The sequence below is a fragment of the Maribacter huludaoensis genome (genome assembly GCF_029350945.1).
In the GTDB taxonomy this organism is placed as follows: domain Bacteria; phylum Bacteroidota; class Bacteroidia; order Flavobacteriales; family Flavobacteriaceae; genus Maribacter; species Maribacter huludaoensis.
This window is the reverse complement of the sequence record NZ_JARKMS010000003.1, coordinates 115,343-230,685: the sequence shown is the minus strand read 5'-3', so window position 1 is coordinate 230,685 and position 115,343 is coordinate 115,343. Positions and strand designations below refer to the sequence as shown.

The 115,343-nt window shown below is 35.1% G+C and carries 121 protein-coding genes, 1 other RNA gene and 1 riboswitch (2 of these 123 running past the window's edge); of the genes, 60 read left to right on the top strand and 62 right to left on the bottom strand.

Annotated elements, in window-relative coordinates:
- Positions 1-5: the end of a transaldolase gene (locus tag PXC01_RS10975; protein ID WP_276472343.1), read on the top strand. It extends 1,378 nt beyond the left edge of the window; only the last 5 of its 1,383 coding nucleotides appear in the window; the start codon falls outside the window, past its left edge; its stop codon occupies positions 3-5.
- Here the strand turns inward: PXC01_RS10975 and PXC01_RS10970 are convergent.
- Both PXC01_RS10970 and ffs read right to left on the bottom strand, forming a co-directional pair.
- On the bottom strand, positions 2-811 hold the full coding sequence (locus tag PXC01_RS10970; RefSeq protein WP_276472342.1) for an SDR family oxidoreductase: 810 nt from the start codon (positions 809-811) through the stop codon (positions 2-4). The two genes, PXC01_RS10975 and PXC01_RS10970, sit on opposite strands and share 4 nt — an antisense overlap.
- Before the next feature lie 89 nt (positions 812-900).
- An RNA gene (ffs, locus tag PXC01_RS10965) (signal recognition particle sRNA small type) lies at positions 901-999 on the bottom strand.
- 110 nt (positions 1,000-1,109) lie between these two features.
- On the opposite strand from ffs, the gene PXC01_RS10960 reads away from it, so the two are divergent.
- The 8 genes from PXC01_RS10960 (at position 1,110) to PXC01_RS10925 (ending at position 8,997) form a co-directional block, all read left to right on the top strand.
- Positions 1,110-2,165, top strand: a complete 1,056-nt coding sequence (locus PXC01_RS10960) for a glutaminyl-peptide cyclotransferase (protein WP_276472341.1) — start codon at positions 1,110-1,112, stop codon at positions 2,163-2,165.
- 3 nt (positions 2,166-2,168) lie between these two features.
- The gene (locus PXC01_RS10955; protein WP_276472340.1) at positions 2,169-2,555 is read left to right on the top strand and encodes an acyl-CoA thioesterase; all 387 of its coding nucleotides are present in this window, start codon (positions 2,169-2,171) and stop codon (positions 2,553-2,555) included.
- 25 nt (positions 2,556-2,580) lie between these two features.
- Positions 2,581-4,116 carry a hypothetical protein gene (locus PXC01_RS10950; protein WP_276472339.1) on the top strand — a complete coding sequence of 512 codons (1,536 nt, stop codon included), beginning with the start codon at positions 2,581-2,583 and terminating at the stop codon, positions 4,114-4,116.
- A 144-nt stretch (positions 4,117-4,260) separates the two neighbouring features.
- Positions 4,261-4,992 carry a LytR/AlgR family response regulator transcription factor gene (locus PXC01_RS10945; RefSeq protein WP_276472338.1) on the top strand — a complete coding sequence of 244 codons (732 nt, stop codon included), beginning with the start codon at positions 4,261-4,263 and terminating at the stop codon, positions 4,990-4,992.
- Positions 4,993-5,131: 139 nt separating this feature from the next.
- A complete protein-coding gene (locus tag PXC01_RS10940; protein ID WP_276472337.1) occupies positions 5,132-5,308 on the top strand; it encodes a hypothetical protein in 177 nt (58 codons plus the stop codon).
- Positions 5,309-5,400: 92 nt separating this feature from the next.
- Positions 5,401-7,494, top strand: a complete 2,094-nt coding sequence (locus PXC01_RS10935; RefSeq protein ID WP_276472336.1) for a tetratricopeptide repeat-containing sensor histidine kinase — start codon at positions 5,401-5,403, stop codon at positions 7,492-7,494.
- 39 nt (positions 7,495-7,533) lie between these two features.
- A complete protein-coding gene (locus PXC01_RS10930; protein WP_276472335.1) occupies positions 7,534-8,202 on the top strand; it encodes a response regulator in 669 nt (222 codons plus the stop codon).
- A gap of 156 nt (positions 8,203-8,358) precedes the next feature.
- Positions 8,359-8,997, top strand: coding sequence for a hypothetical protein (locus PXC01_RS10925; protein WP_276472334.1), 639 nt, complete (start codon positions 8,359-8,361; stop codon positions 8,995-8,997).
- A 27-nt stretch (positions 8,998-9,024) separates the two neighbouring features.
- Here PXC01_RS10925 and glyA read toward each other — a convergent pair whose 3' ends face one another.
- Entirely contained in the window at positions 9,025-10,299 is a 1,275-nt protein-coding gene (gene glyA / locus PXC01_RS10920) for a serine hydroxymethyltransferase (RefSeq protein ID WP_276472333.1), read from the bottom strand.
- A gap of 247 nt (positions 10,300-10,546) precedes the next feature.
- Here glyA and PXC01_RS10915 point away from each other — a divergent pair, with 247 nt between their 5' ends.
- A complete protein-coding gene (locus tag PXC01_RS10915) occupies positions 10,547-11,731 on the top strand; it encodes a hypothetical protein (RefSeq protein WP_276472332.1) in 1,185 nt (394 codons plus the stop codon).
- Positions 11,732-11,755: 24 nt separating this feature from the next.
- On the opposite strand, the gene ytxJ is transcribed toward PXC01_RS10915, so the two are convergent.
- The gene (ytxJ, locus tag PXC01_RS10910) at positions 11,756-12,148 is read right to left on the bottom strand and encodes a bacillithiol system redox-active protein YtxJ (RefSeq protein WP_276472331.1); all 393 of its coding nucleotides are present in this window, start codon (positions 12,146-12,148) and stop codon (positions 11,756-11,758) included.
- A 158-nt stretch (positions 12,149-12,306) separates the two neighbouring features.
- Here ytxJ and clpB point away from each other — a divergent pair, with 158 nt between their 5' ends.
- Both clpB and PXC01_RS10900 read left to right on the top strand, forming a co-directional pair.
- Positions 12,307-14,907: an ATP-dependent chaperone ClpB gene (gene clpB / locus PXC01_RS10905; protein WP_276472330.1), complete on the top strand. Its 2,601-nt coding sequence runs from the start codon at positions 12,307-12,309 to the stop codon at positions 14,905-14,907.
- 113 nt (positions 14,908-15,020) lie between these two features.
- Positions 15,021-15,614 (top strand): TetR/AcrR family transcriptional regulator, encoded by a 594-nt coding sequence (locus tag PXC01_RS10900; protein WP_276472329.1) that lies wholly within the window; start codon positions 15,021-15,023, stop codon positions 15,612-15,614.
- 58 nt (positions 15,615-15,672) lie between these two features.
- Here PXC01_RS10900 and PXC01_RS10895 read toward each other — a convergent pair whose 3' ends face one another.
- Complete coding sequence (locus PXC01_RS10895) at positions 15,673-17,310, bottom strand: PorP/SprF family type IX secretion system membrane protein (protein ID WP_276472328.1); 1,638 nt, start codon at positions 17,308-17,310, stop codon at positions 15,673-15,675.
- Between the two features lie 84 nt (positions 17,311-17,394).
- On the opposite strand from PXC01_RS10895, the gene PXC01_RS10890 reads away from it, so the two are divergent.
- Positions 17,395-17,937 carry a SixA phosphatase family protein gene (locus PXC01_RS10890; protein ID WP_276472327.1) on the top strand — a complete coding sequence of 181 codons (543 nt, stop codon included), beginning with the start codon at positions 17,395-17,397 and terminating at the stop codon, positions 17,935-17,937.
- An 80-nt stretch (positions 17,938-18,017) separates the two neighbouring features.
- The gene (smpB, locus tag PXC01_RS10885) at positions 18,018-18,479 is read left to right on the top strand and encodes an SsrA-binding protein SmpB (RefSeq protein WP_276472326.1); all 462 of its coding nucleotides are present in this window, start codon (positions 18,018-18,020) and stop codon (positions 18,477-18,479) included.
- On the opposite strand, the gene PXC01_RS10880 is transcribed toward smpB, so the two are convergent.
- Positions 18,476-19,117: a protein-L-isoaspartate(D-aspartate) O-methyltransferase gene (locus PXC01_RS10880; protein WP_276472325.1), complete on the bottom strand. Its 642-nt coding sequence runs from the start codon at positions 19,115-19,117 to the stop codon at positions 18,476-18,478. The genes smpB and PXC01_RS10880 overlap by 4 nt on opposite strands.
- Positions 19,118-19,264: 147 nt before the next feature.
- Here PXC01_RS10880 and PXC01_RS10875 point away from each other — a divergent pair, with 147 nt between their 5' ends.
- The 7 genes from PXC01_RS10875 to PXC01_RS10845 are packed head-to-tail and all read left to right on the top strand — an operon-like array spanning position 19,265 to position 25,462.
- A complete protein-coding gene (locus PXC01_RS10875) occupies positions 19,265-20,239 on the top strand; it encodes a Gfo/Idh/MocA family protein (RefSeq protein ID WP_276472324.1) in 975 nt (324 codons plus the stop codon).
- The gene (locus PXC01_RS10870; RefSeq protein WP_276472323.1) at positions 20,236-21,126 is read left to right on the top strand and encodes a 3-hydroxyacyl-CoA dehydrogenase family protein; all 891 of its coding nucleotides are present in this window, start codon (positions 20,236-20,238) and stop codon (positions 21,124-21,126) included. The genes PXC01_RS10875 and PXC01_RS10870 overlap by 4 nt, the downstream gene beginning before the upstream one ends.
- Positions 21,127-21,150: 24 nt before the next feature.
- Positions 21,151-21,804, top strand: a complete 654-nt coding sequence (locus tag PXC01_RS10865; protein WP_276472322.1) for a YggS family pyridoxal phosphate-dependent enzyme — start codon at positions 21,151-21,153, stop codon at positions 21,802-21,804.
- Positions 21,805-21,841: 37 nt separating this feature from the next.
- Positions 21,842-23,209, top strand: coding sequence for an exonuclease domain-containing protein (locus PXC01_RS10860; RefSeq protein WP_276472321.1), 1,368 nt, complete (start codon positions 21,842-21,844; stop codon positions 23,207-23,209).
- A 1-nt stretch (position 23,210) separates the two neighbouring features.
- Positions 23,211-24,068 carry an ion transporter gene (locus PXC01_RS10855; RefSeq protein ID WP_276472320.1) on the top strand — a complete coding sequence of 286 codons (858 nt, stop codon included), beginning with the start codon at positions 23,211-23,213 and terminating at the stop codon, positions 24,066-24,068.
- Positions 24,061-24,981 (top strand): tRNA (adenosine(37)-N6)-dimethylallyltransferase MiaA, encoded by a 921-nt coding sequence (miaA, locus tag PXC01_RS10850; RefSeq protein WP_276472319.1) that lies wholly within the window; start codon positions 24,061-24,063, stop codon positions 24,979-24,981. Before PXC01_RS10855 ends, miaA begins: the two co-directional genes overlap by 8 nt.
- The gene (locus PXC01_RS10845; RefSeq protein ID WP_276472318.1) at positions 24,974-25,462 is read left to right on the top strand and encodes a gluconokinase; all 489 of its coding nucleotides are present in this window, start codon (positions 24,974-24,976) and stop codon (positions 25,460-25,462) included. The genes miaA and PXC01_RS10845 overlap by 8 nt, the downstream gene beginning before the upstream one ends.
- Positions 25,463-25,514: 52 nt before the next feature.
- Here the strand turns inward: PXC01_RS10845 and PXC01_RS10840 are convergent, their stop codons facing one another.
- The 13 genes from PXC01_RS10840 to PXC01_RS10780 form a co-directional block, all read right to left on the bottom strand.
- The gene (locus PXC01_RS10840) at positions 25,515-26,228 is read right to left on the bottom strand and encodes a response regulator transcription factor (RefSeq protein ID WP_276472317.1); all 714 of its coding nucleotides are present in this window, start codon (positions 26,226-26,228) and stop codon (positions 25,515-25,517) included.
- A 6-nt stretch (positions 26,229-26,234) separates the two neighbouring features.
- Positions 26,235-27,818 (bottom strand): sensor histidine kinase, encoded by a 1,584-nt coding sequence (locus PXC01_RS10835; protein ID WP_276472316.1) that lies wholly within the window; start codon positions 27,816-27,818, stop codon positions 26,235-26,237.
- A gap of 83 nt (positions 27,819-27,901) precedes the next feature.
- Positions 27,902-28,486: a dephospho-CoA kinase gene (coaE, locus tag PXC01_RS10830; protein ID WP_276472315.1), complete on the bottom strand. Its 585-nt coding sequence runs from the start codon at positions 28,484-28,486 to the stop codon at positions 27,902-27,904.
- Complete coding sequence (locus PXC01_RS10825; protein WP_276472314.1) at positions 28,483-29,448, bottom strand: CdaR family protein; 966 nt, start codon at positions 29,446-29,448, stop codon at positions 28,483-28,485. Before PXC01_RS10825 ends, coaE begins: the two co-directional genes overlap by 4 nt.
- A 5-nt stretch (positions 29,449-29,453) precedes the next feature.
- Complete coding sequence (locus PXC01_RS10820) at positions 29,454-30,455, bottom strand: glycosyltransferase family 2 protein (protein WP_276472313.1); 1,002 nt, start codon at positions 30,453-30,455, stop codon at positions 29,454-29,456.
- A gap of 55 nt (positions 30,456-30,510) precedes the next feature.
- Positions 30,511-31,317: an enoyl-ACP reductase FabI gene (locus PXC01_RS10815; RefSeq protein ID WP_276472312.1), complete on the bottom strand. Its 807-nt coding sequence runs from the start codon at positions 31,315-31,317 to the stop codon at positions 30,511-30,513.
- A gap of 160 nt (positions 31,318-31,477) precedes the next feature.
- Positions 31,478-33,145: a DNA repair protein RecN gene (gene recN / locus PXC01_RS10810; protein WP_276472311.1), complete on the bottom strand. Its 1,668-nt coding sequence runs from the start codon at positions 33,143-33,145 to the stop codon at positions 31,478-31,480.
- Positions 33,146-33,200: 55 nt separating this feature from the next.
- On the bottom strand, positions 33,201-34,094 hold the full coding sequence (gene porD / locus PXC01_RS10805) for a type IX secretion system protein PorD (RefSeq protein WP_276472593.1): 894 nt from the start codon (positions 34,092-34,094) through the stop codon (positions 33,201-33,203).
- Positions 34,087-35,292 carry a bifunctional phosphopantothenoylcysteine decarboxylase/phosphopantothenate--cysteine ligase CoaBC gene (gene coaBC, locus PXC01_RS10800; protein WP_276472310.1) on the bottom strand — a complete coding sequence of 402 codons (1,206 nt, stop codon included), beginning with the start codon at positions 35,290-35,292 and terminating at the stop codon, positions 34,087-34,089. Before coaBC ends, porD begins: the two co-directional genes overlap by 8 nt.
- A 5-nt stretch (positions 35,293-35,297) precedes the next feature.
- Complete coding sequence (locus tag PXC01_RS10795; RefSeq protein WP_276472309.1) at positions 35,298-35,624, bottom strand: DNA-directed RNA polymerase subunit omega; 327 nt, start codon at positions 35,622-35,624, stop codon at positions 35,298-35,300.
- A gap of 17 nt (positions 35,625-35,641) precedes the next feature.
- Positions 35,642-36,481, bottom strand: coding sequence for an outer membrane protein assembly factor BamD (locus tag PXC01_RS10790; RefSeq protein WP_420828588.1), 840 nt, complete (start codon positions 36,479-36,481; stop codon positions 35,642-35,644).
- A 107-nt stretch (positions 36,482-36,588) separates the two neighbouring features.
- Positions 36,589-37,479, bottom strand: a complete 891-nt coding sequence (gene dapA, locus PXC01_RS10785; protein WP_276472307.1) for a 4-hydroxy-tetrahydrodipicolinate synthase — start codon at positions 37,477-37,479, stop codon at positions 36,589-36,591.
- 2 nt (positions 37,480-37,481) lie between these two features.
- Complete coding sequence (locus PXC01_RS10780) at positions 37,482-38,015, bottom strand: DUF6913 domain-containing protein (protein ID WP_276472306.1); 534 nt, start codon at positions 38,013-38,015, stop codon at positions 37,482-37,484.
- 45 nt (positions 38,016-38,060) lie between these two features.
- On the opposite strand from PXC01_RS10780, the gene PXC01_RS10775 reads away from it, so the two are divergent.
- The 5 genes from PXC01_RS10775 to PXC01_RS10755 all read left to right on the top strand — a co-directional run bounded on the left by PXC01_RS10775 (position 38,061) and on the right by PXC01_RS10755 (position 41,847).
- Entirely contained in the window at positions 38,061-38,846 is a 786-nt protein-coding gene (locus PXC01_RS10775) for a 5'-nucleotidase C-terminal domain-containing protein (protein WP_276472305.1), read from the top strand.
- A 1-nt stretch (position 38,847) separates the two neighbouring features.
- On the top strand, positions 38,848-39,753 hold the full coding sequence (locus PXC01_RS10770; protein ID WP_276472304.1) for a bifunctional metallophosphatase/5'-nucleotidase: 906 nt from the start codon (positions 38,848-38,850) through the stop codon (positions 39,751-39,753).
- Positions 39,754-39,768: 15 nt separating this feature from the next.
- Complete coding sequence (locus PXC01_RS10765; RefSeq protein ID WP_276472303.1) at positions 39,769-40,218, top strand: GNAT family N-acetyltransferase; 450 nt, start codon at positions 39,769-39,771, stop codon at positions 40,216-40,218.
- A gap of 229 nt (positions 40,219-40,447) precedes the next feature.
- The gene (locus PXC01_RS10760) at positions 40,448-40,588 is read left to right on the top strand and encodes a hypothetical protein (RefSeq protein WP_276472302.1); all 141 of its coding nucleotides are present in this window, start codon (positions 40,448-40,450) and stop codon (positions 40,586-40,588) included.
- 644 nt (positions 40,589-41,232) lie between these two features.
- Entirely contained in the window at positions 41,233-41,847 is a 615-nt protein-coding gene (locus PXC01_RS10755; RefSeq protein ID WP_276472301.1) for a fumarylacetoacetate hydrolase family protein, read from the top strand.
- Positions 41,848-41,917: 70 nt separating this feature from the next.
- Here PXC01_RS10755 and PXC01_RS10750 read toward each other — a convergent pair whose 3' ends face one another.
- The 7 genes from PXC01_RS10750 to PXC01_RS10720 are packed head-to-tail and all read right to left on the bottom strand — an operon-like array spanning position 41,918 to position 47,754.
- Complete coding sequence (locus tag PXC01_RS10750; RefSeq protein ID WP_276472300.1) at positions 41,918-42,217, bottom strand: helix-turn-helix domain-containing protein; 300 nt, start codon at positions 42,215-42,217, stop codon at positions 41,918-41,920.
- 60 nt (positions 42,218-42,277) lie between these two features.
- Complete coding sequence (locus tag PXC01_RS10745) at positions 42,278-42,580, bottom strand: hypothetical protein (protein ID WP_276472299.1); 303 nt, start codon at positions 42,578-42,580, stop codon at positions 42,278-42,280.
- Positions 42,577-43,815, bottom strand: coding sequence for a cation:proton antiporter (locus PXC01_RS10740; protein ID WP_276472298.1), 1,239 nt, complete (start codon positions 43,813-43,815; stop codon positions 42,577-42,579). The genes PXC01_RS10745 and PXC01_RS10740 overlap by 4 nt, the downstream gene beginning before the upstream one ends.
- 6 nt (positions 43,816-43,821) lie before the next feature.
- Entirely contained in the window at positions 43,822-45,813 is a 1,992-nt protein-coding gene (gene ligA / locus PXC01_RS10735) for an NAD-dependent DNA ligase LigA (RefSeq protein WP_420828587.1), read from the bottom strand.
- A 5-nt stretch (positions 45,814-45,818) separates the two neighbouring features.
- The gene (locus tag PXC01_RS10730; RefSeq protein WP_276472297.1) at positions 45,819-46,400 is read right to left on the bottom strand and encodes an LOG family protein; all 582 of its coding nucleotides are present in this window, start codon (positions 46,398-46,400) and stop codon (positions 45,819-45,821) included.
- Positions 46,397-47,266 carry a peptide chain release factor N(5)-glutamine methyltransferase gene (gene prmC / locus PXC01_RS10725; protein WP_276472296.1) on the bottom strand — a complete coding sequence of 290 codons (870 nt, stop codon included), beginning with the start codon at positions 47,264-47,266 and terminating at the stop codon, positions 46,397-46,399. Before prmC ends, PXC01_RS10730 begins: the two co-directional genes overlap by 4 nt.
- 2 nt (positions 47,267-47,268) lie before the next feature.
- Positions 47,269-47,754, bottom strand: coding sequence for a GNAT family N-acetyltransferase (locus PXC01_RS10720; protein ID WP_276472295.1), 486 nt, complete (start codon positions 47,752-47,754; stop codon positions 47,269-47,271).
- A gap of 77 nt (positions 47,755-47,831) precedes the next feature.
- On the opposite strand from PXC01_RS10720, the gene ribD reads away from it, so the two are divergent.
- Genes ribD through PXC01_RS10700 form a run of 4 tightly spaced genes read left to right on the top strand, consistent with a single transcriptional unit; the run spans position 47,832 to position 51,042 of the window.
- A complete protein-coding gene (ribD, locus tag PXC01_RS10715) occupies positions 47,832-48,938 on the top strand; it encodes a bifunctional diaminohydroxyphosphoribosylaminopyrimidine deaminase/5-amino-6-(5-phosphoribosylamino)uracil reductase RibD (RefSeq protein WP_276472294.1) in 1,107 nt (368 codons plus the stop codon).
- Entirely contained in the window at positions 48,931-49,536 is a 606-nt protein-coding gene (locus PXC01_RS10710; protein WP_276472293.1) for an HAD-IA family hydrolase, read from the top strand. The genes ribD and PXC01_RS10710 overlap by 8 nt, the downstream gene beginning before the upstream one ends.
- Positions 49,537-50,418: an EamA family transporter gene (locus PXC01_RS10705; protein ID WP_276472292.1), complete on the top strand. Its 882-nt coding sequence runs from the start codon at positions 49,537-49,539 to the stop codon at positions 50,416-50,418.
- Between the two features lie 21 nt (positions 50,419-50,439).
- Positions 50,440-51,042: an IMPACT family protein gene (locus PXC01_RS10700; RefSeq protein WP_276472291.1), complete on the top strand. Its 603-nt coding sequence runs from the start codon at positions 50,440-50,442 to the stop codon at positions 51,040-51,042.
- A 3-nt stretch (positions 51,043-51,045) separates the two neighbouring features.
- Here PXC01_RS10700 and PXC01_RS10695 read toward each other — a convergent pair whose 3' ends face one another.
- Positions 51,046-51,444, bottom strand: a complete 399-nt coding sequence (locus tag PXC01_RS10695) for an acyl-CoA thioesterase (RefSeq protein ID WP_276472290.1) — start codon at positions 51,442-51,444, stop codon at positions 51,046-51,048.
- Between the two features lie 202 nt (positions 51,445-51,646).
- Here PXC01_RS10695 and dnaA point away from each other — a divergent pair, with 202 nt between their 5' ends.
- From dnaA to PXC01_RS10680, 3 genes are read left to right on the top strand one after another with little or no spacing between them, the layout of a single operon-like run.
- Positions 51,647-53,071 (top strand): chromosomal replication initiator protein DnaA, encoded by a 1,425-nt coding sequence (dnaA, locus tag PXC01_RS10690; protein ID WP_276472289.1) that lies wholly within the window; start codon positions 51,647-51,649, stop codon positions 53,069-53,071.
- A 12-nt stretch (positions 53,072-53,083) separates the two neighbouring features.
- On the top strand, positions 53,084-53,533 hold the full coding sequence (locus PXC01_RS10685; protein WP_276472288.1) for a low molecular weight protein-tyrosine-phosphatase: 450 nt from the start codon (positions 53,084-53,086) through the stop codon (positions 53,531-53,533).
- A gap of 3 nt (positions 53,534-53,536) precedes the next feature.
- Complete coding sequence (locus tag PXC01_RS10680) at positions 53,537-54,259, top strand: SAM-dependent methyltransferase (RefSeq protein WP_276472287.1); 723 nt, start codon at positions 53,537-53,539, stop codon at positions 54,257-54,259.
- Between the two features lie 55 nt (positions 54,260-54,314).
- Here the strand turns inward: PXC01_RS10680 and PXC01_RS10675 are convergent, their stop codons facing one another.
- The 4 genes from PXC01_RS10675 to dapF all read right to left on the bottom strand — a co-directional run bounded on the left by PXC01_RS10675 (position 54,315) and on the right by dapF (position 57,429).
- Positions 54,315-54,944, bottom strand: coding sequence for a hypothetical protein (locus PXC01_RS10675; RefSeq protein WP_276472286.1), 630 nt, complete (start codon positions 54,942-54,944; stop codon positions 54,315-54,317).
- Between the two features lie 147 nt (positions 54,945-55,091).
- Positions 55,092-56,135, bottom strand: coding sequence for an endolytic transglycosylase MltG (gene mltG / locus PXC01_RS10670; RefSeq protein WP_276472285.1), 1,044 nt, complete (start codon positions 56,133-56,135; stop codon positions 55,092-55,094).
- Positions 56,135-56,659: a GNAT family N-acetyltransferase gene (locus PXC01_RS10665; RefSeq protein WP_276472284.1), complete on the bottom strand. Its 525-nt coding sequence runs from the start codon at positions 56,657-56,659 to the stop codon at positions 56,135-56,137. The genes mltG and PXC01_RS10665 overlap by 1 nt, the downstream gene beginning before the upstream one ends.
- Entirely contained in the window at positions 56,653-57,429 is a 777-nt protein-coding gene (gene dapF, locus PXC01_RS10660) for a diaminopimelate epimerase (RefSeq protein ID WP_276472283.1), read from the bottom strand. The genes PXC01_RS10665 and dapF overlap by 7 nt, the downstream gene beginning before the upstream one ends.
- A gap of 127 nt (positions 57,430-57,556) precedes the next feature.
- On the opposite strand from dapF, the gene PXC01_RS10655 reads away from it, so the two are divergent.
- The 10 genes from PXC01_RS10655 (at position 57,557) to PXC01_RS10610 (ending at position 69,462) form a co-directional block, all read left to right on the top strand.
- Positions 57,557-58,948, top strand: coding sequence for a S1C family serine protease (locus tag PXC01_RS10655; RefSeq protein WP_276472282.1), 1,392 nt, complete (start codon positions 57,557-57,559; stop codon positions 58,946-58,948).
- 116 nt (positions 58,949-59,064) lie between these two features.
- Entirely contained in the window at positions 59,065-60,513 is a 1,449-nt protein-coding gene (locus PXC01_RS10650; protein WP_276472281.1) for a glyceraldehyde-3-phosphate dehydrogenase, read from the top strand.
- Positions 60,514-60,659: 146 nt separating this feature from the next.
- Positions 60,660-61,283, top strand: coding sequence for a tRNA (guanine-N1)-methyltransferase (locus PXC01_RS10645; protein WP_276472280.1), 624 nt, complete (start codon positions 60,660-60,662; stop codon positions 61,281-61,283).
- Between the two features lie 34 nt (positions 61,284-61,317).
- Positions 61,318-61,761: a GNAT family N-acetyltransferase gene (locus PXC01_RS10640; protein ID WP_276472279.1), complete on the top strand. Its 444-nt coding sequence runs from the start codon at positions 61,318-61,320 to the stop codon at positions 61,759-61,761.
- Positions 61,762-61,778: 17 nt separating this feature from the next.
- Positions 61,779-62,453, top strand: a complete 675-nt coding sequence (gene trmD, locus PXC01_RS10635; RefSeq protein WP_276472278.1) for a tRNA (guanosine(37)-N1)-methyltransferase TrmD — start codon at positions 61,779-61,781, stop codon at positions 62,451-62,453.
- 139 nt (positions 62,454-62,592) lie between these two features.
- Positions 62,593-62,943, top strand: a complete 351-nt coding sequence (rplS, locus tag PXC01_RS10630; protein ID WP_076548108.1) for a 50S ribosomal protein L19 — start codon at positions 62,593-62,595, stop codon at positions 62,941-62,943.
- 638 nt (positions 62,944-63,581) lie between these two features.
- Positions 63,582-65,798, top strand: coding sequence for an NADP-dependent isocitrate dehydrogenase (locus PXC01_RS10625; protein ID WP_276472277.1), 2,217 nt, complete (start codon positions 63,582-63,584; stop codon positions 65,796-65,798).
- A gap of 114 nt (positions 65,799-65,912) precedes the next feature.
- Positions 65,913-68,312 (top strand): TonB-dependent receptor, encoded by a 2,400-nt coding sequence (locus PXC01_RS10620; protein WP_276472276.1) that lies wholly within the window; start codon positions 65,913-65,915, stop codon positions 68,310-68,312.
- Between the two features lie 3 nt (positions 68,313-68,315).
- Entirely contained in the window at positions 68,316-69,239 is a 924-nt protein-coding gene (locus PXC01_RS10615; RefSeq protein ID WP_276472275.1) for a DUF4249 domain-containing protein, read from the top strand.
- Positions 69,223-69,462, top strand: a complete 240-nt coding sequence (locus PXC01_RS10610) for a DUF6095 family protein (RefSeq protein WP_276472274.1) — start codon at positions 69,223-69,225, stop codon at positions 69,460-69,462. Before PXC01_RS10615 ends, PXC01_RS10610 begins: the two co-directional genes overlap by 17 nt.
- Here the strand turns inward: PXC01_RS10610 and PXC01_RS10605 are convergent.
- Positions 69,459-70,151, bottom strand: coding sequence for a DUF4294 domain-containing protein (locus tag PXC01_RS10605; protein ID WP_276472273.1), 693 nt, complete (start codon positions 70,149-70,151; stop codon positions 69,459-69,461). The genes PXC01_RS10610 and PXC01_RS10605 overlap by 4 nt on opposite strands.
- Before the next feature lie 104 nt (positions 70,152-70,255).
- Here PXC01_RS10605 and PXC01_RS10600 point away from each other — a divergent pair, with 104 nt between their 5' ends.
- On the top strand, positions 70,256-71,344 hold the full coding sequence (locus tag PXC01_RS10600; RefSeq protein ID WP_276472272.1) for a M42 family metallopeptidase: 1,089 nt from the start codon (positions 70,256-70,258) through the stop codon (positions 71,342-71,344).
- A gap of 43 nt (positions 71,345-71,387) precedes the next feature.
- On the top strand, positions 71,388-71,942 hold the full coding sequence (locus PXC01_RS10595) for an NUDIX hydrolase (RefSeq protein WP_276472271.1): 555 nt from the start codon (positions 71,388-71,390) through the stop codon (positions 71,940-71,942).
- 15 nt (positions 71,943-71,957) lie between these two features.
- On the opposite strand, the gene PXC01_RS10590 is transcribed toward PXC01_RS10595, so the two are convergent.
- The 8 genes from PXC01_RS10590 to rpsF form a co-directional block, all read right to left on the bottom strand.
- Entirely contained in the window at positions 71,958-72,392 is a 435-nt protein-coding gene (locus PXC01_RS10590; RefSeq protein ID WP_276472270.1) for an RbsD/FucU family protein, read from the bottom strand.
- 84 nt (positions 72,393-72,476) lie between these two features.
- Entirely contained in the window at positions 72,477-73,247 is a 771-nt protein-coding gene (locus tag PXC01_RS10585; RefSeq protein ID WP_276472269.1) for an SDR family NAD(P)-dependent oxidoreductase, read from the bottom strand.
- 134 nt (positions 73,248-73,381) lie between these two features.
- Entirely contained in the window at positions 73,382-74,761 is a 1,380-nt protein-coding gene (hisS, locus tag PXC01_RS10580; protein ID WP_276472268.1) for a histidine--tRNA ligase, read from the bottom strand.
- Positions 74,762-74,843: 82 nt separating this feature from the next.
- Complete coding sequence (locus PXC01_RS10575; protein ID WP_276472267.1) at positions 74,844-75,320, bottom strand: DUF6495 family protein; 477 nt, start codon at positions 75,318-75,320, stop codon at positions 74,844-74,846.
- A 61-nt stretch (positions 75,321-75,381) separates the two neighbouring features.
- Positions 75,382-78,483 carry a TonB-dependent receptor gene (locus tag PXC01_RS10570; protein WP_276472266.1) on the bottom strand — a complete coding sequence of 1,034 codons (3,102 nt, stop codon included), beginning with the start codon at positions 78,481-78,483 and terminating at the stop codon, positions 75,382-75,384.
- A 101-nt stretch (positions 78,484-78,584) separates the two neighbouring features.
- Complete coding sequence (gene rplI / locus PXC01_RS10565) at positions 78,585-79,037, bottom strand: 50S ribosomal protein L9 (RefSeq protein WP_276472265.1); 453 nt, start codon at positions 79,035-79,037, stop codon at positions 78,585-78,587.
- A 13-nt stretch (positions 79,038-79,050) separates the two neighbouring features.
- The gene (gene rpsR, locus PXC01_RS10560; protein ID WP_027067300.1) at positions 79,051-79,347 is read right to left on the bottom strand and encodes a 30S ribosomal protein S18; all 297 of its coding nucleotides are present in this window, start codon (positions 79,345-79,347) and stop codon (positions 79,051-79,053) included.
- A 5-nt stretch (positions 79,348-79,352) separates the two neighbouring features.
- Positions 79,353-79,694, bottom strand: a complete 342-nt coding sequence (rpsF, locus tag PXC01_RS10555; protein WP_036154980.1) for a 30S ribosomal protein S6 — start codon at positions 79,692-79,694, stop codon at positions 79,353-79,355.
- A 230-nt stretch (positions 79,695-79,924) separates the two neighbouring features.
- Here rpsF and PXC01_RS10550 point away from each other — a divergent pair, with 230 nt between their 5' ends.
- Positions 79,925-80,617, top strand: coding sequence for a LytR/AlgR family response regulator transcription factor (locus tag PXC01_RS10550; protein WP_027067302.1), 693 nt, complete (start codon positions 79,925-79,927; stop codon positions 80,615-80,617).
- A 52-nt stretch (positions 80,618-80,669) separates the two neighbouring features.
- Here PXC01_RS10550 and priA read toward each other — a convergent pair whose 3' ends face one another.
- From priA to nadC, 4 genes are read right to left on the bottom strand one after another with little or no spacing between them, the layout of a single operon-like run.
- Positions 80,670-83,126, bottom strand: coding sequence for a replication restart helicase PriA (priA, locus tag PXC01_RS10545; RefSeq protein WP_276472264.1), 2,457 nt, complete (start codon positions 83,124-83,126; stop codon positions 80,670-80,672).
- 2 nt (positions 83,127-83,128) lie between these two features.
- Positions 83,129-83,569, bottom strand: a complete 441-nt coding sequence (locus PXC01_RS10540; protein ID WP_276472263.1) for a DUF2147 domain-containing protein — start codon at positions 83,567-83,569, stop codon at positions 83,129-83,131.
- A complete protein-coding gene (locus tag PXC01_RS10535; RefSeq protein ID WP_276472262.1) occupies positions 83,566-84,534 on the bottom strand; it encodes a YihY/virulence factor BrkB family protein in 969 nt (322 codons plus the stop codon). The genes PXC01_RS10540 and PXC01_RS10535 overlap by 4 nt, the downstream gene beginning before the upstream one ends.
- A complete protein-coding gene (gene nadC / locus PXC01_RS10530) occupies positions 84,534-85,391 on the bottom strand; it encodes a carboxylating nicotinate-nucleotide diphosphorylase (RefSeq protein WP_276472261.1) in 858 nt (285 codons plus the stop codon). The genes PXC01_RS10535 and nadC overlap by 1 nt, the downstream gene beginning before the upstream one ends.
- 65 nt (positions 85,392-85,456) lie before the next feature.
- Here nadC and rlmH point away from each other — a divergent pair, with 65 nt between their 5' ends.
- Positions 85,457-85,930 (top strand): 23S rRNA (pseudouridine(1915)-N(3))-methyltransferase RlmH, encoded by a 474-nt coding sequence (rlmH, locus tag PXC01_RS10525; RefSeq protein WP_276472260.1) that lies wholly within the window; start codon positions 85,457-85,459, stop codon positions 85,928-85,930.
- A 22-nt stretch (positions 85,931-85,952) separates the two neighbouring features.
- Here the strand turns inward: rlmH and PXC01_RS10520 are convergent, their stop codons facing one another.
- The 6 genes from PXC01_RS10520 to PXC01_RS10495 all read right to left on the bottom strand — a co-directional run bounded on the left by PXC01_RS10520 (position 85,953) and on the right by PXC01_RS10495 (position 91,608).
- The gene (locus tag PXC01_RS10520) at positions 85,953-86,771 is read right to left on the bottom strand and encodes a type IV pili methyl-accepting chemotaxis transducer N-terminal domain-containing protein (protein WP_276472259.1); all 819 of its coding nucleotides are present in this window, start codon (positions 86,769-86,771) and stop codon (positions 85,953-85,955) included.
- 155 nt (positions 86,772-86,926) lie between these two features.
- Complete coding sequence (gene serA, locus PXC01_RS10515; protein ID WP_276472258.1) at positions 86,927-88,819, bottom strand: phosphoglycerate dehydrogenase; 1,893 nt, start codon at positions 88,817-88,819, stop codon at positions 86,927-86,929.
- A 140-nt stretch (positions 88,820-88,959) separates the two neighbouring features.
- Positions 88,960-89,712, bottom strand: coding sequence for an alpha/beta fold hydrolase (locus tag PXC01_RS10510; protein ID WP_276472257.1), 753 nt, complete (start codon positions 89,710-89,712; stop codon positions 88,960-88,962).
- A gap of 43 nt (positions 89,713-89,755) precedes the next feature.
- Entirely contained in the window at positions 89,756-90,454 is a 699-nt protein-coding gene (locus tag PXC01_RS10505) for a DUF3307 domain-containing protein (RefSeq protein WP_276472256.1), read from the bottom strand.
- A 2-nt stretch (positions 90,455-90,456) separates the two neighbouring features.
- Complete coding sequence (locus PXC01_RS10500) at positions 90,457-91,062, bottom strand: SatD family protein (RefSeq protein ID WP_276472255.1); 606 nt, start codon at positions 91,060-91,062, stop codon at positions 90,457-90,459.
- Positions 91,063-91,155: 93 nt separating this feature from the next.
- Positions 91,156-91,608 carry a methyltransferase family protein gene (locus PXC01_RS10495; protein ID WP_276472254.1) on the bottom strand — a complete coding sequence of 151 codons (453 nt, stop codon included), beginning with the start codon at positions 91,606-91,608 and terminating at the stop codon, positions 91,156-91,158.
- Between the two features lie 59 nt (positions 91,609-91,667).
- Between PXC01_RS10495 and PXC01_RS10490 the strand changes: the two genes are divergently transcribed.
- The 5 genes from PXC01_RS10490 (at position 91,668) to PXC01_RS10470 (ending at position 97,452) form a co-directional block, all read left to right on the top strand.
- Positions 91,668-92,255 carry a non-canonical purine NTP diphosphatase gene (locus PXC01_RS10490; protein ID WP_276472253.1) on the top strand — a complete coding sequence of 196 codons (588 nt, stop codon included), beginning with the start codon at positions 91,668-91,670 and terminating at the stop codon, positions 92,253-92,255.
- Positions 92,242-92,886 (top strand): DUF4337 domain-containing protein, encoded by a 645-nt coding sequence (locus PXC01_RS10485; RefSeq protein ID WP_276472252.1) that lies wholly within the window; start codon positions 92,242-92,244, stop codon positions 92,884-92,886. The genes PXC01_RS10490 and PXC01_RS10485 overlap by 14 nt, the downstream gene beginning before the upstream one ends.
- Before the next feature lie 160 nt (positions 92,887-93,046).
- Positions 93,047-94,864, top strand: a complete 1,818-nt coding sequence (locus PXC01_RS10480; RefSeq protein WP_276472251.1) for a DEAD/DEAH box helicase — start codon at positions 93,047-93,049, stop codon at positions 94,862-94,864.
- A gap of 74 nt (positions 94,865-94,938) precedes the next feature.
- A complete protein-coding gene (locus tag PXC01_RS10475; protein WP_276472250.1) occupies positions 94,939-95,709 on the top strand; it encodes a carboxypeptidase-like regulatory domain-containing protein in 771 nt (256 codons plus the stop codon).
- A 51-nt stretch (positions 95,710-95,760) separates the two neighbouring features.
- Positions 95,761-97,452: an alpha-amylase family glycosyl hydrolase gene (locus tag PXC01_RS10470; RefSeq protein WP_276472249.1), complete on the top strand. Its 1,692-nt coding sequence runs from the start codon at positions 95,761-95,763 to the stop codon at positions 97,450-97,452.
- A gap of 10 nt (positions 97,453-97,462) precedes the next feature.
- Here PXC01_RS10470 and PXC01_RS10465 read toward each other — a convergent pair whose 3' ends face one another.
- Genes PXC01_RS10465 through PXC01_RS10455 form a run of 3 tightly spaced genes read right to left on the bottom strand, consistent with a single transcriptional unit; the run spans position 97,463 to position 99,056 of the window.
- Positions 97,463-97,828, bottom strand: coding sequence for a VOC family protein (locus PXC01_RS10465; protein ID WP_276472248.1), 366 nt, complete (start codon positions 97,826-97,828; stop codon positions 97,463-97,465).
- Positions 97,825-98,358, bottom strand: coding sequence for an SRPBCC family protein (locus PXC01_RS10460; RefSeq protein WP_276472247.1), 534 nt, complete (start codon positions 98,356-98,358; stop codon positions 97,825-97,827). The genes PXC01_RS10465 and PXC01_RS10460 overlap by 4 nt, the downstream gene beginning before the upstream one ends.
- Positions 98,359-98,399: 41 nt before the next feature.
- A complete protein-coding gene (locus PXC01_RS10455) occupies positions 98,400-99,056 on the bottom strand; it encodes a TrmH family RNA methyltransferase (RefSeq protein WP_276472246.1) in 657 nt (218 codons plus the stop codon).
- A 49-nt stretch (positions 99,057-99,105) separates the two neighbouring features.
- On the opposite strand from PXC01_RS10455, the gene PXC01_RS10450 reads away from it, so the two are divergent.
- Positions 99,106-99,792, top strand: coding sequence for an SIR2 family NAD-dependent protein deacylase (locus PXC01_RS10450; RefSeq protein ID WP_276472245.1), 687 nt, complete (start codon positions 99,106-99,108; stop codon positions 99,790-99,792).
- On the opposite strand, the gene PXC01_RS10445 is transcribed toward PXC01_RS10450, so the two are convergent.
- On the bottom strand, positions 99,761-100,234 hold the full coding sequence (locus tag PXC01_RS10445; protein ID WP_276472244.1) for a heme-binding domain-containing protein: 474 nt from the start codon (positions 100,232-100,234) through the stop codon (positions 99,761-99,763). The genes PXC01_RS10450 and PXC01_RS10445 overlap by 32 nt on opposite strands.
- Positions 100,235-100,268: 34 nt before the next feature.
- On the opposite strand from PXC01_RS10445, the gene PXC01_RS10440 reads away from it, so the two are divergent.
- From PXC01_RS10440 to PXC01_RS10430, 3 genes are all read left to right on the top strand, one after another.
- Positions 100,269-100,832 carry an adenylosuccinate lyase gene (locus PXC01_RS10440; protein WP_276472243.1) on the top strand — a complete coding sequence of 188 codons (564 nt, stop codon included), beginning with the start codon at positions 100,269-100,271 and terminating at the stop codon, positions 100,830-100,832.
- 129 nt (positions 100,833-100,961) lie between these two features.
- Positions 100,962-102,305, top strand: coding sequence for an adenylosuccinate lyase (purB, locus tag PXC01_RS10435; protein WP_276472242.1), 1,344 nt, complete (start codon positions 100,962-100,964; stop codon positions 102,303-102,305).
- 126 nt (positions 102,306-102,431) lie between these two features.
- Entirely contained in the window at positions 102,432-103,313 is an 882-nt protein-coding gene (locus PXC01_RS10430; protein WP_276472241.1) for a mechanosensitive ion channel family protein, read from the top strand.
- A 73-nt stretch (positions 103,314-103,386) separates the two neighbouring features.
- On the opposite strand, the gene PXC01_RS10425 is transcribed toward PXC01_RS10430, so the two are convergent.
- The 6 genes from PXC01_RS10425 to PXC01_RS10400 all read right to left on the bottom strand — a co-directional run bounded on the left by PXC01_RS10425 (position 103,387) and on the right by PXC01_RS10400 (position 107,091).
- A complete protein-coding gene (locus PXC01_RS10425) occupies positions 103,387-104,196 on the bottom strand; it encodes a mechanosensitive ion channel family protein (protein WP_276472240.1) in 810 nt (269 codons plus the stop codon).
- A gap of 160 nt (positions 104,197-104,356) precedes the next feature.
- The gene (locus tag PXC01_RS10420) at positions 104,357-104,896 is read right to left on the bottom strand and encodes a DUF4252 domain-containing protein (RefSeq protein ID WP_276472239.1); all 540 of its coding nucleotides are present in this window, start codon (positions 104,894-104,896) and stop codon (positions 104,357-104,359) included.
- A 60-nt stretch (positions 104,897-104,956) separates the two neighbouring features.
- On the bottom strand, positions 104,957-105,499 hold the full coding sequence (locus PXC01_RS10415) for a DUF4252 domain-containing protein (RefSeq protein ID WP_276472238.1): 543 nt from the start codon (positions 105,497-105,499) through the stop codon (positions 104,957-104,959).
- Positions 105,500-105,601: 102 nt separating this feature from the next.
- On the bottom strand, positions 105,602-106,156 hold the full coding sequence (locus PXC01_RS10410) for a DUF4252 domain-containing protein (RefSeq protein ID WP_276472237.1): 555 nt from the start codon (positions 106,154-106,156) through the stop codon (positions 105,602-105,604).
- Between the two features lies 1 nt (position 106,157).
- The gene (locus tag PXC01_RS10405) at positions 106,158-106,595 is read right to left on the bottom strand and encodes a hypothetical protein (RefSeq protein WP_276472236.1); all 438 of its coding nucleotides are present in this window, start codon (positions 106,593-106,595) and stop codon (positions 106,158-106,160) included.
- Entirely contained in the window at positions 106,582-107,091 is a 510-nt protein-coding gene (locus tag PXC01_RS10400) for an RNA polymerase sigma factor (protein ID WP_276472235.1), read from the bottom strand. The genes PXC01_RS10405 and PXC01_RS10400 overlap by 14 nt, the downstream gene beginning before the upstream one ends.
- Positions 107,092-107,310: 219 nt before the next feature.
- Here PXC01_RS10400 and PXC01_RS10395 point away from each other — a divergent pair, with 219 nt between their 5' ends.
- Together PXC01_RS10395 and PXC01_RS10390 are read left to right on the top strand one after the other, a co-directional pair.
- Positions 107,311-108,846 (top strand): S41 family peptidase, encoded by a 1,536-nt coding sequence (locus tag PXC01_RS10395; protein ID WP_276472234.1) that lies wholly within the window; start codon positions 107,311-107,313, stop codon positions 108,844-108,846.
- 27 nt (positions 108,847-108,873) lie between these two features.
- The gene (locus PXC01_RS10390) at positions 108,874-110,343 is read left to right on the top strand and encodes a S41 family peptidase (protein ID WP_276472233.1); all 1,470 of its coding nucleotides are present in this window, start codon (positions 108,874-108,876) and stop codon (positions 110,341-110,343) included.
- Between the two features lie 184 nt (positions 110,344-110,527).
- Here PXC01_RS10390 and PXC01_RS10385 read toward each other — a convergent pair whose 3' ends face one another.
- Both PXC01_RS10385 and PXC01_RS10380 read right to left on the bottom strand, forming a co-directional pair.
- Positions 110,528-111,946, bottom strand: coding sequence for a DUF5074 domain-containing protein (locus PXC01_RS10385; RefSeq protein ID WP_276472232.1), 1,419 nt, complete (start codon positions 111,944-111,946; stop codon positions 110,528-110,530).
- Between the two features lie 2 nt (positions 111,947-111,948).
- Positions 111,949-113,775 carry a TonB-dependent receptor plug domain-containing protein gene (locus PXC01_RS10380; protein WP_276472231.1) on the bottom strand — a complete coding sequence of 609 codons (1,827 nt, stop codon included), beginning with the start codon at positions 113,773-113,775 and terminating at the stop codon, positions 111,949-111,951.
- Between the two features lie 34 nt (positions 113,776-113,809).
- Positions 113,810-114,016, bottom strand: a riboswitch (cobalamin riboswitch).
- Between the two features lie 46 nt (positions 114,017-114,062).
- On the opposite strand from PXC01_RS10380, the gene PXC01_RS10375 reads away from it, so the two are divergent.
- Both PXC01_RS10375 and PXC01_RS10370 read left to right on the top strand, forming a co-directional pair.
- On the top strand, positions 114,063-115,235 hold the full coding sequence (locus PXC01_RS10375; RefSeq protein ID WP_276472230.1) for an ABC transporter substrate-binding protein: 1,173 nt from the start codon (positions 114,063-114,065) through the stop codon (positions 115,233-115,235).
- Positions 115,236-115,343, top strand: the 5' end (the start) of a protein-coding gene (locus PXC01_RS10370; protein WP_276472229.1) for a FecCD family ABC transporter permease. 921 nt of this gene lie beyond the right edge of the window; the window shows 108 of its 1,029 coding nt (coding positions 1-108); it begins with the start codon at positions 115,236-115,238; the stop codon falls past the right edge of the window.

Genomic DNA, 115,343 nt, shown 5'->3' with positions numbered 1-115,343 from the left:
ACTAGTGAGAACTATGACTTTCAAGTAACTTCTCAAACCAACGCCCGGGCAGTATATTTTTAAGTGTCAACGAAAACTTTTGAATGAAAGAGCCTACTTTGTAATGGGGTTTTGGATTTTTTGTCTCAATTATCTTTGCAACTTTTTTAGCAACATCAGAAGGATCACCACCACTATCAACATCCGCATCTATAGCTTTCAAAGTATTACCGTAAGCTTCTTTATATGCAGAACCTTGGTACACAGGAGTGTGGTACCTACCAGAAGCAATATTGGTGGCAAAATCACCTGGAGCCAATGTTGTTAGATGAATTCCAAAAGATTTGGTTTCCATTCTATAACTCTCTGTAACAATTTCAAGAGCTCCTTTAGAAGCTGAATATACTCCTCTATACGGTAAGCCCATGTAACCTGCAATAGAAGTAATATTAATGATCAGGCCTTCTTTTTGCCTACGCATTGTTGGCAATACAGTGTTCATAACATTCAATGGTCCGTTGAAGTTTGTGGCAAACGCTTTTAAGACTTCTTCATGAGGAGTCTCTTCCATTGGTCCTGTTATACCTACTCCTGCATTATTGATTAAAACGTCAATTCTACCCTCAATTTCAAGCAATTCTGTAATACAACTTTTAATAGTACTTACATCTCTTACATCCATCTCTAAAAGTGGAAATTCTGAAAATGAAGGATATTTGCTTTTGCTACGTGTTGTACCATAAACATTATACCCCTTCTCCTTTAAATATGTACCTATTGCTTTACCAATACCTGAAGACCCCCCTGTAATTAGAACTACTTTTGTTTTCATTTTATAGAAAATAAGCGATGCTAAACTTTATATAGAATTGGTTATGAATGTGTTAGCCTAAAATATAAAATTTCACTTTAGGGCACAAAAAAAGGCAAGCTACCTACATCGCACCGCTACGACCGTATACCCTTGCTGCGTTCCCACCCTGGGGGATTCTACAGGAGCTGGTCGTGTAGGACTTGCCGGGTGCAAATATACAATCTTTTAAAACTTTGACAATCCTTTAGTTTCTTATTTTTATGAATTAAATTGCCTTGAATTAATTACTTCATCAACTTAAACACCCATTTTCTTAATGAAAATTTTCAATTATTTCTGTATCGTTCTAATTACCAGCTTATTTACTGCTTGCGGAAGTGGCAATCAAAAACCATCTTCCCTATTTGAAATTAGTTTAGAAAAAAATGTAAACCAAGTTCAACAAAATCAAGAAATTGGTATAAGCATTAAAAATAAAAAAGAAAAAGAGATAGAAAATGTAGAATATAGTATTGACGGCGCTCCTTTAAATTTTAATAACGACAAAATTAAGATCGATGTTCCAACCTTGGGCAACAAAATTTTGACCGCTAAAATTACCTTTGATGGTGAAACGGTAAACATCAACAAAAACTTGAAGGTACTTTCTGAAAAAGCTCCGGAAATTTATACGTATACTGTCATTAATGAATATCCACATGACACAAAATCTTATACCCAAGGTCTTGAATTCTATAAGGACACTTTATATGAGTCTACAGGTAGAAAAGGTCAGTCTTATTTAAGAAAACTGGATTTTAAAACAGGAAAGGTCTTTGAACAAATAGATTTGGATGAATCCTATTTTGGGGAAGGCATTACTATTTTAAACGATAAAATTTACCAGCTAACATGGCAAAGTGGTCTAGGGTTTATTTATGACCTTAACTCTTTTAAAAAATTAGATAATTTTCAATATGGAAAGAGTCGTGAAGGATGGGGATTGACCAATGATGGTTCAAAAATTTTTAAGAGTGACGGAACAGCAAAAATTTGGTTTATAAATCCGGATACGATGACCGAAAACGGTTATATTGAAACAGTAACCAATTCTTCCATTTTTGACTCTGCAAATGAATTGGAATATGTTGATGGAAAAATTTATGCCAATGTATACCAAAAACCTAGCGTAATGATCATAGATAGCAATACTGGCGCCATTGAAGGAGTAATCAATTTTAGTGGTTTAAGCGATATGATCACCAAAACCGAAAATTGGGACAAAACAAATTACGTTCTTAACGGAATAGCATATCACCCGGATCGCAAAACTTTTTTTGTCACCGGTAAATTTTGGAACAAAATGTTCGAAGTCCAAATTGAGAAAAAATAACATATGGCATTCCAAAAAGAACTTGTTGTTGCACATGATGACCTAGACGATTTAAATCATGTCAACAATGTTCGCTACGTGCAGTGGATACAAGATATCTCTAAACAACACTGGCAAACTATAGCAACCAAAAAAATGCAAGAGGAAGTTATCTGGGTGGTATTAACCCATCATATAGAATATAAACGCGCAGCAGTTCTTGGCGACCCTATCCAAATATCAACTTATATAGCCTCTAGCTCTGGTGCCAAATGTGTTAGAATTGTAGAGATGATACATGGCACCACCAAAAAATTATTAGTAAGATCAAGTACTGAATGGTGTCTTCTTGATAGTATATCATATAGACCTTTAAGAATTCCGGAAGCAATTAAAAAAATTTTCCTGTAACTTAGATTTGTCAAACCCCATTTGCGTGCATCTAAAGACCCTATTTATACTTTCTGCCCTATTTGCTCTTCTCTGTAGCACCTCTTGCAGAAAAGATTTTGAATACACTGAAAGTAGTGGCCGTCTTTCATTTTCAAGAGACACTGTTTATCTGGATACGGTATTTACCAATATTGGCAGTAGTACTTACAATCTAAAGGTGTTTAACGACACCAAGAAAGATATTTTAATACCCAACATATCTCTTAAAAATGGAAACGAGAGTTATTACAGGTTAAATGTTGATGGTGTTGCCGGTAAAGAATTTACCAATATTCCCATTTACGCCGAAGATAGCCTTTTTGTTTTTGTAGAAACCACTATAGATATTACGGACAATTCACTTAATGAATTACTTTACACAGACGCTATTTTGTTTGATAAGGAACCATTTCAACAAACCGTAGAATTGGTTACATTGGCAAAAGATGCCATATTTCTATATCCACAGGAAAATAAAAAGGAATCAATAGTACTATATACCGATGAAAATGGAAACCCAATTGAAATAGAAGGCTTTGAATTGGCAGATATTCACTTAAATTTTAAAAACGATAAATCTTATGTTATATATGGATATGCCGTCATCCCCAAGGGAAAAAAGCTTATTATAGACCCGGGCACTCGTGTTCATTTTCATCTAAATTCTGGTATTTTAGTACAAGATGAATCATCCATAATCATTAATGGCAAGCTTAGTTCAAATGACAACGAATTTGAAAAGGAAGTCATATTTGAAGGAGATCGCTTAGAACCTGAATTTGAAAATATCCCCGGACAATGGGGCGCTATTTGGATCGGTGCGGGCAGCAAAGACAACGCTATTAATCACTTGACTATTAAAAACGCCGAAATAGGTTTATATGTAGAAGGCCAGATTAACGCTCCAGAAGAAACATTGAACATCGCAAACAGTCGCATATTCAATAGTGCTAAGTATAATATTTGGGCAAGCAACGCATACATAGTAGCCAACAACTTAGTTTTGGGAGCAGCTGGTAATTCTTCCTTAAAAGTTGAAAATGGCGGTACTTATTCTTTTAGTCATGCTACCATTGCAAACTATTGGAACAAAGGCTTTAGATTTAATGCCAGTGTTGAAATCAGTAATACTTCCGGCACTGATGAAAGTGGAAGTTTTGATTTATTTTTAGCTGATTTCAAGAATTGCATTATAGATGGTAATAGCTCAAATGAGATTTTGCTACAAAAGAACGATCAGAATATTTTTAACTACACTTTTCAAAATTGCTTTATAAAATTTAATGAAAACCAATCATCTACCAACGAAGATGTTCTTTACGATTTTGAAAATAAAGAACATTATTTAAATATTACACTTAACGGCAAATTAGACTATTTTCAGCCTTTTATGAACGATTATAGAATTGGTTTAGATTCTGAATTAATAAACAAAGGTGATATAAATACCGCAAATAATTATCCGGTTGATATTTTAGGAACACAAAGAATTCCTAATCCTGATTTAGGTGCTTTTCAAGCGAAAGAGAAAAATCAGTAGACAAAACCTAGTATTTTTCGACAGATTTTTCTGTCACAGCCCCTACAAACATTGATTTTATCAACATGTCCTTGGTTTTTATAAGGACATTCTAGGTTTTCTTTTTCTTACCTATGTTTAAATTAGCGCACACACTATTTTTCATTGAACTATACCTATACCATAATAGATTCTGATGCTGTTTCAAATTTGCAGTTGCATGCATTTTTAGACGAATACGGTGATTTTGAATGCGTAAATACAACCAATAATCCTTCGGATGGATTAAACGATATTTTAAAGTACTCTCCAGATATAGTTTTTATAAATCTAAATACCAATTATTCTTCTGTTTTTTTAATGGTTACAGAAATTCATCAATATATGAATCAACTACCCATTTTAATTGGTATCGCATCAACTAAAAATTATGCATATGATGCTATCAAAAATGGATTTTTCGATTACTGGTTGCAACCGTTCAATGAATTTGACATTAGAAAATCGTTATTGAAACTTCAGAAAAGAATGCCAAAAGAGAAGGCGCCAGAGACAATTTGCTTAAAATCATATAACGATTTTCATTATCTAAATACTAATGATATTCTTTATTTAAAGGCAGATAACAATACCACTGAGTTTTTTATGAAAGATGGTGCAATTATAAATGCCTACAAAACGTTAAAGACATTTGAAAAAACTTTGCCGAACAATTTTATGCGTGTTCATCAAAGCTATATTGTAAATACAAGTTACGTTTCTCGTATCAACTTTGGCAAATCTATCTGTTCTATAAAAGCAGTAAATCAAAATATCCCTTTTTCAAAAACTTATAGAGAGAATATGAACAACCTTAAAAACATTCTTTCAAAAAACACCTTTTCTTCACTTAATTAAAGAATTCTCTCACAATTGGTTCATTTACTAATAGAATCAGGCCGTTTACTTAAGACTTATAATAATGTCCTCACAAGCCACTAATCGATATTACTTTGGCTGTATAATTATTTAAGAAACCCCTAAAAACAAGAACAATATGAAAAAAGTAGTTAGTATTTTAGCAGTTGCAATAATGACAATAGGTATGGCAACATCAATTTTTCAAGACACAAACAATGAAGTTGAATACACTAACGATATTACAAAAGCTTCAAATTGCGATGACTGTTCTTTACCACTTGATGACAGAAAACCACCTAAGAAAATTATATAAGTAAATTTTTAAATATAAAAAAAGGCCTTTAACGATTTCGTTAAAGGCTTTTTTTATAACTTGGATTTTAACAATTATAACATCAGTTTTTCTTGATAAAGTCCATAATTTATTATTCAGCAATCTACATACTTTGTATAAGTTGTTCAAAGAACGCTCCTGCCCCATTGTCAACCGATCAGGCCATTCAAATTGATAACAATATCAAAAGCGATAGTATTGACGCCTGGATATCTGAAAGTTATGATGATAATGTTGACCAAAAAATTAAAATAGAGTTACAGCTTAAAGCTTTTCAGTTTATTGAAAACATTGGTAATGATACTCTTAAGTCCAAATACCTATCCAACCTATCTTACAATCAATCACAAATTGTAGACAGCGCATTGTTCCGTAAAATCAACAAGAATGCGATTTCTGTAAATCTTAAAATAAAGGATTCTGCAGCTGCCGCCAATGCATATTGGGATTTAGCTTATTTTTTTCGTAAAAGATCTATAAAAGATAGTGCATTTTACTACTATACGGAAGCACAGAACATTTTTGAAGCCTTAAACGATCGATCCAATTCAGGAGAAATGTATTTGCAAAAGGCTGTTATTCAAATGAAAATTAAAGACTACGTAGGCAGCGAAGCAAATATTATAAAAGCAATTGAAATTTATAATTCAATTGAAGACACCAAAGGGTTGTACAAATCTTATAATATACTAGGCATAGTTTTAAACGATTTAAAAGATTATGACAAAGCACTTTCTTACTACAATGAAGCGCTTTATTATTTGGACAAAATTCCTAATTCAGAAATTCACAAGGCTAGTTTAATTAATAATATAGGGGTCATTTACAGAGATAAAAAAGAGTATAAAAAGGCCATAGAAAATTTTAATGAAGTTTTAGGCAAACTAAATATCTACGAAAAACATCCGGTATTATATTCCAAAGCACTTAGCAATCTTGCTACCGCAAAATTATATTTTAAAGACACTGTTGACGTAGAAAAATTATTAAAGAAGGCAATCGATATTAAAGCGCAACAAGACGATACCGGCAGTTTGGCATCAAGCTATCACAGTTATTCTGAATACAAGGCCTACGCTGCAGATACTTTAGGAGCTATTGAAAAAGCCAAAATTGCCGAAAGATTATCAGTGGAAGGAAGCGCTAATGAACAATTATTAAAAACTTGGCTGTACCTGGCAGAATTAGATAAATCTAATGCCCCTGAATATTTTAAAAATTATACCGAGCTTAATGACAGTTTACAAATAGAAGAACGAAAACAACAGAATAAGTTTGCACGTATACGTTTTGAAACCGATGAATTTATAGCTGAGAATATAGAGCTAGAAAGTGAAAAGGAAACACTCTCCAAACAAAAACAAATATGGATCGGTATAGCAACAGGCTTCTTCTTACTTGGTCTTTCCATCTACATAATAATAAACCAAAGGGCCAAGAATCAAAAACTACGTTTTGATCAACAACAACAGGCTAATAATCAAGAAATTTTCAATTTAATGCTTATGCAAAAGCAAAAAGTTGATGAAGTTAAGCGCCTAGAGCAAAAAAGAATTTCAGAAGAACTACACGATGGCGTGCTTGGAAAAATGCTTGGAGCACGAATGATACTTACCGGCTTAAACAAAAGGACTACAGATGAGGCAATTCAAGAAAAATCCAAAGCCCTGGGATCCTTACAAGAAATTGAGAACGAAATAAGGTCAATATCTCACGAGCTTAGCCATAGTGCATATCAAAAAATAAACAATTTTACAGATTCTGTCGAAACACTTCTTGCCAATAACAAGAACAATAAAATTAAGACCTACTTCCATTTTAATGAAGATGAAAATTGGGATAGTTTGGCCGGAGAAATTAAAATTAATGTTTATCGTATTATTCAAGAAACATTTCAAAATGCGATCAAACACTCTAAATGCTCCTATTTTGAAGTTACCTTTTATAGAAATGACAATGACTTCAATGTAATTATGAGCGATAACGGCGTGGGCTACAACGTAAGCAAAGGTAAAAAAGGCATAGGTATAAGAAATATTACTTCTAGAATGAACAAATTAAACGGAACGTTTCATATAGACTCAAGACAAGGAGAAGGCACTACTATTTCTTTAAATATTCCTATTATAGAGGATATTAAAAATAACACCGATAATAATATTTAATTTAAAAACGTTTAGTAAATTATAATAGACCCCGAAACTATGAACACGGTAAGAATTTTAACGGTAGATGACCACGAAATGACAGCTCTAGGATATAAATATATCCTGGAAGATTCTGATTTTACAGATTTTAATGTTAAAGTTGAAATTGCTACCAGTTTTGAAAAAGGCAAGTTAAAAATAGAGAATTCTAAACGAGCAGTACCGTATGATGTTATTCTTTTAGATATCCAATTATTCTCACCAGAATCAAAAGACCCAAGGACAGGAGTAGATTTAGGTATTGTGGCAAGAGCAGAGGTACCTAAATCAAAAGTCGTTTTCATGTCATCTTACAGCGACAACTATAGAATTAATAACATTTTTAAAACGGTAAATCCTGACGGATATATGGTAAAATCAGAGATAGATGAAATGTCTCTTAAGACTATGGTAGAAACTATAATTAACGGCTCTCCGTATTATACCGCCAGTGCATTGTCAGCTATACGTCGCAGAATGTCCACAGATATCATTATAGATGAGCAAGACCAAAAGATCCTTTACCATCTTTCTCAAGGAATACACACTAGAGATATAGCGCCTTTAATTGGATCTGCAAACACAACCGTTGAAGCCAGAAAAAGACAACTTAAGGCATTATTCGATGTTAAGAACGGTAATGATCTGGCCCTGATTAATGAAGCCAAAACACGTGGTTTCCTCTAGAATACTACTTTTAATAAGTGTTTAATTATCAGCCTATTACAAAATACAAAGTTATTTTATAATAATATCCTCTGAAATTCTAAGGTTTTCCTAGGTCAGATTACGAAGTTAGAAAAGTATCTTTATAACAAAGAAATGCTATAAATTTCCACCTATATGCCTTTTAATTTCGAAAATTTCATCAACAATTCAAAATTAGAATATACCAAAGAAATCGTTGGTATAGATACATTTCTAAGTTCCCTAGGATTTCATTATTTTTCAAATGTACAGCTCAACAACAAGCACATTACTTTCAATTCTATTAGTTTAGTATTGGAAGTATCCTGTAATTTAGATCTATTGGAATTACTATCTCATTTTAATACAGGTAGATGGGGAAATAGTGGAACAGAGGAATCTCCGTTACAACATGCTTTAGAAATATTGAACACAAAAAACAAATACAATATTGATATTGAAGAACTTACATTCTTTTTAAATGACACTAGTATTGTAATAAAACGTATTTACGACAAGAGTATACCCACTCAATTAAATGACATTTTAAAGCAGATTGCATTTAACTATGTTTTTTTAACCAGAGGACTTACTCAAAAACCATATGAAATTTTTGTTCCCATATTTGAAGACAGTATTGAGAATATGGAAGCTAACGAAGATCAAATTAATACTGCACCAAAAACATATTCGGAATTTTGGGGGATTTACCTTGACAAAGATGACGAAGCATCTATTTATGATGTACTCAAAAACACCTATGTAAGTGGAGATTTAGAGTTTTTATCTGAATAAAAACTCTAAATCTTTTTCAATTTTTAATTAAGCATTAAAAATTGGTCTAGTACTCATCATTGCATTTACTTTTGCTCTTACATCTTTTATGATAGCTTCATTTTCAGGGTTTGTAATTACCTGATCAATAAAATCTACCACTTTTTCCATATCGCTCTCAACCAATCCTCTAGTTGTAATTGCAGCGGTACCAAAACGTATTCCTGAAGTAACGAAAGGTGATTTATCATCAAATGGCACCATGTTCTTATTTGCAGTAATATCTGCCAGCACCAAAGCTTTTTCCGCGTCTTTTCCTGAAATATCTTTATTTCTAAGGTCAATCAGCATCATATGATTATCGGTACCATCAGAGATTATATTGTATCCACGTTTAACAAAAGACGTTGCCATGGCATCTGCATTTTTCTTTACTTGTGCTATATATGTCGCATAAGAATCGGTCAGGGCCTCACCAAATGCAATTGCCTTACCGGCAATGACATGTTCCAAAGGACCACCTTGATTTCCTGGGAAAACAGCCAAATCCAACAAAGCAGACATTTTTCTTAAGTTTCCGTTTTTCAACTTGATTCCGAATGGATTCTCAAAATCAGAACCCATTAATATTAACCCACCTCTTGGTCCTCGTAATGTTTTATGAGTAGTTGTCGTTACAATATGACAATGAGGAATTGGATCACTTAAAAGTCCTTTGGCAATTAAACCTGCCGGGTGAGAAATATCTGCAAGTAAAATAGCATTTACACTGTCTGCAATTTTACGAAAACGCTCAAAATCCATATCTCTTGAATATGCCGATGCACCTGCAATAATCAACTTTGGTTGCTCTTTAGTAGCTATTTCTTGAATTTTATCATAATCCAACCTTCCTGTTTCTTTATCAACACCGTAAAATACCGGTGTATATAATCTACCGGAAAAATTAACGGGCGATCCATGTGTCAAGTGACCACCATGAGACAAATCAAACCCTAAAATCTTATCACCGGGTTTTAAGCATGCATGATAAACCGCTGCATTGGCCTGAGAACCAGAGTGTGGCTGTACATTAGCATAAGCTGCACCAAAAAGCTCTTTTGCCCTATCAATTGCCAATTGCTCAACTTTGTCCACTACTTCGCACCCGCCATAATACCTTTTACCCGGGTATCCTTCGGCATATTTATTTGTAAGCACAGAGCCTTGAGCCTCCATTACTTGAGGACTAGTAAAATTTTCAGAAGCAATTAGCTCAATTCCATTGATTTGACGTTGTTTCTCTTCTTCAATAAGATTAAAAATTGTGGTATCGCGTTGCATGGTACTATATCTTTTAAATAAGTGGCAAAAATACAAATAGCACTTTTAAAGAAATATAAAAAAGTACACAAACACTTAACTTATTTATTAAAATTAGTTAATAACTACACTCTTTATAGATACTTAATCCCCAAATGGATGGAGCACATTATCGAATATATACTATTACTTATCCCATAACGTTTAATTAAAACCTTTTTGTGGCACGGCTGTTGAATAGCTATTATAAATCCTAAAAATAATAGACATGAGAAAATTTCTACTATTTAGTTTTATCGGAATACTACTTTCATGTAGTGGAGTTAAAAAAACTCAAGAGGCCCTTAATACAGGTAATTATGAAACTGCCATCAACAAAGCGGTTGCTAACATTGCTACAAACAAGACCAAGAAGAGCAACCAACAATACATAATTCTGTTAGAAGAAGGATATAAAAAGAATACAGATAGAGAGCTACAGCATATTAAATTTCTAAAAAAAGATGGCAATGCAAAAAATTATGAGGAAATCTATAATAGCTATGCTAGATTGAAATCTATTCAAGAAAGAATTCGGCCTTTGTTACCATTATACGTTACGGATGAAGGTAGAAAAGCAAATTTTGTTTTTAAAAATTACGATGATGAGTTAATTGCCGCTAAATCAAAATTGTCTAATTTTCTCTATACCAATGCCACTAAAGTATTACAGGAAGCCAATTACAAATCTGATTTTAGAAAAGCGTATAACAATCTTATTTATCTAAATGAGATTAACCCAAACTATAAGGATGTGATGTCTAAAATAGACGAAGCCTATCAAAAAGGGTTAGATTATATAATTGTGGACATGGTCAATAATACCGATCAGATAATTCCCAAAAGGCTGGAAGACGAACTATTAAATTTAAATATATTCGGATTAAATTCTAATTGGACAGAATACCATACAAAAAGAATACAAAATCAACTATATGATTACCAAATGGAAGTTTCATTTCAGAATATTGATATTTCTCCGGAACAGATAAGGGAGAAGCAAATTAGCAAAGAGCGTCAAATTAAGGATGGCTATACCTTTTTAGAGGATGGTAACGGTAACGTTGTTAACGATAGCCTAGGCAATAGTATTAAGATAGATAAATTTAAAACTGTTAGATGCAATTTTTATCAGTTTACACAATACAAAAGTGCCGAAGTTAAAGGCGTAGTTAGTTTTGTTGATTTAAAGAAAAAACAAAAAGTAAATCAATACCCGTTATCTAGTCAATTTATATTTGAACATATATATGCCAATTATGACGGTGACAAAAGAGCTTTAGATAATGATTTGATGTCTTTCTTACAGCTGGCAAGGATTCCATTTCCCAGTAACGAACAAATGGTATATGATGCCGGTGAGGATTTAAAGAATAATCTTATCGACATACTGAACAAACAACGTTTCAATTAAAAAAGCCCCTTGAAGGGGCTTTTTTTAAATGTATTTCTCTAAGTTAATATCTGATATTGCACCATGAGAATCATGTATAACCACTACTCCATTTTTTATGATCAATAGTTGAGGAGATTGATGCATTACCCCAAACTTTGATGCTACGGCATTGGACACGTCTCTATTAGCCAACAAATCTAAAAAGTAAAGATCCATTTGCCCATCTTGCAAACTGTAACTACTCTTGAACATATTAAGCACCATTCTGCTTATACCGCAGGTTGTAGAATGTTTAAATATTACCTGAGGCCTACTGCTAGATTTTTCTTTAATTGTACCAAGTTGGTCTACGGTATTTAAAGGTATCCAAGGTATATTGGAAGAACCACTTTCACCTTCACTTTTAGAACCAAATAAACCACCAAATATTCCCATAAAATTTTTAATTTAATGTTGTGTATTCATCAAGGTGCAACTGACTAATTGTCACCTAATTTCTTTTATTTACAGTCATTTTGTCCTGTAAGTTCAATTGGTAAGATTGTTGACAAATACATATCAAAAGTATTACAATAAACTAAAACCCAAAGAAAATGAACATAAATAATTTTACTATAAAATCACAAGAGGCCATACAACAGGCCCAGCTGATTGCCCAAAATAACGGACATCAGCAAATTGAGAACGAACATATTTTTAAAGCGCTTACAGAAGTTGAAGAGAATGTAATGCCCTTTTTAATAAAAAAATTGGGAATTAACTTTTCATTGGTTCAGCAAATCATAGAAAAAGAACTTTTAAGTTTTCCTAAAGTAGAAGGCGGCGATATTCAATTTTCAAGAGAGGCCGGAAAAACGCTGAACGAAGCAAGTATCAGTGCTAAAAATATGGGAGATGAATATGTTTCTATAGAACATCTCTTTTTGGCCATATTAAAATCTAAAAGTAAAATAGCCCAGATTTTAAAAGATCAAGGGGCTACAGAAAAGCATTTAATAGCAGCCATAAATGAATTGCGCAATGGAGAAAAAGTTACTTCACAAAGTGCGGAAGACAGCTATAATTCTCTAAAAAAGTATGCAAAGAACTTAAATGAACTTGCAGATAGCGGCAAGCTGGATCCTGTTATTGGGCGTGATGAAGAAATTCGTAGAATTCTACAAATTCTATCAAGGCGTACAAAGAACAACCCCATTCTTGTAGGTGAACCCGGCGTAGGTAAAACGGCTATCGTTGAAGGTTTGGCACATAGAATTATACAAGGAGATATTCCTGAAAATCTAAAGGATAAAATAATTTATTCTTTAGATATGGGCGCTTTGATCGCCGGGGCAAAGTACAAGGGCGAGTTCGAAGAACGGCTGAAAGCGGTTATTAAAGAGGTAGTTAGTGCAGATGGCAATATTATTTTGTTCATAGATGAAATACATACCTTAGTTGGTGCCGGCGGAGGTCAAGGTGCTATGGATGCGGCCAATATTCTTAAACCAGCTTTGGCAAGAGGCGAGTTACGATCAATTGGCGCAACTACATTAGACGAGTACCAAAAGTATTTTGAAAAGGACAAAGCTCTGGAAAGAAGATTTCAAAAAGTAGTTGTAGATCAGCCAGATACCGAGAGTGCCATTTCTATTCTTAGAGGTATTAAAGAAAAATATGAAGCACACCATAAAGTGCGCATTAAAGATGAAGCGGTAATTGCTGCGGTAGAATTATCACAAAGGTATATCACCAATAGATTTTTACCAGATAAGGCCATTGACCTTATGGATGAAGCCGCTTCTAAGCTTAGAATGGAAATAAACTCCAAACCTGAAGAATTAGATGTTCTTGACCGCAAGATTATGCAGATCGAAATTGAAATAGAAGCTATTAAGCGGGAGAACGACACTCAAAAACTACAGATTCTAAACTTAGATTTGGCAAATTTGAAGGAAGAGCGAAATGAAATTTTTGCCCAATGGGAAAGCGAAAAATCTGTAGTTGACAATATTCAACAGACAAAACTTGACATTGAAAACTTTAAAGCCGAAGCCGAGCGTGCCGAAAGAAATGGTGATTATGGAAAGGTTGCGGAAATTAGATACGGCAAAATAAAAGAAGCTCAAGAAAACCTTACTAAGCTACAAGACAATTTAGCTAAACAGCAACATTCCGGTACGTTGATCAAAGAAGAGGTAACCAGTGATGATATTGCCGAAGTAGTTGCTAAATGGACCGGCATTCCTGTCACAAAAATGTTGCAGAGCGAACGTGAAAAGTTGTTGAAGCTTGAAGAAGTACTCCATAAGCGTGTTGTTGGTCAAGAAGAGGCCATTGAGGCGGTTTCAGATGCCATACGTAGAAGTAGGGCCGGCCTGCAGGATTCAAGAAAACCTATAGGTTCTTTTCTTTTTCTAGGTACAACCGGCGTAGGTAAGACTGAATTGGCAAAAACCTTGGCATCATATTTATTTGATGATGAAAATGCCATGACCAGAATAGACATGAGCGAATATCAAGAAAGACATTCGGTCAGTAGACTTGTAGGTGCGCCTCCAGGATATGTAGGTTATGATGAAGGCGGACAATTAACTGAAGCCGTACGCAGAAGACCATATTCAGTTGTATTATTGGATGAGATCGAAAAAGCACATCCAGATACGTTCAATATCTTATTACAGGTCCTTGATGAAGGCAGATTGACCGATAACAAAGGAAGGGTCGCAGATTTTAAAAATACGATTATCATCATGACCAGCAATATGGGTAGCGACATTATCCAAGACACTTTTGAAAATGCCGTAGACGTTTATAGTGCAACCGAAGCCGCAAGGATTGAAGTGCTGGGTCTATTGAAGAAGACCGTTAGACCGGAGTTTATCAATAGAATTGATGACATAGTCATGTTTACACCTTTAACGAAAGATAATATCAAAGAAATTGTTAAGCTTCAACTAGAGAGTTTAAAGAAAATGCTGGATAATCAGCAAATTACTTTAGATGCCACGGAAGAAGCCATAGATTATTTGGCGGATAAAGGTTATGACCCACAATTTGGTGCAAGACCTGTAAAAAGAACTATCCAAAAAGAAGTACTTAATAATATGTCAAAAGCATTGTTGAGTGGTGAAATCAAAGCTGAAAGCGTTGTGTTGTTAGATGCTTTTGATAATAGCCTGGTCTTTAGAAATCAGGAAGAAATAACGGTTTAATTTTAATAATTTGTTAGAAAAGCGTTCATATAAAATATATGGACGCTTTTTTTTTATAAACAGTATATACCATACAGTATAGATTATTTATATTCGCATTAAAACAGTCTATTATGTCAACCAAAGCCGAAAGAACAACTGCATTTATTATTGAGACTGTCGCACCTGTTTTTAACAAACATGGATATGTGGGCACTAGTATGAGTGATTTAACCGGCGCCACCAACTTAACCAAAGGTGCGCTTTATGGTAATTTTGAAAACAAAGAAGCACTTGCCCTAGCTGCTTTTGAATATAATAGAAGTTTATTACTTACTGCCATTGACGAGCAATTGTCAATTGACGGCAAGGCCATGGACAAAATTAATAATTTGATCAACTTCTATAAAAAATATGACATTTTTACTTTGAATATGGGTGGTTGCCCTATTTTAAACGTTGGTATTGATGCCCAACACAATAATAAACTACTTGCAGCTGCAGCAAAAGAAACTGTCAAGGAAATTGAAGGAAAAATTGCTTTGGTTTTTGAAAACGGCATTAATAACGGAGAATTTAAACTACCGGTATCTCCTTTGCAATTCTCAAAACAACTATTTACAATTATACAAGGCGCAATTTCAATGGCTACCTTAACAAAAGATCGCAAATACTTATTGAATACAGTTACCTATTTAGATGTTCTTATTAAAAGGGAATTAAAGTAAATCTATAATTACGTAAAGCTATAACAAAAAGTTACCCCTGTGAAAACTATTAGATTTTCTACTCTCCGGTAACCCTGAATATCCATAATTTATCAGTGTATTTTCCATTTAGTTTAGAGTCCCTAGCTTCTCTAGCTTCCTTTATAAAATTATATTTAGCCAAATACACATAGTTATATTTATTCTTTTGTCTAAAGAATGATTTAGCATTTATTCCACGCTTTTGCATATCTAAGATAAAAGCATCTAAATACTTTTTAGTCCCAAACACATTGGCAATTAGGTAGTAACCTGGCTCTAAGGAACCTTCTTTTGTCACTTCCTCGTATTTTTCGCCAGCCCTAACTTTTACTACTTCATTTTTCATGGCCAAAGCCTGGCTTTGGGCAATAGAATCTTGCCTTCGTTGTTGGGCTAGTGCCAAAGCAGCTGCTTCATTTTTCTTTACCGTTGCTATAGAATCTTGCAATTTTTGCTGTTTCAATGCCTTGGCCGCTACCAAAGCCTGTTCTGCCCTGGCATTCTCTATAGAATCTTTTCTTCTTCTAATATCCCTTCTTGATTCTTTTACGGCCAATTTTGGTTTACTTGAAGCATTTTGAATACTATCCTTTATTCTTTTATTTTCAATAAGTGCCAAACGTTCTTGCTTCTTAGATTCTCGTTTAAGAGCCAATTTCTCTGCCTTTGTCAATTCATTGGATACAATTACATTATCTTCTTGTTTTACCAAAATTTCCTGTTTACGTTTTTGCTCCTCCGCAATTAACTGTTCTTCAAGTTTCTCCTCTGGTGTACGTAAGGTTCCCAGTTTATAAGATGTTACCAATTCAAATGACGGATCTTGTCCTTTTAATTCTGAACTTGTTCCCACTTCAATCAATGCACCAAAAGACAATCGTTTAAAGAAACGCCCCCCTAAACCACCGGAAAACCCGTAAAAACTATTATAACCGGCCTGTGCCCAATATTTATCTGTAGTCAATAATGTAGTCAGCCCTATTTGATTATCCAATCCAGGGATAGTCTTATAATATAGCATAGGTCTTAAAACTGAATTATCATCCGTACTTAATACACTAACAGGAAAATCATAGCTCACCAAAGTCTGAAACATTCTATCTTCAGGACTTGTGTTACGCTCGTTGGAGGTAAAATTATAATCGAAAAGGTTTTCAGAGACCAATCCAATATTGAACCTGTCTATACTTAAATTAACGCCTGGCGCCATTTGTAATATGAAATCGTTTTCTGCAGTGGTCTGTATGGGGTTCGGTACAAAAAAACGATCGTCCGCTAATTTTTGTTGAAAAGCGAAAACGTTTAAACCAGCACCTAAAATTACTCCATCACTTAATTCTATGGTGTGAGCATAATTTAGAGCAGCTCCCGTATTAAGAAAAATTCCTGTATTATGCTGAAAAAAACCAACACCTGCGGCAGAAACATCATTCAGCCTTGCCGTATAATTTAAGAATAACGTTGTTGGGTCTCCATCATAAGACTGCCATTGCCATCTAGTCCACAATGCTACAGATGAGGGATTGTTACGACCTAAACTATAAGCCGGATTTATTAAACTACTGTTGTATTCAGTGAGATTTTGCTGCCTGAAATCAGTAGGAAGTACGACCTCTTGGGCCTTAAGACCTAGAACTACAAAACCGATAAGAAGTGCCCCACAAATTTTTTTCATATGCAAAAAAACAAAAAATAGACTATTTATAGTACTATTTTGAAGTAATTTTAGTTATTAAATTAATACACCAAACAAAATTTCATGAAAGCATTAAAAATTGTTCTTTTAATATTTCTAGCAATCAATCTTTCTTGCAAAGATGAGCCAGTAAATGATACAGCGCAAGAACAAACATCAATTTCGACATTTTATCTTATTAGACATGCCGAAAAAAATAGAAACAATCCAGACGACCCTGACCCAGAACTTAACCAAAAAGGATTAGGAAGAGCTATGCATTGGGCAGAAATTCTTGCAGACACGGAACTTAACGCCATTTACTCAACTGACTACAATAGAACGGCAATGACGGCAGCACCTACATCGGTTAAACAAAATATAGATGTACAGTACTACGACCCAAGCACCATTGATATTGCACAATTTAAGGCCGATAATTTAAACAACAATGTCCTAATAGTAGGTCACAGTAACACTACTCCTGAATTTGTCAATAAGTTAATTGACGAACAAAAGTATTATGATATTGACGATAGCGAAAATGGTACGTTATTTATAGTTAAAATTATTAACGGTACACCTTCGGTTGAAAAATTGATTTTTAATTGTAACTGCCCTGATTAATACTAACAACAATATATATAGTTAGCAATAAATTTTAAAAGTATAAGACATTCATTGAAATGTTATTACTTTTGCTTGTGATGCAGAATACTATAAACATTAAGAACAAAAGAGCTCGTTTTGAATATGAGCTTTTGGATAAATATACAGCAGGTATCGTACTGGCAGGTACTGAAATAAAGGCTATTAGGGAAGGACGAGCGTCTATTTCAGAAAGTTTTTGTGAATTTAATGACAAAGAGGAGCTTTTTGTAATAAACATGCAAATTGATGAATATTCCCATGCATCTCACTTTAACCATAAACCAAAGGCAGAACGAAAATTACTCTTGCAGAGAAGAGAATTAAAAAAACTTAGTAAGGAAGTAAATACTTCTGGTTTAACGATTGTTCCACTACGCGTTTTTGTCAATGAAAGAGGATTTGCCAAAATGCAAATTGCATTGGCAAAAGGTAAAAAACTTTACGACAAAAGAGAATCTATTAAAGATCGCGATAACAAGAGAGATCTTGATCGTATAAAGAAAAATTTTAACGGCTAATTCTTATTCTCCAATAACGGTACAAATCTAAACGAACCGTACTCCGTCTTTGAAAATTCTTTTTCCGTAGTTCTAACGAACAAAGTCATTATTTGTTCTTCAAAACCAATTGGTATTACCAATCTACCGCCAACTTTCAACTGAGATAATAAAGCTTTGGGCACTTCTGGTGCACCAGCGGTTACAATAATTCTATCAAATGGAGCTTCCTTTGGCAATCCTTTATATCCATCGCCAAAAATTACCTGCTTTGGCCTGTAACCCATTTTTTTAAAAAAGATGCTGGTTTTTTTAAACAACTCTAACTGTCTTTCAACAGTATAGACCTTAACTTTTAATTTTAGAAGTACCGCTGTTTGGTAACCGCTACCGGTGCCAATTTCCAAAACTTTTTGCCCTGGTTCCAATTCTAACAATTCAGTTTGAAATGCAACCGTGTACGGATGAGAAATTGTTTGATTGGCAGCTATAGGAAATGCTTTGTTTTGATAAGCATGCCCCTCAAAACTACTATCCATAAATAAATGTCTAGGTATTTCCCTTACGGCATCCAAAACCTTTTTATCGGCTATTCCTTTGTTTATCAATACTTGCGCTAAATGATTGCGCATTCCCCTGTGTTTTAAGGTATCTTTCAATGGTAGTCGGTTTGTACCTCAAAGTTAACAAAGTTCTTTATATGATGGTAGTACAAGCAAAAACTTATCCTTATTTTTTTCCAAATTTGAAATACAGCATAGGATAAAAGTACCTAACTATGCGTATTTTTGAGGAAAACGAAATAAATGTTAAAAGTTGGTGTTTTAGGAGCTGGGCATTTAGGCAAGATACATCTTAGACTTCTAAAAGAATCTCAAAAATATGAACTTGTCGGTTTTTACGATGCGGACAGTTCTAATGGCGAAAAGGTTAGTTCTGAATTTGGATATACTTATTTCCAAAATCTTGATGATCTCATTAATGCCGTTGATGTTGTAGATATTGTAACCCCTACCCTTTCTCATTATGATTGTGCAAAGAAAGCAATTGGGAAAAGTAAGCACATATTTATTGAAAAACCTATTACCCATACCTTAGAGGAAGCTAATTCATTACTGGCCTTAGAAAAAGAATATGGCATTAAAGGACAAGTGGGTCATGTAGAACGTTTTAACCCTGCGTTTACTTCCGTAAAACATGCCATAAAAGAACCAATGTTCATTGAGGCACATAGATTGGCAGAATTTAATCCTAGAGGCACAGATGTACCTGTAGTTCTTGATTTAATGATTCATGATATCGACGCTATATTAAGTGTTGTTAATTCTGAAGTGGTACAGGTAAATGCCAGCGGTGTTTCGGTCATTAGTCAATCACCGGATATTGCAAACGCACGCTTAGAGTTCGCAAATGGTTGCGTAGCAAATTTAACGGCCAGTAGAATTTCTTTAAAGAATATGAGAAAATCCAGATTTTTTCAAAAAGACGCGTATATATCCGTTGATTTTCTTGAAAAGAAAGTTGAGGTCGTAAAAATGAAAGATGCCCCAAAAGAACCGGGTGATTTTGATATGATCTTACAAAATGCGGAAGGCGTTAAAAAACAGATTTATTTTGAAAATCCGTCCATTGAGAGCAATAACGCCATTTTAGATGAACTAGAGTCTTTTGCGGATGCTATTACAAAAAATTCAACTCCTATAGTAAGTTTAAAACAAGGAACACAAGCACTAAAAGTTGCATTACAGATTATTGCAGCATTTAATCCAAATAAAATATGAAAACAGTTGCAGTTATAGGTGCTGGTACTATGGGTAATGGTATTGCCCACGTATTTGCCCAAAACAATTTTAAAGTACACCTAATTGATGTTTCTAAAGATGCATTGGACAAAGGTATTGCTACCATTACAAAAAACCTTGACCGTATGGTGGCGAAAGATAAAATCAGTGAAAATGACAAAAAAAATACGCTTGTCAACATTACACCTTTTAAAGAGTTAAAGCTTGGTGTATCTAATGTTGATCTAGCTATTGAAGCTGCCACAGAAAATGTAACTATAAAACTTAAAATCTTTAAAGAACTTGATGACGTTTGCGACGCTAATACCATTTTAGCTTCAAATACTTCTTCAATTTCAATAACACAGATAGCTGCCGCTACCAGTAGACCTGATAAGGTGATAGGAATGCATTTTATGAATCCGGTTCCTATTATGAAATTAGTAGAGATTATTCGTGGATATAGTACTTCTAACGAGACCACTACAGCTATCATGGAACTTTCCGAAAAATTAAGTAAGACTCCAACGGAAGTAAATGACTATCCTGGTTTCGTGGCAAATAGAATTTTAATGCCCATGATCAATGAAGCTATTGAAACCTTACATCATGGCGTTGCAGGTGTTGAAGAAATAGATACGGTAATGAAGTTGGGAATGGCGCACCCTATGGGACCATTACAATTAGCTGATTTCATTGGTTTAGATGTTTGTCTTTCCATTTTAAACGTTATGCACGACGGATTTAAAAATCCTAAATATGCACCATCGCCATTACTTGTTAATATGGTCATGGCAGGCAAAAAAGGTGTAAAATCCGGTGAAGGCTTTTATGATTATTCAGAAAATAGAAAGGCAGAGGTAGTATCAAGTCAATTTAAAAAATAAGAGTCCTTAAGAACTGTAAAATATATGTCTATAAAAGAAAACTTATTAGCCATAAAAGATACCATTCCCGAGTCCGTTACCTTGGTTGCCGTTTCAAAAACAAAACCAATATCATACCTTCAAGAGGCATATGATCAAGGACAACGCGTTTTTGGAGAGAATAGGGTTCAAGAAATGACGGAAAAGTGGGAGAACTTACCAAAAGATATTAAATGGCACATGATAGGGCACCTTCAACGCAACAAGGTTAAATATGTGGCCGAGTATGTTTCTTTGGTCCACGGGGTCGACAGCCCTAGATTATTGGCAGAAATTAATAAACAAGCAAAAAAGCATAACCGCATTATCCCATGTTTACTTCAGGTACATATTGCCGAGGAAGACACCAAGTTTGGCTTTAACGAAGAAGAGCTACTTGATCTAGTTGATAATGAAGAATTTAAGGCCTTTAAAAATGTAAAAATTGAAGGATTAATGGGTATGGCTACCTTTACCGATAATATGGAACAAGTACGTAGAGAGTTCAGTAGTCTTAAATCCCTTTTCGTAAAACTTCAAAGTACTTATTCGGATTTTACCACTCTTTCTATGGGTATGAGCGGTGATTACAAAATAGCTATAGAAGAAGGCAGTACCATGGTACGTATAGGAAGTAGTATCTTTGGATCAAGAAATTAATATCTAGAGATCTACCCCATAATTTATAAACTATTACATGTACGCAATTTTAGATATTGAAACTACTGGAGGAAAATTTAATGAGGAGGGTATCACCGAAATTGCTATTCACAAATTTGATGGACAAAAGGTAGTCGACAAATTCATTAGCTTGGTAAATCCGGAAAGGGAAATACAACCTTTTGTTGTGAAACTTACCGGAATTAATAGCAAAATGCTAAGAACTGCACCTAAATTCTACGAGGTAGCCAAACGCATTATAGAAATTACAGAAGATACGGTCATTGTAGCCCATAATGCCCAGTTCGATTATAGAATTTTAAGAACGGAATTTAGACGTTTAGGTTATAATTTTGAACGCAAAACCCTTTGCACCGTAGATCTTTCAAAGTTATTACTACCAGATGCCGAATCCTATAGTCTTGGTAAATTGGTACGATCTTTGGGCATACCGGTAAGTGACAGACACCGTGCAAACGGTGATGCCTTGGCTACTATAAAATTGTTTAAACTGTTACTTGCCAAAGATTCTGAAAAAATAATCATTAAAGACACTATCAGAAAAGAAACACAGGGCGAACTATCTGAAAAACAATTGGATATAGTAAGAGACTTACCGAATAAAACCGGAGTTTTTTACATGCATGATAAGGATGGGGAGATCATCCACCTTAGCAAATCGAACGACATTAAAAAGAGGGTCAACCAAATTTTTACCAAGACCAATACCAAGTCCAGAAAATTAACCAAAGACACTAAAAAGGTAACTTTTGAACTTACCGGCAACGAACTTATTGCCATTTTAAAAGAACATGAAGAGCTATTAAAACTTAGGCCAAAATATAGCACCATCCCCAAAAAAAGAATGTACAGTCATGCTATCTGTAAAAGCGTCAATGAAAATGGCTATTTTGCCCTAGATATTAAGCCTTATAGAGAATGTAAAGAGAGCATTTGGCTTTTTAACGGTGTATTCAGTGCTAAGAATTACTTGTACAAGATTACCAAAGAGTTTCAACTTTGCGAAAAAGTAAACGGTATTAGCGAAGCTCGAAATAATTGTTCAGGTTATGATAATAACACTTGTAATGGAGCATGTATCAATAAAGAAAGTATTGAGGAATATAATAAACGCGTAATTGCGGCAACTACACAAAATAGCATTAAAGGCAAAAAAGTTATTGTGGTGGACAAAGGTCGAGAAATTGGCGAACAAAGTGCTATTTTAATTAAAAATGGCTCTTTAGTGGGCTTTGGGTTCTATGATTTGAACTATCAAATAAATAATATTCATATATTAGAAAGTATAATTACACCAATGAACGGTACTCTTGACGCCAATTATCTTATTGAATCGTATTTAAGAAAGAAGAGGGTACTTAAAATAATAGAAATAAACGAATAGTTTGAAAGAAGAAGAAAAACTTTCACCTTGGAAACATAAAATTCATGAAATAATTTATGAAGCGGACACCCCTATGGGTAAATTGTTCGATATAATTCTCTTCATAATCATAATTTTCAGTGTCATTCTTATCATGCTAGAAAGTGTAAAAGCTATTGATGCCGAATATCATGATATTTTATTTGTGCTTGAATGGGTCGTTACCATTTTCTTCACCATTGAATATATTGCAAGAATTATATCTATAAGAAAACCAAGCGCCTATATTTTTAGTTTTTATGGCATTATAGACTTTTTATCTACCATACCATTATACATCTCCTATATTTTTGCCGGATCGCAGGTATTACTAGCGGTTAGGGCATTTAGATTATTACGGGTTTTCCGTATTTTAAAACTTGCTCGTTTTCTGGGCGAAGCTTCCCAACTTAAAAGAGCCTTAAAGGCCAGTAGGGCAAAAATTACGGTGTTTCTGTTTGCAGTACTTATTGCTTCGGTAATGATGGGAACACTTATGTATTTAGTTGAAGGTGATGAAGCAGGATTTACAAGCATACCCACAAGTATTTATTGGACCATAGTGACACTTACTACAGTAGGCTATGGTGATATTGCACCGATTACACCACAAGGTCAAGCAATTGCAACCATTATTATGTTATTAGGTTATGGCATCATTGCGGTACCTACGGGTATGGTTACCGCCGAATTTTCTAAGCAAAGTAAAGATACATCAGACCTTAAGACATCAGGAAGTTATGTCCATATCAATACGCAATGTTGCCCAACCTGTAGTAAAGAAGGCCATAGAGATGACGCTACACATTGTTATAACTGTGGATCTATTTTAAATGAATAAAATTCTTATATCGGTAGTAGGCCCAACTGCCATTGGCAAGACCAAATTGGCAATTCTCTTGGCGCAGCATTATAATACCGAAATTATATCGGCAGATTCCAGACAGTTTTTTAAAGAAATGAATATTGGTACCGCGGTTCCAAGTTTAGAAGAGCTATCACAAGCAAAACATCATTTTATACAACATAAAAGCATTAGTGAACAGTATACAGTAGGCGATTTTGAAAGGGAAGCTATTGATAAATTATCTCATCTTTTTAAAACCCATGATGTGGTTATTATGGTTGGCGGCAGCGGACTATATGTAAATGCCGTTACAGATGGTCTAAACGACTTCCCAAACATTGATCCATCTATTCGAGAAGATTTGAACAAAGAGCTAGCTGAAAAAGGTATAGAAGCTTTACAAGTAAAATTAAAGCAACTTGATCCTGTATATTTTGAAAAGGTTGACATTCAAAATCCACAAAGAGTTATCAGAGCATTAGAAGTTACCATTGGCAGCGGCTCTACCTATTCTTCGTTTCTTAATAAACCAAAGCCAGAAAGAGAATTCAAAGTAGTATCCATTGGCTTAAAAGCCGATAGACCCATTATTTATGAACGCATCAACCAACGTGTTGATTTAATGATGGACGCAGGACTTTTACAGGAAGTTGAGGGCTTGGCAGATTTTAAAGATTTGAACGCTTTGCAAACGGTTGGCTACAAGGAGCTTTTTAAGTATTTTTCTGGCGAATGGACTTTAGAATTCGCAATTTCTGAAATTAAGAAGAATACACGAAGATTTGCAAAAAGACAACTTACTTGGTTTTTGAGAAATAAAAATACCAAATGGATTGATTTTGATTATGAGCCTACAACACTTTTGTCTAAAATTGATAATGAAATTGTAAATTTAAAACATGGTTAAAAAACAAATTTTATATCTAATGGGTGTTTCAGGCAGCGGAAAATCTACCATTGGGCAACTATTGGCAGAGAAATTACAATTTCCTTTTTTTGATGGCGACAGTTTTCATCCAGAAGCAAATGTGAAGAAAATGAGTGAAGGTCACCCGTTAAACGATGATGATCGACAAGGTTGGTTAGAAAAACTTAACGAGGTAGGTTTAGAAAATTTAGCTACAGGAGCGGTAATTGTTTGCTCTTCCCTAAAAGAAAAATACAGAGCTATACTTGGTAAAAATTTAGAGAATAAACATCAATTCGTTTTTTTGGACGGTAGTTTTGAACTTATAGAAGCTAGACTTAACAATCGCAAAAACCACTACATGCCTAAAGGCTTATTACAATCTCAATTTGATGACCTTGAAACTCCTAAAGATGCGCTAACGGTATCCATTGATCAGACTCCCAATGAGATTGTAAAGGAAATAATTGAAAAGCTATAAAATAAAAAAGCATCCGGAAAGGATGCTTTTTTTATACTAGTTCTTAAGAAAATTATTCTCCCTCTGCCTTTACAACTAAACGGAAACCTTCTCCATGTATATTTAGTATTTCAACAGTATCATCAACTTTTAGATACTTACGTAATTTTGCAATATAAACATCCATGCTACGAGAGGTAAAATAATTATCATCTCTCCAAATCTTTGTCAATGCCAATTCCCTTGGCATTAAATCATTCTCATGTAAAGCTAACAAACGTAGCAATTCGTTCTCTTTTGGAGAAAGTTTAATTGACTCTTCGTCTTTATATTTTAAGAATCTTAATTTTGAATTTAAGTGAAAGCCACCGATCGTAAACTCAAACTTCTTACTATCTGCCAAGCCATTAGAAGCTTTTCTCTGCAAGATAGCCTTCAATTTCATTAACAATACCTCAGAATCAAAAGGCTTGTTCAAATAATCATCTGCACCAGCTTTATATCCTTTAAGAACATCTTCCTTCATTGTTTTTGCCGTCAAAAATACAATAGGTACATTTTCATTCTTTTCACGAATTTCTTTCGCTAATGTGAAACCGTCCTTATAAGGCATCATCACATCTAAAATACAGATATCATAATTATCTTTTTTGAACTTCTCAAAACCTTCCATTCCATTCTTTGCCAACGTGACGTCAAAGTCATTCATTGACAAATAATCTTTCAATACAATCCCAAAATTTGGGTCATCCTCTACTAAAAGTATTTTCTTGTTTATTGTTTCCATATATTTTTATATTAACGGCAATTTTATGTAAAATGTACTTCCTTTTCCTTTTTCACTTTCGGCATATACTTCGCCTTGGTGGTCTTCAACTATTTTTTTAACGTAAGACAATCCTAATCCATGTCCTTTAACGTTATGTAAATCTCCTGTGTGCTCTCTATAGAATTTTTCAAATACCTTCTTTACCACTGCTTTACTCATACCGGCACCTTGATCCTGAACCTTTATTATGATGTAGTTTTTAGCTCTCTCTGTAAATACATCTATTTTTGGTGCTTCTTCAGAATACTTGATCGCATTGTCCAACATATTGACTATTACATTGGTAAAATGCATTTCATTGGCCAAAACTTCGCAACGTTCAGCGTCTAAATGGGTATGTATATAGCCACCTCTATCATCAACTATCAACTCTACGTGAGTAATGGCATCTTCTATAATGTCGTGAACATTGACCCTATCCTTACTTATATCAAGCTGATTTTTTTCAAGTTTAGAGATTCTAAGTACATTTTCAACCTGTGCATGCATTCTTTTATTTTCATCACGAATCATCTGTAAATAACGCAAAACCTTTTCTTGGTCCGTTATTATTTTAGGGTTCCTAATTGCCTCTACCGCCAAATTTATAGTAGCGATTGGAGTCTTGAACTCATGTGTCATATTATTTATGAAATCTGTTTTTATCTCAGATATCTGTTTTTGACGTATAAGTTGATAAATTGCCCCGGCATACGCGACTACAATAATTATCGTAAATAATAATGAAAGCAGCGCTAGACCCAAAATATTCTGTACCAAAAATCGCTTTTTCTTGGGAAAAGAAATCAACAAATCGAAATTTGACACACCTTCAAAATCCACAAACATAGGAGACTTATAGATATTTGATTCTGCGTATTTAAATTTGGAAGATTTTACCTTAGTCGGTAGACCATTGCTATATACTCCATATTCAAAAGCAATATCAACACCCCTATTCTCTAACTCTCGCTGTAACAACAATTCAATTTCTTGTTTGGAAACACGTTTATGAATAGGCACACGTTTTGCATGAACCATAAACATTTCTTCCATGGCGGCCTTTTCCATCTTATTAAGACCACCAATTTTTTCAATCCTCTGAATAGGATTAAAACGTGGAGTGTTACCTTCTAAATCAAAATCTTCCCTAAATATAGAGGTAGTTCGCTTACTTGTAAAATTTTTAATGATAGTGGTATCAGCACCATCACTACTATCAAAGAACGTAGAAGAAATACCATAATCCTCTTCTAAAATACCGTGTTCGTACAACAATATTTCATTAGAATTGATATCCCTATCAATAAAGAAAAAATTAGTGAGCTGAGCACCTTTAAGCTCTCCTCCAATACTATCCTTTGCATGTAAATACCTATCAAAGTAATTTTTGGTTTCTCTTTCGGTAATCTTGTTGGTAACACTGTTCAATGCTTCAGAAACACTACTAGAGAATTGCTCCTCTCCGCTATCTATGGATTTACTGATCCAGAAACTTTGAACAAAAATCAGACCAACAAGTGAAAGGCTCATCAAAACCACTAAGAGCACAAATAACTTTTTGTTCATTGGGTGTTAAAATTAAAGATTTAACAGTTAGAGGTAAGTACGTTTAACCTAACCTTAACAAAAATGTTAAAATTGCTAAATAACTAGTGTTCAGTAAGGATAGATGCGTGGACTTGAAGCACTTTTTCCTTAGTAATTTCCAAATCAATATTTTCTATAACAAAATTGGCCAACTCTAATTTAATTTTGTCTTCAAGTTGATTGTCCATACGTGCTTCAACTTGCGCTCTTGTTGTATTATCCCTAGCCAATACACGACCAATTCTTACTTCTTTTGGTGCAGTAACCAAAATAACTTCATCATACAATGCTTGAGATTTATTTTCGAACAGTAATGCCGTTTCTTGAATTACATATCTTGCATTTTGATTTTTGGCCCATGCTACAAAATCTTCCCTAACTACCGGATGAACTATGTCATTAAGTTTTGCCAACAAGTTCTTGTCATTAAAAACTTTACTAGCTATAAACGGTCTATTTAATTTACCATCAAGAAACGCCTCCTCTCCTAATAATTCAACCAACTGGTCATGAATTGCTTTAGAAGAATTCATTAAATGCTTTGCCCTTTGATCAGAATCATAGACCGGCACACCTAGATCTTTGAACATTGATGCAACAGTAGATTTTCCGCTACCTATACCTCCTGTTAAACCAATTGTTATCATTCTCTTCGAAGTATAAATTCAACCTCATTCGTATTCATTATGGCATTATGTAATACTCTTGGATACTTTTTTAGTGTTACAGACAATCTATTTCCTGTTTCTTTTGAAACTTTTAAATAATCTGCCTCTACCGAAAAATCTTCTACCTCTAATTCTTTCAAATGCTCTAATGTACCCTGACAACGTACTTCAACAATTTCAGGAAATGTACGAACCTTAATATTTTCCGGCAGGTTAATAACATGAACCGGAACCTGAATAACTTGTTCCGAAAACTTGACCACCTTACCAGATATAGTAACACTATTACTTGAAAAAGTTGTTCCTTTTAATTGTGTTGGCAGCTGTAGATTTATTTCATTTGAGAATGAGCTATTTATATAATCAGATTTAAACAATGTGGTCTTGATTTGATTAATGGTATCTATTTGGCTTTTAGGTCCTGAAATTTGTATTGAATCTGGCTCAACTTTAATCTCGCCTTCAAGAATATGATTAGATGCAAAGGTTAAATCTACCAAAGCTTTTACCGGCACTTTTTTTGTTTCTAAAGATGTAAAATCAAAATATATAGCATCGCTATCAAAATCAGTTAAGGTACTATAATTATTAAGCTGGGATTCTAATTGTATTCTTATTTGATCTGCAGATAAATAATATGCCTCGTCTTTGTGCATTACTTTGCTAACATCTAATTGTACATGCTTAGGTTTAAGTTCATAGCCTAAAAACTGAAAGCCCGCTGCTTGTAGCCGTACCTCAATCTCTTCTTTAGGAGTGTTGGCCAATAAAAATTCTTTGGGAACATTAATATACTCAACTTTAAAAGTAGTATTGTTAGTGTAGGTCAGTGATAATTTGTTGATTAACCATGCTAGAGAGGCACACAACAAGAATACCAGAAAAACTTTTACCTTTCTCTTTTTAAGTCCTGTCTTTATCCACTCTACTAATCGTTCCATCACTTTTAACTAAAAAATAATTTCGGAAAAATTTCCTCCGGCTTTTTACTTGAGAAATTAATATACAAGGTTGATTTTAAAAACCCGTATCCATATCCAAAAAATTGTATCGCTGTTGCCACTAAAGACAGGAAGGCTACTTTTAAATTACTGGTTTTTCTAAGGGCATCTATGAATAATAACAGATAGTATAAAGAATAAAAATACAATGGCACCATAAACCCTGCTATCGCCAATATAATTGAGCCCAATAACCCTAAGCAAAACACGGTAGGAAACCAATACGTGATTTTCTTAGTTTCTGGATGCCACTTATTTAATATAGGGCGTACCATCCCAAATTTATTGACCTGAATATAAAATTTGTTCCAGTCTATTCGTCTTTTATGATACACAAATGCCTCTGAAATCAATTTGGTTTTATAGCCTTTGTTCCAAATGCGTATGGTAAGATCTGGATCTTCACCCGGATGAATGTTGCCGTAACCGCCAACATTCTCAAAAGCTTCTTTAGAAATGCCCATATTAAAACTTCTGGGCTGAAATTTATCTACCGCTTTTTTACCACCACGAATTCCGCCTGTGGTCAAAAAAGAAGTCATTGCATAATTTATGGCTTTTTGCACGGTAGAAAATGATTCATGCGCCGCATCCGGCCCACCATAACAATGCACAAAATCATCCCTTAAACTTTTCTCAGCTTCAACAAGATACTGTGGGGGCAAAATACAGTCAGAGTCCAACACAATAAAATAATTACCCTTTGCCCTAGCCATACCATAATTACGGGAATCACCGGGACCAGAATTAGGCTTTTTATAATATGAAATTGCCAAATAGTCTACATAATCACCTATTACTTCTTCAGATGAAATAGTAGAACCGTCTTCAACGATGACCACCTCAAAAGTATTGTCATAGGTCTGTAAACGTAGACTATCCAACAACTCCTTAATTTCATTGGGTCTATTGTATACAGGAATGATAAAAGAAAACGATAAGTTCATTATAACTCTCCTTTTATGAATAGGCTCCAATGAAATTGGAAAATTTAAATCTTGATTAAAACTTCTCTATAACTTCTTGGCTAACCCCTGTATTAGAGAAACCGCCGTCATGAAACAAGTTCTGCATTGTTACCTTTCTCGTAAGATCTGAAAATAAGGTTATGGTATAATCTGCACAATCTTGAGCCGATGCATTACCTAACGGAGACATTTTTTCCGCATAACTAATGAACCCGTCAAAACCTTTTACTCCTTGCCCAGCAGTAGTAGCCGTAGGTGATTGTGAAATAGTATTTACACGTACTTTTTTCTCTTTACCGAAGAAATATCCAAAACTACGGGCTACAGATTCTAAATATGCTTTATTATCTGCCATGTCATTGTAATCAGGGAAAGTTCTTTGAGCTGCCATGTAAGTAAGCGCTACAATACTACCCCACTCGTTCATTGCATCTGCTTTGTACAATGATTGCATTACCTTATGAAATGATAATGCCGAAACATCCCATCCTTTTTGAGTAAAATCATACTTCTCATCTGTATACGCCCTACCTTTACGTACGTTTACAGACATACCGATGGAATGTAATACAAAATCGATTTTCCCTCCTAATATTTCAACTGCTTTTGCCACCAAATTATCAAGGTCTTCAACACTTGTTGCGTCTGCAGGTATAATTTCTGAACCGGTTTCTTTTGCCAATTGGTCTATTTGACCCATTCTCATTGCAATTGGGGCGTTTGTTAAAACAAACGTACCACCTTCTGCGTGTACCGTTTGTGCCGTTTTCCATGCAATAGAATTTTCATCTAGTGCTCCAAATATAATTCCCCTTTTACCTTTTAATAAGTTATATCCCATGATGGTCGATTGTATAGTTAAATTTAAAATTCAAAGATATCTAAAATATGTTAATAGCGAATTGATGTACCACTTAAATACCCTAAAACAATAGCGCTAATATATGCGTAGAAATTCAGCATCATTTGAGTAAATATAGAATACCCTATAGTCTATAGTATCAATTACCGGTGGATGAACTTAAAAGCTCCTTTGCATGTGCCAGGGCAGAATCTGACAAATCTTTACCGCTTAGCATATGCGCCAACTCTACCACTCTTTCATCATCTGTCAATTTCTTTAAGTTAGTCATTGTACGCTCCTTAGCTTCAGTTTTAAAAACTTTAAAATGATTATTACCTTTTGATGCTACCTGGGGTAGATGCGTGATAGAGAATACCTGCAGATCTGCACTCATATCTTTCATGATATCTGCCATACGGTCAGAGATTTCACCAGATACACCGGTATCAATTTCATCGAACATGATCGTTGGCAATTTTTCATACTTGGCAAGTATCGCTTTTATCACTAACATTATTCTTGATAGTTCACCACCAGATGCTACTTTCTTTAATTCTCCATAGCTACCACCTCTATTTGCAGTAAATAAAAATGAAAGCTCATCTTTACCGGTTGTAGTGAATGTTTCGGCATCATGTAATTTAATTTCAAACGATGCACTTGGCATACCCAACAGCCCCAAATCCGTTTCCAATTTTTTCTTTAATTGAGGAATTACGGAGTTTCTCTTTTCCCTTAACGCAATTGCTTTAGATTCTAATGCAGATGCCATGTCCTCTATATCAGTTTTTTTAGCCGCAATTTTATCATCTAAATTGGCAGTTTCAAAGACTTTATCGGCAAGATCGTTCTTTATAACAATCAATTCTGCAATATCACTGACATTGTGCTTTTTTAATAGGTTATATAGTAACTGTAATTTATTGCTTACTTGTTCCAATTGATCTGGATTGGCCTCTACACCTTCTTGCAGCTGCTGTAATTCCGTACTAATATCATCTAATTCTATCATTACAGATTTTACACGCTCGAACAAATCCTTATAGCTGCCGCCAAAATCTACCAATTTAGAGAGAGATTGGCGCATTTCGGCCACCAAGGGCAATACACCTATCTGCTCATCATTGAATAATTGATCCCCTTTAGACAATTGCTCCATAATCAGCTCAACATTGTTCAACTGCTCATATTCTTCTTCCAGCTCTTCAATAATACCAACTTTTAAAGGTGCCTTTTCCAACTCTTCTAACAAAAACGTATTGTAATCTTGCTCTTTATTTGCTGAACTTTGCACTTCGATCAGCTTCTCAAGTTCTTTTTGCGTCTTACGGTAAGCTTTTAAATCTTTTCTGTATACCGATAATCTTTTTTGATTGTTTGCCAATGCATCTACCAGTTTTAACTGAAAGTCGTTTTCGGTAAGTTGCATGGTCTGGTGCTGTGAATGTATATCTATTAAATTTTCACCCAAAGTTGATAAGACACCTAAAGTAACGGGCGTATCGTTCACAAAGGCCCTTGACTTTCCGCTTGGCAAAATTTCACGTCTAATAACCGTACTATCTTCATAGTCCAAATCATTTTCTTCGAAAAAATTCTGTAATCCGTACGTATCAATTTTAAACGTACCTTCTATAATACATTTCTGATCTTTTACCCGTAATGAAGATAAATCTGCCCGCTTACCGAGCACCAATGACAAACCACCTAGTAAAATAGATTTACCGGCTCCTGTTTCACCGGTAATAACAGTGAAACCTTTATTGAAGTCAACTTCTAGACGATCAATTAATGCGTAATTAGAAATAGAAAGGGTTGAAAGCACGCGTTAGAATTTTAGATTCACAAAGGTAACCTATAATTCTGTTTTGTAAAATGGTTCAATATTTAATATCGTTCCAAGTTGAAGCGTATAAAGGCGCTATTTTATTCAATGTTTCTTTTAGCTTTACAATATCAACCTTGGGTCCATCAGAAAAAATATTCTTAATCTCCTCTGATTTTGCATCAAAGAACGTGGAAATTAAAAAGGCATTTGGCCGTCTATTGATCATCGTTTGAAAAAGATTCATAGTACCCGCAATTACTTGTTTACCTGTGCTATTATTATCTGGTAGTATATCAAGTCCTTTTCTATGATAGTTATACATGGCAATACGATACTCCCTGTAGGTATTCGATAAAAGATTATCTATTAATTCAAATCTACTCCGGTTAGAATCGGCAGACTGGCTCCAACCGGCAGAATTGCTACCTTGCGCCTGCGTTACAATATTCTGCGCTTTTCTGTAAAATTCCGTACCACCTTCCAAAGAAAACGTATCTGCATCCAAGCCTAATATGACATAGACATAATAAGCCATTACGCTCACCAAATTAGATTCAAACTGGTTCTCGTTGAAAATCATTGGTTGAAATTCTATGTACCTAAAATTAAAAGCATTGTCCTTGTAGTTAAATATAGGCGTAGAATAAGAGGTATTATATACCGGTCTTGAAGATTGTATTTGAATATTACCACTAAAACTATTAGACTCATAAGAGGTTATGGTAATGAACATTTGGGCATTTACCCTTTCATTTTCCTTGTAGACCCTATTGGTCCATTTGGTTTTATTTACATAATCATTTAACGAACGCTCCAACGTTTTGAAAACCTGAAGATCACCTTGAGTTAATTGATCTGAATTGACGGTAACGGCACAGTTTAATTCTTGTGCTATCGATACAAAACAAAAAAGGTTGAAAAGAAATAAAAATACAGCCTTACGCATATCGTCTTTTAATAATTTCATTGAAGATATCCACGGCAACTTCTGCCTTGGTCTTTAGTTCAAACGTAGTAATGTTAGAATTGGTATCTATAAATGAAATTTTATTGGTAACACCGCCAAAACCGGCGCCTTTGTCCCGCATTGAATTCAACACGATGGCATCTAGGTTTTTACGCTTTAGTTTACCTTTTGCGTTTTCAATTTCGTTTTCGGTCTCTAGGGCAAAACCAACTAAAAATTGGTGTTTTTTATGATCACCGAAGGTTTTCAATATATCTTTATTCTTTACCAACTCAATGGTAAAATTTTCTTCGGATTTTTTAATTTTTTGTTCAGCAATGGTCTTTGGCCTATAATCTGCCACCGCAGCGGCACAAATTACAATATCCGATGCATCATAATACATTTGGGCAATATGATACATATCATCTGCAGAAACTACGTTGACCACATGAATAAGATCATGGGTAACGGAAAGGTTTGTAGGTCCGCTTACCAAATACACTTCAGCACCAAGACCTGCAGCTGTTTTAGCAAGTTCAAACCCCATTAAACCTGATGAGTGATTACCTATAAAACGCACTGGATCAATAGCCTCATACGTTGGCCCCGCAGTAATCAACACTTTTTTACCGGACAATGGCAAACCTTTTGACAGCTGATTTTTAATAAAGTTTACAATATCTTCTGGCTCTGCCATCCTGCCTTCACCATGTAAGCCACTTGCCAGTTCTCCACTTGTTGCCGGTATAATGACATTACCAAATGAAGTTAATTCATCTAAGGATTTTTTTGTACTTGGATGTTTATACATATCCAAGTCCATTGCCGGAGCAACGAAAACAGGACATTTAGCCGATAAATAAGTAGCCATCAATATATTATCACAATTACCTGTTGCCATTTTTGACATGGTATTTGCCGTGGCCGGTGCAATTAACATTAGGTCTGCCCAAAGCCCCATTTCTACATGATGATTCCAATCTACCGTATTTTCCTCTTTTTTTACAAAATCAAGAACAACAGGATTTTTGGCCAAAGTAGCCAGCGTAAGTGGCGAAACAAAAGAGCTGGCGCTATCGGTAAGTATAACCTTAACGTTAGCGCCAGCTTTTATAAATAAACGAACTAAGAATGTTGTTTTATAAGCAGCAATGCCTCCGGTGATTCCTAAAAGAACATTTTTGCCGTTCAACATATTTCTTAAGCGTCTTTTTCCGTGTTTCTATGGTAGATTTTATCCATCAACCACTCTTCTACCGCCATTGCGTGTGGCTTAGGTAATTTTTCATAAAACTTAGAAACTTCAATTTGCTCTTTGTTTTCAAAAACTTCCTCTAAACTATCACTATAGGTAGCAAACTCTTCTAATTTCTCTAAAAGCTCTTTTTTAATTTCAGAGTTGATCTGAACAGCACGCTTTGCAGCAATTGAAATAGCCTCATAGATATTTTCTGTTGGCTGATCAAACTCGTTACGGTTAATGGTTATCGTTGATACCGATGCTTTAGAGTTTTTTAAATCGTTCATATTCATAATTAAATTATTTATTTTGATTCAACGGTCTGCGCTTGCATACGTTGTAATTCTTTATCAATCTTTTCAATTAAATCCGTAGCCTCTTTATCAAACTTAGATTCAGGAAACTGCTTCATTAAGGCAGCATGAGCCGCTTTGGCATTCTTTAAACGTTCTTTCTTTAATTGCTCAAAACTATTAACCGCCATATGGGTCAACGCTTCAACCTTTACAAACATTGCCTCTTCCCTAAAAGGTGAGCCAGGATTATCTGACACAAAATTATCACTAGCCGCTACCGCAGACTTCAGCATGTCATAATTGAATTCACCCAATTTATTATACTGCTTTAAAATCTCAAATGCCTTCTGTTCTTTTTTTGTAGTCAGCTCCTGAGCCATGGCATTTGCTTCGGCATAAAATTCAGATTCAGAATATGTATTAATAAAATTCTGCAATTTTAATAGAGCCTTGTCGGTATCGGTTTGGTCCAAGGAATATTCCGGCGATAGTTTATAAAAGCTTTTAGCTCCTAAGAATGTTGCCTCAACCGCTTTATCACTTTTAGGGTATGATTTTACAAAACGCTCAAACTGGTAGCCTGCCATATTGTAATCTCCACGCTGAAAATAGCTGTTGGACAAAAAGAACATTACACGTTCGCCTTGGGGTTTACCTACATACTTGGGCGCTATTTGCTCAAGCAATCTATTCGCCCTTCTATAATCCCCTTCTTCATAGAAAGTTTCGGCCATGTCATATTTGGCTTTTACATCATCGTTCTTTAGTACTTTTTGGTACTCGCTACATGATTGTAAAGCAATGGCAATCAATAGTATTGAAAAAACTCTCCTCATTTTAAAAAACATTTTGCAAAATTAGTAATTATCAATGGATTTAAAAAACATTTTAAACCAATAAAAATACAGGCTTTACACCACAAGAATGCCCTACTCAATGAAGATTTAACGAATATTTATGCCGGTATGCGTATCATAGATTCCATAAAGGATACAATTCTATGCTTTAAGGCATCACTAGCTGTTATTAACGGTAGTCTAACATTTGCATTGGCCAAACCTAGATATTCAAATATAACTTTGATACCTGCCGGGTTGCCTTCTTCAAAAATCAACTTCATGCCATCTTGCATTTTATAATGGTAACTATAAGCTTTTTTGCTATTACCACTTAAGCCCTCATGAACCATTTTAGAGAATTCTTTTGGCAAACCCTGACCAATTACAGAGATAACACCGTCTCCGCCAGCAACAATTGTTGGCAATGCAGTAATGTCATCACCAGAAAGCACTAGAAAACCTTGAGGTCTTGTAGATATTAGTTCTTGCACTTGTACCATATTGCCACAAGCTTCTTTAACCGCAACTATGTTATCAAATTTCTTTGCCAAAAGAACCACGGTTTCGGGCAACATGTTACTACCGGTTCTACCTGGTACATTATATAAAATTATAGGTAAGGGAGATGCTTGTGAAAGTGCTGCAAAGTGCTGATAGATTCCCTCCTGGGTTGGGCGGTTATAATATGGTGACACAGAAAGTATGGCATCATAAGCGGATAAATCTGCGGATCGCAATTCTTCAACCAATGCTGCGGTATTATTACCACCAATACCTATAACCAAAGGTAACGTACCTGCATTAACTTCTTCAACCGTACGCATTACCAATTCTTTTTCAGCTTTTGATAATGTTACAGATTCGGCCGTTGTACCCAGTACTACCAAATAATCTATATTACCTTCAATATTGAAGGCCACCACTTTTTTAAGAGCTTCAACATCTACAGATCCATCTTCCTTAAATGGCGTTATTAACGCTACCCCTGCTCCTCTTAATTGTTTCATAACTAAATCTCCTTAAAAATGCCCAAGTACTTTTTCAATTCTTTTTTAAATATTTGAAAGTCCTTTAAAGGCGTATCTAACATTAAATCATTATAAGTTGGCCCTACTTCTGTAAAACCTACTTTTAAACGGGCCTTGGTCTTTACCGACATTAAATTCAATAATAAGCTATCCTCGTTATAGTAATTCACCAATAAATCATATTCACGTCCTAAAAATTCAAGGGCATAACTGTTTTCTATATCACCGTTCCATCCAAGATCTTTATCTGAAAAAACTGGAGTGGCATATGGCGAGTTTTTATCATAAAAACGTTTATATCCAATAATTTTAACGGCATTTGGATGTAAAGAAAACTCTTCTTGAAACTGAAAAAACACTTCAGATTTCTCAAATTTATCCAGATCCACAATACAACCTACAGAACGTATTCCTTTACCCTCACGCATTACAGCAGCTGGTGTTGCCACCAACTGTTTTAATATTTTGCGGCCTGATTTCCGCTTAAACTTGTCCTTAATTCCTTTTAAAAACATGTATTTTTACATTTAGACAAATGTAAATAATATCCCCGCAACTATATGGCGAAGTTAAAACACTTTGAGATTTTAAATATAAAACATTATGTTATATTTATAACATTTGTAATTATAGCGTCTTGCAAAAATGCTCCGGAACATCTCATTGAGCTGACTGGCAAGCAAATAGCTGTTGATACAAATTATACTTCTATTGACAGTATTCAGAAATTTATTCAGCCGTATCACGATAGAGTAGAAAGTATTTTAGATAGTACGTTGACCTATGCTCCTTTTGTTATTACTAAAACCGATGGAAAATTCAATACCACAGCGGGTAATTTAATGGCGGATATCGTTCTAAGTGAAACCAATCCTATATTCAAGAAACGAACTGGCCATAATATAGATATGGTTTTATTGAACCATGGCGGTATACGCGCTGTTATCTCCAAAGGCAACGTAACTTCCAGAACGGCTTATGAGGTAATGCCTTTTGAAAATTCTGTTGTCGTCGTAGAATTAAACGGCGAATCTCTAATGAAAATGGTTGATTACCTAATAAAGTCCAAAAGAGCGCACCCCATTGCAGGCGCACAGCTTATATTGAATAAAAATAACACGGTCAATACTTTCACCGTGGGCGGTAAACCTATTGCTAAAAATAAATCTTATTATGTGGCAACATCAGATTATTTGGTAACCGGTGGCGATAATATGGGTTTTTTCAAAGATGCCATTTCCAAAACGGAAACTGATTATAAAATAAGAAACGCCATGATAGATTTCTTTAGCAAAGTGGACACCCTAGCCCCAAAAATAGATTTAAGATATTATCAATTACAGTAAAATGGAAAGAAGAAAATTTATAAAAAATACGGCTGCAACCTCTGGTTTATTGACTTTGGGCGGACTTAGCTTAAATTCTTGCAACGTTGCCACAAAAAAACATATTACCATTTTACACACCAATGATGTACACAGTCACGTAGACGCTTTCCCTAACGATCATGCAGATTTTCCAGGCTTAGGCGGTTTGGCGCGTAGAGCTGGTTTGGTAGATAGTATCAGAAAAGAGAATCCGAATACTTTTCTGTTTGATGCCGGTGATATTTTTCAAGGTACACCGTATTTTAACTTTTATGGCGGTGAGTTAGAATTTAAACTAATGAGCATGCTTAATTATGACGCTACCACTATTGGAAACCATGATTTTGATAATGGTATTGACGGTCTATTGGCTCAAATGCCATATGCCAAGTTTAATTTTATCAGTGCTAATTATGATTTTTCAAATACGGTTTTAGACGGATTGACACAGCCTTATAAAGTATATGAAAAAGACGGAATTAAGGTAGGCGTTTACGGATTAGGAATTAAATTGAACGGATTAGTAACTAAACAACTTTACAAGGAAACGGTTTTTCTAGATCCCTATGAATTGGCTACCGATATGGAAACTAAACTTAAAGAAGAAGAAAAGTGTAATTTGGTCATTTGCCTGTCTCACTTAGGATACGAATACAGTACTGAAAAACCAGATGATTTAAAGTTGGCCAAAAGAACTAAACACACGGATTTAATCATTGGTGGGCACACTCACACCTTTCTAGACCGACCTACAGTAGTTAGTAATGCCGTAGAGCGTGATATTCTTGTAAATCAAGTTGGGTGTTTTGGAGTAAATCTAGGTAGAATTGACTTTTATTTTGACAATAGTACTGTTAACGCAAATGGCTATACTATTAAAGTCTAAAAAAAGAGACCTATTATGCTTTACTATAAACGTTGTTCTAGTGATAATAAAAACTTTAAAGAATTAGTTGCTTTGCTCGATGCTGATTTGGCATTACGTGATGGCGATGAAAATGCTTTTTACGCACAATTCAACGGTATTGATGCATTGAAAAACTGTGTTGTTTTTTATTCCGACAAAACACCTGTTGCCTGTGGCGCTTTTAAAAAGTTCAATACAAATTCCGTTGAGATCAAGCGTATGTTCGTAAAACCAGAATTTCGTGGTAAAAGTATTGCTTCAAAAGTGCTATTGGTATTAGAAGAATGGGCAAAAGAATTAAATTACTCCTTTGCAGTTCTTGAAACCGGATTACGCCAGCCGGAAGCCATTGCACTGTATAAAAAAAATAAATACACTATTACCGATAACTATCCTCCATATGAAAAAATGGAAAATAGCGTTTGTTTTAAAAAGTCATTATAACCTATTATAATTCCTAAAAAGGAGAATTGTCGGTTTACAATTTTCTAAATCAATATTTGTTGAGTGCAAATTCTCAAAAAAAGCACCTTTAAAAAACTAGTTTGGCATTTTATCCCTCTCAAAATAATCATATTCGCATTTCTTAGTTCACATTACTTGATTTTATCATAATTAAATGATTTTCAATGCATTAATGTTTAAATTAGTTACTCATTCTAAACTCAATATTATGCAAGTAGATTTTTTACAAAAGAAATATTCTATAAAAAACAACCTTAAGTTGAATGCTTTAGAAAAGCCTAATGAATTGAAAAATGGCAGCGAGATGATTTTTGAAAGAAAAACTCAGGTTTTAGGCACACTTTATTAAAATTAGAAGATTGAATGTCGTAAAAACCAAAAGTTTACCAATTCATGAATTAATTGCTGTAATAATCTTAAATTTTGGTTGTCAGTTCTAAAAGCTGGACCAGAAAAAAAAGTTATTACAGCAATTTTTATGTTAATACATAACCTTAATTAACACGTAATCAAAATCCAAAATTCTTACCAAGTATCCGTGTAGTAATTTTTTTTAATGTGAATTCAACTATCCTCAAAAAGATTTTGACATAGTTAAATTTAAATTCTAACGGTTTAATTTAAACACCAAAGGAGTATACTCCCCTTACTCCATTTAAAAAAAACTTTCTTGTGGTCAAACCGTAATTCTTTAACGGCTTATTAAAACGCTTCATCCTTTAATTGAAATAGTGTTTTTAAAACATGTATAAATCTGATTATCTATAGTGAACAGAAATTATAACCAATGTTTAAATGGCTTATCATAAACAGATAATACAATAATATTTGACTATTGTTTTTACAAAAAAATATCAATTCTTAATCACAACATATACACCTTATCTTTAAACAAAAAGTAATGTTAATGTGATTTCAAGTAAAACAATAAATAATACTCGCCAGATTGTTTAATTTCACTTCAAAAATTAATAATATACTAACACCACAGTAATGAAAATTATAGGCATTGGCAAAAACTATGTTTTAGATAAATCTGAAATTGATGATTTAAAAAATGATGTACAACTAATATTCACAAAACCAGATTCATCATTGGTAACGGATAGCAAGGATGTTGAATTCCCTGCGATTACCAATCAATTGATTTATGAGGTAGAATTAGTTGTAAAAATCGGTAAAACCGCTAAAAATGTTTCTGTAGAGGAAGCAAACTCATACATTTCTGAAATAGGTATTGGAATAGACTATACAGCAAAAGATGTACTTACTGCCAGCAGAGAAAAGAAAGGTCCTTGGGCTTTGGCCAAAGGTTTTGACGGTGCCTCACCTATTTCTGGTTTTAAACCTATTTCCGATTTTCCCGAATTGGATAATATTAACTTTGATTTAGTCATCAATGGTGAAAAGATGCAAATTGGCAACACCGGTTACATCATTTATAACTTTGCCGAAATTATCAGTTTTGTTTCTACTTTTATGACCTTAAATCCGGGAGACATGATTTTTACCGGTACGCCAGCAGTTGGTGCAGGTGAAACTTTTAAAGGAGACCATTTACAGGCTTCCATAGAAGGAGAAATTCTTCTGGATTTTAAAATGATCTAGTTGCATTTATAGCATTATAAGAATCGGAATTACTTAGTAATCCCGATTTTTTTTGCTCCAGATTTATATTTTAAGATTTTTGCTGAGCCTTGAAAGCGGTTGGACTAACACCCACATTCTTTTTAAAAAAGCGGGAAAAACTGCTTATAGACTCAAACCCTAGGTCAAAAGCCAATTCCTTTGTAGTAATCTCGCTTCTAATAAGTTTGCGTTTTGCCTCTATTATTTGTCTTGGCTGTATCACTTGTTTTGCGGTAAGGTTCAACTTTTCTTGAAGCACCTGATTTAATCGCTTTGTACTTATCCCTAATTGATTTGCATAATATTCTGCATTGGTTTCATACTTCAAAGTTCTTGTATCTTCGTTCAAGGAACTTTGCCGATTTTCTAAAATGATAGACCAAAATGGAAATTGATCAAAGGAAATTTTCTAGCCGCTCATCAAGATAAACTTCACAATTACCTTTAACTCTTCGTCTAAAGTAATTGTGGGATATTCTTTATTCGCTAATCTATACCAATATCCTGCATTAAACCGATCACCTTCTTTTCTGTGCAAATAGGCATGCAACCAACTACCAAGTTCATTGTGCATGTCTTGGGCAATATTATGAGAAGCTTCCCAATCACCTTTGGCATCGTACCATGCAGCTTTTAGTCCGTTTGACCAGTCTTTTGGCACATTGGTGAATTCCAAACTCTTTTCAAATTCAAGATAGGTCTTAGGTATCATTTTACGACACTTTTAATCAATTTTTCAACGGTTAAGCCTTGTCCTATTATCGAGAATACCACAACTATGTAGGTTATCACTAAAAAAGCATCTCTATGCATGTCATCTGAAAGACCTAATGCCAATGCTATAGATATACCACCGCGCAATCCTCCCCAGGTCATTACCAAATTGGTCCTTGGCACAAAATCCAATTTCTCTTCAAAGAATTTAATAGGAAGCATTAATGAAAGATAGCGACAAAGCAATACTAGCGGAATTGCCAATAAACCTGCAAAAATATATTCTGTTTTAAATGTCAGTACCAGCATTTCCATCCCTATCAATACAAATAACAAGGTATTCAACAGAATATCTAAAAGCTCCCAAAATTTATCTACATAGGTCTCCGTGGTCTCTGACATGGCAGAATCGCGAACGGTGTCGTTACCAACTACCAAACCAGCAGCCACCATTGCCAAAGGTGCCGATAAATGGAATTTCTGCGCTATCAATGTACCTACCATTACCGTTGCCAATGTTATGATTACCTCTATATCATAATCGTCAATGGATCGCATTAATTTATACGTTCCCCAACCTAGGGCCAGACCCAATGCCAACCCGCCAATTACCTCAACCCCAAATAGTTCTATAATATCTAATGGAGATACAGCTACCTCTGTTGCAGATGCGAGTTGAAATATCGTTAAGAATACAACAACCCCTACGCCATCATTGAACAATGATTCTCCCACAATTTTGGTTTCCAACTTTTTTGGAGCACCGGCCTTTTTTAAAATTCCCAAAACGGCAATAGGATCTGTTGGTGATATAAGAGATCCAAATAACAAACAGTAAATAAAATTGATCTGCATACCCAACAACTGCAACAAATAATACATACTGGTCCCCACTAAAAAGGTAGACACCAAAACACCTAATGTTGAGAATACCAGTATGGGCCAACGCTGTACTTTCAGCTGTTCAAAATTGGTATGAAGCGCCCCTGCAAATAACAGGAAACTCAACATAATATCTAGCAGCACCGTTTTAAAATCTATCTGTGTAATAATGTAACGCTCTGCGTTTATCAACGTATCGTCTACATAGCCAATAGCAAATACAGCCAAAGTAAACACAATAGTAATCAACATTAAGCCAATACTATTGGGCAGTTTTAAAAAGCGGGCATTTATATATCCAAAAATTGCCGAAAGAAAAACAAGTACTGAAATTATTGTAAAAATATCCATAATGATCTATGCTAACATGTTTATAAAATCTTGCTCACTGATAATGGGTATACCCAGTTTTTCTGCCTTTGCAAGCTTACTAGGTCCCATTTTATCTCCCGCAACCAAATAACTAGTTTTAGAAGATATAGATGATCCAACTTTACCCCCGTTATCCTCTATTTTCTTTTTAAGCTCATCTCTACTTAAAATCTCAAATACTCCGGAAACCACAAAAGTATTACCCGCCAAGGTATCGGTCTGGTTTTGTAACTTTTCTTCAGATATTGATAATTGCACGCCAAAACTTCGCAATCTCTCTATAGCATCTATATTCTTCTCGTTCGCAAAAAAGTCGATGACACTTTGCGCTATGCGCTCCCCTATCTCATCTACAGAAGTTAAATGCTCTAATGTAGCTTCTTTTAAAGCATCTATGTTTTTATATGCTTTTGCCAATTTCTTAGCAACAGTCTCGCCTACAAACCGAATACCTAAAGCAAACAACACACGTTCAAAAGGTACTTTTACAGATTCCGCTACTCCGTTTACTAAATTCTCAGCAGACTTCTCCGCCATTCGTTCTAAGGGTAAAACATCTTCTTTGGTGAGTTTATATAAATCGGCATAATCGTCTATCAACCCTTGTTTAAACAGTAATTCTACCGTTTCCCCTCCCAAGCCTTCAATATCCATTGCCTTTCTAGAAATGAAATGCTGAATTCTACCGGTTATTTGTGGTGGACAACCGTACTCATTTGGGCAGTAATGTTTTGCATCACCCGCTGTACGAGTAAGCTCGGTTCCACATTCTGGACATTCATGAATATATTCCGTTGGTTTGGAATCTGCCGGTCTTTTCGTGAGATCAACCGCTATAATCTTGGGGATAATTTCTCCTCCTTTTTCTACAAATACGGTATCACCTACCCTAATATCCAATTTTTCTATTTGGTCCGCATTATGTAACGATGCTCTTTTTACCGTAGTACCTGCCAATAAAACTGGTTCTAAATTGGCTACCGGGGTTATCGCCCCTGTACGCCCTACCTGATAGGTTATTTCATTTAAAGTGGTAAAAACCTGTTCTGCCTTAAATTTATACGCCATTGCCCATCGTGGGGCTTTTGAGGTAAAACCAAGCTCTTCTTGGTTCTGAAGGCTATTTACTTTTATCACAACACCATCGGTTTCATAAGGCAACTCATGGCGTTTTACATCCCACTCCTCAACAAATGCCATAACTTCATCTGTAGTTTTACAAAGTTTGGCAACAGTTGGCACTTTAAAGCCCCATTCTCGTGCTTTCTCCAACATATGAAATTGAGAATCAATATTCAGGTTTCTACCTACAATACTGTACAGCAAACAATCTAATGGTCTCTGTGCAACCACACTGCTATCTTGAAGTTTTAAACTGCCCGATGCCGTATTTCGCGGATTCATATATGGCTCTTCTCCATTGGCAATACGTTCTTCGTTCATTTTCTGAAATCCGTCAAACGGTAATACTATTTCTCCCCGTATATCAAACTTATCAGGATAATCTCCTTTTAACTGGAGCGGAACCGATTTTATCGTTTTTATATTATTGGTAACATCATCTCCTTGAATACCATCACCACGGGTAACCGCTCTTACCAGTTTACCTTGTTCATAAGTTATACTGATAGATGCGCCATCATATTTTAACTCACAAGTAAATTCAACAGGCACGTCTCCCAAATTACGCTGAATACGTTTCTCCCAATCCTCTAAATCTTCTTTAGAGTATGAATTGTCTAAAGAGTACATTCTATGTTCATGAACTACGGTTGCAAAATTCTTGGTGATCATACCGCCTACACGTAATGATGGCGAACTGGCATCATAAAATTCAGGATGTTTAGCTTCCAAATCCTGTAATTCTTTCAATTTCATATCGAATTCATAATCTGAAATGGTCGGGTTATCCAACACATAGTAATTGTGATTATGCTCTCGCAACTCTTTTCTTAGTTCTTCAATCTTTGCCTTCATAATTATTAAAGCTGTTCTTTATTGATCCATTTTGGTGTAGGCAATGCTATATAGTTTTCCATTTTATCCAATAGGGTTTCTATAGTATCATCTACCAATATAGTATTTAAATGTTCTTTTTTAACAAATCCGTTTTGTACCATGTCATGCATCATTTGCAATAGGGAATCGTAAAAACCATTGGTATTCAAAATTCCTATGGGGTATTGATGCAACCCAAGCTGCGACCAAGTCAACATTTCAAAAAACTCTTCTAAAGTACCAAATCCTCCAGGGAGCATTATTATTCCGTCAGATAGTTCATGCATTTTCAATTTGCGCTCATGCATATTTTGGGTGACTATCAATTCTGTCAACCCCTCATGAACTACTTCTTTTTTCTTTAAAAATACAGGAATTACCCCTTTTACCTTTCCTTTATTATTTAAAACGCCTTCGGCAACTTTACCCATAATGCCAATTTTGGCTCCACCATATACAAGTTGTATACCTTTCTTTGCAAAAGTCTCTCCCAGTTCATATGCTTTTACGCCATAATCAGAAACAATACCTTCACTACTACCACAAAACACTACAATACTTTTCATTTTCTTATCCCTTTTATCATACGGTCATTACCAAACATATCTGGTCTTAATTCGATAGTCTTAAAATTAGATTGTTGCAATATTCGCTTGGTTTCTTTTCCTAAATACTGATTAATCTCCAAATACAGACAACCATTTTTATTCAAGTTTTCAGTCGCAAAATTTACTACTGCCTCGTAAAACTTTAACGGGTCTTCATCTGGAACAAAAAGTGCCAAACTTGGCTCATGGTCTATTACATTATTTTGCATTTCTGCTTTTTCCAATTCTCGTACATATGGCGGATTAGAAATAATAATATCAAATTTCTGATCTAATTCTTTTGGTGAGGTTTTAGAATTTAAGGACAACATATCCGCCTTAACAAAGGTAACATTTGCACCAAGCATTCTATTGTTTTCTTCAGCAACCACTAAGGCTTGTGGCGAAACGTCCAACGCATACACTTTAGCATCCGCCAGATTTTTATCTAAAGAAATAGGAATACAACCGCTACCCGTACCCATGTCTAAAATAGTTAAAGATTGATTTAGTTCTTTAACATCATCCAAAATCCACCGAACCAATTCTTCGGTTTCGGGTCTTGGTATCAACACATGCTTATTAACCTTAAAATCTAAGTCCATAAAATGGGCAGTACGTGTAATATGTTGAATAGGTTTATGTAACTTCAATTCGGACAACGCCTTAAACAAGATAGTCTCTTGTTCTTTTTCTATATTAAGATTAGGTTGTAACGCCAATACAAAACGCTCTAATTCAAAATAGTGCTCAATAAGTAGATAGAAAAAGCTGTTTACTTCATCTTTACCATAGATAGCGTCTAATTCTGCATGAAAAATATTCTTTACCTCTTTTAACAGCACAATTACAATGTTTTAAGCATAAATACAGGACAGGAATAATGACCGGTATCCCCCATACGGGCATCTATATATTCAAAGCCCATTTTCTTATACAATTTTTGGGCAGCTTCCATATAGGGCATTGTCTCCAAATAACAGGCATCAAAACCGTATTCCTTGGCTTTATCCAAACATACATTGATCATTTTATGACCCGCCCCTTTGCCTCTGGCTTCTTGCAAAAAGTACATTTTCTGAAGCTCACAAATATTACCGTTGTAATTATCTAGTTGTGCAATACCGGCACAGCCTAAAATTGAACCATTTTCTTCAATCACAAAATAAGTGGCCTTGGGTTTATTATAATGCTCATACATGTTATTCAATGACGGGTCTTCATAGGCCGTGCCCACTTTTGGCACTCCCAAATCTTCCAACACCTGCCGTATTACCCTAGCAACTTGCGGGTTATCTTCCTTTTTAATTTCACGTATCACCACATTTTCCATATGAACTATGCAATAGGTTTTAAAGTACTATTTTTGAGGTGTGAAGATACGTGATATGCGTATAAAGGTAAAGTTTGATGTCCATTAATAATCTTGATTCTACAAATTCAATACCATCTCAATCAAACGCACTTTCTGCAGATGAGAGATATATGCAACGGTGTATTGAAATTGCAAAAAACGGATTGGGTACTACAGCGCCCAACCCCATGGTAGGTGCAGTAATTGTGTATAATGACACAATTATTGGTGAAGGGTTTACCAGTGCTTATGGTGGTTCACATGCCGAGGTGAATGCTATAAACTCGGTAAAAGACAGTACGCTACTCAAAAATGCTACTATTTATGTAACCTTAGAACCTTGCTCTCATTATGGCAAAACTCCACCTTGTGCGGATTTAATCGTAAGATTGGGAATACCTAAGGTTGTCATTGGGCTAAAGGACCCTTATGAAAAAGTAGCTGGTAATGGTATAAAAAAATTGAAAGCGGCGGGTTGCGAAGTAATTGTTGGTGTTTTAGAACAAGAATGCACGGAACACCATAAACGATTCTTAACTTTTTTTACCAAAAAGAGGCCCTACATCATTTTAAAATGGGCGGAAACATCTGACGGATTTATTGCTCCAGAGCCTTTAATACGAGAAGAAGAAAAGAAACCCTATTGGATTACAAACACCAAATCTCGGCAATTGGTACACAAATGGCGTAGTGAAGAACCAAGTATACTAGTAGGCACCAACACTGTGTTAGCTGACAACCCACAATTGAATATTAGACAGTGGACGGGAAAAGCACCTACACGAATTGTTCTTGATAGAAATCTAAGGATTTCTAAAGATTTTCATGTTTTAGATGGACAGCAAAAAACGATAGTATGTACACAAATAGTAGATACCACAAAGTACGTTAAAGGAGTTACCTATAAAATTTTGAATTTTGAATCTCAATTATCGCAGCAATTATGTAATCTGATGTTTGAAGAGCAGCTACAAAGTGTCATTATTGAAGGCGGATCACAAACATTACAAAGTTTTATTGATGCTGACTTATGGGACGAAGCTCGAATCTTCAGAGGAGCAGCCGAATTTCAAAAAGGAATAAAAGCTCCAAAACCCACAGGACGAATAATAAAACAAATGGAAATTTTGACCGACCAACTAACCATACTTAGAAATGATTAAAAATATAATTTTCGATTTTGGTGATATATTTATCAATCTTGACAAACAAGCGCCGTTAATAGAAATGGCAAAATTTGGATTTACCGAATTGACTCCGGATTTAGATGCCATTTTCAAGTCATATGAAATGGGCTTAATAACGTCTGACGTGTTTGTTGAAAAACTGCAAGACATTTTCACCAACGCTTCTAAATCTCAGATTATAGATGCCTGGAATTCCATTATACTGGACTTTCCCGAAGAACGCCTAAAGTTTATTGAAAAGTTGAAAGCCGACAATCAATACCGACTGTTCTTGTTGAGCAATACTAACGATCTTCACATTGACAAGGTTAAGGAGTCTATGGGAATGGAGCGATTTTTAAGGTTTAAAAATTGTTTTGAGGTCTTCTACCTATCACAAGAAATGAAAATGCGAAAACCTAATGCCAATATATATGAAAAGGTGCTTAGCGATAATAATTTGAACGCATCAGAAACCTTTTTCATTGATGATACCAAAGAAAATACAGATAGCGCATCTAAACTAGGAATACAGTGTTGGAACCTTCAAGTAGGAAAAGAAGATGTTTTAGAAACTTTAAGCCGCATAGTATAAATGTATTTAGCGCTCAGTATTCTTTTCTCCAGCTTAATTTTTGTGGTTTTTAAATTATTTGCCAAGTATCGGGTACAAACAATTTATGCCATTATCACTAACTACTTCATTGCTTGCATTGTAGGCTTACTATATTATAAAGAACCGATCAATGTATATGACATACCACAAAAGAGCTGGTTTTGGGGAAGCCTACTTCTTGGTCTATTATTCATACTAATATTTAATTTAATGGCAGCCACTTCACAAAAGCTAGGTGTATCCGTAGCCTCTGTTGCCACTAAAATGTCACTCACCATTCCGGTATTGTTTGGAGTATTCTTCTACAGGGAAGTTTTAAGCATATTAGAAATTTTAGGAATAATTCTCGCATTGTTGGCCGTTTACTTCACTTCTTTAAAGGAAAACAAAATAAAAGCTGAAAAATGGGCATTTGCCCTACCGGTCTTAGTTTTTCTAGGATCAGGCATAATAGACACAAGCATAAAATACTTTCAAGATGCGCATATGCCCGAAGAAGAATACGCACTGTTCTCCGCAACGGTTTTTGCATCAGCAGGAATATTCGGCTTATTTTTTATCGGATATAAATCCACCCAACAACGATTAAAAATAAATTTCAAAAATATTATTGGTGGAATTTGTTTGGGCGTCCCCAATTACTTCTCCATATATTTCTTATTAAAAGCCTTACAGCACCCAACTTGGAACAGCGCATCTGTGTTTACTATTAACAATGTGGCCATTGTAATGTTCTCCACGCTTTTAGGCATACTATTGTTTAAAGAAAGATTAAGCATTAAAAACTGGTTTGGTATAGGTTTGGCAATTTTCAGTATTATTCTAGTGGCTTTTGGCCCTAAAATAATGACGTACCTTTAAATTCTGCTTGGCACAACATATATGGACACCTATAAAACCATTTCAAAACCTTCTGATCCCCTATTGTTCAAAGAGCGAAAAAGTAAGTTTTACGGGTACTGCTTTCCGGTTTCCGACGAAGATAGTATTAAAGAACACATAGAGACATTAAAAAAAGAATACCCCACCGCCAACCATGTGTGCTACGCATGGCAAATGGGTGTTGAATCTAAGTCTTATCGTGCCAATGACGACGGAGAACCCAACAATTCTGCCGGTATGCCAATTTATGGGCAAATACAATCTTTTGATGTAACCAACATTCTAGTTGCAGTGGTACGAATATTTGGCGGCACCAAACTAGGTGTTGGTGGATTGATCAGTGCTTACAAGGAAACTGCAAAGCTAGCATTGGAAAATGCGGCAATAATCACCAAAGTATTACAAGAAGAACTAACCGTTACTTTTGAATATTCAGAAATGGACATTGTAATGCGATTGGTCAAAAAACACCAATTAACCATTGTATCACAAGATTTGCATTTAAAATGCAAAATGATTTTAGCTGTAAATAAAAGTGATTTAAAAAAAACAATGAAACTTTTTAAAGCACATCACAAATTAGAAATCAAGGCAAACGACTAATCTTTAATATTCCAATTTGTCCAATAATAGCTGCGGACATTTAGTGGGTCTATTTCTTTTCTTATCCATAAATACCAAAACCGTATTTGCGGTCGCCAATAATTCTCCCGCTTCATTTGTCATTTCATAATCAAATTCAATTCTTACCGCAGGTTTTTTCGTCAAAATTACCTTTACGGTTACCAAATCATCATACTTCGCAGATTTTAAATATTTAATGGACAAACTAATCACCGGAAGCATAATTCCGCCCTCCTCCATACTTTTGTAAGAAATTCCTAACGACCTTAACCATTCAACTCTTGCCAATTCCAAATATTGAGCATAATTACCATGATAGACAACCCCCATCTGGTCAGTTTCTGAGTATCTAATTCGAAAAGAAATTTCATTTGATCGCATTTATTTCAAGTAAAAAGTATATATTTAAAACATCCCCTATTGAGTGAGCGAACATGAGAAAAAAAAAGGTCAAATTCAATGACAATCGATTTTTTTTTTCAATAATTTGTTCACATATTTGCCCAAGTTGAACGAGAACCTATATTGATTTTTCATAATCATCTATAGCTCAACACTAACCATTAAAAGAGTATAATTTATTATGAGTGTTACTGCAAATTCCGTATGGAAAAACTGTTTGGTGTTTATTAAGGATAATATCCAACCGCAGGCATTCAAAACATGGTTTGAGCCTATTAAACCGATAAAGCTTTCAGAAAAAGCATTAAGCATTCAAGTACCTAGTAAATTCTTTTACGAATGGCTAGAGGAACACTATGTTAAACTTTTAAAAGTTGCCTTGACCAAAGAACTTGGAGAATCTGCAAAGTTGGTTTACATTATTAGAATGGAGAATACCTATGGCAACAAAGAACCTTTTACAGAAAAGATTCCTAGCTCCAACAGAGGTACAATGGCCGCTCAAGAAATGGATGTGCCCATTAAATCTAAAAACCCTGAATTACGTAATCCGTTTGTAATACCAGGTATTAGAAATATTAAAATAGAATCTCAATTAAATCCTAATTATAATTTTGATAATTTCCTTGAAGGAGATTCTAACCGTTTGGCACGATCTGCCGGTATGGCGGTAGCCAACAAACCCGGTGGTACATCTTTTAATCCATTATTGGTTTTTGGTGGTGTAGGATTAGGAAAAACACACTTGGCGCACGCCATAGGTGTTGAAATAAAAGACAAGTACCCTGAACGTACTGTGCTTTACATTTCCGCAGAGAAATTTACCCAGCAGTATATTGAATCCGTAAAGAAAAACACTAGAAATGATTTTATACATTTCTACCAGTTAATAGATGTACTTATTATTGATGATGTACAATTCTTATCGGGTAAATCCGGTACGCAAGATGTTTTCTTCCATATTTTCAACCATTTGCACCAAAACGGTAAACAAGTAATTCTTACGTCTGACAAAGCTCCTGTAGATATGCAGGATATTGAGCAACGATTGTTATCGCGTTTTAAATGGGGATTATCCGCAGAATTGCAAAGCCCGGACTATGAAACAAGAATCTCCATCTTAAAGAATAAGTTATATAGAGACGGTGTAGAGATACCAGAAGATATTATTGAATATGTTGCCAAACATATTAAAACCAATATTAGAGAACTTGAAGGCGCCATAATTTCCCTTATTGCACAGTCTACGCTAAACAAAAGAGAGGTTACTATTGAACTTGCACAACAGGTTGTTGAAAAATTTGTAAAGAACACCAAACGCGAGGTGTCTATTGATTACATACAAAAAGTTGTTTCCGATTACTTTGAAATGGATGTTGCAACATTACAGTCCAAAACAAGAAAGAGACACATTGTACAAGCTAGACAATTAGCCATGTTCTTTGCCAAGAAGTTCACTAAAGCATCATTGGCAAGTATTGGCTCACAAATAGGAAAGCGTGATCACGCAACTGTTTTACATGCATGCAAAACCGTAGACAATTTAGCAGAGACCGACAAGCAGTTCCGCAAATACATTGATGACCTAACAAAGAAATTTTCTTAAATTTTCAATTACATGAACGTGTTAATGGTTTGCCTAGGCAATATATGTAGGTCTCCGTTGGCAGAAGGTATTCTAAAAAGCAAAATTTCTACATCAAATGTACATGTTGATTCTGCAGGAACGGGGGGTTACCATATTGGTAACGCACCAGACCCAAGATCCATAAAGGTTGCCAAAGAGCATGGTATTGATATCAGCTCACAAGTATGCAGAAAATTCGTTGTGTCAGATTTTGATGCTTTCGATATCATCTATGCGATGGATAAAAGCAACTATGGCAATATTATTAAATTGGCCAGAAACAAGATAGATGCTGACAAAGTAAAGCTATTATTAAATGAGATCAGTCCAATTGACAATGAAGTTCCAGACCCATACTATGATGCTGAAGACGGATTTGAAAATGTTTTTCAAATGATAGATCAAGCTTGCGACATAATAGCTGCAAGACTAGAAAAATAATAAATGAGCACACCAAACGGAAAAACAGGGAAAATATATTTAATACCCACCACTTTAGGCGATATGCCTCCTTTAGAGGTATTACCCATTTCAATTAAACAGACTATTGAAAAATTAGATCACTATGTTGTTGAAAACGAAAAAACCGCTCGTCGTTTTATAAAAAAAATTAGTCCAAGAAAATCCCAGCCAAGCTTAAAACTATTTGTTTTAAATAAGTTTACCGAGGCTGCCGAAATACCTAATTTTTTAAACCCTTGCCTTGAAGGTCTTGACGTAGGAATACTCTCCGAAGCCGGATGCCCTGGTATTGCCGATCCCGGCGCAGCTGTAGTTAAGATTGCGCACGACAAAAACATTCAAGTTGTTCCATTAGTAGGTCCTTCTTCCATTTTATTAGCTTTAATGGCAAGTGGCATGAACGGACAAAATTTTGCCTTTAACGGCTATTTACCCATTGACAGCGCTGACCGAAAGAAATATATTAAAAATCTAGAGCGAAGGTCAAAAGATGAAAACCAATCCCAAGTTTTTATTGAAACACCCTACCGTAATAATAAAATGCTTGAAGAACTTATTAAAACATTAGCTCCAAGTACAAGAGTTTGCGTAGCAGCCGACATTACACTACCCACGGAATATATTAAAACAAAGACAGCTATTAACTGGAAAAGAGAGAATGTAGATTTACATAAAAGACCTGCTATTTTTATTATACAGGCATAAAAAAACCTTGACAAATAAATGCCAAGGTTTCCCACTTTCATATCTACTTAAACTTTTATATCCTAGGATTACGTTTTGCCTCTACCATAGAAACATCATAACCTGCAAATTTTTTCATATAATTAGAAATACTGGTACCGTAACCATCCGAAAGCTCCAAACGACCGTGAGATCTTAGATACAATTTTACGTTACCAGGCCCTGCTAAATGCGCAGCTGCCAATATACCGGATTCCGTAATTTGTATGCCGTTCATGCGTACACCTACATAACGCTTAATATCCTTTCTAAGAATCCACTTGTTTCTAGATGTGTTTACTTGAAATACTTTTTCTTGCAACACAGGATTATATAGAAAATGATTACCATCATTAACACCAACCAGCTCTAATGTACCTAGACCAAATTGATATTTACCTAAATAACCAAAAGTGTTGGTCACAAAATAATTGCCTTGAGACTCTTTAAAAGCCAATGCTTCCTTAAAACCTATGAACCGACTACCAAGAAAAGGGGGAGTGATTTGATAATTTGCCAATATAGCCTCTTCCTGAGGATAAGAAACAAACATTGATTCCTTTACTTTAAGTTGATCAGGTACGCCAACACTAAAAGGCTTAAAGCCATAACCTGACAAAATAAAAAGCACAATAAGAGGACAACTTGCTAATATCCATCTTCTCATATCATATATTTCTTAAGACTTACGGCGACTACTATTTGCTTGCTTAAATTTCTGCCGCAAAGGTAGACCTGAATTTCTAAGACTTTAAGAAGGTTCTGTTAAAAGTATACAGATTTAGTTAAGAAGTTCTAAAATTCGGATGAATGCTTATCTATTGATCTTCTGAGCATTAATCCATCGGATGTACTGTGCTTTATTTCGGTTGTGCTGCGTTAAATTCTCTGCAAACATATGATAACCGAACTTTTCAACATTGGCCACAAAATAGTAATAATTGTGTTTTTTAGGATTTAAAACCGCATCAATTGCGGTAATGTCCGGCATTGCAATAGGACCTGGCGGCAATCCGGCATATTTATAGGTATTATAGGGAGAATCCATTTCTAGATCTCTATACAAGACTCTTTTAATAATAGTATCGAAATTACCGGTTTCTTTCTTTATGGCATAAATAACAGTTGGATCTGCCTGTAACAACATTCGCTTTCTTAATCTATTCAAGTATACACCGGCAACGGTAGGTCTCTCATCTACCTTTGCGGTCTCTTTATGCACAATAGACGCCAATGCAATTACTTCATTGGGTTTTAAACCAAGCGCAGTGGCTTTCTCTTTACGTTCATCAGTCCAAAAGCGATTGTATTCCTTTAACATTCTTCCTCTAAAGGAAGCTGCAGAGGTGTTCCAAAAAAATTCATAACTATTAGGGATATATAAAGATATCTTATTGGCATCATCAAATCCATTTTCCTCTAAAAACTCTTTATCATTAAAAGCAGCGACCAAGGAAGCACTATCAGCCTCGATCTGACTTGCAATTCTTCCAGCCAAATCATTGATATTTTCTTGATTGTTAAAAGATACTTTAACAGGTAAGTTTCTACTTCGTAAAGAATTTACAATCTCGTTATTGTTCATTCCTTTGCTAATGCTGTATTTACCTGCCTTTATATTATTTAGGTAACCTTTTCTTTCTGCAGTGGATTCAAATGAATCGAAGTTTTTTAAAACCGGTGAAAGTCGTTCCTTTAAATCGTTAACATCAGCATCGGTCGGAATAAAAACTATAGCTTCTTCATTATTAAAATTGGTATTCGGAGTAAAAAAAGTTCCATAAACGGTATACGCAAAAACTCCACCCCCAATTAAACCTAAAAGCACTACGCCCAATAAAATACGCTTGATATACATTAATTATTTATTTTTTGTAATAATACTTCATTCTTATAGGTATCGTTAAATCGTACCCAGTCTTTTTTGACTCCAATTTCTTGAAATCCAAGTTTTTTAAATAAATGCAGACTTGGCGCATTTCCTTCTAGAATATTAGCATAAACCTGTTTTAAGCCCAAAACTTGAAACAAGTAATTGCATAAAAGCGTAATTGCCTCTGCCCCTATTCCTTTATTTCTAAGCCCTTCATCTAAAACAACAATACCCATACCTGCCCTTTTATGATTTGGTTCAAAATCAAAAACATCTATTAAACCTATTGTATTATGCTCTTTTGTGCATATTACCAACCTTAACTGCTTTACGTCATAAATATCCCTATGGGCACTATCTAAATATAACTGCAATACATCCTTAGAGTACGGTGTAACCGTACCACTAACTTCCCAGATACCGGTATCATTCTCTAGTTCATACAAAAAATCCAGGTCCTTTTGCTCTAAGGCCCTTAAATAAATTTGCTTTCCCGTTAATGTTACCACGTTAATTCTCCTTTAAAAACCTGTTTTGCCTCACCTTGAAGATAAATATCACTATAAACACCGTTATTTTCTTTAAAAGTGACTTCTAAATTACCGCCCAGTGCATTTACAGGAATAGTCTTCTCTTTTGTGTTACCCAAATGATACATACCTATAGCAACTGCCGTTACACCAGTACCACAAGAAAGTGTTTCATCTTCCACCCCACGCTCATAAGTTCTTATATCAAAGCCACCTTTGCCATTTGGTTCCACAAAATTGATATTGCTACCCTTTTCGCCATAAATACCATATCGCATACGCGCACCTTCCTTTACAACATCAAAGGACGGCAAACCTTTTACCATTTGTACATGGTGGGGAGAACCGGTATTCATGAACAGTGCATTTGATTTCTCCTTTATCTCGCCAACGTCAGTCATCTTAAGACTTACAATATCATCAACAATTGTAGCCTCATGAAGACCATCAACCGCAATAAAAACGGTCTTCTCTTTTATAATATTTAGAAAATGAGCGAAAGCTACAATACATCTTCCACCATTGCCACACATGCTACCTTCATTACCATCGGCATTATAATAAACCATTCTAAAATCGGTATTATCATCATTTTCCAATAAAATAAGTCCGTCCGCACCTACGCCAAATCTTCTATGACAAATTTTAGCGATTAACTCGGCATTGCCCTTATGAAATTGTTTCTTGCGATTGTCTATCATCACAAAATCATTACCTGTACCTTGATATTTATAAAAAGTATTTTCCATGCTATAATAAAGTATCAAAGATAGCATATAATTACATTTTGCTTAGTAGTTAAAAAGTAGTTAAACGATTATGAAATGGTATAAAAACAAGTAATTTTGTGCAGAATAAGTTAAATCTTTAATGAATATGAAAAAAATAGCAAGTCTCTTGTTTGTATCTGTATTTGCCGGTGCAATTACATTGGGCGCTTACAAACTATTTTTCGAGAAAGAAAATTTTACTGTTATTAGCCAAGAAAACAACGGTGCGGTCGTTAATACCAACTACACACCTACATCTGCCAGAGGTGCCGGCATTAATGAAGTGGACTTTACCATAGCTGCCGAAAATACCGTAAATGCCGTAGTACACGTTAAGAATATTACGATAAGCCAAGCACCTACTACTATTTTCGATTTTTTTTATGGCACCAGCAGAAGTTCGGTACCACAGGTAGGAACAGGATCAGGAGTAATTATATCTTCTGACGGATATATTGTAACCAATAACCATGTTATCAATAAAGCTACACAATTACAGGTAACTTTAAACAACAATAGAACTTATAATGCCGAGCTAATAGGCACGGACCCAAATTCTGATATTGCGCTGATAAAAATAGACCCAAAAGAAAAATTACCATATTTGGCTTTTGGTGATTCTGACCATACTAAGATTGGAGAGTGGGTCTTGGCAGTTGGTAATCCTTTCAACTTAACCTCTACGGTTACCGCAGGTATCGTAAGCGCAAAAGCAAGAAATCTTGGTAAGAACCAATCGTTCATACAAACAGATGCAGCGGTAAATCCAGGTAATTCAGGTGGTGCACTGGTAAACACTAACGGAGATTTAGTAGGAATAAACACGGCAATTACGTCACAAACAGGATCATATGTGGGCTATTCTTTTGCCGTACCCAGTAATATTGCCAAAAAGGTTGTTCAAGATATTTTAGAGTATGGAAATGTTCAAAAAGGTTTTATGGGCATTAGTCCTGCTCCTGTAAACACTAGAGATGCTATAGAAAAAGGAATTAATAACATAGATGGTGTATATATTGAATTGGTGGAAGAGGAATCTGCGGCCCAAGAGGCCGGAATCTTAGTCGGTGATATTATTAAAAAAGTCGATGAAATCGATGTTCACAAATATCCTGACCTAACCGGTTACCTATCTACAAAAAGACCTGGAGATACCTTGTCGTTAATTGTGGACAGAAATGAAGAACTACTTACACTACCTATAGTATTAAAAGAAAGACAATCTCTAATTGTACCGGAAATGGGATTGGAAGTTCGGAATTTGACCGAACACGACAAGAAAGTTTACAAAACTACATCTGGTGTTAAAATTACCGGTGTGCCTGAAAGATACAGGGGTTACGGTTTATCCGAAAAGGTAATCATTAAGGTAGATGATCATGAAATAGGAAATATTGACGATGCCTTTACTGCATTTGGCAGTATCTCCAAATATGGAAAAACGGTTATAGTCATGGTAGGTTCAAATGGTGAAAGAGACCGATTGATTTTTCAATAAAAAATAAAATTTAAAATACAGCCTTCGTAAAAACGAAGGCTTTTTTTTGAAAAATATTTATTTTAAGTGCTTAATTTTTCTAGTTTTGTGCGAATTCTAAAAATAATCAACTAATTATGGCTTCACAGAGCACATTTGAAAAAGAACTGGCATTTCAAGCAGATCGTAGAAAAGCTACGACCGAATTTATCAAAATCGTAAGCGATTTATGGTATGATAAGGCTATTGAAATTGTTCTTTTTAAAAATCAGGTTATTGACAAAAATGTAAGCGATATTATTCACTTGCACGAATACGCTGGTGAATTTGTACAAAAACCGATATCCATTTTTGATTCGGTAGAAATTCTTCGGTCAATTTCAGACATGATGCTTCCACCCTCAAAACTTGACATCGGTAAGCTAACTTATGAATACCATTCAGACACCAATATTTTAAATAATGTAAAATCTTTTGTTATAGATAAGTTGCAATCTGCACAAGATTTCAAAAGCATAGAACCAAAAGATGTTGTTCTATATGGCTTTGGGCGTATAGGCAGATTAGTTGCCAGAGAATTAATGTCCAAAACAGGCAAAGGAAACCAATTACGTTTAAGAGCAATTGTGGTAAGAGGTAAACCAAGTATAGAAAATCTTGAAAAAAGAGCCAGCTTACTTAAAACAGATTCCGTACATGGTATTTTCAATGGTACCGTAAAGGTAGATTATGCCAATCTAAAACTGATCATAAACGGTACAACGGTACATGTCATATATGCAAATATGCCAGAAGAGATCGACTATACCGAATATGGCATTAATGACGCTTTGGTCATTGATAATACTGGTGCATTCAGAACCAAAGAGCAATTGGAAAGACACCTACAGGCAAAAGGCGCTTCAAAAGTTCTTTTAACCGCACCAGGTAAAGAGGTAGCTAATATTGTTCACGGAGTAAATCATTTGGAATACAGCCCAGATGACACCCAAATCTTTTCTGCAGCTTCTTGTACCACTAACGCCATCACCCCTATCTTAAAGGCTATAGAGGAAACTTTAGGTATTGAAAAAGGTCATTTAGAAACTATTCACGCATATACCAATGATCAAAATTTGGTCGATAACATGCATGGTAAATACCGAAGAGGTAGAGCGGCCGGTTTAAATATGGTCATCACCGAAACCGGAGCAGGAAAAGCAGTGACCAAGGCACTACCATCGTTAATGGGGAAATTAACTTCTAACGCGATCAGGGTTCCTGTACCTAACGGTTCTTTGGCAATATTGAATCTTGATGTAAATCAAAAAACATCTCTTGAAGGCGTTAACAGCATGATCAAAAAGTATGCTCTTGAAGGTGACTTGGTAGAACAAATTAAATATTCCTTGGATAAAGAATTGGTATCATCGGATATTATAGGTACTTCTGCCCCATCTATATATGATAGTATGGCTACTATTGTATCTGAATCAGGTAAAAATATTGTCCTTTATATATGGTATGATAATGAATACGGCTATTCGCACCAAGTTATTCGTTTGGCAAAGTATATTGCCAAAGTCCGTCGTTTTACATATTACTAATAGTCTTATGGCAAAACATCCATTTGATGATTACTTACGTAGTTAAATAAACAGTTTTATGCTTTGTACTTTTTTTTCATAATTAAAGAATTATAAAGTACTTTAGTCAACTCTAAATTATTCAAATTAACCTAAGGATTTATTACATGAAGTTTTATAGAATACTAATGTTGCTTGCCTTTCTTTTAGCTAGCAATGTACATTTTGCGCAAGACACTGAAGAAGAGGAAGATAAATTATCTCTTGATGAAGGTCCTATCAGTAATCAGTTTGATTATATAGCTAAGCGTTCAGGAAATTATAGAGCTGATGGTGTTAGATACGAAGTAGTGAAAGAATCAAATCTGTTCAAGATCAGAAAGAATGTTTTGGATTCTATTGCCGCCATGAATAAAAAAACGGTTGAACTTAAATCAACAATTGCAGAGCATGAAACTACAATAACATCATTAAATAAAAAATTAGAGGAAACAACTACTAATTTGGGTGCGGTAACAGAAGAAAAAGATAGCATGTCTTTCTTAGGTCTGCCAGTATCCAAAGGCACATATAATTTTGTTCTTTGGACTATTATTGGAGGTTTATTCTTAACCCTGGGTCTATTTATTTATAAATTCAGAAATAGTAACATTTTAACACAAGAAGCAAAACAAAACCTTTCTGAACTAGAAGTTGAATATGAAGACCACAGACGTAGAGCTTTAGAAAGAGAACAAAAAATTAGTAGACAGTTACAAGACGAAATTAATAAACAGAAGAAAACCAAATAATTAAAAGCTCCTTAACGGAGCTTTTTTTTTTGATATGACACAAATAAAGAAAATAACAAAAGCAGAAATTAAAGAGATTATTCCTCTTTTTGATGCCTATAGAGTTTTTTACAAAATGCAGTCTGATCTTGATGCCGCTTCTAAGTTTTTAGATGATAGAATAAACAAAAAAGACTCCATCATATTTGGTGCATATATTAATGATAAAGCCGTAGGTTTCACCCAGCTTTATTATACATTCTCTTCTGTAAGCCTGCAAAAATCCTTGATCCTTAACGACCTATATGTAGACCACAACTTTAGAAAACAGTCTATAGGAGAACAATTACTGCAGACAGCCAAAGAGTTTTGTAAAGAAAATAACTATAAAGGTTTGGCATTGGAAACCGCTATTGACAATCCTGCTCAAAAATTATATGAGAAATTAGGATGGCAGAAAGATTTGCATGCTTTTCATTACTTTTGGCAGGTTAAATGACGATGCAAAATCAAAAGATGCGAATAGATATTATTACCGTACTACCTGAATTATTAACTAGCCCCTTTGAAGCTTCAATATTAAAAAGAGCAATTGATAAGGGATTGGTAGAAGTCCATTTTCACAACATTAGAGATTACACAACTACCAAGTACCGTAATGTGGACGATTATCAGTTTGGCGGTGGTGCGGGTATGGTCTTAATGATAGAGCCAATAGACAAGTGTATTACCGAACTAAAATCGCAGCGCGATTATGATGAAGTAATTTATATGACACCAGATGGCACTACTTTAAACCAGAAAATGGCGAACACACTTTCAATGGTAGAAAACATTATAATTTTGTGCGGTCATTATAAAGGGGTAGATCAACGGGTAAGAGATGCATTTATTACCAAAGAAATATCTATTGGGGATTATGTACTTTCTGGCGGAGAATTGGGAGCTGCGGTTCTTTGTGATGCTATAATAAGATTATTACCAGGTGTTTTAAACGATGAAACCTCTGCCCTAACAGATACTTTTCAAGACGGACTATTGGCTCCACCAGTATACACGAGACCCGCGGAATACAAAGGTATGAACGTCCCAAATGTATTGTTAAGCGGAAATTTCGGCAAAATTGAAGAATGGCGTGAAAATCAAGCATATGAGCGCACAGAAAAGCTTAGACCCGATCTACTTAAGTAGCAAAACCCTTATTGCAAAAGAAAAAATAAAATAAACGCTTGTGTGTTATAATTTAAATATTATTTTTGCACCCTGTTAGAACAACCTCTGACGATAATCGTGAATGTTGCTTTAATTTAATTCCTATTTAAAAAAAACAATGGAATCATTAATAAAATTTGTACAAGACGAGTTTGTAACTAAAAAAGATTTTCCAAAATTTTCGGCCGGTGACACTATCACTGTTTATTACGAAATTAAGGAAGGTGAAAAAACTAGAACGCAGTTCTTTAAAGGAGTTGTAATACAACGTAGAGGTTCTGGTTCAACAGAAACGTTTACAATCCGTAAAATGTCAGGTACCGTAGGTGTTGAACGTATCTTCCCGGTAAACTTACCTGCATTACAGAAAATTGAAGTTAACAAACGTGGTAAAGTACGTAGATCTAGAATTTACTACTTCCGTGAATTAACCGGTAAAAAGGCTAGAATTAAAGAAATTAGAGGATAAATCTATTTTCTTAACTTATATAAAGCACTGTTTCTTTTTGAGGCGGTGCTTTTTTTATGAACAAAAGTTAACAACACATGTTCATAAGGTGTTGATTAATAAAAGTTTACAGATATTACATTTGAATTATATTTTTTTGTAGATTGTAGTGTAGTTAAAAAATTGAAACGACGAAAAATTCAATTTAAACCTACTACGAAGTTTACGTTCTTTCGTATTGCTGTTTTACTATTTAATTTAAAATTAAATAGTTGAATTTTAATTCTACAGGCTGTCGCTTATAGAATACAAAATAAATTGAACTATAAAAACACTATATACTAGGTTTTTATTTTACAATAAGAACGGCAAGAAAAAATGATGTGTAGATGTTAGGTAGCGTACCTGAGAATCGAAAAACATTTTAAAACGTTGAATTAGTGAAGCGGATGCAATCAAGGGTTGCCGTTCCAATGAAAAATTGGAACAAACTGTTCGTAAACTTTTTCTAAAAAGCCATATCATTGTATGCGTACATTGATATGGCTTTTGTTATTTAACAAAACTTCTTTTCAAGCCTGAAATATTAAGGCATCTCCACGTTTTAAAACTTTTAGAAAATCGTATATTTGTTCCGCTTAAATTAAAACAAACTGCACATGTCCAAAATTTTTTACACTAAAACAGACGAAGCGCCAGCTTTGGCAACGGAGTCTTTTTTACCTATTGTTAAAGCTTTTACCAAATCATCAGGAATTGAAATTGAAACGAAAGACATTTCTTTGGCCGGTAGAATAGCCGCTACATTTCCTGAATTTTTAACAAAGGAACAACAGGTATCCAATGATTTGGAAGAATTGGGCAACATGGCCAAAAAGCCAGAAGCGAATATTATAAAATTACCTAATATAAGTGCTTCAGTTCCACAATTGAACGAAGCAATTACAGAATTACAATCTAAAGGTTACAATTTACCTAACTACCCAGACGAGCCTAAGAATGACGAGGAAAAGGAAATAAAGGCCAAATATGACAAGATAAAAGGTAGTGCGGTCAATCCTGTTTTACGCGAAGGAAACTCTGACCGTAGAGCGCCAAGAGCCGTAAAAAATTATGCAAAACAGAACCCGCACAGTATGGGTGCCTGGAGCCCTAGCTCCAAAACGCACGTGGCTACTATGGGTGACGGTGATTTTCAGGCAAATGAAAAATCATTGACGTTGAACGATGCCACATCAGTGCAAATTAAATTAGTCTCAGAGAATTCTGAAACAATACTAAAAGATAACCTTGGTCTACTTAAAGGCGAAATTATTGATGCTACCGTAATGAACAAAACGGCACTTTTGGACTTTTTGGAAAAAGAAGTCAAAGATGCCAAGGATAAAGGTGTTCTTTTCTCGGTTCATTTAAAAGCTACTATGATGAAAGTGTCCGACCCTATTATTTTTGGACATGTCGTAGAAACTTTTTTAAAGCCGGTGTTCGTAAAATATGCAGATACCTTTGACACTTTAGGTATAAGCCCTAACGATGGTTTGGCTAGTTTATACCAGAAAATAGAAAAGCTACCTGATAGTGAAAAAGATGCCATTATCAAAGATTTGGATGCAGCTCTTGCAAACGGACCTGATTTGGCTATGGTTAATTCTGATAAAGGTATCACCAACCTACATGTTCCTAGTGATATAATTATTGATGCCTCCATGCCTGCAATGATCAGAAATTCTGGTCAGATGTGGAACAAGGAAGGTAAGGCCCAGGATACTAAAGCAGTTATTCCAGATAGCAGTTATGCAGGTATATATAGTGCAACCATAAACTTCTGTAAAGAACATGGCGCTTTTGACCCTACTACTATGGGTACGGTACCAAATGTGGGGCTTATGGCGCAAAAAGCTGAAGAATACGGTTCACATGACAAGACTTTTGAAATTAAACAGGCCGGAACGGTACAAGTTGTAGATGTAGCAACAGGTAACGTTTTAATGGAACATGCTGTAAATGCCGGAGATATTTGGCGTATGTGCCAGGTTAAGGACGCACCTATTGAAGACTGGGTAAAATTAGCCGTATCAAGAGCAAAGGCAACAAATGATCCCGCTATTTTCTGGTTAGACGAAAATAGAGCGCATGATGCAGAACTAATTAAAAAAGTCAATACTTATTTAGCAAAAGAAGATACAGCCGGATTAGATATTCAAATAATGTCGCCAATTAAAGCCACTGAATTTACCTTAAAACGAATGAAGGCAGGCAAGGATACTATTTCGGTATCCGGTAACGTATTACGAGACTATCTAACAGATCTATTCCCAATTTTAGAGGTTGGAACCAGTGCAAAAATGCTTTCTATTGTTCCATTAATGAACGGTGGCGGTCTTTTTGAAACTGGTGCAGGTGGTTCTGCTCCTAAACACGTAGAGCAATTTGTGGAAGAAGGACATCTTAGATGGGATTCTTTAGGTGAATTTTTGGCTCTTGGGGTTTCTTTAGAATTCTATGGCGAAAAAAATAACAATGCGGCAGCCAAAGTTCTAGGAGATACATTAGATAGTGCTACTGAGAAATTTTTGTTGAACGACAAATCACCTTCTAGAAAGGTAAAAGAAATTGATACTAGAGGAAGCCACTTCTATTTGGCAAAATATTGGGCCGAAGCTTTAGCGCTACAAAATGACAATGCCGAGCTTAAAGCTATCTTTTCAAAAGTGAGTTCTGAAATAAATTCTAAAGAATCAGATATTCTAACAGAATTAATTGACGCGCAAGGTTCTTCTCAAGAAATTGGCGGTTATTATAAACCAGACCCATCTTTAGTAGAAAAAGCTATGAGACCAAGTAAAACCTTAAATGGCATTTTAGACTCCATTTAATCTTATAATTTTTTTTAATTAATACCCTCAATCATAGTTGAGGGTATTTTTTTTACCCGGTAATTAGTTGTAGGAGTATCTGGTATTTCTAAGTATTTTTACTAAAAAAAATTGATGAAAGAATATTTACCGCTTATTCTTATCTCATTCCTTTGCTTATCTTTTGTATCATGGGGACAACAGAAGTACACCTTAAGTGGCTCTATTGCTGAATCTAACAGCAATGAAACATTAATTGGGGTAACGGTTGCCATTCCTGAATTGAATACGGGCGTTACCACAAACGAATATGGTTTTTATTCTATTTCCCTTCCCAAAGGCACTTATACCGTTCTAATCAGCTATTTAGGTTTTGAAGATATCATAGAAAAAATTGAACTGACCGAAAATAGACGTAAAGATTATTTATTAGTTGAAGAAGCCGAGCAGTTAGAGGAAGTCGTGGTTACGGAGAACGTAGAAAAGATGGACATTAGAAAGCCCCAAATGAGTGTCAATACACTTTCTGTAGGTACCATAAAAAAAATACCGGTAATACTAGGCGAGGCAGATGTTATAAAATCTATATTGCTGCTGCCGGGTGTCACCAATGCAGGTGAAGGTGCATCCGGATTTAATGTACGTGGTGGCGCAGCTGATCAAAATCTCATCTTGTTAGATGAAGCTATCATCTTTAATTCATCTCACTTATTCGGTTTTTTCTCCGTATTTAATCCTGATGCCATAAAAGACGTAAAACTTTATAAAGGCGGTATTCCCGCAAGATATGGTGGCAGAGTATCCTCCGTTTTAGATATTTTTCAAAAAGAAGGGAACAGTAAAGAGTTTAAAATCAACGGTGGTATCGGTGCCGTTGCCAGTAGACTTTTGATCGAAGGACCAATTAAAAAGGATAAGGCCGCATTTCTTATAGGTGGTAGAGCATCATACGCCCATTTATTTCTTCCTCTTTTTGATGTGGACAATACCGCATATTTCTATGACCTGAATACCAAGCTAAACTATAGGTTAAATGAAAAAAACAATATATTCCTGTCTGGCTATTTTGGCCGAGATGTATTCGGGATCAATGATAGCTTCGTTAACACCTATGGGAATACGGTAGGTAATTTTAGATGGAACCATTTGTTCTCCGATAAACTTTTTTCCAACCTCTCGCTAATCTATTCTGATTACTATTACGGGCTTAAATTAGATTTCGTAGGTTTTAATTGGAATTCCGGTATTAAAAATTTTAATGTAAAGTATGATCTTAAGCACTATGCAACCGATAAACTACAAGTAAACTACGGTGTCAACAATGTATACTACCAATTTAATCCGGGTAAGATTGAGCCCAGTAACGCTGAATCAGGAATTATTGAAGAACAGTTGATTCAAAAATATGCAAATGAATTTGCTGCCTATGTTGATTTTGAACATAGAATAACCGATGACCTTAGCCTTGGTTACGGTCTGCGTTTTAGCCATTTCATGAGACTAGGTCAAGATGAACTCAATGTATACGCCAATAACAACCCTGTTGAATTTGACCCGTTATTATTAATTTATAAAGAAGCGGAACCTATTGATGTTATAACCCCCGGTAGAGGAACCACACTATCTAACTTCAGTAATTTTGAACCAAGGGCATCACTGTCATATACCCTGAACGAGACCAGCTCAATTAAAGCCAGCTATACAAGATTGGCGCAGTATTTACATCTTCTATCAAATACCAGCTCCCCTACTCCTTTAGATGTATGGACACCAAGCGGACCATTTACAAAACCACAGCTTTTAGACCAATATGCCTTTGGATACTTTAAAAATTTCAACGAAGGTGATTATTCATTTGAAACGGAAGTGTTTTATAAAGACGTTCAAAACAGAATAGATTATATAGATGGTGCAAATTTAATTGCCAATAATGCTATTGAACAGGTTATTTTAAATGGAGAAGCAAGAGCATATGGACTAGAGGTTTTACTTCGCAAAAACGAAGGTAAACTACAAGGTTGGCTAGCATACACGTTATCTAAATCCGAACAACGTACACCCGGTAGAACATCTAATGTGGACAATGGGCGTAGCAATATTGAAACCGGCATTAATTTTGGCAACTGGTACAACACTCCATACGATAAAACCCACGACCTTTCAATGTTCGTAAGCTATGATGCAAATGAGAAATGGAGTTTTAGCGGTAATTTCACTTACCAAACCGGACAACCTACAAATTACCCGATCGGTCAATTTCAATTTCAGAACTTAACCGTGCCGTATTATGGTTTACGTAATACACAAAGACTACCGGCATACAATCGCCTTGATCTCTCTGCCACATTGACTCCAAGAAAAAACAAATCAAGAAAAATTAAGGGAGAATGGGTTTTTAGCCTATACAATGTTTACAATAGAAGAAATGCCGCCTCTATTAGCTTTAGACAAAATGATGACACAGGGGTTAACGAAGCGGTGCGTACCTCTATTTTCGGTATAGTACCTGCAGTTACCTACAATTTTAAATTATAAGCTATGAAACGCTATTTAACATTTATATTGACGATAATACTTTTCGCCTCTTGCGAAGACGTTATTGATGTAGAGCTTCCGGATGATGTCAGCAGACTCATTGTAAACGGAGTGATCAGAGTTGATGAAACCGAAGAGTTCCTACCCATTGAAATAGTGGTTTCTGAAAGTAGTTCTTTTTTTGAAGAGAATATGGTTGCAACAATTGAAAGCGCCATCATTTATTACGGCACACCTAGAGAAGATGCTCCTGAAATATTGGAAGGCGGCGGAGTATCTAACTTGGCAGAATTAGAACCAGGTAGCGGTATATGGGTTCCAGACCCTTCATTTGATAGTGACCAAAGAATAAGGGTTGAAAATATAAATGAAGGAGATGTTTTTCAACTGATAATAACAACAGACAATGAACAATATTTGGCTACTACCACCTATGTAAAATCAGTACCTATAGACTCTTTACAGCAAGGCGACGAAACTCTGTTCTCCGGTGACGAAACAGAGGTTATCGTTACCTTCACAGACCCTGGTGATAGCGATGATTTTTATTTACTTGACCTTGATTTTGGAGAGTTTCTTGTAACGGAAGATGAATTTTACCAAGGGCAAACATTTGTATTTTCATACTTCTATGACAATGAACTGGAAATAAACACCAGTTCTATCGTAGATATAAGCCTTATTGGGGTTGATGAGGCTTTTTATAATTACATGAACCAGATTATTGTGCAATCCGGTGGTGATCAAGGTCCTTTTCAAACTCCCGCAGCTACCGTACGCGGCAATATTATAAATGTTACGGGAATAGATAATGATGAAGTTGTGGACAATGTAGACCGTACGGATAATTATGCCTTAGGATATTTCGCCATTGTAGAAGAGTATAAAGACAGTATAACCATAACAGAAAATGAAACGAACAGATAAAGATTTACTTGTTACAGGGCTAAAAAAACTGGCACTTACCGTAGTACTAATGTTTACGGCACCAATTGTTCTATGGCAAGCATTTAAAAATCAAGAACACTTTTTATTTTGGCCTGTTTGCATACTTGGCGTAATTCTTGCATTTTTTGCCGTTAGAACAGGTTTTAGAGGAATAATGACGATTATGGATTCTATGTTCGGAAAAAGAACCAAAACATCTTAATCCTTGGGAATTTTAGTAGTATTCTTCCACTTATTATACAGTTTATCATAATCATAGTCCAAAACAGTTTCCTGTCTTTCTAACTTGCCTTGGGAGAATGCACGCTGCAAAATATCCTCTATTAAATAGTCTTCCTCTATATGGTCTGGATGAAATTCTTCTTTAATACTAATATTAAAAAGCTTTGCCGTAGTATTGTACCAAAACGCACGCCAACCATTTCTAAGATCTTTTACCAAGTCAAAAGCGGTAGCGCCTGTTTGCCTATAAATTAGTTTTACCAAAATCTGCCCCTCGGTTCGTGTCAGTTTTTTAAGTTCTTCAGAAAATTCTTCTTCAATAAATTTCTGAACTTTTTTAGTGTACTTTTTTCGCTTTCTGTTGTTTTTCATGTTTGCCAAACTATCGTTTAGCTCAACCAACCGTTCTGCCGCCATCTTTGCATACGGATATACTTTTTGTGTTTTTCTACGTAAAATATAATAGCGTAACTTTTCATCGTATGAAGAGAATTTTAGCTTTCCGAACACGTATGCCTCCTGCAAAGCTATTGAACTTTGCACCAAAGAATCTCCGGCAACAATGATCATCTTTTCCGTAATTGAATCAAGTTCCTGTTCTTCTACTTGAGCATGGGCTTTTGACATACCGCAGAAGAGCAAAATAAATAGTAAAAAGTTATATTTCATTACCATAGGCTAAACAAAAGTCCTGCCAAAATTAACGATTATTAAAGAAGGTTATTATTAATACAACGCTAATATTGTTAAGTTTGTATTTTAAATTTACATTGATGGCTAATAAAAAAATAATTACCAAAAAGTCTGAAGACTTTTTTGAAAAATACTTGAATAATGCCGCCCCTACAGGATATGAGTGGGAAGGGCAAAAAATTTGGATGGACTACCTAAAACCTTATGTAGATACGTTCATTACGGACACATACGGTACGGCGGTAGGTGTTATAAATCCTGATGCCAAATATAAGGTTGTTATTGAAGGACATGCCGATGAAATTTCTTGGTATGTAAACTATATCACAGATAATGGATTGATTCATGTAATCAGAAATGGTGGTAGTGACCATCTAATTGCCCCGTCTAAATGGGTAAACATCCATACAACCAAAGGTATCGTTAAAGGTATTTTTGGCTGGCCGGCTATTCATACACGCAAAGGAGACAAGGAAGAAACACCAAAAATTGAGAATATTACGGTTGACGTTGGCGCAACTACTAAAGAGGAAGTTGAAAAACTTGGCGTTCACGTAGGTTGTGTAATTACTTACCCAGACGAGTTTCAAATTCTTAACAAGAACAAATACGTTTGCAGGGCAATAGACAACAGGGCAGGCGGATTTATGATTGCCGAAGTTGCCCGTTTATTGCACGAGAACAAGGTAAAATTGCCATTCGGACTATACATCACTAATTCTGTACAGGAAGAAATTGGTTTACGTGGTGCGGAAATGATAACACAGACTATAAAACCCAACGTGGCAATAGTAACAGATGTTTGTCATGATACTACAACACCAATGATCAAAAAAGAGGTACAAGGTCACACTGAAATTGGTTTAGGTCCTGTTATTTCTTATGCTCCTGCAGTTCAAAATAAATTGCGCGAACGTATCATTAAAACTGCTGAAGATAACAAGATACCGTTTCAAAGAATGGCCGCTTCTAGATCTACAGGTACAGATACCGATGCTTTTGCCTATAGTAACGGTGGAGTAGCTTCTGCTCTAATTTCATTACCATTGCGCTATATGCATACTACGGTAGAAACGGTTCATAAAGATGATGTTGAAAATGTAATTCGTTTGATTTATGAAACATTGTTAACAATTAAAGACGGAGAAACTTTTAGCTACTTCGATTAAATTTATATAATCCCTCTTTCAACAGAGGGATTTTTTTTGTGCTATGGATGAATTAATTGACATTTTAGATGATGAAGGGAACATGACGAATACCACCGCCATGAAGTCTGAAGCGCACAAAAATGGATGGTTTCATCAAACAGTTCATATCTGGTTCTATACTTCGGATGGAAAAATTCTAATGCAGCAAAGAGGAAAGAATAAAGATGTTTACCCTTTACTTTGGGATGTATCCGTTGCAGGACATATTGGCGCTGGAGAATCAATTGTAAATTCTGCCGTGCGTGAAATAGAAGAAGAAATAGGACTGTTTATAGCCCCTTCTGAATTAGACAAAATCGGAACATTTAAATCCGTCAAAAATCATTCTAAAATATTAAAGGATTATGAGTTTCATCACACCTTCATTGCCACACTAAAATTACCCTTTAGTGAACTTCAAAAGCAAGATAGTGAGGTTGAAGCCTTAAAACTGGTTTCTATAAATGAATTTAGCAAGGCATTGAAAGACCCAATTGCACACAACTATGTCCCTCACGATATTTCTTATTACGAAACTATTTTAAAAGAAATATCCAACAAAGAAATCAATTTATAAGAATTATATTATTCTTTAAAATCCTGATTCTTCTGCCATTTTTACAACACCAACGGTTAAAATTAAATTTGCAAAACGTCTTTGCTCACCTGTCTGAATAATTAAGGTAGTATTTGGGTCTCTAATTTTATCATAAAAAGCCCATCGTTCCATTTCTTCCCAAGTGACATCTCCAAGTAACTTTTTATATGCATCATGAATCTCTGCACTTGCTTCTGCAGGCTTTTCCATAACTATAGCACCTTGTACAGGGCAAACTTCTAAAATTCCTTCTAAAACAGTCAATGCATCTAACAATCCCGGACGAAAATTTAAATGTACCGTTGTAGAATTGGGCCCAGTCATTGCACCTACAGGTAAATTACCATCTGCAATTACCACTTGTGCAAAATGACCTGAGCGCCCAAGCGCCTCCATTATTTGTGGATGTATAACCGGAGTCTTTAACATATGTAAATTTTTTAAAAAGAATAAGAAAATAAAACCCTAGTCACTTAAAAAGGTGAACTAGGGTTTCTAAAAGATTACGACCTGCTACATATTGTAGACACCTCCATTTATATCAAGTGTAGCGCCTGTAATAAACCCATCATACTCAGATGCTAAATATAATACAGCTCTAGCTACGTCATCCGCATTACCCGCCCTTTGAATAGGAATACCTTTTGTAGTTTCTGCGGCAGATTCTTTAGTTGTATGTGTATTATGGAACGAGGTACCTAAGATAAGTCCTGGTGCAACTGCATTAACTCTTGTACCCTGTGGTCCCAATTCTGATGCAAGTGCTCTTGTATAGGTTAAAATAGCTCCTTTACTGGTAGAGTATACCAATGATCCGGGGTGACCACCTTTACGGCCGGCCAATGAAGCTAAGTTGACAATGCTACTGTTTTCGTTCTTTGCCAAATAAGGTGATGCCGCACGCGTGACAAACATCATAGATGTTAAGTTGATATCCATCACCTTATGCCAAAATTGAGTTTCCATTTCACTAAGCAACTTTCTAGCAACCAAAGACCCTGCATTATTTACAAGTATATTTAAACCGCCAAAAGCTTCTACTGTTTTTTCAACTAAGGCATTGGCATCTTCTTCTTTTGTTAAATCTCCAGATATTGCGATAGCTCTCAAACCTTTACCCAATGCATACTTTACCAACTCGTTTGCGGTATCGGCACTTGAAAAGTAATGTATGGCAACATTTGCGCCACTATCTATAAAATGCTTGGTAATTGCTTCTCCTATGCCTTGAGCACCTGCAGTAATAAGTATATTTTTCCCAGATAATTTGCTACTATTCGTCATACTATAATTATAAAATTGATTTCATTTTGGATTCTTGCCTTTATCTATTGCACAGCATAGAACTGCACAACCAGATTGGTTAACCAAATATAATCAAAAATGACTCAGTAAGATATATTCTGATTTTTAAGTATTTAACTTAAAGAAGTTACAAATTGAGAAACATTGTCCAAACTATACTCTTGCTGAGAACCTTCTAGCATGTTTTTTACAACGAACGAATTATTTTCCAACTCTTGTTCCCCTAGTAAAATTACGTAAGGCACATTACGGTTATTGGCATATTTCATTTGCTTCTGCATCTTGGCGCTAGAAGGGTAAATATCCGCTTTAACACCAGATTTGCGTAGTTGACTAACCACTTTCAAGGTAGCCATAGCTTCCCTTTCACCAAAATTAACGCATAAAACCTGAAGTGATCTGTCAATTGCCTCTGGGAAAAGATCTAAATCTTCCAATACCAAATAAATACGGTCTAGACCAAATGATATACCTACGCCACTCACGTTCTTTAAGCCAAAAATACCGGTGAGATCATCATAACGTCCACCACCGCCTATTGACCCCATTTTTACACCTGCTGGTGCTGCAACTTCAAATATTGCCCCGGTATAGTAATTTAAACCACGCGCAAGAGTTACATCAATAGATAATTTTGCAGACTGTAGGCCTAAAGTGGAAATAGCCTGTAATATAAAGCGAAGTTCCTGCAAACCTTTTTTACCTTCTTCAGAATCTTTTAAAAGACCATCTAAACGTTGTAATTGTTCGTCGTTATTGCCCTGTGGTAAAAACAATGGTGATGCTTTTGCAATTGCTTCTTCTGTAATACCCTTGGCAAGCATTTCTTTTTTGACTCCGTCCTCCCCTATTTTATCCAGCTTATCCAAAGCAACGGTAAAATCTATCAATAAATCTTTAGCCCCTATTACTTCCGCTATACCTGCCAAGATTTTTCTATTGTTCATTTTAATGGTGACACCCTCTAATTTTAAATCGGAAAATACGGCGTCATACAATTGAACCAGCTCTACTTCTTGTAATAATGAATCTGAACCAACTACATCTGCATCACATTGAAAAAACTCTCTAAATCTACCTTTCTGTGGTCTATCTGCCCTCCAAACAGGTTGAATTTGATAGCGCTTAAACGGAAAATCCAATTCATTTTGATGCATGACAACGTAACGTGCAAATGGTACGGTTAGATCGTAGCGTAATGCCTTCTCTGTAATCTTTGGCGCTATATTGTTAGAATTCTTTTCAGCGTACGTAGCATCATCGACCTTTCTAAGAAAATCACCAGAATTCAAAATCTTAAAAATTAATCGATCACCTTCTTCTCCATATTTACCCAATAACGTATCTGAATTCTCAAAAGAAGGGGTTTCAATAGGCTGAAAACCATACGTTTGAAAGTTCTTCTTGATAATATCAAAAATGTAATTACGCTTTGCTATTTCCGATGGATTAAAATCGCGAGTCCCTTTTGGTATAGATGGTTTTTGTGCCATTAATGTTTTATTGTTTTACAAATATAACCCGCAACAGGGCAAGGCTATATTCTGCTAGTATGATTTTTGGATTTTTATAGTTTTATTTGGTAACGATTACTTTCTCGAACCATTTATACAATTCTCCCTTTGTAATGACCGCACCCTGCTTTATCAACAAGAACTTATCAACGTTTTTGTCATCGGTATATGCTTTTGAAGCCGTCAAATACTCTACAAAATCAGATTGCCAGTTTCTTTTAAACCAGTCAAAACCTACCGTTGTGGTCAAATCTATTTCAGGGTTCATCACTTTTACAGAAATCAATTTCATTTCTTTATCGGTTAAATGAAAAAGATGCATTTGCTTATCTGAAATATTCTCTAAATAAGAAACCTTGCTCAACACTCCTTCCCAAACCAAATCGCTAAAAACGTCTAGTTCTTCTTCTGCTACTTTTGGTTTATCTCTCTTAATTTCATCCCACTCATCGCCAGTAATAGATTGTGTCGCCAGAAAATTAATGAATTCTGGATGCAACTCTTCTAATTGTTCTTTTGTTAGCCTCGTATATTTCATTTTGCAAAAATAAAAAGCCCTAACATATTTGCTAGGGCTTTTACAACTTAATTTTATAAACTTAGAAGATATATCTCAATCCTACTTGTGCTTGCCATCTAGATAACAAACTAGCATCGTATCCAAAAGTTTCGGTCAATTCCGGATTGAACGTGTATGTTGGTACACTTGAATCTGGATCAACCGTTACACCTACTGGCTGAATATTGTTTGGCTGTTGTACCAATCCCCAATCAGAACTGATCATATTACCAATATTCAACACATCTACACTAAATTGAATAGTGTTGGTCTTACCTTCAGAAACAGTAATTTTATAATCTTGTAAGAATTTAACATCCCAACGACCTCTCCATGGTGCTAAAGCTCCGTAACGCTCTGCATACTGACCTCTACGACCACTTAAGTAATCATCTTGAGCAATATAAGCATCAAAAGCAGCTCCTTGACCTGCACCTGAAAATTGCATCTGACCAATTTCAGCAGTTGTAGGCACATAGATAAGATCGTTGATACCGGAGCCATCTCCGTTTATATCACCTCCATAAGTGTAATTGAACCTACCACCTTGTGCATATTCAAAGAACGTAGAAAGTGTAGTTGCCCATTTACCGTATTGCCAATTTTTACTAGCTACACCAATGAACCTATGCTTATCGCCATATTTAGAGGGTGCCAGAACATCTGCATTAACATCGTTTACAATAGGGTTTCCGGCAAAGGCATCTGATGTAATCTCCGCTTCAATAGAGTTTACATCTTTTGCATCTAAGTAGCTGTAGGCCATCATTGCATACAACCCATTATTAAAATTTTTCTGTGCCTTTAAAGACGCATTCCAAATTCTACCTTTATTTGAATTTGTAAAAACATATGGTCCGGCTCCTAAACCAAAGCTGTTCAATAAATCTCCAGAAGTATAAGTAGATCTTGTATCTACACCAGATAAATTTCCTGATGGTGATGTCAATGCCCAGTTTTGTACATGAGGACCATTGATATCTTTTGTATACGATACATCTGCTGTAAGTACCATACCATCTTCCAAACGCTTATCTACCCCTAAATTAGTTCTCCAAACTTGTGGAAACTTGTAATCTGGATCAACCGCCTGCAAGAAAAATACATCTGGAGAAGAAATTTGGTTTCCTAACCATACAAATGGAAAACGACCTGTAAACAAACCAGAACCACCACGTAATTGCAATGATTTATCTTCATAGACATCATAGTTAAAACCTACTCTTGGCGAAATCAACCAATCATTAGAGGGCATCTGTGTGTTATCAATGAATACTGTTTCACCTGTATTAGGATTTTGGTATGGCTGATCAGCAATTACAAAACCTCTATCAATAACATCTTGTGCCTTTTCTGCGGAATCAAAGAACAAAGGTTTATCAAAACGAACACCGTATGTTAATTTAAACTTATCACTTACACTCCACTCGTCCTGCACGTAAAAAGCCAACTGACCAACATTGGTTTCGGCCAAAGCCCAACCTTCGCCATCGGGAACTGCATTATTTGCATTAAAAGTAGCTTGAGGGCCCGCAAAATCATAGTTTGTTGCGTCAAAATCAGCTATATCAACACTTCCGAACAAATCAAAACCATAAGCAGTTAGATTAAATGAATTATCGAACATGAACTTCTCTAGTGAAAAACCTACAGTATAAGTATGGTCACCTTTATAAAAATTTAAATTGTTGGTAATCTGAAATACCTTTTGATCAAGTCTATTATTGGCCGAAAAAGGCTCATGACCAGCTATAATATAGTTTGAACCATCTTTTGCAATATTAATAGATGGCGCAGGTGTAGAGAACGGATTTCTAAAATCGTTGAAATGAGTATACCCAACCTGCAATTTATTTGATGCCGTTTCCGATAAGGTAGAGTTTAATTCAACTTGTACCGATCTGATCTCATTGTTAATTTCATATCCAGAATTCTGAAATTGTAACGTATTTGCATTAGGTCCTCTAAACTGTATTGCCGAAGGGTGCGCAGGCTTCTGCTTAGAAGCATTTAAAAAGTTATAGATAACTGCCAAACGGTTGTTATCATTAATATTCCAATCTAATTTAAAAAGACCTTTTGTAGATTCCGCATCATGCGTAAACCCTTCATATGCTCCCGGGTCATAACCTACTGCCAATAATTGATCTCTAACAGCAATTAAATCACTTTCTAAAACCCTAGATTCATTTATTGCACCAGAGCCGGTATTTGGCACCCAACCGTTAGTACCTAAATCTGTACGGTCGTCTCTTTCAAAGTTGGCAAAAAAGAAAAGTTTGTTTTTTACTATTGGGCCACCAATGCTAACGCCGTATTGACTTTGGTCTAATTTAGGCTTAACAATATCGTCTCCTTTTATTTTTCCACCGGTCATATCCTCATTTCTGAAAAAACCGTAAACAGTTCCATGAAATTCATTGCTACCACTCTTGGTCACTGCATTTACGGAAGCTCCGGTAAAACCTGACTGAGTTACATCATAGGGTGCTGTAGATACTTGAATTTGATCGATAGCATCTAAAGAAATAGGCTGGGAATCTGTTTGACCACCTGGTGTGGCAGCATCAAGACCAAAAGGATTATTGAATATAGCCCCGTCTAAAGAAAAATTATTGAATTGATCATTTCTACCTCCAAAAGAGTTTCCGCTGGCCGTAGGCTCTAGACGTGTAAAATCTTGGGCCGATCTAGAAATAGTAGGTAAACGTGTTAGCTCTCTTCTACCTACACTAGTTTCTGCACCAGTTCTATCACTATTAAAAGTTCCAGATCGATCAGATACCACGGTAACTTCGTCCAAAGCTTGACTTTCACTTGCCAGTTTAACATCAACGTTGAAGGTTTGACCTAAGGACAAATTTACGTTTGTAAGCAAATAAGGCTTAAAGCCTACATAAGAAATTTCAACCGTGTAAGGACCACCAACACGAAGGTTTAATAGGTTGAACCTACCATCTTCATTGGTAATTGAACCGTACTTAGTACCTGTTGGGGTGTGAACAGCGACAACGTTAGCGCCAAATAGTGGTTGATTTTGATCATCCATTACCAAACCTCGAATATTAGAGGTGGTAACTTGACCATAGGTTGCACTTACAAAAAGTAGCAACAACAATTGAAAAAACAGGGTGTTTTTCATTTTTATTGGTTTTGAGTTATTTATGAGTTCTTTAACAAAAATACCAATAAAAAAAGAGCTATGCACGCATAGCTCTTTTAAATTTATCTACTGAACGTTAATTATTTTTGCTCCGCAACTACTTCGAAACCAAAATCAACGATAACCTCACGGTGTAATCTAATTTGTGCATTGTAAGGTCCAGTTCTTTTAACTGCACCACCTTGAATACTAATGAATTTCTTGTCAATAGTATGACCTTCTTTTTCAATTGCATCTGCCAAATCACCATTAGTAACTGATCCAAATAATTTATCTGCGGCACCAGTCTTAGCAGTAATCTTCAATTCCAAAGCTTTTAACGCTTCTTCTACTTTCTTAGCAGCGTCAACAACTTTTTTATCTTTATGTGCTCTTTGCTTTAGGTTCTCAGCTAAAACTTTTTTAGCAGAAACAGTAGCCATAGTTGCCAAGCCTTGAGGTATAAGGAAATTTCTTCCGTAACCGTTCTTAACATTTACTATATCGTCTTTAAAACCTAAATTTTGTACGTCTTCTTTTAATATAAGCTCCATGATTCTTTTCTTATTATTTTAATAAATCAGCAACATATGGCATTAACGCCAAATGACGAGCTCTTTTTACGGCTTGTGCCACTTTTCTTTGATACTTCAACGAAGTTCCTGTAAGTCTTCTAGGTAACAATTTACCTTGCTCGTTTACCAACTTCAATAAAAAATCTGCATCTTTATAATCTACGTATTTAATACCAGATTTTTTAAAACGACAATACTTCTTTTTTGTGTTGGTCTCAATGTTTAATGGAGTTAGATATCTGATCTCTCCATCTTTCTTTCCTTTTGCCTGTTGTTGTAATGTTGCCATAATACTTAAGCTTTAGCGGTTTTGTTTCTTGTTCTTCTTTTTTCTGCCCATGCAATTGCGTGCTTGTCCAATTTAACGGTCAAGAAACGCATAACACGTTCATCTCTTCTAAACTCTTGCTCGTAAGGTGTAACTACCTCACCAGAGTTAGTAAATTCAAACAAGTGGTAAAATCCACTCTTTTTGTTTTGAATAGGATAAGCTAACTTCTTTAGCCCCCAGTTCTCTTTAGCTACCATTTTGGCGCCATTGTTAATTAAGAAATCTTCGAATTTCTTAACTGTTTCCTCTATCTGAACATCAGATAGAACGGGATTCAAAATGAAAACAGTTTCGTAATGGTTCATATTATATTTGTTTTTAAGGAGTGCAAAAATAGATATTTTTTTAAAATAAATATAAGAAATACGAATATTCTTCGTTATTGAAGGGTAACAACATTAAAAATTAATCCAAATCTTAAACATATCATCATTACCAATTACACGATCAACAGTGCATTGTTCACATCTTTTGTTGCAGTTCAGCTTGTTTTTTCGGTTCTTTGTCGATGATTTAACCCCACAAATCAACCCTTATGAAGTTAAGAAGTATCATCGTTGACGACTCATCTATGCAAAGGATGGCCGTTGCCAAGTTGGTAAACAATCATCCAAATTTAACTATGGTAGCCGAATACAGTAATGCTATCGAGGCTAAAAATGGAATCAAGAACCATGAGATAGATCTTATATTTCTTGATGTTGAGATGCCAATTATCACAGGATTCGACCTACTCGAGTCCCTAGAAAACAGTCCTCAGGTAATTTTAATTACCGGTAAACCAGATTATGCACTTAAAGCATTTGACTATGATGTAACGGATTATTTACATAAACCGATTACTATGGCACGTTTTGATGCATCTGTTAAAAGAGCAGTTGCAAATTACGAACAACTGCACAGAGTAAATGAAGACGAAGAGCATATTTTTGTAAAGAGCAACCTTAAGAAAAGAAAGGTTATCTTAAATGATATTAAGTGGATAGAAGCTCTTGGCGACTATATAAAATTAGTAACCGACGAAGCCAATATTGTAATCTTATCAACAATGAAGTCTTTTGAAAAGCAATTGCCGGAAGATAAATTTTTAAGAATTCACAAATCATATATCATTAACCTAGAAAAGGTTGAAAAATTCAACAGCAAAAACGTTGAAGTAAGCGGTAGATCAATACCACTTAGTAGAAATAAAAAAACAGAACTAGCCGAAGCGCTAAGCAACGTATAATATATGGTATAATTTTACTTTTAAAAAGACCGCTAATTAGCGGTCTTTTTATTTATATATGGTCTACATTATAAATGACCCTAACACTTCTATACATTGCCACTGCTTTAAACGATTTTTCAATTCGTCTAATATTCGTTTTGGTTTGTGCCAATGAATGTGTTTTTTGCACTTTAATAACAATATGTTTTAAATATTGATTTCGTATTCTAGCCACTGGCGGATATTCCGGACCCAGAACCGTACCGCCAAAATTTGTACGTAATGCATTCGCAAACCAATCTGCGGCATCATTAAGAACATTGTAATTTTTATGTTTAAAAGTTACCTTTATAATTCTATTGACCGGCGGATACTTAAACTGCTCCCTCTCATATAATTGTTCACTGTACATGCCTTCAAAATCACCGGTTGTTACTTGCTTTAATATTTGATGATAGGGATTATAGGTTTGAATAATTACACGCCCTCTCTTTTTAGTACGTCCTGCCCTACCCGATACTTGCGTTAACAATTGATACGTTCTTTCATGAGCTCTATAATCTGGAAAATTCAATAAAGAATCTGCGTTCATAACACCTACCAAATTCACATTTCTAAAATCCAGCCCCTTGGTTACCATTTGGGTACCAACCAAAATATCAAGTTCTTGCTGCTCAAAGGCAGTAATTATTTTTTCATAGCCATGTTTGCCCCGTGTGGTATCCAAATCCATTCTTCCCACCTTTACTTCTGGAAACAACTCAGATACCTCTTTTTCTATTTGTTCCGTACCGAAACCTTTTGTATCCAATTCTGGACTTCCACAGGCAAAACAAATTTCTGGTAATGCGGTATGATGACCACAATAATGACAGCGTAATTGTTTTCTATATTGATGATAGGTTAAACTTACATCACAATTTGGGCATTGCGGGGTATGACCACATGTTAAACATTCCATCAATGGCGCAAATCCTCTTCTATTTTGAAAAAGTATGATTTGCATACCTTCATTCAAGGTTTCTTCCATCTCCATAAAGAGACGTTCAGAAAAATGACCTTTCATCTTTCTCTTTCTAGATGCCTCTTTAATATCCACCAATTCCATTTCCGGCATTAAGACATTGCCATAACGCCTAGTAATTTCTGCATAACCATATTTACCCGTTTGGGCATTGTAATAACTCTCTACGCTTGGCGTTGCCGAACCTAGCAGAATATTTGCCTTATGTAGATGCCCTAAAACTATTGCCGCATCTCTTGCATGATACCTAGGTGCCGGATCAAATTGCTTAAAAGAACTCTCATGTTCTTCATCTACAATTATCAACCCCAATTTACTAAACGGTAAGTACATTGCCGATCTAGCCCCAATAACTAATTGGGCCTTAGGTTTTGCCTGTAAAATATTTTGCCAAACCTCTACGCGTTCCTGTACATTATACTTAGAATGGTAAATGGCAATTTTCTCACCAAAATATTCTTGTAACCTGCTAATAAGTTGTGTAGTCAAAGCAATTTCAGGCAATAAATACAATGCTTGCAAACCTTTTTCCAACCATTCTTCTATCAATTTTACATAAACCTCTGTTTTACCAGAAGATGTCACCCCTTTCAACAGGGTAACTTTCCCTGTATTGAATGAATTCTTAATATCGACTAAAGCCGCTTTTTGGTATTCGTTTAAATCTTTAGTATCGGCATTATCATTTTCGCCTTCATAATTAACGCGGTCTGTCTTTATAAAATACTCCTCTAAAATTCCTTTATCAACGAGAGATTTTATAACGGCCTTTGAGGAATTGCTAGATGCTTCAAGCTCAGAAACCTTAATTGGATTCTGACTCCTACCCTGTAACTGAAATAAAGAAAGCACCACTTGACTTTGTTTTGGCGCCCTGGTCAATGTTTTTAAAAGTTCTTCCAACTTTTCATCGGCCGTATATTCTTTTCCTAATTTGACATACCTAACCAATTTAGGTTTGTACTGCTCATAGACTTCCTCTTTTAGGACAATGACTTTTTTCTCTAATAATCGCTTAAGAATTGGTAGCACATTTTTACGTTCTATAATAGCAGAAATCTCTTGAACTTTTAATATAGTTTGATGCTGTAAAGCTTCAAATACCAAAAACTCATCATCTAAAAGATCATTTTCATCAATCTCATATTCCTTATTTCTAAGTACCAAGGTTTCACTTTCCAATAAAAAAGCACTTGGCAATGCACTACGCACCACTTCACCTAAGGTACACATGTAATAGGAAGCTATCCACTCCCAATGTTTTAACTGCGTAAAATTTACTATTGGGAAATCATCTAAAATCTGATGAATTTCTTTTGCCTCATAGACTTCTGGAGGATTTTCATGAACACTTTGAACTACCCCGGTGTAAATCTTTGTTTTACCAAAAGGTACCGCTACGCGCATACCCGGTTGCAATAATGCGGCTTCTTCAGCAGTTACACTATAGGTAAAACTTTTCTCTAACGGAATTGGTAATATTACATTAATAAAGTTCGCCATAATTATCCTTCAACCCGCAGCCAAGTCTGGGTTCTATAAATAAACGCCAAATAACCGCGAACTTTCAATTCATCTGGATTTTCCGGATTTAACCATATCTTGAAACGAAATGTCATGGCCTGTTCTGGATCAAACAAACGCTTGCCCTTCCATTCACCATCTTCATGCAACTCTCCTGCAGTAATAATTTCCATACCTGTAACAGGTTTGTCTTTAAGCTCTCCGTCACATTTATCACAAACTCTATCTTCTTGTCCTTCTTCTAAAATCTTTACTACCTTACCATACATTTTTCCTTCTTTCTCATAGATTTCAATGACGCCTTTTGGCAGACCGGTACGATCGTCTATAGTTTTCCACGTTCCAAAAACAGACTGTGCAGAAATGCTCATTGAAATAAATAATGTTAAGAAAATACTTAATTGTACTGTTTTATAGATCATTCTTTTTTAGTGATTTTACGTAATGTATTTAGAGATGCGTTGAGCTCAAACCCAAGTAGCAATATATTAGAATTTAACCATATGTAGACCATTAAAATCAATAATCCTCCTAACGCGCCGTATAATTCATTGTACCGGGCAAATTTTTCAACATATATACCAAAAAGATAAGAAGTCAATAAAAACAATACCGTTGTCATTAAAGCACCGAAAGAGAAAAATTTTGCTTGCTTACCTTCCCTAGTGCCAAAATAATAAAGTATTGCCGTTGTTAAATACGATAGAATAATAAAGAAAAGTATTTTAGCAATCTGTACACCAACCACTTCATCTTCACCAAGTATATAACCACCTCGTTTTGCAGCAAACTCAGATAAATACCCTAGCACATAAAATTCAAAGTATATATATGCCACAAAACCTACAATAACCAATATACCCAATATTAAACCCACCATTAAGGCATATAGGTATTGTCTAAAAAAATGTCTGGTAAGATCTATATGGTACGATGTTTCAAAGCCTCCGAATATTGAGTTGACCCCATTTGCTATCAAGAATATAGACAATAAAAATGCCGATGATAACAAACCACCTCTCTTCTGATCTTTTATTTGGGTAAATACCTCTCCAAAATAATCACCGGTAGCCGTTGGTAAAAACGACTCTAAGAACAGCTGAAACTGTACATCAAAATCTCCGTGCTCAATACTAATATAGGACACCAAAAAGGGCACTAAGGTCACCATAAATATAATCAAAGGAAACAATGCCATAAACAAGCTAAACGCAATTGCACTCGCCCGTGTAGATAACGTTCCCCTTAAAATACCAAGCACATACATTTCTATAAGGTCATAAACGGAAAGTCCTTCAAAACCGGGCAGTCTAATTTGTTTTAAAAATTTGACCAACCAATTTACAATAGGAATTTTTTCTAGCTTTTCTTCGACCTCTAAAGACATTAAACCGCTTTTAAACTCAAATCTAAATTATACACGGAATGTGTTAATGCCCCTGAAGAAATATAATCTACACCACATTCAGCATATTCGCGTATGGTTTTTTCGTTGATACCGCCAGATGATTCTGTTAAACAGGTATCCCCTATTAATTTTACCGCTGTACGTGTATCATCATAATTGAAGTTATCTATTAATATGCGATATACGCCTTCTGACTCTAAAATTTCTTTAATTTCATCTAAATTCCTAGCCTCTACTATGATTTTTAAATCACGACCTGTTTCTTTTAGATATTTTTTAGTCTTATTGATAGCCTTTGTAATTCCACCGGCAAAATCAATATGATTATCCTTAAGCATAATCATATCATACAGTGCAAACCTATGGTTTTCACCACCACCGATTTTTACGGCCCATTTTTCTAAAGCCCGTATTCCCGGAGTAGTTTTTCTTGTATCTAAAATCTTGGTGCCCGTACCTTTTAAAAGATTAACGAACATATGGGTTTTGGTAGCAATTGCACTCATTCGTTGCATAGCATTCAAAACCAAACGCTCTGCTTTTAATATACTTTGAGAACTACCTTCTACGTAAAAAACAATATCACCGTGACTTACCGGCGTACCATCCTTGATCAACACTTCAATTTTCAAAGTAGGGTCCACAAAATAAAAAACAAGTTCGGCAAAATTTACCCCGGCAATTATCCCTTCATCTTTGACCAATAATTTAGCCTTACCCGTAGCGGTATCAGGTATGCACGCCAATGAACTATGATCACCGTCCCCAACATCTTCACGAATGGCATTTGCTATTATTAATGTTATCTCTTCTTTAAATTTTTCTTCTGAAATCATACGTATTAAATCTATTGTATCGCTAATTTACAAATCCATTTGTGAAATTGATTTACTTTTGACATATGACTATAAAACTTTTAGCTATTGGCAAAACCGATAGCTCTCAACTACAAGAACTGATTGAAGTATATCAAAAGCGATTACAGCATTACATCAATTTTGAAATTGAACTGATACCTGATTTAAAAAAAACAAAAAATCTTTCTGAGGATCAGCAGAAAGATAAAGAGGGCGAACTTATTCTCAAAAGACTTTCTTCAACAGACATTTTAATACTTTTTGATGAAAAAGGAAAACAGTATACGTCTATTGAATTTTCTGCTTTTTTACAAAAAAAGATGAATTCTGGTATTAAGCAATTGGTATTTTTAATTGGCGGTCCTTATGGCTTCAGTAACGAAATTTACGCAAAAGCTTCGGGAAAAATAAGTTTATCCAAAATGACCTTTTCTCATCAAATGGTTCGTTTATTTATAACCGAGCAAATTTATAGAGGATTTACTATTTTAAAGAATGAACCCTATCATCATCAATAAAGAAAACATCATTTAACGCAAGTTAAGCCTGCTTTTCAAGTGATTTTACCATGTTCTCGGAAACCTCTTCCAAATCAGTAAGTTCTTCCATCAGGAAAGTGATAAGCTCCTCTTTATGCGAAACATTTTTTTCAATCTTAAGCACATGGTTGTAATTTTTAATATTTTTCATGTGGCCATCAAAAGCATGTGTTTGGTGCCAAGCTATTTCTTTTAATTTCTGATTTTGAACCGTAATTTTTTTAATTGACGGATTAATAAAAAAGAATATCTCCAGTATTAATATTAATAAAGAAAAAACGGCCAGTTCTAACTCTATAATCATTAACGTGCTTATATCTTCCTCAGAAGCTTTCTGAAATTGATTTACAATGGTATCCATTACCGTTAGAAATGTATCGGCTTCCGCAGATAAACGTTCTAAATCTACCAGTGCCAACTTATTAAAATCATTGGTCGACTCTAGTATATACTCTAAATGTGGTTGTAATCTATCAAAGTTATTTTGTATTTCATCGTTGTCCAATTTTGGAATGCCCGTGGCATCATTGCCATTTTGCAAAGCTATGTTGGCATTAGAAATTTGAGTCATTGCCAAACGTAATTTTCCGTAGTCACAAGCGCTCAACCTACATTCATAAACGCTCTTAACAATTGATTGGGACAACATTCTTTGTCTACCCGCAACATTTATTCTTAATGCATCTTGCCGCTGCCTAGCCAACGAGTATTGTATTATTGACTGTATCAATATCGTTAGTACAATTACCGTAAAAACCAACAGATAATAGTTATTGAAACTTTTACCGGATTTTAATTTCGATAAAATCTTTTTCCACATAATTAGAGATATTTCCTACAAACACAATTGTATCAATACCATAACCTTTGAGAATTAAAAATGTTGTGAACAACCTCAAAAAAATGCAAGCTTTTCAACTTGCACTTTAGACGTAAAAAATTTTATAAATGTTAATTGTTGTTCATAAACATGAGTTAGTATAACACTCTAAATTTAATGGTATTTTCCACTTTCCTCAATGCTTTGATTACATCTTTGTTGTATTCCTTGTCCAAATCCGTAATTACATAACCTACTTCACTATCCGTAGAGAGATATTGACTAGATATATTTAATTCATACTCAGCCAAAACCTTATTTATTTTAGCCATAATACCTGGCACATTCTTATGTATATGCAAGAATCTGTGAGATTTATTTTGCTTTGGCAAACGAATATTTGGGAAATTAACTGCATCAACGGTATTACCTGAATTTATGTAATCCATTATTTTGTTAGGAACAAAATCTGCTATATCCCGTTGCGCCTCTTCTGTACTACCACCAACATGCGGAGTAAGTATTACATTAGGAAAACCTTGTAACTTGGTTTTAAACTCCCCGTTACTTCTAGGTTCATCTGGATAAACATCTACTGCTGCACCACCAATATGACCATCTTTTAAACCATCTGCCAAGGCATCGATATCAACAACGAAACCTCTAGAAAGATTAATCAGCATGGCACCTTTCTTCATTTGCTTTATTTCTCGTGCACCAATGAAGTTCTTGTTTGCCTTATTATCGTCTATATGCAAGGTGACCACATCTGATACATTCAATAAATCTTCTAAAGAATTGCACTTTACCGCATTCCCCAAAGCTAATTTATCATCTACATCATAGTAATACACACGCATACCCATTGCCTCTGCCAATACGGATAATTGCTTACCAATATTACCATAACCCACAATACCCAAGTTCTTACCACGAACCTCTCTTGATCCTGCCGCCGTTTTCTGCCATTGCCCTTCGTGAATCTCTCTACTACGATCAAATACACTACGCATTAACATAATAATTTCACCTATGGCCAATTCTACTACAGACCTAGTATTGCTATAAGGAGCATTAAAAACTACAACACCTTTTTTCTTTGCGGTCTCCAAATCTATTTGTGTTGTACCTATACAAAAAGCACCGACTACCAATAATTTATCGGCAGCATCTAAAACCGTTTGCGTTACCTGAGTTTTAGAACGGATACCAAGAACGTGAACGCCCTTTATCTTTTCCAATAGTTCTTCTTCAGATAAACTATGTTTGATCAGTTCAACGGAAAAACCGTCTTCTGATAAATTATCGAATGCAGCGGTGTGCACATTTTCTAATAATAGAACCTTAATTCTATTTTTTGGGTACGAGATATTTCTTGGCAACTTATTCACAAATAAAAATTCATCTAAACTTGGTGTAACATAATCCGCATTGTTTGCGGCTTTTTCTCTATGCACGTTTTCCGTATATGCAAAAAACTTATCTGCAATACCTGCTTCGCGCATTACATAATCACTATAACCATCTCCAATAACCTGAACTTCTCCGTCCAAATTCATCTGCTTTAGGCAATCGATCTTACCATTATGCTGGGATAGTACATTATTTTCATCAAAACCAATGATATTTCCTTCTTCATCGAACTTAAACGTATTGGCGTAAACTCGATCGGATGGTATATTGTATTCTTTTACAATAGGATCTATAAACTCTTTAAATCCACAAGAGATTACATAAATATCATCAGCATATTTTTCAAAGAATTCCTTATTGGCTGCAATAGACTTAGATATTTTGTTTCTAAGATTCTCTACCAAACCATCTAGATCTTCTTTTTTGGCATGCAATAACTTAATTCTACGGTCTAAAGACTCGGTAAACGAAATATCTCCGTCTATACCCAAATTGGTAATTTTCTGAATTTCTTTAATAACCTCGTCTTTGTTGGATCTTCCTTCTAAAGTCATTTCGGCAAGAACATCCAATGCCTCTACCCTAGTCAACGTACTGTCAAAATCAAAAACGTATTTTCTACTAACTTCTACCATTATTCTCTTTTGGTTGGATAAGAATTTTTGCTATTAAATTAAGCAACAAAAGTAAAAATTTAATTTATCCTGATAAATGATATCTTGTAAATAAAACAAAAAGGTTATGTTATGATGTAATTTGACAAAATGACAAACTTTTAGTCTAAAAATTGAAGAACCGATAATGAGAAGTCTTTTGTCTTATATGTACCGTTATGATTACCCGTTACCATCTTAAAACTTCCATTTTTAAAGACCTTGCTTAATTCTTGTGCGTCACCGTTCTCAAAATCTTCGTCTCCACAAAGCACCAAAACATCAATCTCTATTTTACTTAATTCATCAATTGTAGCAACCGGTTGAAATTTTTGCTGCAAATGCAACGAACGTAAATCAGCGTTTATAGACTTTGCGTAATCCACCGCACCCTGGGTCTCATTATTAATATCTCCATTAAAGGCTTTTGAAAACATCATTCTTTTTTCCCAATTAGGGTTCGTAAAATCTATTCCCATTCCACCTAAAACAGCCTTTTGTATTCCATTGTCCTCTGTTAGTAATTTTGCCAATACAATACTTCCCCTAGAATAGCCAACAGCTTTATAATTATTAATTTTTAAATGGTTCATTAAAAGCTTCAAATCTCTTACTTCTGCATTGTTTTGATACGCTTCTTCATGCTGCGGCTTTTGTGAATCGCCATTACCACGTAAGTCAGGAATAATTACCCGGTAACCGGCTTTAAGTAAATCTTGTTTTAATTCTGTTTTATCCCAAGATTTTCTAGAATTTATAAACCCGTGCAACAGCAAAACAACCTCGCCACTACCCTCATCTGTATAAGCAATTTGTACATCATCGAACGATTTAAAATTGTTGGATTGAGAACTGATTCTTTGCGTGAAGATCATAAATAAAATACAACACCAAAAATACCTTGAAGACATTGTTCCTTTATTTAGAAATATATAAAAGACCTGCTAAGATCGCCAAGCCAAAACTTACCAAAGTACCTATTAAAATGTATTCTGTTAATTTTCTATTATTGCGCTCTTTTAGATCATTGAATCTAAAAACAGATTTTGCAGCGATCAGTAAACCAATAACCTCCCATCTACCGAGTACTATAAAAATCAAAACAAATAATCTTTCTATTATACCAATATACTTACCTGCATTAGGTAACGATTTATGATCCGTTTCGATCTGATTGGACATCCCTTCTAAAATCATACCCATTATAATTGCCGCCGGATAGGTTACAAATACGATTGCCGTTAGCAAATACCAATCTAGATTTTTGAATAATAATAAGGTATGGGCGTAAAGATCCGTATAAAAAGCACAACAATATATAACTAGGATATGCAATACCTGATCAATAAAAAAGGGTATACTTTTCATTTTAAAAAAACCATTAGAGTATAATTTCAACAGGTCTATTATAAAATGGGCTATAGTAACGATCAATGCTATTTTCCATAAAGACAAATGCCATAAAATGAGCATATACAGTGCAAAATGCAATAACACATGAATGTATAAAAATTTAGATTTTACCTTGTTCGCTTGCTTATGAAGTACCCACCTGGTTGGCTGTAAAACGAAGTCCCCTATTAAATGAGCCAATACTAGTTTTATAAAAATCAACATATTTATTTACCGGCAATTAATTCTTTATAATATGACAATACATCTAAAACCAAGTCTAATCTTGCTCTTTTTAAACGCTGACTTACAGCAGATTGTTTAATACCTAACCGTTGTGCAATCTCCTTTTGCGAATAATGCGGGTAGTCTAGTGACAAGGTTACTATTTCTGCAGAAACAACGCTCCAATCATCCATAAAATCCAAAGCTAGACGTAACATTAAATTCAATGTACGATCATGTGCCGTTTCACCTGTTGCAATACTCAGGTTTACCTTGCTTTCCCTAAGTGTCTCAAAATTTCTGCCAGAACGCTGGTATGCCGGTCCGTTAGATTCTGTTACACCGGTACCAATGTATGTTTCCAGACCAATACCTATACCCATTCTTACATCCAAACCTTTTATGGTCTTCAGCATTGCCTTTATGCGAATAGCTGTGAAGAGCGCACTTTTTTCAGTAACCTTCAGTTGAAACTCATCACCCCGATAAATCTCCCAATTCATTGGCGATGCACCAAATTGGTTGAAATAATTCTTCAAAAGATCCATCCATTGTTGACTAGGGTGGTTTTCAGAATTAATAATATCTCCGGTAATTATAGCTATCATGATTATTAGTTAAAATGCTAATATATTAAATTATAAGCTAATTAGTTAATATTTATAATTATAAGCGCAATCAATAATTGTATATGCAATGCTTTAAAACCAGCGTCTGGTTAATATACAATAATCTTTGTAGGAACGCCCAAATTTATTCAAGAGAATTCTCTCTTCAGGAACAATTTGGAATTTGTTCATATAGCTCACAAAACCTGCAGCGACCAGCGTATTAAAGGCATTTCCTAAAAATACACCTAACGCCAATAGAATAAGAAGCATGGCCAAATACATAGGGTTTCTAGAATATTTAAATATTCCGTCAACAACCAATTCAGAAGCTTTCTCCGGTTTTGTTGGGTCTATAGTCGTCTTTGATTTTCTAAATTGAAACAACGCAAAAAGTGCAATTATTACGCCAACACCCACTAAAATTTTGGTTAGCAACAGTCTACCGAAAAAATCGAAATAACCAATTGGTAAAAACTCAGCCAACAAATACATCAATAATGCAAAACATAAAAACACTAAAGCAGGTGGTACTTTTAACTCCATTTTATAAAATTACTACTTTTGATGCTGTAAATTGACAAACCAGATTCCAAATCGTTAACATGAAGTTAGTTTTTGCTACACACAACCCAAATAAATTAAAAGAAGTTCAACCTTTGGTACCCTCCCAAATAGAACTCATAAATTTAGAAACCATAGGTTGTACCGAGGACATACCCGAAACCGCGACTACCCTTGAGGGCAATGCAAAACTAAAAGCAAATTTTGTGACCAAACACTATGACCTATCTTGTTTTGCAGATGATACGGGACTTATAGTAAACGCGCTCAATGGAGAACCTGGTGTTTATTCTGCACGATATGCCGGTCCCAATAACGATTCTAATGCCAATATGAACAAACTATTGACCAATCTTAATGGAAAAAAAGATAGGTCCGCTCATTTCAAAACAGTCATCGCTTTAAACTTAAATGGCAAAACACATATATTTGAGGGCAAAATTGAGGGTACAATTATAGAAAGCAAGAGAGGTGAAAACGGTTTTGGCTATGACCCCATTTTTCAACCAAACGGATATAACGAAACATTTGCAGAATTACCGCTATCCATAAAAAATGAAATAAGCCATAGGGCGCAAGCATTTAAAAAATTGATTACATATTTAAACAGTATTCATGTTACAGGGTAAGAAAAATAACGAAACCGTAGAAGTATCGGTTGCATCTGAACGTGCAGAAGCTATAGGCGGAGTACTTATAGCACTATTTGCAGCGCTAATGGCCATATCACAAATGGTAAACGGAGAGCTAGAAGAAGAAATGATGATCGCACACAATAACGTTGTCAGCTATTCTAGTTGGTATCAATCCAAGAGTATCAAAGAAAGTCTAAAAGAGAGTGAACTTGACTATTTAAAGGCTTTAATTGAAAGTGGTATCGTCACCGATGATAAAATTGAAGCGATTGAACTTAAAATGGCAGAAGTTGAAAAAAAAATAACCAAATACGAGTCTGAGAAAACAGAAATATTATTGGGCTCTACTACCGTAGGTAAAGAAAACTGGGTACAGGACATAGAAGGTAAAATGGGAAAGATCACCGGAGTAAAACAATGGGAAAAGTTGACCCAAACCTATGATTATGCCACCAAAAAATTTGACTACGCCCTACTATTTTTTCAAATTTGTATTGTTCTGGGCGCTGTATGTATCATCATTTATGACAGTCCTGCACTACAAAAAAGTTTAATTGTACTCATGATCGTCTTTGGTATAACGGGTACTTTCCTATCTATATACGGTTATACGCTGGCACCATAATATTACTTTTCAATTAAATTATACTGATTCAATTATTAGCAGTACCTTTGCCGCTTAATTAACGCCGCTGGTATAGCATGTGTTGCGCTGAGTCTAAATAGGTTACAAACGATAATCGCTCTATGCAACATTCATATTTGCGATTTAGTATAACATATTTATGACAAAGTTTGAAGCACTGGGACTAGAAAAGTCCTTATTAGATGCTATTACTGATATGGGTTTTGAAACCCCATCAGAAGTACAAGAAAAAGCAATCCCAATTTTATTGGAAAGTGAAACGGATCTAGTTGCCCTAGCGCAGACAGGTACGGGAAAAACCGCAGCATTCGGTTTTCCATTAATTCAAAAAATTGATAGTAACAGTAGAACCACACAAGGTTTAATACTATCTCCTACTCGTGAGCTTTGCTTACAGATCACGAAAGAAATGCAAGCGTATTCAAAATACGAACGTAATATCAATGTAGTTGCCATTTATGGTGGTGCAAGTATTACAGAACAAGCAAGACAAATTAAAAGAGGTGCTCAAATTATTGTAGCTACCCCAGGTAGAATGAAAGATATGATCAGCAGACGACTTGTTGATATTTCTAAAATTGACTATTGTGTTCTTGATGAGGCAGATGAAATGCTGAACATGGGCTTTATGGAAGATATTAAAGAAATTCTTTCTGGTACGCCTAATGATAAATCTACATGGTTGTTCTCTGCAACTATGCCTAGAGAAGTTGCAACTATTGCCAAGAAATTCATGCACTCGCCACAAGAAATTACAGTGGGAGCAAAAAATTCCGGGGCATCTACCGTACAACATGAATATTATGTTGTTGGTGGTAGAGATCGTTACCCTGCACTAAAAAGATTGGCAGATACCAACCCAGATATATTTTCGGTTATTTTCTGTAGAACAAAACGTGATACTCAAAAAGTTGCCGAAAAATTAATTGAAGACGGTTATAATGCAGGTGCATTACACGGAGATTTAAGTCAAAACCAAAGAGATTTGGTAATGAACTCTTTCCGTAAAAAGCAAATTCAAATGCTTGTAGCTACTGATGTTGCTGCACGTGGTATTGATGTTGATGATATTACACACGTTATCAATTACCAATTACCAGATGAGATCGAAACTTACACACACCGTAGCGGTAGAACCGGTAGAGCTGGTAAATCCGGTATTTCTATGGTTATTGTTACCCGTAGCGAGCAACGTAAAATTAGAGCTATTGAAAATAAGATCAATCAGAAATTTCTACTTAAAAAAATTCCTACGGGAATGGAAATCTGTGAGATTCAACTATATCACTTAGCTAATAAAATTAAGGATACCGAGATCAATGAAGATGTTGATGCCTATTTACCTGCCATCAACGATGTTTTAGAAGGTATTGATCGCGAAGAATTGATCAAGAAAATAGTTTCTGTAGAATTTACTAGATTCTTTAACTATTACAACAAGTCTAAAGATTTGAATTCTTCCGATAACGGCAGAGATCGTGGTGAAGGAAGGGATAGAGCCGAAATACCAACAAGTGGTGCCGTACGTTATTTCGTTAATGTTGGTGAAAGAGATGGTTATGACTGGATGTCTTTAAAAGACTTCATCAGGGATACTGTTGGTCTGGGCCAAGAAGATGTTTTTAAAGTTGATGTAAAAGAGAGTTTTTCTTTCTTTAATACCGAAGCTGAAGTAACCCAACAAATTTTAGATAAATTTACCGACTTTAAGGTTGACGGAAGATTCGTAAACGTTGAAGTTTCCAAAAACCCTGGCGGTGGCGGCGGTAACCGACGCAGAAGCGGCGGTAGCGGTTTTAGAGGAAAAAGAAACGGAGGCAGAAGAGATGATGACCGTGGTGGAAGAGGCAGAAGAGATGGCGGCGAGTCAAAAGGAAGAAGACGCGAACGTAGTGAATCTAGCTCTCCTAATTCCGGAAAAAGACGTAGTAATAAAAGAAAGGGAGATTTCTTTTAGTTAATTGTATATTAAAAATACGCTTCGGCGTATTTTTTTTGTTTTGTTTGCAACCTAATTATGCTGTCAATAGAATGAAATATTTATTATCGCTTGCACTTATATTGTTATCTTTTTTAGGTTTCTCACAGGAAACCGAAGAAGGTCAAAAACTTAAAGCCGTTGTTATAAATGCGCAATCCAACGAGCCTTTAGAGAGTGTTCACGTTGTAAATCTTAATCAAGTTTTTGGAACAATTACCAATGAAAAAGGAGAATTTTCAATAACCGCAGCTGTAAACGACACGTTATACTTTTCTTTTCTAGGCTTTAAATCTCAAAAAGTTAGGGTTACCAACGATATGTTCAAGTTTGAAAATACAGAAATAGCACTTACCGAGCTTGCATATGCTCTTGAAGAGGTTATTGTTAGACCCTATCAGCTTACAGGATATCTTGAGATCGATGTAAAGAACCTACCAATAAACAATGCCTACCAATATAGTATCTCTGGCTTAGGCGTGAGCTATGAAGGCGGCAACAAAAATCCAAGTGCCGTAACAAAAGTGTTGGGCGCTATTCTAAATCCTGCAGACTTACTGCGAAACCTCTTTGGCAAAAAACCTGCACAAATGCGCAAGCTTAGACAAATGAGGGAAGATGACGATATTCGCAATCTCCTCGCCTCTAAATTTGACAGGGAAACACTTACGGAGTTCCTTCAATTGGAAAAAGTGGACATTCAGGATATTTTAAATAACTGCAATTATTCCAAATCTTTTATAACTACAGCCAATGACCTTCAGATACTTGACGCCATAAGTAGCTGTTATGAGGAGTACAAAGTTCTTAATAGAAAGAAATAATATTTTTTAAAATGGAATCCTTGTTATAGTTTTATTGCAAATAACAGGGAAATGAAAAATGTATTAGTACTAGGGCTATTTTTTATAGCATTGATTTCTTGCCAACCAAAAAGCAAAGAAAAATCAGAAACTATTGCCACAAGTAACGATGCAGTAGAAATCTCCAAAAAGAACCCCAATTTTCAATGGGAAGCCGCAACTGTTTATTTTCTTCTTACGGATCGTTTTAATAACGGCAATACGGACAATGATATAAATTTTGAAAGAGATGAAGAAACCGGAAAACTTAGAGGTTTCTTAGGTGGAGATATTCAAGGTATTACCGATAAAATCAACGAAGGCTATTTTACGGACCTTGGCGTAAATGCTATTTGGTTTACACCTGTGGTAGAACAAATACACGGCGCTACGGATGAAGGCACTGGCAACACTTATGGTTACCATGGTTACTGGGCAAAAGACTGGACTACCCTTGACCCTAACTTTGGTACGGACAAAGACATGGATACGTTAATAAAAACTGCCCATGAAAACGGTATTAGAATTTTGTTGGATGTTGTTCTAAATCATACCGGTCCTGTTACGGAAGAAGACCCCGTTTGGCCAGAAGAATGGGTACGTACCTCTCCTACTTGTGAGTTTACTACCTATGAAAACACTACAGCTTGCACCTTGGTAGCAAACCTTCCTGATATACGAACGGAATCTGATGCCGCCGTAAATTTACCTGATGCCCTACTTGCAAAATGGAAAACTGAAGGTAGGTTAAGTGAAGAGCTTGAAGAACTTGAACTATTTTTTGACCGAACTGGATACCCAAGAGCTCCTCGCTTTTACATTATTAAATGGCTAACGGATTACGTTAATAAATATGGTGTGGATGGATTTAGGGTAGACACCGTTAAGCATGCCAATGAAAACTCTTGGGCAGAATTATACAAAGAAGCTGCATTGGCTTTTGAGCTTTGGAAAAAGAAAAACAAAGACAAAGTTTTGGACGACAACCCTTTTTATATGGTGGGCGAAGTATATAACTATGGTATTTCTGGCGGACAAGAATTTGACCTTGGCGACAAAAAGGTAAACTATTTTGATAATGGATTTAAAAGTCTTATCAACTTTGAGTTAAAAACAGATGCACAAAAAGATTATGAAACAATTTTTACGAAATATAGCAAACTATTGCATACAAAATTCAAGAACAAAAGTGTCTTAAACTACCTAACCTCTCATGACGACGGCCAACCATTTGACCAAGAAAGAACCGACCCGAAAAGAGCTGCCAACGTGTTGTTACTAACACCAGGAGCTTCACAAATCTATTATGGCGATGAAACTGCCCGAAACTTAATCATTGAAGGTACAGAAGGTGATGCCACCTTACGTTCTTTCATGAATTGGGAAGAACTGGACAGCGTGCCCAAAACTAAGGAAACATTAGCCCATTGGCAGAAGCTAGGTACTTTTAGAAATGATCACCCGGCAATAGGAGCAGGAATTCATAAAAGAATTTCAAAAGCCCCTTATGTGTTTAGCAGATATTTTACCAAAAATGAATATGTAGATAAAGTTGTAATTGGATTAGATTTACCAAAAGGCAAAAAAGTAATTTCAGTAAAAGGAATTTTTGGAGATGGCACCAAGCTATATGACCGCTATTCCAATACTGAAGTTTTGGTCAAAAACGCTAGCATTATTTTAGAAAATGATTTGGAGGTTGCCCTTTTAGAACTTAAAAGTTAATGGTCTAACATTAAGAATTTGAATGAACGGCTATCTTATTACCTTCCGTATCTTTTAGAAGCCCCATAAAACCATGCCCTTCACCAATATCGGTTTTGGTCTGCAATACTTGTCCTCCTGCTTTTTCAACTTTGTTCAACACTGTTGAAGCATCTTCGCATGCCAAATACACCAGCACCCCATCAGTAAGACTGGGCACATACTGTGCATGTTGCACCAAAGCCCCATTTGCCTGACCAACGGTTTGTTTATCCGGAAAAAGTCCCATTACAAATTCCCCAAAATTATTCACAGTAATGGAAACATCTAAAATAGACTCATAGAATTTTTGGGCTCGCTCCATATCTGCTACAGGAATTTCAAACCATGCTATCATATTTCTTTATTTAAATTAGTTTTAAGATTCTCCAGCCCGGCTTCAAAATCCTTTCCAACCATTTTATCCATGGACATGAACAACATCATAATACTCATAGGAAACTTGTTGTTTCCAGAAAATCCCCAAGTTACCTTACTTCTACCCTCAGCTAAGGATTCTAGATTCATGTAACAATCAGATTGCGACTTATAGGGCTTCAAAAATCGTAAATCTTGTTCAATTCGTTCACCTTCTACAATTCTTGTAATTTCTTGTTCCCCTTCACCTACTTCCTTATTACCGTTCCAATGGCTGGTAGCCCCTACTTCACCATCAATTCCGGTAAAAGTAAGCTCCATATCAGGGTCTTTTCTTGCCCATGGTGACCATTCTTGCTGTTTTTTTAAAAACTTTAAATGAGGCCAAACCTGTTGCGGCGGATGCTCTAATTCTATATTTCTAGAAACGTGATAACTTTTAGGAGCTATTAGCGCTAGAAAAATGATCAACGCCACAATTACTCCAAGAATTATTAATACGGTATACATGCTCAGTTAATTAGTTGTTGATGAACAAGTTAACAAAAAAATTAATTATCAGACTTATATCTTTCCAAAATGTCATCAATACTCTTAATGGACTTCTTTGTCCAATCTAACCTTCTTTCCAACATTTCTTCTTCTGTTAACATCCACGCTACATCCGAAGCTTTTAATTGCGAGGTTAAATGTTGCAGAATAATAGCCGCGGAAACAGATATATTAAGACTTTCGGTAAAACCTACCATGGGTATTTTCAAATAGGCGTCTGCATTTTCTAGTACATAATCACTTAACCCACTTTTCTCGGTCCCAAAAAATAAAGCTGTTTTTCCATCTAGTTTAAAATCTTGCAATAAAGAACTATCTGCATGCGGACTGGTAGCTACAATTTTATATCCTTTTTCTCGTAAAGAAGCAATTGCTTGTTCCGAGTTTTGATATCTATTGATATCTACCCATTTCTGGGCTCCCATAGCAATTTCATCATCTAAATGCTGACCATTTTTGGCTTCTATCAAATGTGCCGTTTGTACACCAAAAGATTCACAACTTCTAACTACCGCACTTGTATTGTGCATTTGATAAACATCTTCAATCGCAACGGTCAAATAATCTGTGCGTTGAGTCAAAATATCTATAAATCGTTGTTTCCTATTTTCTGAAATAAATTCTTCTAAATATGCTAAAAGCTCCATATCAACCATGGGAGCAAGATAAGAAAAGTATATTTTTATACATATTTAGAACTTTAGTATGAAAAATATTGTGGTATTGACCGGAGCCGGTATTTCTGCCGAAAGCGGATTAAAAACTTTTAGAGATTCCAACGGTTTATGGGAAGGCCATGATGTCATGGAAGTTGCTACGCCAGAAGGATTTCAAAAAAATCCGGAATTGGTATTAGAATTTTACAATCAAAGAAGAAGACAATTACTTACCGTTGAACCCAATGCGGCACACAAGGCTTTAGTTGATTTAGAAGCAAATTTTAATGTTCATATCATCACCCAAAATGTAGATGATTTACATGAACGTGCAGGCAGCTCTCAAGTACTTCATTTACATGGAGAATTATTAAAAGCTAGAAGTATAAATTCTACTACAGAAATCTTAGATCAAAAGAATGATATTTTATTGGGCGACACCTGTAAAAGCGGGCATCAACTAAGACCACACATTGTATGGTTTGGCGAAGCCGTACCGCTATTAGAAGATGCAATTTCAATTACTGAAAAAGCAGATTTTTTAATTATTATTGGAACATCTATGCAAGTATACCCTGCTGCAAGTTTAATTGATTTTGTTGATAGTGCTACTCCAATATATATTATAGATCCCAAACCCGCCATCTCAAAATCCCATAAAAACAATTTAACCATTATAGCTAAAACTGCAGTAGAAGGAACTCCTAATTTGGTTGCTTCCCTAATTGGTAAATAATTCTAGTTTGTCTAACCCATTCTACCAAATTGACTACTTCGTTGGGGGTAAGCTCTGTATCTTTATGAAACAGTGTATACTGAGACAATGGCATTTTACCATCAACCACTTCTTCTTCTATTTCCGCTAACATTTGATCTTTCTTATCCAAAGAATAATTTTGCCACTCAGAAAAGTTTAGGTGTTCTTTTCCTTCTTTAACATGGTCTGCCAGCAAATATGAAATAGGCGCTATATTATTGTACCACGGGTATTTTGTATTATTACTATGGCAATCGTAACAAGAAGTTTCAAAAAGATTTTTAAGCTCCGGTGTAGGGTTGGTTTGGGTTATAAAGGCCGATGTATGATTGCCAGCGGCAGTATTTTTTGTAGGACTGAAAAATTGCATGGCTATAAATACAACGACAACTACTAGGCCAATTTTTTTTATTAATTTCATATTTGGGGGAAATGAGAAATAAAGATACAATTTTATGACAAAGGAAGCACTTAAGGAAGCACTGAAATATGTTGGTGCCTCAAGAGAAAACCGTGCTAAAATGGCATCTAAAATTGAAGAAAACGCAAAGTCAGTCTCAATTCTCATTGAAATAATAAAAGAAGATATAGAGCCCATATCATGCAAAGCCGCCTGGTTGTTAGAATATATTGCCAAAAAAGATTTACAGCTGATTTATTTGAACATGAATTCTTTTTTAGAAATTTTAAAATATATTACGTTAGAATCCTCTATACGCCCCGTATCAAAAATTTGTCAACTTTTAGCCATAAACGAATTTCCTAAAAAAGGGAAAACATCGCCAAAGACCTTATCTGACAATCAGCTGAATATCATCACGGAATCTGCTTTCGATTGGCTTATAGGCAATCATAAGGTAGCACCCAAAGCATATTCAATGACTACCCTGCTTTTGATCGGAAGAAGCATAAAGTGGATTCACCCAGAACTGGAGCAAATTTTAAAACAAAGTTATGAAAACGGTAGCGCCGCCTACAAGGCACGTGCAATAATGACCTTGAAGGTATTAGAGAAATAACCGAACTTGTTCAATACTTACATCAATTGTTCATTAAATGCCTCTATTTGACCATAACTTAAGGCTGAATAGGTTTTAAACTTTAATACGATTAGGTATATTTGCCGCTTATTAATTTAACCATTGACTATGTCTCTTAACGCATTAAATGCCATTTCACCAATAGATGGTCGTTACAGCTCTAAAACCAAATCATTAAGCGCTTATTTCTCTGAAGAAGCACTAATTAAATATAGAGTAAGAGTAGAAATAGAATACTTTATAGCGCTTTGCGAAGTACAATTGCCACAACTTTCTTCTTTTGATTCATCTAAATTTGATGCATTAAGAAAAATATATACTGATTTCTCTACTACAGATGCCCAAGAAATAAAGGATATAGAGAAAATCACCAATCATGATGTTAAGGCAGTTGAGTATTTTATAAAAAAGGCATTTGACGCATTGGACATTTCTGAATATAAGGAATTTATTCATTTTGGATTAACTTCCCAGGACATTAACAATACCGCTATTCCGCTTTCTATCAAAGAAGCTATGAATGACGTTTATGTACCGCAATATTTTGAATTACTAGAGAAACTAGACGTGTTGACCTTGGAATGGTCAGAAATACCAATGTTGGCAAGAACACATGGTCAACCAGCTTCACCTACTCGCTTAGGTAAAGAAGTTTTGGTTTTTGTTGCGCGTTTAAAAGAACAATTCAATTTGTTGAACGATATACCTAGCGCAGCTAAATTTGGTGGTGCAACAGGTAACTTCAATGCCCATTTAGTAGCCTACCCATCTATAGATTGGAAAGCTTTTGGACAGAAATTCGTTCAAGAAAAGTTAGGGTTGCACCATTCATATCCAACTACGCAGATAGAACATTATGATCATTTAGCGGCATTATTTGATGGTCTAAAACGTATTAATACAATTATTTTAGATCTTGATCGCGATTTTTGGACGTATGTTTCCATGGACTACTTCAAACAAAAAATTAAAGCCGGAGAAGTTGGTTCTTCTGCAATGCCACATAAGGTCAACCCAATAGATTTTGAAAACTCTGAAGGTAACCTAGGTATAGCAAATGCTATATTTGAGCACTTATCATCCAAGCTACCAGTTTCTAGACTGCAAAGAGATTTAACAGACAGTACCGTACTTAGAAATGTTGGTGTTCCTTTTGCACACACCATTATTGCTTATCAATCTACCCTTAAAGGTCTAAACAAATTACTTTTGAACAAGGAGAAGTTTGAGCAAGATCTAGAGAACAATTGGGCTGTAGTAGCAGAAGCTATTCAAACAATTTTAAGACGTGAAAGTTATCCAAACCCATATGAGGCCTTAAAAGGACTTACACGTACAAACGAAAAAATAAATAAGGATTCTATTGCTAATTTTATTGATACACTAGAAGTTTCCGACGAAATAAAGAACGAATTAAAACAAATATCTCCTAGTAATTATACCGGTATTTAAGCCAGTTTTAATGCATTAAAAATTTTCTTTAATTCAAATACTTCATATCGCCCGTTTTGGGCGATATGCGTTTTAGTTTGTGCCTCGCAACGTATATATTACAAGCGAACGTAAAACTAAAATTGTATGCAAACTAATTTCTCAGTTGAAGAATCGGTAAGTAATCTATGGGATAAATTAGATAGCTGGTTAGAGGCCATCGTATTAAAATTACCAAATCTCGCTATGGCGATTTTGGTAATGGTCCTATTTTATTTTCTGGCCAGGGGAATTCGCAAACTCCTTAAAAATACTATTTTAAAAAAAATACATCAAGTTTCTATTCAAGAAATAATTGCTAAAGTAGTTTTTGTATCCATTATTTTAATTGGATTCTTCATTGCCCTAGGTGTTTTGGATTTAGACAAGGTTTTAACCAGCATACTTGCAGGTGCAGGTGTTGTTGGACTTGCCGTTGGCCTGGCATTGCAAGGAACGCTTAGCAACACTTTTGGCGGACTTATACTTTCTTTTATGCCGCAGCTTAAAATCAACGACTATATTACTGCTGACGGAGTTTCTGGCTTTGTAACAGAAATTAGCCTTAGAAATATTATTCTTAAACAGCCGGACAATAACGTTGTGGTAATTCCAAATTCAAAATTTATAGATGGTTCTTTTACCAATTACTCCATGAACAATAGGAATAGAATATTCGTGAATTGTGGCGTGGGGTATGAAAGTGATTTACAAATGGTAGAAGATTTAACCGTAAAGATTATCAATGACAACTTTAAACAGAATAATGACGAGAATGTAGAATTCTTTTTTACTGAATTTGGCGATAGCTCAATTAACTTTATGGTACGTTTTTGGACGGATTGTGTTAATGCAAAACAAGAACATGCCGCAAGGCATAAAGCAATAAAAATCATCAAGAAACACTTTGAGGAACGCGATATCAATATTCCTTTCCCAATCAGAACATTGGACTTCGGAAAAAACAACCTACAGATTGCAAGAGATTAAAAATCTATTAACGAATAAAATTAAAAAAGCCCGCTGAGCAAGTTCAACGGGCTTTTTACTAACTAACTAGACTCTATTTATTAATTTGAACTTCATGAGGATAAGGAATTTCAATTCCTGCACTATCCAACGCTTTCTTAGTTCCTTCTATCGTAGCAAAATATACATCCCAGTAATCTTCTGGCTTACAGAAAGGACGTACTGCCAAGTTTACAGAACTATCTGCCAATTCAGATACGTTTACCGATGGGGCAGGATCCTGCAACACTTGAGGATTTGCCTTTAACATTGCCAATAACACATCTTTTGTTTTTTGCAGATCAGAACCATAATCTACACCAACAGTTGTGTCAACTCTAATTTTACCTTCTGCAGTGTAGTTTACAATGTTACCGTTTGCCATTGCACCATTAGGAACAATTGCCAATTTATTTTCTGGTGTAATTAATTTAGTGGTAAAAATCTCAATCTCCTTAACACTGCCAAGTACACCTTGCGCTTCAATTAAATCTCCAATTTTATATGGCTTAAAAATGATAAGTAAAACTCCACCTGCAAAATTAGATAAAGATCCTTGCAGTGCAAGACCAATTGCCAAACCTGCCGCCGCTATAACTGCTGCAAAACTTGTGGTTTCAACACCTAAGGTTGAAATAACTGTAATAATCAGGAAGATTGTAAGTGCCCACTTCGCTAAATTCAGTAAAAACTTTTTAAGGGATTCATCATAATTTTGCTTGGTCATTCCTTTATTTACGACTCCGATCAATTTCTTGATAATCCATGAACCAACAATGTAAATTAAGATAGCACCTATAACTTTAGGTCCAAATTCTACAACAAAGTCAATCCCTTTGTCAATCCATACTTCTGCGTTTTCCATTTTAAAATTTTGTTTAGGTTGTTTGTATATATTCTCACTTATTATGACACAGATTTTCTTGATTGGTCACATAAAAAAAGAGCTTTACTACAATTTTAAAAACAAAAAAACCCGTTACAATTACGTAACGGGCTGTATTTAAATTAAATAGACCTTTAACTCAACCTTTTATTAAATCTCCAAGTTGTTCCAATCCTTTTCCTTTGTAATCAGATTTTTCTATGGTTTTTATTAATTTCATTAAATGAGCCGGATTCATATTATCCCCTAACACTCTCACTAAAACCAAGCCTTTTTCATCATTGTCCCCATAAATAACAAGTTCATCAATGCTATCATCATCACCTTTTAATTGTATAGTCGCTTTTCCAAAAGGGGTATTCATTTTCATTAACTCACTAAAATCATCACTTTTAAGTATTGATTTAATCGCTTTTTTTTGAACTAAATAATCTGCCTCGTTCTCAGTTTTTTTCTGAAATGCTAGAATGTTTAGCTTTTTTAATGAAGAAGCAGCTTCTTTCTCAGACTCTGTCAAATTTGCACTATCCAAATCTAAAAGACTGGAAGGCAAATCAAAAGACATAAAATTAGGATTCTCTGCATTTGCAATATAATACTGTTGCAAACTCTGTTCTGACGAGCACGATGTAATGGCAAAGCCAATTACCATCATTATTACCCAATACAAATTTTTCATACTATGTTTTTAAAATTAGAAAAAGGTCTCCCAATTAAAGGAAACCTTTATAAATCATTATTACTTTCCTGATGCCTTGTTCAAATCTTTAGGCAAATCCATTTTACTGGTCAGTGTACCTATTTTATTTAAGTCGATATCACCGGTAAGACTCACCAAAACAGTCTCCAACTTTCTTCCGTTGTGCCCTACTTCTACATTTTCCAAACCACTAACAAACATCAATAATTCTGACACGTGGTCTTTCTTTTTACCGTCTTTCACATAAAACTTTACATTGACATCTTCATCCTTAACTCTCATTAACTCTTCTAATTTAGAAGACTTAAGATATTTCTTGACTGTTGAATACATATCTGCAGAGACAGATGAATCTTCTGTCATAAAGACCTTAACGTTTCTTAATCCGCTGGCAACTTCCATAAATTCTTTTGCTTCGGCATCATCACTCATACTACCGAATTTAGAAACTAGATCTATCATTCCTTTGTTTACAATTACCGACCCTACATTATCCATATCTTCATATTTATCGAATACGGATTGTGAAAAACCCAATGTGGGTAAAATTGCCATTAAAAATACTACTGCTACTTTTCTCATGATTGTTGATTTTATGCCGCTACCCTATTAGGTTTTGGCGATTGATGAATTGATTTTAATTTTAAAGAGTGCCTAAAATAAAATAGACTCTATCTTATATATTTAATTACCTTTTTGCGCGGCTTTGCCCAATTGATCGCCACCTGGTAAATCCATTTTTTCGGTCAATTTGGATACCGATCTTAAATTTATATCCCCGGTCAAGGATAACAATACCGTTTCCAATTTCTTACCATTGACATCGATATCCATATCCTTTAAACCGGTTACGAACATCAAAAGTTCTTTTACATGATCACTATCCTTACCTTCTTTAACATAAAATTTCACATTAGAACTACCATCTCTAACCCTCATAAGCTCTTCAAAAGATGAACTTTTAAGTCTGTTCGTTACCCAACTATCCACGTCTTTTGAAATTGCGGCGTCTTCAGTAGTTATTACTTTAAAACTGGTAATAGAGTTAACGAGCTCAAAAAATTCCTTTGCCTCCGGATCGTCTGAACTTACGCTCATTTTACCCAACATTTGAAACATTTTTGGCTGCATGGCAACAAACGTTACCTTATCATTATCCTCATATTTCTCAAATATATCTTGAGCATTAGTGATTACAGGGGCTAACACCAAAAGTGTCAATACTAATATCTTTTTCATTTTAATTATTTTTCGTTAAAAATTTATTCGTTGTTTTTTCAAATTCCTCTAAATGGTTTAATTGTTCTGTACCTTTATTGAAATTCATTGCCAATAAGGCTAATGCCTCTTTTGCAGATGCTATCTCCTCTGGTGTATACTCATCTGCTAAAGTAACCGGAGCCGGTGTTGGTCGATAAAAATATAACCCTACCATAAAGACTGCTATTGCTGCAACGGATACCCATTTCAAATAATTTATTCTAGGTTTTAATGGCACCTGCTTTGTAAAGCGTTCTTCTTTTGCTTTTGTAAAGTAATTGAACAAAGATGCGTGTTGCTCTAAATGAGGAGCAATATCATCCCCTGAAAAATACGTTCTAAGCGTTTCTTCCTCAGCAACCGTTGTAGTTGCTTCAAAATACTTTTCTATTAATTTTTCTATGTTATGCAATTCCATAATTATGCTTTTCCATTAATTTTTCCCTAACGGTTTTTCTAGCTCTTGATAAAGCTACCCGTATGGCCGTAGGTTTCATATCCAATAATTTTTCTATTTCTTCATATTCATACTGTTCAACATCCCTTAATTGTAATACCATTTTTTGTTGTTCAGGTAATTCTTCCATAATTCGTTCTACCCAATTGATGCTATCTTTTGCTTCTAACTGACCTTGAAGAGATGTACTTGCATCCGTATAATTTGTATGTACCAATTTCAAATTACCGGCTTGCTTAGATTTTAACCTATCCAAACAAAAGTTCTTGGTCATGGTCATGGCAAACGCTTCTACATTTTTATAGCTCTCCATCTTATTCTTTTTGGACCACAACTTAATTAATATCTCTTGTGTTGCATCTTCTGCTTCTTCCGTAGACACCAATAATCTTTTGGCCATACGGAACAACTTATCCTTAAATGGTAATACAGTATTTAAAAACTCCGCTTGTTTCATTTTGGTTTGGCTGTTCGTAAACTTTCTTAACGGTTTACAAAAAGAAGACGATACTCAACGATTTTTGTTACAATTAATTTTTATTTAAACGACTTGTAAGTAAATTTAACATCCTTATACTAATTAAATACGTACTTACTTAAATGTTTATTTTCAGTATATTAATGAATGTTCCTTTACTTGAATATTCTTAATTATAAATTATAATTTAAAAAAGCTATGAAAAAATTTTTCTTGTCCCTCCTTTGTTTAGGATTCGTCGTTACATCTTGCAACAATGATGATGACACTATTATTGAAGAAGAAGAAATTGAAACTCCCGAAGAAGAAATCGCAGAAGTTGATATTGAAGTCCAAAACTTTTTTTGGCAAACCTTAAATTTATGGTATTTCTGGCAAGGTGATGTGCCAGATTTGGCTGATGATCGTTTTGATACACAAACGGCCTATGAAGAATATTTAGCTGAAAACGAAGATCCCGAGGCATTTTTAGAGAATAAACTATTAAGCCCAGAAGACAGATTTACTTTTTACAGCGATGATTATACAGATCTAGTCAATAATTCTGCAGGTGTTTCTAAAAGCAATGGACTACAATTTGGTTTGGGGCGTATATCCGATTCTGATGAAGTATTTGGATTTGTAGAATACGTTGTTAAAAATTCCGATGCTTCTACGAAAGATATTAAAAGAGGTGATTTATTTGTTGGGGTAGATGGACAGACATTATATTCCAATAGAGAAAATCCAGAAGACAATAACCTAGACTTACTTTTTGGCGATAACGATACTTACACGCTAAACATGGCCGAAATTGTTGATGGCGGTATCATGACCAGTGCCAAAAAAGTTACTTTGACCAAAACCGAAGGTCTAGAAGAAGATCCTATTCACGTTACCAATGTAATTACTTCTGGTGACAGAAAAATTGGCTATTTAATGTATAATCAGTTTGTTTCTGGTACAGAAGATGAATTGAATGCCGTTTTTGCCGATTTTGTATCTCAAGGTGTAAATGATTTGGTCTTGGATTTAAGGTATAATTTAGGAGGAAGAGGCTCAACTGCTGCAGTTTTAGCTAGTTTAATTAAAGGAACCAATACGTCTGATTTGCTTTTTAAAACTATCTACAACGCTAAAATACAGGCTCAGCTTGACAGTGATTTTACCGATAACTTTTTTGTAAGTACTACAGGTACCAATGATGATAATTCCAATGCCCCATTAAACACCTTAAATTTAAACAGTGTCTACATCATTGCCACAGAAGGATCGGCATCTGCAAGCGAATTGGTCATGGTGGGCTTGGCTCCTTACATGAAGGTTGTGCATATTGGCGGTACAACTGTCGGCAAAAATCAAGGATCGCTCTTATTTGTTGATGACCCAGAGAACGGCAATGTATATAGTCCTGAAAATGTTGAAAACATTAACCCGAACGTACAATGGGGCCTACAACCAATTATAAGTAGAGTTGAGAACAGTGCAGGTTTCTCCGATTACGTAGATGGCTTGGTACCAGATATTGAACTTCCAGAGGATGTAACTAATTTAGGTGTTCTAGGGAATCCTGATGAACCGTTATTTGCAAGAGCTATACAAGAGATTACAGGTGTTAGCGGTAAAACTAGTTTTGAAGTACAATTACCCGCTAACGTAGTTTCAAGTTCTAAACTTCATGACCCACGAAATGCAGTATTGCTATTAAACAATAGTGTACCTACCAATAAAATTCCTTTAGCTGAAAAGAAATAAATTGAAAACATTTCAGTTTCCCTATTTATGAAGAAGATATTAGTATTATTAGTTGCTGCAATTGCGGTCTCGTGTTCTAAAGATGATGATTTATCATTGCCAAACACTGTTAATCCAGATGGTTCAGCAGATGTTGAAGTCCAAGATTTTATGTGGAAGGCCATGAACTTTTGGTATTTCTGGCAAGCAAATGTGGATGATTTGGCAGATGACCGTTTTGAAAACACAGATGAAGGTAGAGCTGAATACACCGCTTTTCTTGATTCTGAGGATGACCCTGCCGCTTTCTTTGAAAATAAACTACAGTTTATTCAAGATAGATTTAGTTTCTATAACGAAGATTACCGTGAGCTAACCAATTCTCTAGCCGGTATTTCTAAGAGTAACGGTTTAGAATTTGGATTGGTACGTTTACAGGACAGTGAGGAACTTTTTGGTTTTGTTCGTTATATTGTACCAAACTCAAATGCTACGCTAGCAGATATTCAACGTGGTGATTTATTTACGGGTGTTGACGGCGAAACTCTTACAACATCAAATTACATAGACTTATTGTTTGGTGAAAACGACACATATACCTTGAATATGGCCGATTTTGTTAATGGTAACATTATACCGAATGATGAAGAAATTACCCTTACCAAAGAAGAGGGGCTGGCAGAGAATCCTGTTTTACTCTCAAAATCTTTTACTATTGGCGGTGAAAACATTGGTTATATAGTGTATAACCAGTTTACCAATGAATATGACGATGACCTATACTCTGCCATAAAAGATTTAAAATCGGCCGGTATAACCAATTTGGTAATGGATCTACGTTATAACCCTGGTGGCTCAGTAAATACTACGCGCTTATTGGCAAGTATGATATACGGTACCAATACCTCTGATCTATTTTTAAGAAAGCGATATAACGATAAACTACAAGAACAATTTAATGATAGTCAGTTAGAGGTATATTTTGCCGATAAGGTAAACGGTGAAACCATTAACTCTTTAGAATTGACCAAACTTTATGTAATTACTTCATCAAGTTCAGCATCTGCGAGCGAGTTATTGATCAACAGTTTAGAGCCGTATATAGATGTTATTCAGATTGGTGATGTAACTAGAGGAAAAAATGAATTCTCAACTACCTTAGTTGATGACCGTGATAATTCATATCTATACACTCCATCTAGGGTAAACAATATAAATCCTGATAATCAATGGGCCATTCAACCTTTAATAGGTAGAAATGAAAATGCCGATGGTTTTTATGATTTTACAAGCGGTTTACAGCCAGATTACGAATTAAAAGAGGATTATAGCAATCTTGGTATTTTAGGCGAAGAAAATGAACCGTTACTGGCGAAAGCGATCGAAGTAATTACCAGTGCTACGGGCAAACGTGATTATACGGTGAAATACCCTATCAATATAATTAGCAGTTCTAAGGAAAATAGTTTGATGAGCGATAAGATGGTGGATGATACCGTTTATGATTTGGAGTTCTAACTTATTTCCATACTTTATTTTGAACATTGGCTTTAAGATTGCGTTTATAGATATAAGATTTCCTGAAGCCAAAAACGATTTAAAAAAAGCTGAACAATGATAACATTGTTCAGCTTTTTTAATTAATATATTTTACAATAATCTGTTATTTAGACTATTGAAAATTGTATGTTTTAATTAGATTTTATCTTGCTGCCGTTTCATTTAAATATATACCTCCTGGAATAATAGAAACTGTTTTAGAAGCCAGTAAGGTATTATCAGATAAATCATAAACTTCCAAAGAACCATTACTGACAAAATCTTTGGCATCTACCCCATAAAGCTTACCATCAATTACAGCCATATCATAAAAACTAAGACCTTCAATTTCTGCTGTTGTAGGCAATACACTTGCTGTAGTATCCATAGCATACACAGACCCACCAAAGTAATAATAAAGTGTAGCTCCATCAATTTCTAAATTACCTGGATGTTCCGTAACTTCATAATTCATTGTTGTTGTTACGGTATTATCCGTAGTATTAATATTATCTATTTGTCCGGCAGTCTCATTTCCGGTCCAAGATGGATTTCCACTTGATAAAACCCAAAGATTTCCACTAGCATCTAGTTGCATAGAATTAGGGCGATCACCAACGGTAATGGTCGTAGTAACCGTATTCGTTGTAGCATCAATTACAGTAACTCCGTTATTTTGATTGAACCCTCCTTGAAGCGCGACATATATGGTATTATCCTTCGCTATAATTTTCTCTGGCCCTTCCGCTACTGAAATAGTAGATTCAACCGTATTTGTTTCTAGGTCGATCACGGCAACATAATCATCATCAGGATTAGAACCGTCTCCCCAATTTGTAACATATCCTTTGCCGTTAGCTATGGCCATATAACGAGGGTTTAAAAAATCTGTCTCGCTTGGCCCTCCAATTGTTGCAACAGATTCAAAAGTATACCGATTTACAACTTCTATCTTCTGGGAACCATTCATTATTATGTAAGCCCTATTTTCATAAAAAGACATACTCTGTGCATTGTCTCCTAATACATCTGCATCATTTACAGTTTTAAAAATATTATTTTCCACTGTCGTTAAATCATCTGAAACAAAAGAAATAGAAGCATTTCCTTGCATAAAATTACCTTCATGAGAAACCAATATCCCATTTTCAAATGGGTAAGAATCATTATCCGTAATTGTTACTATTAAAGAACTATTAGCTCCTATAATATCCTCTTCATTACTAGTAGATGTGATAGTAAAAATTACCTCTTCAGAAGATTCTACCTCTGTATCGTCAATTAAAATTAAACTCTCTTGTACTGATGTTTCCCCTGCCAGTAAAACTACAGAGCCTGATAATGATTGATAGTCCTCCCCTTCTGTGGCTGTTCCTGTTACTTCATAACTAATGGTTACATCCATAGCATTTACGCTTGTAGTACTTATGGTTATTCCTACTGTTCCATCTCCCTCATCATAGCTATCTTCTGTTGTAGCTATAGCTAATGTTCCTGGTGTTGGCATATCATCATCATCACTACAAGATGTAAGTATAAATGAGGCGAAAGCCGCTGTTAACATAAAGTGTTTCAATTTCATTTTTAAAAATTTAGTATTAATTGTGTTTGTATATTTCTGTTGGGCATAGGACGTAATGCTACGTTTTCGTAATATGTATTAAACACATTGTTAATAGTAACTCCTATGGTATATTTTAAATCTTTTTTCAATATATCTGCTGTATAAGTCGCACCAAAATTAGCTACTTGATATTCTTTCAATTCACCTCCAACAATAGATACAGGACCATTAAACAAATGCTGGTAAAACAAATTTAAGTCCGCTATTCTATATTCCAATGAACCGTTTGCCGTATGGAATGGCACATAAATTAACTGTTCATTAATACTCTTATCTTCTGAGACGGTATAGGCATAATTTGTCTTAATGCCTAGTTCTTGGTTTTTACCTAAAGAATAATTTGCTTCTATTTTGGTCTCCGCTCCGTAAATTTCAACATCATCTATATTTATCGGGGACCAAAACCCTTCATTACCGGGCAACCATTTGATCATGTCTTTTGTTGAAATATAATACCCGTTGTATTGCATGGAGACAGCGCCAATTTTTAGAATATTTCCAAAATCTAATTGGTATGATTTTTCAGGAACAAGCTCTAAATTTCCACCAGGTTGCCAGTACAAATCATTGAAGGTGGGAGTCCTAAAGTTTTTTGATGCATTTATCTTTACCTGGTAATTGTCCGTAAGACTATAACTACCATCGAACGAAAAAACCAACGGACTCGAGAAATCTGAAGAAAAGTCTTGCCTAACACTCAAATTGTAAGCTATTTTAGATGAAATAATATGTTTTAATAGGGCTGTTGCAGAAAAATCATCCCTTTTTGGATTTCCAAAACTATCTCCCACGCCTTTGTAATTATTATATTCCAGAAAAGAGTTAAGTCTAAAAAATTTGGAAAGCTTATAATCCATAGAATATCTTGCTAAAAAATTAGACACCTTCCCAAAGGAATAAACAGCTGCATCTTTATTCTCAAAATATTTATACTCTTCTTGCAAGTAGGCCAGTTTTATTTTAGATATTGCTTTTGTTCCAAAACGCTCCCACTCTACCTGAGTTCTATACTGGTTATCTTTATACTTACTTCTACCTAAAACCACCAAGTTTCCCGACAAATTTCTATCACCAATAAAAGTTTGATGGTATAACTTCAGTATCTGATTTTCAGAAAGAACATAACCTATATTCCAATTTAAGTTTAGATTATTAAACTCGCCATTCTTATTTTCCTCACCGGTGTTTAAATACTTATAGTTATTATCAGATGCATAATAATTAATCCCTAAACTGTACGATAACAATCGGCTACCATAACTCTGATTGAAATTTATTTTTTTAGTTTTATAACTTCCATAACCAATAGATACCTGATTGTCAAAGTGTTCTTTAAATAGTAAATCATTATTTAAATGAATACTACCTCCTATAGCTCCTGAGCCATATTGCACACTTCCACCACCACTACGAACACTTATAGAGTTATAGTTAAATGGGTTAATAGTATTAAAATCTACTTGTCCGTTTAATTGTGAATTTATATTTATACCGTTCCATATAACTGCGGTATGAGACGCATTGGTTCCTCTAAAGGCAGGAGAAGAAACCATGCCAAATCCATTCTCTTTGAAATAAATGTTAGAATTAAATGCCAGTAACGTAGTAAGAAATCCGTTAGCGCGTTGTATAATACTATCTTGTATTACAGTTACTTTATACCCCTCGGCATACTGTTTAATTCTACTATCGGACACCACAACTTCATCCAACTTTAAAATGGAATCTCGTTGTGCATACCCAACTGTAGCACAAAATACTAGTACTATTGAAATTAATTTTTTCATCACTACAACGACTTTTTACCCGAAAGTCCATCGAATCTATATTTAGAATATGGCAGGTCTCCTGACTTACGTACTACTATTCACCTTCCCATTAAACTAATAACAGTGGCATTGAAGAAATAGCAGCCATCTTTAAAACAAAGACTAAGCTTACAGTTGCGGGAACAGCTCTAGATTTTCACTAGATTCCCTTTTAATTTCATTACAAAAAGTAATGAAAACCAAAATTCAAGGCGAAAGTAAACATTTAGTTTAATCTTTCTTAGTAAACTTTTATAATACTACTTTTGAAAAATAGACGAACTACGAATATGTTAGAACGCTTTTTTTTTATTAGTTGCTTTATTTTGTTCTGCGGATGCAAACAGGAGAAAAAAGAAGCATTTCCCAGTCAAACCACGGTTAATAGGACATCTATACAATATGCGAATGGTTTTGAAATTCAAAATCAAAGCAACGGTATTACAATTATCAAAGTCTTAAAACCTTGGGCAAATGCAGAAACTACCTATACCTATGCCTTGGTACCAAAAGCAATCCAAGCTACAATTACTTTAAACAAAAATGAATATGACGCTATAATTTCAACGCCTGTTGAACATATTGTGGTGACCTCAACTACCCACATTCCCGCACTAGAAGAATTAGGAGTTTTAAACCAACTTATTGGCTTTCCAGATACCAAGTACATTTCTTCTACGGCAACAAGAAAATTAATAGATGCCGGAAAAATTAAAGAATTAGGTGTCAATGAAAGTCTAAATACCGAAGCTGTCCTGGCATTGCAACCAGATTTAATCTTTGGCTTTGCCATAAACGGTGGCAATAGCACTTATGAAACCATACAACGCGCTAATATACCCGTAGTTTATAATGGTGATTGGGTTGAAGAAACACCTTTAGGAAAAGCGGAATGGATTAAATTCTTTGCTCCTTTTTTTAACAAGACCCAAGAGGCAGATGCTATCTTTAATGATATTGAAACATCCTATCTAGAAGCCAAAAAACTAGCTGCAGGAGCAAAAAACAAACCTACCGTTGTTAGTGGCGCCATGTACAATGATGTTTGGTACTTGCCGGGAGGCAAAAGCTGGGCAGCGAATTTTCTAAAAGATGCCAATGCACAGTATTTATGGAATTCTACCGATGAAAACGGAAGTCTTTCCCTAAGTTGGGAAAGTGTGCTAGATGTTGGGCAACATGCCGAGTATTGGATAGGTCCTGCCCAATTTTCCACATATAAAGAAATGGAAGTTTCTAGTCAGCACTATTCACAATTTGATGCTTTTAAGAACAAAAAAGTATTTACCACGGGCAATACCAAGGGCGAAACCGGTGGTACCCTATATTACGAATTAGGCCCACAAAGACCAGATCTTGTGTTAAAAGATTTAATCCATATTTTACACCCTGGGTTCTTACCTAACTATATACCTTACTTTTTTAAACCATTGCTTTAATTGCCAAAACAATCTACATATAACTTATACTTCATAGCCTTACTGGTAGTTTTGCTTATATGCTTTGTTATCAACATTTGCTTGGGCTCCGTAAATATTTCATTTTTT

Coding starts and splice junctions, on each gene's coding strand:
- PXC01_RS10465 (WP_276472248.1), bottom strand. CDS start 97,828: ATGATAGCATGGTTTGAAATTCCTGTAGCAGATATGGAGCGAGCCCAA.
- PXC01_RS10520 (WP_276472259.1), bottom strand. CDS start 86,771: ATGTGGAAAAAGATTTTATCGAAATTAAAATCCGGTAAAAGTTTCAAT.
- mltG (WP_276472285.1), bottom strand. CDS start 56,135: ATGTATATCAAGCGTATTTTATTGGGCGTAGTGCTTTTAGGTTTAATT.
- PXC01_RS10925 (WP_276472334.1), top strand. CDS start 8,359: ATGCCTTTTAATTTCGAAAATTTCATCAACAATTCAAAATTAGAATAT.
- PXC01_RS10765 (WP_276472303.1), top strand. CDS start 39,769: ATGCTTTACTATAAACGTTGTTCTAGTGATAATAAAAACTTTAAAGAA.
- PXC01_RS10615 (WP_276472275.1), top strand. CDS start 68,316: ATGAAACGCTATTTAACATTTATATTGACGATAATACTTTTCGCCTCT.
- clpB (WP_276472330.1), top strand. CDS start 12,307: ATGAACATAAATAATTTTACTATAAAATCACAAGAGGCCATACAACAG.
- PXC01_RS10915 (WP_276472332.1), top strand. CDS start 10,547: ATGAGAAAATTTCTACTATTTAGTTTTATCGGAATACTACTTTCATGT.
- PXC01_RS10840 (WP_276472317.1), bottom strand. CDS start 26,228: ATGGAAACAATAAACAAGAAAATACTTTTAGTAGAGGATGACCCAAAT.
- PXC01_RS10610 (WP_276472274.1), top strand. CDS start 69,223: ATGAAACGAACAGATAAAGATTTACTTGTTACAGGGCTAAAAAAACTG.
- PXC01_RS10425 (WP_276472240.1), bottom strand. CDS start 104,196: ATGGAAAACGCAGAAGTATGGATTGACAAAGGGATTGACTTTGTTGTA.
- PXC01_RS10705 (WP_276472292.1), top strand. CDS start 49,537: ATGTATTTAGCGCTCAGTATTCTTTTCTCCAGCTTAATTTTTGTGGTT.
- PXC01_RS10845 (WP_276472318.1), top strand. CDS start 24,974: ATGGTTAAAAAACAAATTTTATATCTAATGGGTGTTTCAGGCAGCGGA.
- PXC01_RS10710 (WP_276472293.1), top strand. CDS start 48,931: ATGATTAAAAATATAATTTTCGATTTTGGTGATATATTTATCAATCTT.
- PXC01_RS10420 (WP_276472239.1), bottom strand. CDS start 104,896: ATGAAAAATTTGTATTGGGTAATAATGATGGTAATTGGCTTTGCCATT.
- PXC01_RS10780 (WP_276472306.1), bottom strand. CDS start 38,015: ATGTTTTTAAAAGGAATTAAGGACAAGTTTAAGCGGAAATCAGGCCGC.
- PXC01_RS10760 (WP_276472302.1), top strand. CDS start 40,448: ATGCAAGTAGATTTTTTACAAAAGAAATATTCTATAAAAAACAACCTT.
- ribD (WP_276472294.1), top strand. CDS start 47,832: ATGTCCATTAATAATCTTGATTCTACAAATTCAATACCATCTCAATCA.
- rpsR (WP_027067300.1), bottom strand. CDS start 79,347: ATGGCAACATTACAACAACAGGCAAAAGGAAAGAAAGATGGAGAGATC.
- PXC01_RS10640 (WP_276472279.1), top strand. CDS start 61,318: ATGACACAAATAAAGAAAATAACAAAAGCAGAAATTAAAGAGATTATT.
- PXC01_RS10695 (WP_276472290.1), bottom strand. CDS start 51,444: ATGCGATCAAATGAAATTTCTTTTCGAATTAGATACTCAGAAACTGAC.
- PXC01_RS10405 (WP_276472236.1), bottom strand. CDS start 106,595: ATGGAATTGCATAACATAGAAAAATTAATAGAAAAGTATTTTGAAGCA.
- PXC01_RS10655 (WP_276472282.1), top strand. CDS start 57,557: ATGAAAAAAATAGCAAGTCTCTTGTTTGTATCTGTATTTGCCGGTGCA.
- rlmH (WP_276472260.1), top strand. CDS start 85,457: ATGACTATAAAACTTTTAGCTATTGGCAAAACCGATAGCTCTCAACTA.
- PXC01_RS10395 (WP_276472234.1), top strand. CDS start 107,311: ATGAAAAAATTTTTCTTGTCCCTCCTTTGTTTAGGATTCGTCGTTACA.
- PXC01_RS10955 (WP_276472340.1), top strand. CDS start 2,169: ATGGCATTCCAAAAAGAACTTGTTGTTGCACATGATGACCTAGACGAT.
- glyA (WP_276472333.1), bottom strand. CDS start 10,299: ATGCAACGCGATACCACAATTTTTAATCTTATTGAAGAAGAGAAACAA.
- PXC01_RS10960 (WP_276472341.1), top strand. CDS start 1,110: ATGAAAATTTTCAATTATTTCTGTATCGTTCTAATTACCAGCTTATTT.
- PXC01_RS10570 (WP_276472266.1), bottom strand. CDS start 78,483: ATGAAAAACACCCTGTTTTTTCAATTGTTGTTGCTACTTTTTGTAAGT.
- ytxJ (WP_276472331.1), bottom strand. CDS start 12,148: ATGGGAATATTTGGTGGTTTATTTGGTTCTAAAAGTGAAGGTGAAAGT.
- PXC01_RS10455 (WP_276472246.1), bottom strand. CDS start 99,056: ATGGTTGATATGGAGCTTTTAGCATATTTAGAAGAATTTATTTCAGAA.
- PXC01_RS10400 (WP_276472235.1), bottom strand. CDS start 107,091: ATGAAACAAGCGGAGTTTTTAAATACTGTATTACCATTTAAGGATAAG.
- PXC01_RS10550 (WP_027067302.1), top strand. CDS start 79,925: ATGAAGTTAAGAAGTATCATCGTTGACGACTCATCTATGCAAAGGATG.
- PXC01_RS10775 (WP_276472305.1), top strand. CDS start 38,061: ATGGCGAAGTTAAAACACTTTGAGATTTTAAATATAAAACATTATGTT.
- PXC01_RS10970 (WP_276472342.1), bottom strand. CDS start 811: ATGAAAACAAAAGTAGTTCTAATTACAGGGGGGTCTTCAGGTATTGGT.
- rplI (WP_276472265.1), bottom strand. CDS start 79,037: ATGGAGCTTATATTAAAAGAAGACGTACAAAATTTAGGTTTTAAAGAC.
- hisS (WP_276472268.1), bottom strand. CDS start 74,761: ATGGCACAAAAACCATCTATACCAAAAGGGACTCGCGATTTTAATCCA.
- PXC01_RS10685 (WP_276472288.1), top strand. CDS start 53,084: ATGAACGTGTTAATGGTTTGCCTAGGCAATATATGTAGGTCTCCGTTG.
- PXC01_RS10450 (WP_276472245.1), top strand. CDS start 99,106: ATGAAAAATATTGTGGTATTGACCGGAGCCGGTATTTCTGCCGAAAGC.
- PXC01_RS10600 (WP_276472272.1), top strand. CDS start 70,256: ATGGCTAATAAAAAAATAATTACCAAAAAGTCTGAAGACTTTTTTGAA.
- PXC01_RS10485 (WP_276472252.1), top strand. CDS start 92,242: ATGTTACAGGGTAAGAAAAATAACGAAACCGTAGAAGTATCGGTTGCA.
- PXC01_RS10890 (WP_276472327.1), top strand. CDS start 17,395: ATGAAAGCATTAAAAATTGTTCTTTTAATATTTCTAGCAATCAATCTT.
- smpB (WP_276472326.1), top strand. CDS start 18,018: ATGCAGAATACTATAAACATTAAGAACAAAAGAGCTCGTTTTGAATAT.
- PXC01_RS10825 (WP_276472314.1), bottom strand. CDS start 29,448: ATGGAACGATTAGTAGAGTGGATAAAGACAGGACTTAAAAAGAGAAAG.
- PXC01_RS10385 (WP_276472232.1), bottom strand. CDS start 111,946: ATGAAATTGAAACACTTTATGTTAACAGCGGCTTTCGCCTCATTTATA.
- PXC01_RS10625 (WP_276472277.1), top strand. CDS start 63,582: ATGTCCAAAATTTTTTACACTAAAACAGACGAAGCGCCAGCTTTGGCA.
- PXC01_RS10870 (WP_276472323.1), top strand. CDS start 20,236: ATGAAAACAGTTGCAGTTATAGGTGCTGGTACTATGGGTAATGGTATT.
- PXC01_RS10895 (WP_276472328.1), bottom strand. CDS start 17,310: ATGAAAAAAATTTGTGGGGCACTTCTTATCGGTTTTGTAGTTCTAGGT.
- PXC01_RS10645 (WP_276472280.1), top strand. CDS start 60,660: ATGAAGTTTTATAGAATACTAATGTTGCTTGCCTTTCTTTTAGCTAGC.
- coaE (WP_276472315.1), bottom strand. CDS start 28,486: ATGATAACAATTGGTTTAACAGGAGGTATAGGTAGCGGAAAATCTACT.
- PXC01_RS10445 (WP_276472244.1), bottom strand. CDS start 100,234: ATGAAATTAATAAAAAAAATTGGCCTAGTAGTTGTCGTTGTATTTATA.
- PXC01_RS10605 (WP_276472273.1), bottom strand. CDS start 70,151: ATGAAATATAACTTTTTACTATTTATTTTGCTCTTCTGCGGTATGTCA.
- PXC01_RS10740 (WP_276472298.1), bottom strand. CDS start 43,815: ATGGATATTTTTACAATAATTTCAGTACTTGTTTTTCTTTCGGCAATT.
- rpsF (WP_036154980.1), bottom strand. CDS start 79,694: ATGAACCATTACGAAACTGTTTTCATTTTGAATCCCGTTCTATCTGAT.
- PXC01_RS10585 (WP_276472269.1), bottom strand. CDS start 73,247: ATGACGAATAGTAGCAAATTATCTGGGAAAAATATACTTATTACTGCA.
- PXC01_RS10495 (WP_276472254.1), bottom strand. CDS start 91,608: ATGGAGTTAAAAGTACCACCTGCTTTAGTGTTTTTATGTTTTGCATTA.
- PXC01_RS10700 (WP_276472291.1), top strand. CDS start 50,440: ATGGACACCTATAAAACCATTTCAAAACCTTCTGATCCCCTATTGTTC.
- dapF (WP_276472283.1), bottom strand. CDS start 57,429: ATGGAAAATACTTTTTATAAATATCAAGGTACAGGTAATGATTTTGTG.
- PXC01_RS10480 (WP_276472251.1), top strand. CDS start 93,047: ATGACAAAGTTTGAAGCACTGGGACTAGAAAAGTCCTTATTAGATGCT.
- PXC01_RS10505 (WP_276472256.1), bottom strand. CDS start 90,454: ATGTTGATTTTTATAAAACTAGTATTGGCTCATTTAATAGGGGACTTC.
- PXC01_RS10720 (WP_276472295.1), bottom strand. CDS start 47,754: ATGGAAAATGTGGTGATACGTGAAATTAAAAAGGAAGATAACCCGCAA.
- PXC01_RS10460 (WP_276472247.1), bottom strand. CDS start 98,358: ATGTATACCGTATTAATAATTCTTGGAGTAATTGTGGCGTTGATCATT.
- PXC01_RS10795 (WP_276472309.1), bottom strand. CDS start 35,624: ATGAACGATTTAAAAAACTCTAAAGCATCGGTATCAACGATAACCATT.
- PXC01_RS10900 (WP_276472329.1), top strand. CDS start 15,021: ATGTCAACCAAAGCCGAAAGAACAACTGCATTTATTATTGAGACTGTC.
- miaA (WP_276472319.1), top strand. CDS start 24,061: ATGAATAAAATTCTTATATCGGTAGTAGGCCCAACTGCCATTGGCAAG.
- PXC01_RS10875 (WP_276472324.1), top strand. CDS start 19,265: ATGTTAAAAGTTGGTGTTTTAGGAGCTGGGCATTTAGGCAAGATACAT.
- PXC01_RS10535 (WP_276472262.1), bottom strand. CDS start 84,534: ATGTCTTTAGAGGTCGAAGAAAAGCTAGAAAAAATTCCTATTGTAAAT.
- PXC01_RS10620 (WP_276472276.1), top strand. CDS start 65,913: ATGAAAGAATATTTACCGCTTATTCTTATCTCATTCCTTTGCTTATCT.
- serA (WP_276472258.1), bottom strand. CDS start 88,819: ATGGTAGAAGTTAGTAGAAAATACGTTTTTGATTTTGACAGTACGTTG.
- PXC01_RS10650 (WP_276472281.1), top strand. CDS start 59,065: ATGGCTTCACAGAGCACATTTGAAAAAGAACTGGCATTTCAAGCAGAT.
- PXC01_RS10770 (WP_276472304.1), top strand. CDS start 38,848: ATGGAAAGAAGAAAATTTATAAAAAATACGGCTGCAACCTCTGGTTTA.
- PXC01_RS10790 (WP_420828588.1), bottom strand. CDS start 36,481: ATGTTTTTTAAAATGAGGAGAGTTTTTTCAATACTATTGATTGCCATT.
- dapA (WP_276472307.1), bottom strand. CDS start 37,479: ATGAAACAATTAAGAGGAGCAGGGGTAGCGTTAATAACGCCATTTAAG.
- PXC01_RS10940 (WP_276472337.1), top strand. CDS start 5,132: ATGAAAAAAGTAGTTAGTATTTTAGCAGTTGCAATAATGACAATAGGT.
- PXC01_RS10540 (WP_276472263.1), bottom strand. CDS start 83,569: ATGATCTATAAAACAGTACAATTAAGTATTTTCTTAACATTATTTATT.
- porD (WP_276472593.1), bottom strand. CDS start 34,094: ATGCGTAAGGCTGTATTTTTATTTCTTTTCAACCTTTTTTGTTTTGTA.
- PXC01_RS10755 (WP_276472301.1), top strand. CDS start 41,233: ATGAAAATTATAGGCATTGGCAAAAACTATGTTTTAGATAAATCTGAA.
- priA (WP_276472264.1), bottom strand. CDS start 83,126: ATGGCGAACTTTATTAATGTAATATTACCAATTCCGTTAGAGAAAAGT.
- nadC (WP_276472261.1), bottom strand. CDS start 85,391: ATGATTTCAGAAGAAAAATTTAAAGAAGAGATAACATTAATAATAGCA.
- PXC01_RS10930 (WP_276472335.1), top strand. CDS start 7,534: ATGAACACGGTAAGAATTTTAACGGTAGATGACCACGAAATGACAGCT.
- PXC01_RS10440 (WP_276472243.1), top strand. CDS start 100,269: ATGACAAAGGAAGCACTTAAGGAAGCACTGAAATATGTTGGTGCCTCA.
- PXC01_RS10680 (WP_276472287.1), top strand. CDS start 53,537: ATGAGCACACCAAACGGAAAAACAGGGAAAATATATTTAATACCCACC.
- PXC01_RS10745 (WP_276472299.1), bottom strand. CDS start 42,580: ATGATACCTAAGACCTATCTTGAATTTGAAAAGAGTTTGGAATTCACC.
- PXC01_RS10865 (WP_276472322.1), top strand. CDS start 21,151: ATGTCTATAAAAGAAAACTTATTAGCCATAAAAGATACCATTCCCGAG.
- PXC01_RS10675 (WP_276472286.1), bottom strand. CDS start 54,944: ATGAGAAGATGGATATTAGCAAGTTGTCCTCTTATTGTGCTTTTTATT.
- PXC01_RS10410 (WP_276472237.1), bottom strand. CDS start 106,156: ATGAAAAAGATATTAGTATTGACACTTTTGGTGTTAGCCCCTGTAATC.
- PXC01_RS10575 (WP_276472267.1), bottom strand. CDS start 75,320: ATGAAATATACGAGGCTAACAAAAGAACAATTAGAAGAGTTGCATCCA.
- coaBC (WP_276472310.1), bottom strand. CDS start 35,292: ATGTTGAACGGCAAAAATGTTCTTTTAGGAATCACCGGAGGCATTGCT.
- rplS (WP_076548108.1), top strand. CDS start 62,593: ATGGAATCATTAATAAAATTTGTACAAGACGAGTTTGTAACTAAAAAA.
- PXC01_RS10815 (WP_276472312.1), bottom strand. CDS start 31,317: ATGGGATATAACTTATTAAAAGGTAAAAGGGGAATTATATTTGGAGCA.
- trmD (WP_276472278.1), top strand. CDS start 61,779: ATGCGAATAGATATTATTACCGTACTACCTGAATTATTAACTAGCCCC.
- PXC01_RS10595 (WP_276472271.1), top strand. CDS start 71,388: ATGGATGAATTAATTGACATTTTAGATGATGAAGGGAACATGACGAAT.
- PXC01_RS10820 (WP_276472313.1), bottom strand. CDS start 30,455: ATGAACTTATCGTTTTCTTTTATCATTCCTGTATACAATAGACCCAAT.
- PXC01_RS10380 (WP_276472231.1), bottom strand. CDS start 113,775: ATGAAAAAATTAATTTCAATAGTACTAGTATTTTGTGCTACAGTTGGG.
- PXC01_RS10490 (WP_276472253.1), top strand. CDS start 91,668: ATGAAGTTAGTTTTTGCTACACACAACCCAAATAAATTAAAAGAAGTT.
- PXC01_RS10415 (WP_276472238.1), bottom strand. CDS start 105,499: ATGAGAAAAGTAGCAGTAGTATTTTTAATGGCAATTTTACCCACATTG.
- ligA (WP_420828587.1), bottom strand. CDS start 45,813: ATGAAGGCAAAGATTGAAGAACTAAGAAAAGAGTTGCGAGAGCATAAT.
- PXC01_RS10860 (WP_276472321.1), top strand. CDS start 21,842: ATGTACGCAATTTTAGATATTGAAACTACTGGAGGAAAATTTAATGAG.
- PXC01_RS10500 (WP_276472255.1), bottom strand. CDS start 91,062: ATGATAGCTATAATTACCGGAGATATTATTAATTCTGAAAACCACCCT.
- PXC01_RS10730 (WP_276472297.1), bottom strand. CDS start 46,400: ATGAAAAGTATTGTAGTGTTTTGTGGTAGTAGTGAAGGTATTGTTTCT.
- PXC01_RS10475 (WP_276472250.1), top strand. CDS start 94,939: ATGAAATATTTATTATCGCTTGCACTTATATTGTTATCTTTTTTAGGT.
- PXC01_RS10430 (WP_276472241.1), top strand. CDS start 102,432: ATGCAAACTAATTTCTCAGTTGAAGAATCGGTAAGTAATCTATGGGAT.
- PXC01_RS10835 (WP_276472316.1), bottom strand. CDS start 27,818: ATGAACAAAAAGTTATTTGTGCTCTTAGTGGTTTTGATGAGCCTTTCA.
- PXC01_RS10510 (WP_276472257.1), bottom strand. CDS start 89,712: ATGATCTTCACGCAAAGAATCAGTTCTCAATCCAACAATTTTAAATCG.
- PXC01_RS10470 (WP_276472249.1), top strand. CDS start 95,761: ATGAAAAATGTATTAGTACTAGGGCTATTTTTTATAGCATTGATTTCT.
- PXC01_RS10390 (WP_276472233.1), top strand. CDS start 108,874: ATGAAGAAGATATTAGTATTATTAGTTGCTGCAATTGCGGTCTCGTGT.
- PXC01_RS10590 (WP_276472270.1), bottom strand. CDS start 72,392: ATGTTAAAGACTCCGGTTATACATCCACAAATAATGGAGGCGCTTGGG.
- purB (WP_276472242.1), top strand. CDS start 100,962: ATGTCTCTTAACGCATTAAATGCCATTTCACCAATAGATGGTCGTTAC.
- dnaA (WP_276472289.1), top strand. CDS start 51,647: ATGAGTGTTACTGCAAATTCCGTATGGAAAAACTGTTTGGTGTTTATT.